Here is a 113,995-nt window from a genome sequence, read left to right as displayed (position 1 = left end):
TCACGAGGCTTTCATTGCATGAACGACTTACAAGATCTGATTGATAACAACGCGCGTTGGGCCGATGCGATCAAGCAGGAAGATCCTGACTTCTTCGCCAAGCTGGCCCGTCAGCAAACCCCGGAATATCTATGGATCGGCTGCTCCGATGCTCGGGTGCCGGCCAACGAGATCGTCGGCATGCTGCCGGGCGATCTGTTCGTCCACCGCAACGTGGCCAATGTGGTGTTGCACACTGACCTCAATTGCCTGTCGGTGATCCAGTACGCGGTCGACGTGCTCAAGGTCAAACACATCCTCGTCACCGGCCACTACGGCTGTGGCGGTGTGCGCGCCTCGATGCAGGATCGCCAGTTTGGCCTGATCGACGGCTGGCTGCGCTCGATTCGCGATCTGTACTATGAAAAACGCGAAGAGCTGGCCGAGTTGCCGACCGAAGAAGAGCGGGTCGACCGCCTTTGCGAACTCAACGTGATCCAGCAGGTGGCGAACGTCGGGCACACCAGCATTGTGCAAAATGCTTGGCATCGCGGGCAGAAACTGTCGATCCACGGCTGCATCTATGGCATCAAGGACGGTCGCTGGAAAAGCCTGAACACGACCATCAGCGGTTTCGAGCAGTTGCCACCGCAGTACCGGCTGCGTCCGGTCGAGGCGTTGTAAAGGAAACGCGCGCTTTGCCGCGTCAGCCATGGCTTACGTGGCAAAGCCGCTCATCCTTACAGATTCGTCGAAGAATTCGCACGCACAGTGGCGGGGACCTTGAGCTGTGTGAGCTGGGACTTGATCGGGGCCGTCGCGCATTTGGCCACGGCCTGTTCAGGCGTCAGGCTGCGGATCGAGGTGTAGAACAGCTCGCAGGTTTTTTCTTTGCGGGTCACCTGCCAGATCTGGGTGCAGCTTTGGAGTTGAACGTTCGGATCGCTGCCCGGTTTGCTGCCCATCCCGGCTTGCCAGCAGGCGGCGCTCAGATCCTGGCCCATGATTTTCAGCCCCGCAGCGTCGGCCTGGGCCTGGGCATCGACGCCGCCGTAACTGGCCGGGTTGGCGGCATACCAGATGTAACTCGGGTGGTTGGAACCCAGCACCGGTACCTTTACCCCTTCGCTGGGGCTGATGGTTGCCAGTCCCAGGACATTCACGGTCGGGCCATATTGCTGCTTGATCCAGTTACGCACCGGCGCACCAAAGGCAACCATCGGCAATGCCGCGCCACTGGCGTTCCGGCTGACGTCCTTGACCATGGTGGTCTGGTAGTCCTTGAAATAGTCGTAGACACCTTCCAGGTCCTTGCCGGCGCTGGACGGCGCGGCAATCGGAGCGATGTCGATGATGGTCTGGTAGCCCGGCGTCTGTTCGGCCGGGATGCCGTTGTCGGTGAGCAGCGTGGCCCAACGATCAGTGGTGGCCGACCGGAGGTAATCCTGGGCCTGGGTCAGTGAATAGTCCGGCGGGAAGTGCAGCAATTCGATGCTCTTGCGGTTTTCCAGGGCCATGCCCAATGGCAGGAACAGATTCCAGCTGAAGGCCCACTTGCCATCGGCGTTCAATTTGCTGGCACCGGTGTAGGCCAGATCGCCAGCGTCGAGCAGCGCCGCCAAGGGTTTCTCATAACCGTCGGGAACGCCGCTGATTTCGGCGTAGAGCTGATCGTTGTCGGTCTTGACCAGCACTGTCGCCGCGCGGTAGCCATCGCGCTTGACGCTTTGGGTCAGGTAATGCTCGACGGTTTGCTCCAGCGTCCAGTTGCGAAAGCAAATGACGTTGCAGTTGTTGGGGTAAGCGAACAGCCGGGTGACGCGTTCGGTACTGCCCAGCTTCAGGGCGACATCGGCATGGGCAGCGGCGCTTAGGGTAAGCGTGAGGGTGGCGAGGGTAAGTCCTGCTAGTTTTAACATGCTCAGATCCTTTTCAGCGTGTGGGCCCTTGGCTTCGGGCGCCTACATACTGAAACAGACTGGAGTGAACAAGAAGTGGGGCCGATGAAAATATCGGCCCTTTTTTGCGTCAAGGCATCACTGGCGGCGTGTACGTCAGCGTCGTCCCCAATGCCCACAACAGCACCAGCACCAGCGGCGTGTGCACCAGCAACTGCACAAACGAGAATCCGATCAAGTCCCGTGCCTTCAACCCCAGCACACCCAGCAGGGGCAGCATGTAGAACGGGTTGATCAGGTTGGGCAGGGCCTCGGCGGCGTTGTAGATCTGCACGGCCCAGCCCAGGTGGTAGTTCAGGTCGTTGGCCACTTGCATCACGTAGGGCGCTTCGATGATCCATTTGCCGCCGCCGGAGGGGATGAAGAAGCCGAGGATCGCCGAGTACACCCCCATCAACAGCGCATAGGTGTCGTGGGACGCGATGCTGACGAAAAAAGTCGAGATGTGGTGGGCCAGGGTCTGGGCGTCCGTCCCCTTGACGGTGGTCATCAACGCGGCGATCGAGCCGTACAACGGGAACTGGATCAGGACGCCGGTGGTGGTCGGCACCGCGCGGGCCACCGCATCGAGGAAGCTGCGCGGGCGCCAGTGCAGCAGGGCGCCGAGCATGATGAACAGGAAGTTATAGGTGTTCAGCCCGGAAATTGCACTGATCGCCGGTTTGGTCGAGAACTCGTGGAACAGCCATCCGGCGGCCAACAACACCAGCAGGATCGTCAGCAGCGGGCTGTGCTCCAGCCATTCGCCGGGACGGGTGCGCGGTTGCAGCGGCGGCAGATTGAAACTCGGTTCGACACCGCAGGCTTGCGCATCTCGGGCGGAATTGGGGCCTGGGGCGGTGGCATAGGCAATGATCAGCGAGATCACGATCAATGCCAGCAGCATCACGCCGGACTGCCAGAGAAAGATGGTTTGAGTGAACGGAATCACCCCGGTGATCGACAGAATCGATGGCGGCAGACTGCCGGGGTTGGCCTGCAATTGCGCTGCGGAAGACGACAGGCCCAAGGCCCACACCGCTCCAAGACCCAGATAAGCGGCGGCACCGGCGGCGCGGTAATCCATTTTCAGATCGGTCCGGCGGGCGAGGGCACGCACCAGCAAACCGCCAAACACCAGCGACAAGCCCCAATTCAACAACGATGCGACCATGGAGATCAGCGCAACCCAAGCCACGGCCGAGCGGCCGTTTTTCGGGAGGCGTGCCAGGCGGTCGATCAGTTTCACTGCCGGTGGCGAGCTGGCGACCACGTAACCGCCGATCACCACGAAGGCCATCTGCATGGTGAACGGGATCAGGCTCCAGAAACCGTCACCGAAGGCCATCGCGGCATCGGTGGGTTTGGCGCCCATGGCCATGGTGGCCACGGCGACGATGATCACCGCCAGCGCGGCAAACACCCAGGAATCGGGGAACCAGCGCTCGGCAAAGCTGGAGCAGCGCAGGGCAAAGCGGGCGGAGCGGCTATCTTCGATATCGGCGGCCACGGGCGTACCTCGGATTTTTATGTTTATTGAGGTCTTCAGGGCTGCACAGGCCCGTCTGGACAGCTGCCAACAGTAATTCAATCGCCCATTTTTTGTGACCAGGTTTTACCCGTATTGGACTTTGGTCTAACGGGTTGTCCGCTGGCGCGTTTACGTAGACCATGTGCGCCTTGGTTCCTGACCTGTGCCAGAGTTCTGTTCATGACTGCCAATACCGTTTCGCGCCCGGCGCCTTTCACTCGCTCCGACTACAAGACCCTGGGCCTTGCAGCCTTGGGTGGCGCGCTGGAAATCTACGACTTCATCATTTTCGTGTTTTTCGCGCTGACCCTCAGCCAGCTGTTCTTTCCGCCGGAGATGCCCGAATGGCTGCGTTTGCTGCAGAGCTTCGGGATTTTCGCCACCGGTTATCTGGCGCGGCCCTTGGGCGGGATCCTGATGGCGCATTTCGCCGACCGGCTGGGACGCAAGAAAGTCTTCAGCCTGAGCATCCTGATGATGGCGCTGCCTTGCCTGCTGATCGGCATCATGCCGACCTATGCGCAAATCGGTTATTTTGCCCCGCTGCTGCTGTTGGCCCTGCGCATTCTCCAGGGAGCCGCGGTGGGCGGGGAGGTGCCAAGCGCCTGGGTGTTCGTCGCCGAGCACGCACCCGTGGGCCATCGAGGTTACGCCCTCGGCTTCCTGCAGGCCGGCCTGACCTTCGGTTACCTGATCGGCGCCCTGACCGCGACCTTTCTCGCCCAGGCGTTCACCCCGGCGGAAATCCTCGATTACGCCTGGCGCTATCCGTTCCTGTTGGGCGGTGTGTTTGGGGTGATTGGCGTCTGGTTGCGTCGCTGGCTCAGCGAGACGCCGGTGTTCATGGCCATGCAGGCCCAGCGCGATGCCACGGTCGAATTGCCGCTGCGTACGGTCTTGCGTGAACATCGCCTGGCCATGCTGCCGGCGATGCTCCTCACCTGCGTGCTGACCTCGGCCGTGGTGGTGCTCGTGGTCATCACCCCGACCATGATGCAGAAATCCTTCGGCATGACGGCCAGCCATACCTTCGCCCTGAGTGCGCTGGGCATCGTGTTCCTTAACATCGGCTGTGTACTCGCCGGGCTGCTCGTTGACCGCATCGGTGCCTGGCGCACCGTGATGTTCTATAGCCTGCTGCTGCCGTTGGGCATCGGCGTGCTCTATACCTGCCTGATCGCCGGAGGCAACTGGATCGGTCCGGCCTACGCGGTGGCCGGCCTCTGTTGCGGGGTGGTGGGCGCGGTGCCGTCGGTGATGGTCAGCCTGTTTCCTGCGCGGATTCGTGTCTCGGGCATCTCCTTCACTTACAACATTGCCTACGCCGCGTGGGCGAGTGTCACCCCGCTGCTGTTGATCGGTCTGATGCCATGGAGCCCGTGGATCTGTGTGATTTTCAGTGCGGTGATGGGCGCTGTTGGCGTGAGCACTGCGGCGTATTTCGGCGCGCGGATGCCGCGTACCGGAAGTTGCCCGGCGGCGAGCATTATGTAATCGGATGGCCAATCGCTGAGGAGTCTTGAATGAGCAAGCTGCGGGTGGGGATTATTTTTGGAGGCCGTTCGGCCGAGCACGAAGTGTCGTTGCAGTCGGCGAAAAATATTGTCGATGCGCTGGATCGTGCGCGTTTCGAGCCGGTGCTGATCGGTATCGACAAGCAAGGCCACTGGCACCTTAACGATCCGTCAAACTTCCTGCTCAACCAGGAAAATCCTGCGCTGATCGCCCTCAACCAGTCCAACCGCGAACTGGCCGTCGTGCCGGGCAAGGCCAGCCAGCAATTGGTCGAGACCTCCAGCCAGGAACTGCTGGGCCATGTCGACGTGATCTTCCCGATCGTCCACGGCACCCTGGGTGAAGACGGCTGCCTGCAGGGATTGCTGCGCATGGCCGATCTGCCGTTCGTCGGCTCCGATGTGCTCGGTTCGGCGGTCTGCATGGACAAGGACATCAGCAAGCGCCTGTTGCGTGATGCCGGCCTGGCGGTCACGCCGTTCGTGACCCTGACCCGGGCCACGGCGGCGCGTACCGGGTTCGCCGAGGTCCAGGGCAAGCTCGGCCTGCCACTGTTCGTCAAACCGGCGAACCAGGGCTCTTCCGTGGGCGTGAGCAAGGTGAGCGATGAAGCCGAGTACGTGGCGGCGATCGAACTGGCACTGGATTTCGATGAAAAGGTCCTGGTCGAGTCTGCCGTCAGCGGCCGCGAGATCGAATGCGCGGTACTTGGCAACGAGAACGCTGTCGCCAGCGGTTGTGGCGAGATCGTGGTGCGCAGCGGGTTCTATTCCTACGAAAGTAAATATATCGACGATCAGGCGGCTGAGGTGGTGGTCCCGGCCAACATCAGCACTGAGGCCAGCGAACACATTCGCGCGCTGGCCGTCGAGGCGTTTCAGGTGTTGGGCTGTTCCGGGCTGGCGCGGGTCGATGTATTCCTGACTGACAGCGGTGAAGTGCTGATCAACGAGATCAACTCGCTCCCCGGCTTCACCCGCATCAGCATGTACCCCAAGCTGTGGCAGGCCACCGGGATGACCTACAGCGAGCTGGTCAGTCGCCTGATCGAGCTGGCGCTGGAGAAGCACAAGGCGCGACAGGCGCTGAAGATCTCGCGTTAGGCTGTATGTGCCGCTGAATGGTCCAAGTGATCCCCAACAGGCATCCGGATGATCGTCCGGCTGTCGCGTGATCAGGCCTGCTTAACAGGCTTGATCAAACTTTCTGCTGGTATGCCGAAAAGGTCATGCAGTTTCCAGATCATGGGGAGCGTCAAGGCGCGCTTGCCATTAAGCACTTCGTAGACACGGTTTGTCCGGCCAATGGCAGGTGCCAGATCAGCTGCGGACAAGCCGGACTGTTCCATACGAAATTTGATCGCATCGATCGGGTTCGGCAAATCGACTGGAAACTGCTTTGCTTCATACGCCTCGATCAGCGTGATCATGATATCGAAATAATCACCTTCGGGAGTGCCAGGCTCAGGTTCATTGTCGAAGAGTACGGACACGTCCTTGAGAGCTGCACGGTAATCCTCGACGGTGTGAATCGGACGAATATTCATGGGTTACTCCATCTCGACGGTGTCAGCGTCGATTTCGTCGTACTGATTGTGAGTACCGACAAATTTTATGTATACGGCGCCGAAGCGGTAGGCCACAGCGACTACTAATCGAAAGTCATTGCCCTTGATGTTGAACACGACTCTGCGGCTTTTAAGAATACTGGCGGTGGCAAAGTGCGCTTTTATGTCCGCCGGCGTTTTCCACTCTGCATTTCTTGCCTCGTCAATCCAGGCCAGGAGGGAGGGTTCCGAGTCAGGGCACCTCTTCCAAAAACTTTTCAGGTGACTGATGGCGATGATTCTCATGGCATGATCCTAGTCCCATGCTGGGACTAATGCAAGTCTGTGGAGGAGCAGCCCATGTGCGGGAGAGCGAGTTTGATATCGGTAATCAATGGCTGCCGAGAGCTGACTCGATAAGCAGGGCTAATGCAAAGTCGGAAAAAATTAATTCTCAACTCTACCCAAAATGTATTCATTTGCGGGTAGGAGAAGGCTGCGCGAGCTGAGGGATCGGGATCTGTTCTCCATAAAAAAGGGCCTACCTTCTGGTAAGCCCTTTCTCGTTCCAGCGTACGACTCAATCCCCCAACGCTTCCCCCTCACGCCGCGGATCCGCCCCACCCGCCAGCGCTGCTTTCCCCTGCGCATCCTTGACCCGCACAATCGCCTGGGTCCCGCTGGTCATGTCGATCTCGGTCACGTTGTGGCCTTTGTCCTTCAATGCCTGGATCAGCCCGGCGCTGAATTGCCCGCGTTCCAGCTCCGTCGGGCCATTGCGGCTGCCGAAGTTGGGCAGGGCGATGGCGGTTTGCGGGTCGAGGTTCCAGTCGAGCAGGCCGATGGTGGATTTGGCGACGTATTCAATGATCTGCGAGCCGCCGGGGGAGCCGAGGGTGGCGAGGAATTCGCCACTCTGACGGTCGAAGATCAAGGTCGGTGCCATGGACGAACGCGGACGCTTGCCGGGCTCGACGCGGTTGGCGACCTTCTGCCCGTTCTCTTCGGGGATGAACGAGAAGTCGGTCATCTGGTTGTTGAGCAGGAAGCCCTGCACCATCAGGTGCGAACCGAAGGCGGATTCGACGGTGGTGGTCATCGACACCGCACCGCCCAGGTCGTCGACCGCCACCACTTGCGAGGTGGAGATGCGCAGCGGCGAACGGTCCGGCGCATAGGCGACCTGGATGCCCGGCGGTGTGCCGGGTTTGGCCATGCCCATGCTGCGGTCACCGATCAGGGCGGCGCGGCTGGCCAGGTAGGTCGGGTCTACCAGACCTTTGACGGGGACGGGCACGAAGTCCGTGTCGGCGACATACTGCGCGCGGTCGGCGTAGGCCAGGCGCTCGGCTTCGGCGATCAGGTGCACGGCTTCAGGGGCCGGCTCGAGGCCCGCAGGCTTGTCAGTCTTGAGCGGTTTCAAGGGCGCCAGGGCCCAATGCGGATCGCGGGATTCCAGGGCCTGCAAGGTGCCGAGGATCTGCGCCACGGCGATCCCGCCCGACGAAGGTGGTGGCATGCCGCAGACTTGCCAGCGCTTGTAGTCGGTGCACAGCGGCGCGCGTTCCTTGGCGCTGTAGCCTTGAAGATCGTTCAGCGACAGGCTGCCGGGGTTGGCATGGCCTTGAACCTTGGCGACGATCTCTTGGGCGACGGGGCCTTTGTACAGCGCATCGGGACCCTCCTTGGCGATGCGTTTGTACACGGCAGCCAGTGCCGGGTTTTTCAGTTGTGTGCCCGCGGCTTTCGGGCTGCCATCGGCATTGAGAAAATACGCCGCCATGTCCGGCGAGCGGCTGACGGACGAGTCAGCTGCAATCAATCGATGCAAGCGCGGCGAGATGGCGAAGCCTTGCTCGGCGAGTTCGATCGCCGGCTCGAACAGCTGTGCCCATGGCAGGCGGCCATGTTTCCGATGAGCCAGTTCAAGCGCTCGCAGCACGCCTGGCGTGCCCACGGATCGACCACCGATCTGCGCCTGGGTGAATGGCATCGGTTGGCCGTTGGCCTGCAGGAAAAGTCTCTCGGTGGCGCCGGCCGGTGCGGTTTCGCGACCGTCGTAAGTGCGCACGGTCTTGCCATCCCAGAGCACGATCAACGCACCACCGCCGATGCCCGAGGACTGCGGCTCGACCAGCGTCAGTACGGCTTGCATCGCAATGGCTGCATCGATGGCCGAACCGCCTCGGCGCAGTATCTCTCGCCCGGCTTCGGCCGCCAGAGGATTGGCCGCTGCCGCCATGTGTTTCGAGGCGTGCCTGGTGTGCAGGTCGGTGCGATAGCCCGAGGCGGCTTCCGGTGCGACCGGCAACGTCGAAGCGGGCGGGGCATTGCACGCTGCAAGAATCGAAGCGGTGGCAATCAGCGACAGCGCTGACAGGCGATAGCGGCTCAAGTCAAAGGCTGAGAACACGCGGGGCACTCCGTCCGTGGGAAAAGATCCGAGGACTTTATCGGCCGACAGCGAGTGACGCAAACCATGGCCCACGGCAAAGATGCATTTGTCCTTCATGCGTCAGCGAATTTTCTGTAGGGGGAGGGCACCGGGGATGGGCCGCACTCATGCCGAAGGCAGCCCACACAGTCATGCCGGCGGAAGATGCGGGTGCTCAGCGCTCAGCGGTTCTGGCCACTTTTCTCCAGGCATAAAAAAACGGCCTACCTTTCGGTAAGCCGTTTTTAGTACTTGGTGGCTACACAGGGACTTGAACCCCGGACCCCAGCATTATGAATGCTATGCTCTAACCAACTGAGCTATGTAGCCAAGTGGCGCGCATTATTCACCGCAAACGACAATGCGTCAAGCGTAAATATAAAATATTTCTCTGCGCTTTCAACCGCTTATCCCTCTGGGCCGAAAAACCAGGTCGTAGGAGGGCATCAATTGAGCTGAAATCTCCCGGTATTTGCATTCACGGCCTTGCTGTCTGGCTCAGAGTGCCCGCTGCCTGCTTAACTGACCGCAAACCTTCAAGCAAGCTTATCGATGTCGTTAGCAGGCTAAGGGGATGGCGCTATTGCACTGAAAAATGGCACATTGACGCACCTGCCCGTGTGCACCCATCCGCTGTACGGAAATTCTCATGGCTATCAGCAACGTCCAGACCGGCGCCCAGCCGGCATCCGCGACCTCACAAAGCAGCCCCTTGGTCATGCGTATCATCGGCGCCGTGGCCCTGGCGCATTTGATCAACGACCTGATCCAGTCGGTGCTGCCGTCGATTTACCCGATGCTCAAGGCCAACTATGGCCTGACCTTCACCCAGGTCGGCCTGATCACCCTGACCTTTCAATTGACGGCCTCGCTGCTACAGCCGTGGGTCGGCTACCACACCGATCGCCACCCCAAGCCCTGGTTGCTGCCAGCCGGGACGGTGTGCACGCTGATCGGCATCCTGATGATGTCTGTGGTCGGTACCTTCCCGCTGATTCTGCTGGCGGCCGGGCTGATCGGCATCGGCTCCTCGACCTTCCATCCGGAAGCGTCTCGCGTGGCGCGACTGGCTTCGGGCGGGCGTTTTGGCCTGGCGCAATCGACTTTCCAGGTGGGTGGCAATGCCGGGTCGGCTTTCGGTCCGTTGCTCGCCGCGGCGATCATTATCCCTTTCGGTCAGGGCCACGTGGCGTGGTTCGGGTTGTTCGCGGTATTCGCCCTGTTCGTGCTCTACCGGATCAGTCGCTGGTACGCCAATCACCTGAACCTGTTCAAGCTCAAGCAAGGCCAGGCGGCGACGCACGGCTTGTCGAAAAACCGGGTCATCAGTGCCTTGGTGGTGCTGGGCTTACTGGTGTTCTCCAAGTATTTCTACATGTCCAGTTTGACCAGCTACTTCACTTTTTACCTGATAGAGAAATTCGACCTGTCGGTGGCGAGTTCGCAGCTGCACTTGTTCCTGTTTCTCGGGGCGGTAGCGGCAGGAACCTTCTTCGGCGGGCCGATCGGCGACAAGATCGGGCGTAAGGCAGTGATCTGGTTCTCGATCCTTGGCGTGGCACCGTTCACCTTGATCCTGCCCCACGTCGACCTGTTCTGGACCAGTATTCTCAGCGTGGTGATCGGCTTCATCCTGGCCTCGGCGTTTTCAGCCATCGTGGTGTATGCCCAGGAGCTGGTGCCGGGCAATGTCGGGATGATTGCCGGGGTGTTCTTTGGCTTGATGTTCGGTTTTGGCGGAATCGGCGCGGCGTTGCTTGGGCATCTGGCGGATGTTCATGGTATCGAGTACGTGTACTACCTGTGCTCGTTCCTGCCGCTGTTTGGCGTGTTGGCGATCTTCCTGCCAAGAACCAAAAAAACCTGAACCACACCCAATCTCCTGTAGGAGCTGCGGTGCGACGATTCGACTTGCCGGCGAAGGCGGAGTGTCAGTCGGCATCAATGTTGGCTGTGACACCGTCTTCGCCGGCAAGCCGGCTCCTACAGGATCGCGGTGAACGGAATTTCAGCCACAAAAAAGCCGCGTATCAAACGCGGCTTTTTCTTGGGCGGCTGCTTCGTCCTGAATAACTTAGACGTTGAAGCGGAAGTGCATCACATCGCCATCTTTAACGATGTAATCCTTGCCTTCCAGACGCCATTTACCTGCTTCCTTGGTACCCGCTTCGCCCTTGTACTGGATGAAGTCGTCATAGGCGATGACTTCGGCGCGGATGAAGCCTTTTTCGAAGTCGGTGTGGATCACGCCGGCGGCTTGGGGGGCGGTAGCACCGACGCGGACGGTCCAGGCGCGAACTTCTTCGACACCGGCGGTGAAGTAGGTCTGCAGGTGCAGCATTTCGTAGCCCGCGCGGATCACACGGTTCAGGCCCGGCTCTTCGAGACCCAGCGCCTCGAGGAACATGTCTTTCTCTTCGCCGTCATCCAGCTCGGCGATTTCGGCTTCGATCTTGTTGCAGACCGGAACCACCATGGCGCCTTCTTCTTCGGCGATGGCCTTGACGATGTCCAGCAGCGGGTTGTTCTCGAAACCGTCTTCGGCAACGTTGGCGATGTACATGACCGGCTTGGTGGTCAGCAGGTGGAAGCCGCGAATCACCGCTTTGTCGTCGGCGCCCATGTTCTTCATCAGCGTGCGCGCTGGCTTGCCGAGGGTGAAGTGAGCGATCAATTGCTCCAGCAGGCCTTTCTGGATCACGGCGTCCTTGTCGCCACCCTTGGCGTTGCGCGCGACTTTCTGCAGTTGCTTCTCGCAGCTGTCGAGGTCGGCGAAGATCAGTTCCAGGTCGATGATCTCGATGTCGCGTTTCGGGTCGACGCTATTGGAGACGTGAATCACGTTCTCGTCTTCGAAGCAGCGGACCACGTGGGCGATGGCATCGGTTTCACGGATGTTGGCGAGGAACTTGTTGCCCAGGCCTTCACCTTTCGAAGCGCCGGCAACCAGGCCTGCAATGTCGACGAATTCCATGGTGGTCGGCAGGATGCGCTTGGGATTGACGATGGCCGCCAGGGCTTCCAGGCGCGGATCCGGCATCGGCACGATACCGGTGTTCGGTTCGATGGTGCAGAAGGGGAAGTTCTCGGCCGCGATCCCGGATTTGGTCAGGGCGTTGAACAGGGTGGACTTGCCGACGTTAGGCAGGCCGACGATGCCGCAATTGAATCCCATGGTGTTTCCCCTCGGATAAGTGTCAGGCCTTCTGGCTGTGCAGGTTTTTCATCGCACGGTTCCATTCACCGGCGAGGATATCCGGCAGCACGCCGAGGGCAAAATCGATGCTGGCATCGAGTTTTTCCTGTTCGGCGCGTGGCGCACGACCCAGGACGAAATTTGAAACCATACTGGCAACGCCCGGGTGGCCAATGCCAAGCCGCAAGCGGTGAAAGGTATTCTGATTGCCCAGTTGCGCGATGATGTCGCGCAACCCGTTGTGACCGCCATGGCCGCCGCCCTGTTTGAGCTTGGCAACGCCCGGAGGCAGGTCGAGTTCGTCGTGCGCCACGAGGATTTCTTCAGGCTTGATGCGGAAGAAACCGGCGAGTGCCGCTACGGCCTGGCCGCTGCGGTTCATGTACGTGGTGGGAATCAGCAGACGAACATCCTGACCCTGATGCGAATAACGCCCGGTCAGGCCGAAATATTTGCGATCCGCCACAAGGTTTACGCCCTGTGCGTTCGCGATGCGCTCAACAAAAAGGGCCCCTGCGTTATGCCGGGTCTGTTCGTATTCAGCGCCTGGATTTCCCAAGCCAACGATCAGTTTGATGGCAGTCACGATAGGGGCCCTTCCTTGGAGTGGTGGATAACATCGCCGCGACCGGTGTGTGCGGCGAAAGTGGACGACAAGTGCTCATTTACCATTATGTAAACTCCGCGTTCTCGCCCGCTTTCTCGCTACGTTCCAGTCCGCGATGTTACTTGATCACTCCGGCATTACAGAGTGAATTACTCTGCTGCGCCTTCTTCGGTAGCTTCTGGAGCAACACGTGGAGCGTGAACGTTGGCAACAGCCTTGTCGTCACCGTGTGCCAGAGCAACAAACTCAACGCCTTTAGGGGCTTTGAGGTCGGACAAGTGAATGATCGAGCCGATTTCGGCGTCAGCCAGGTCGACTTCGATGAATTCAGGCAGGTCCTTCGGCAGGCAGGTCACTTCGATTTCCGAAACAACGTGCGAAACTTCGCCGCCTTTCTTGATCGGAGCTTCTTCGCCGACGAAGTGTACAGGCACGATAGCGGTCAGTTTCTGACCAGCTACAACGCGTACGAAGTCAGCGTGCAGCACGTGGCCTTTGGCCGGGTGGCGCTGCAGAGCCTTGATGATTACGTTTTGCTTGGTGCCGCCAACGTTCAGCTCGATGATGTGGCTGTAAGCCGCGTCGTTTTCGAGCAGTTTGGCAACTTCTTTAGCCAGCATGCTGATGGATTCAGGGGCTTTTTCGCCACCGTAAACTACAGCTGGAACCAGGCTTGCGAGACGACGCAGGCGGCGGCTCGCACCTTTCCCCAGGTCGGAACGCACTTCAGCATTCAGAGTAAAATCGTTCATGTTGTATCTCCAAAATAACCACATTCGCCCCAGCGTTTGCGACCAGCGCTAAAGGCGATATGGGCAAAAAAGCCCCGCCCCGACAGGAATGCCGGGGCGGGGCGCTTTTCGTCAACAGGATGTAATGAAAAGGGCAGGGCCCTTAACGGAACATCGCGCTGATCGATTCTTCATTGCTGATGCGGCGGACCGCCTCGGCAACTACCGGTGCGATATCCAGTTGACGGATACGCGCACAGGCTTGTGCTGCAGCGGACAGCGGGATGGTGTTGGTCACCACCAGCTCGTCCAGCACGGAATTTTCGATATTCTCGATTGCCCGACCCGACAGCACAGGGTGTGTGCAGTAGGCGAAAACCTTGGCAGCGCCATGCTCTTTCAAAGCCTTTGCCGCGTGGCACAAAGTGCCGGCGGTATCGACCATGTCATCGACCAGGATACAGGTACGCCCTTCGACATCACCGATGATATGCATCACTTCAGAGTGATTGGCTTTCTCGCGGCGTTTGTCGATGATCCCGAGATCCACGCCCAGGGATTTGGCAACGGCACGTGCACGCACGACGCCGCCAATGTCCGGGGATACGATCATCAGGTTTTCGAAGCGCTGATCTTCAATGTCATCCACCAGAACCGGGGAGCCGTAGATGTTATCTACCGGAATATCGAAGAAGCCCTGAATCTGGTCAGCATGCAGATCAACCGTGAGAACACGGTCGATGCCGACTACGGTAAGCATGTCAGCCACGACTTTCGCGCTGATAGCCACACGTGCGGAACGCGGACGGCGATCCTGACGGGCATAACCAAAGTAAGGAATTACAGCAGTGATACGAGTAGCCGAGGAGCGGCGGAAGGCATCGGCCATCACTACCAGTTCCATCAGGTTATCGTTGGTCGGAGCGCAAGTCGGCTGAATAATGAAGACATCTTTACCGCGGACGTTTTCATTGATCTCGGCAGTAATTTCGCCGTCGGAGAATTTACCGACAGAGATGTCACCGAGAGGGATATGCAGCTGACGTACAACACGCCGAGCCAGATCGGGGTTAGCATTCCCCGTAAAGACCATCATCTTGGACACGCGCAGTACCTAGAGGCTGAGGGTAACCTGGATGAGTATGGAAAATGGCAGGGGCGGCTGGATTCGAACCAACGCATGGCAGGATCAAAACCTGCTGCCTTACCGCTTGGCGACGCCCCTGTATCTGTTGCAACGAGTACCCAGTACTCGGTTCCTTTAGAGCAGACTTTGCAGCTTGCGATGCAACATCGAAACGTTGCTTCCTTTTGCTACAAACCCTGTAAGGGTCTCTGTAAGAAGGGCCGAGACTTTATCAGCTTCAGCTTTGCTTGGGAAGCCCCCAAACACACAACTTCCAGTTCCGGTGAGTTTTGCTTCGGTAAATTTACCTAACAAATTCAATGCGTTACGTACATCTGGATAACGCCTTGCTACCACCGGTAAGCAGTCATTTCGACTGTTTCCCTTGGGAACGGGGCGCACTTTAATGGGAGAAGAGTTACGTGTCAACAACGGATCTGAAAAAATTTCTGCTGTACTTACAGATACTTGCGGCACCAGCACGAGATACCACGGTTCTTCGGGGTCTACAGGGGTCAGTTTCTCCCCGACGCCTTCGGCAAAAGCCGCGTGGCCACGCACGAAAACCGGGACATCGGCACCCAGCGTCAGGCCAAGCACGGCCAGTCGATCCTCATCCCAACCCAGTTGCCAGAGATGGTTCAAGCCGAGCAAGGTCGTTGCGGCATTGGAGCTGCCGCCACCGATTCCACCGCCCATGGGCAGAATTTTTTCGATCCAGATGTCGATACCGAGCGAACAGCCGGATTGCGCCTGAAGTTTTTTTGCCGCCCGCACGATCAGATTGCTGTCGTGCGGTACGCCTTCGAATTCGGTGTGCAGGCGAATCACGCCATCGTCGCGCACGGCAAAGGTGATTTCATCGCCGTAATCGAGAAACTGAAAGATGGTCTGCAACTCGTGGTAACCGTCTTCACGGCGACCGAGGATGTGCAGCATCAGGTTGAGTTTGGCCGGGGAGGGCAGCGTCAAGCGCGATGCGGTCATGGTCATTGCCCCAGTTTGCGAGGTTGCCATTCCTTGATCACCAGCGTGACGTCAAGGTCGGTGCCATGCAGTTTGATGCGCTCGGGCAGCCAATAGCCGTTTTGCTCGGCGTAACTGAGATACTCCACCTGCCAGCCATCCTGTTCGAGATTGGCCAGGCGGCTGTCGGTGTCCAGGGTCAGGCGACTCTTGCTGTCCGGCGCCGGAAGCCCGCGCACCCACCAGGCCAGATTGGACACCGGCAATTTCCAGCCGAGCTGTTCTTCGAGCAGCGCTTCCGGAGACGTCGCGTCATAACGGCCCTGGTTGGCGACTTCCAGCGAGACCTTTCCGGGGCGACCGGTCAAGCGAGCCGCGCCACGACCCAGGGGGCCGGAAAGGCGGATGTCGTAGTAATCCTGGCGCTGCAGCCAGAACAAGGTGCCGCTGCCGGAGTCCTTGGGGGCGCGGATGCCGATCTTGCCATTGATCTGCCAGCCATCAAGCCCCGTAAGCTGCTGCTTGTACTCGCGCCACTGGGCCGCGTTGCCTTGACCCTGGACCGATTCGCGGGCACCGAAGCCCGCACAACCGGCGAGCAGGGCGATGAAACTGAAAACAATGAGGTGGCGCATGAACATAAATTTAAAGAGTCTCTGATCCGGTCAGGCGCTTGATGGTGCTGCGCAGGATAGGGCTGTCGGGCTGTTCCTTGAGGAACTTGCCCCAGATTTGCCTGGCTTCGCGTTGCTTGCCGTTGGCCCACAGAACCTCGCCCAGGTGAGCGGCGACCTCCTGGTCGGGGAAGCGCTCCAGGGCCAGGCGCAAGTAACGTTCGGCCTCATCGAGATTGCCCAGGCGGTAATTCACCCAGCCGAGACTGTCGAGCACCGCCGGGTCTTCCGGATTGATCTGGTGCGCCTGTTCGATCAGGGTCTTGGCTTCGGCGTAACGCGTCGTACGGTCGGACAGGGTATAACCGAGGGCGTTCAGTGCCATCGCATTGTCCGGGTCGCGCTTGATGATCAGCCGCAGGTCTTTTTCCATCTGTGCCAAATCATTGCGTTTTTCCGCCTGCATGGCGCGGGTGTATAGCAGATTCAAGTCGTCCGGGTATTTTTCAAGGGCTTGCTGCAAGACTTTCCAGGCCTTGTCCCCCTGTTTGTTGGCGGCCAGGGTTTCGGCTTCGATCAAATACAACTGAATGACGTAATCGGGCTGTTCATCGCGCTCTGCCGCCAGACGGCGTTGGGCTTCGGCGGTCTTGCCGTTATTGATCAGGATATCGGTCAGGCGCAATTGTGCCGGCAGGTAATCGTTTCCTGGCCTGACCTGGGCGTACTCGGCCAGTGCGCCTTGAGGGTCGTTGCGCTCTTCAGCGATACGGCCGAGGTTCAAGTGAGCCGAATCGACATGGCTGTCCCGGGCGATCAGGTCTTCCAGATAACCCTTGGCCTCGTCCCAGGCCTTGGCTTCCAGGCACACCAGTGCCAGGGAATATCGCAGCTCGTCGTCTTCCGGGTACTGCTGAACCAGGCTGGAGAATTCGACTTTGGCGTCGTCCATGCGGTCCTGCTCCACCAGCATGCGCGCGTAAGTCAGGCGCAGGCGTTTGTCGTCCGGGTACTGCTTGATGCTTTTTTTCAGCAGCGGCAAGGCTTCATCGCCACGCTCGAGCGATTGCAGCAGGCGTGCGCGCAGCAGGATCGGGGCAATTTCGCCCTCGTCCGGGGGGTTGTCTTCCAGCAGGCCCAGCGCGCCTTTGGCGTCACCGTCCTGTTGCAGCAGCAGAGCCTTGCCGAAAATCAGCTGGCTGTTGCTCGGATGACGCTGCAGCAGGCGGTCGAAGCTTTTCATCAAGCCGTTGCGCGTGTCCTGATCGGTATCGGCCGCGGACAGGGCAAGAAAGTCGAAATGCGTGTCGCCCTTGCCTTGCAGGACTTTCTCCATGTAGGCCATCGAATCGTCATAACGCCCGGCGCGAGCCAGCTGCACCGCGGCGGCTCGCTGCGCCTCGAGGTCATCCGGGGCGTTTTTCGCCCAGATCAGCGCGGTGTCCAGCGCGGCCTGATCGGCACCCAGATACTCGGCGATACGAAACGCCCGCTCGGAAATGCCCGGATCCTGGGTGTTGATCGCCTGGGTCACATAGTTGTCCAGGGCAATGTCGAAGCGATTGCGCTGGCCAGCCAGTTCGGCGCTCAACAGGCTGAAGACGGTATCTTCGCTGAATGAGCTGTAAACCTTGGGCTTTTCAGGGGCCGGGGTGCTGTCTTCGACCGGCGGCGTACCGTCCGGCGAAACGGGTGCCAAAGTCTGGCAGCCGCTGAGGAAGACAAGAGCGAGGAGCAACGCGGAAGATCTATTCATATAGGAGGAGGACGACTAACCTGCGGTCGGATCATCATGACACAAGCCTTCGGGCAAACATAACCGCCCCTCGATTTTCCCCTGTTCACCGCTCCCCTGTACACCGACCCCCTGTAGGAGCTGGCTTGCCAGCGAAGGCGTCTTCAAGTGCGCTGCAAGACTGGAGGCCGCCTTCGCTGGCAAGCCAGCTCCTACAGGGGGGCGGCGGCGAGGCAGCGGACGTCTGTAAACGAGAAGCGCTCGCACGCCTGGCTATCGCCTGCCGGGCCAATAGAGATCGAGTAGTTGTTCTCGTTGTGTCGAAGTAGGACAATTGCCGGCTTCACGTCACCATCAGCGACCTTGAATGGCCTTCCTTGCACTCGGTATCAATCACAAGACTGCCTCAGTAGATGTCCGCGAGCGCGTGGCCTTTACCCCTGAGCAGTTGGTGGAGGCCTTGCAGCAGCTCTGCCGACTGACAGACAGTCGCGAAGCTGCGATCCTCTCCACCTGCAATCGCAGTGAGCTCTATATAGAGCAGGATCACCTTTCGGCTGACATCGTGTTGCGCTGGCTGGCCGATTATCACCATTTGAGTCTCGAAGAGCTGCGCGCGAGCGCTTATGTGCACGAAGATGATGCGGCAGTTCGTCACATGATGCGGGTGGCCTCCGGGCTCGATTCGCTGGTGTTGGGCGAACCGCAGATTCTCGGTCAGATGAAGTCCGCCTACGCGGTGGCCCGCGAAGCCGGCACCATCGGTCCGATGCTCGGGCGATTGTTCCAGGCCACATTCAATTCAGCCAAGCAAGTGCGCACCGACACCGCCATCGGTGAAAACCCGGTGTCCGTGGCATTTGCCGCGGTCAGCCTGGCCAAACAGATTTTCAGCGACCTGCAACGCAGCCAGGCCTTGCTGATTGGCGCCGGCGAGACCATTACCCTGGTCGCCCGTCATCTGCATGAGTTGGGGGTCAAGCGCATCGTGGTCGCCAACCGGACCCTGGAGCGCGCGAGCATCCTGGCCGAACAGTTCGGCGCCCACGCCGTGTTGCTCTCGGACATCCCGGCCGAACTGGTGCGCAGCGACATCGTCATCAGTTCCACCGCCAGCCAGTTGCCGATCCTCGGCAAGGGGGCCGTGGAAAGTGCCTTGAAGCTGCGCAAGCACAAGCCGATCTTCATGGTGGATATCGCCGTACCTCGGGATATCGAGCCGGAAGTCGGCGAACTGGACGACGTTTACCTGTATAGCGTCGACGATCTCCACGAAGTGGTCGCCGAAAACCTCAAGAGTCGCCAGGGTGCCGCCCAGGCGGCGGAAGAGATGGTCTCGATCGGTGCCGAAGACTTCATGGTCCGCCTGCGCGAACTGGCGGCGGTGGATGTGCTCAAGGCCTATCGTCAACAAAGCGAGCGCCTGCGTGACGAAGAATTGCTCAAGGCCCAGCGGATGCTGGCCAACGGCGCCAGCGCCGAAGACGTGCTGGTGCAACTGGCGCGGGGCCTGACCAATAAGCTCTTGCATGCCCCGAGCGTGCAATTGAAAAAGCTCTCTGCCGAAGGCCGCCTCGATGCGCTGGCCATGGCCCAGGAACTCTTTGCCCTCGGTGAGGGCTCATCGGATAGCTTTTCGGATAAGAAACCGCAATGAAAGCGTCACTGCTCAATAAGCTGGACATCCTCCAGGACCGTTTCGAGGAATTGACTGCGTTGCTTGGTGATGGCGAGGTCATCTCCGATCAGAGCAAATTCCGCACCTATTCCAAGGAATATGCGGAAATCGAGCCGATTGTCGAAACCTATAAACAATTGCTCAAAGTGCAAGGCGACCTCGAGGGCGCACAGGCACTGCTCAAGGACAACGACCCGGACATGCGCGAAATGGCCGTGGAAGAAGTCCGCGAAGCCAAAGAGCAACTGATCGAAATCGAAGCCAGGCTGCAACGCATGCTGCTGCCCAAGGATCCGAACGACGGCCGTAACGTGTTCCTCGAAATCCGCGCCGGCACCGGCGGCGACGAAGCGGCGATCTTCTCCGGCGACCTGTTCCGCATGTACTCGCGTTACGCCGAACGGCGTGGCTGGCGCGTGGAAATCCTCTCGGAGAACATCGGCGAACACGGCGGTTTCAAAGAAGTCATCGCCCGGGTCGAAGGCGACAACGTCTACGGCAAGTTGAAATTCGAGTCCGGTGCACACCGCGTGCAGCGGGTGCCGGCCACCGAATCCCAGGGACGTATCCACACCTCGGCGTGCACCGTGGCGGTATTGCCCGAGCCGGACGAGCAGGAAGCGATCGAGATCAACCCGTCCGATTTGCGCATCGATACGTACAAGTCCTCCGGTGCCGGCGGTCAGCACGTCAACAAGACCGATTCGGCGATCCGCATCACCCATTTGCCGTCCGGCATCGTCGTCGAGTGCCAGGAAGAACGTTCCCAGCACAAGAACCGCGCCCGGGCGATGTCCTGGCTGTCGGCCAAGCTCAACGACCAGCAGACCAGCGCCGCCGCCAATGCCATTGCCAGCGAGCGTAAATTGCTGGTGGGTTCGGGCGACCGCTCCGAGCGGATCCGCACCTACAATTTTGCCCAGGGCCGGGTCACCGACCACCGGGTCAACCTGACGCTGTATTCCCTCGACGAAATCCTCGCGGGTGGTGTCGAGGCGGTGATCGAGCCGTTGCTGGCCGAGTACCAGGCCGATCAGTTGGCGGCCATAGGTGAGTAAATGACGATCATTGCCAGCTTGTTGCGCGCCGCCGAATTGCCCGACTCGCCCACGGCGCGTCTGGATGCCGAATTGCTGCTGGCCGCCGCCTTGGGCAAATCCCGCAGTTTCCTGCACACCTGGCCGGAACGCATTGTCCCGAGCGAAGCCGCATTGACCTTTGCCGGGTTTTTGCAGCGTCGTCGCGGCGGCGAGCCGGTGGCGTACATTCTTGGCCAGCAAGGTTTCTGGACGCTCGATCTGGAAGTGGCGCCGCACACGCTGATCCCGCGGCCGGACACCGAGCTGCTGGTGGAAGCCGCACTGCAATTGCTGCCGGCGACCCCTGCCAGTGTGCTCGACCTGGGCACCGGCAGCGGCGCCATTGCCCTGGCCCTGGCCAGCGAGCGTCCGGCGTGGAAGGTCACGGCCGTGGATCGCGTGCTCGAAGCCGTGGCCCTGGCCGAGCGCAATCGGCAGCGCCTGCACCTGAACAACGCCACGGTACTGAGCAGTCATTGGTTCAGCGCGCTGCAAGGCCAGCACTTTGAGCTGATCATCAGCAACCCGCCTTACATCGCGTCCGCCGATCCGCATCTGGTCGAGGGCGACGTTCGCTTCGAACCGGCCAGTGCCCTGGTGGCCGGTGTCGACGGGCTCGACGATCTGCGTCTGATCGTCGCCCAGGCGCCGGATTACCTTGAGACGGGTGGCTGGCTGATGCTCGAACATGGTTATGATCAAGCCGCTGCGGTGCGCGATTTACTACTGGCCCGCGGTTTTGAACAGGTCCACAGCCGCGCCGATCTGGGCGGTCACGAACGTATCAGTCTGGGGCGCCTGCCGTGCTGAATGATCAGGAATTGTTGCGCTACAGTCGGCAGATTCTGTTGCAGCACGTCGACATCGACGGTCAGTTGCGACTCAAGGAAAGCCGCGTGTTGATCGTCGGCCTTGGCGGTCTTGGCTCACCGGTGGCGCTGTACCTGGCTGCGGCCGGGGTCGGTGAACTGCATCTGGCAGACTTCGACAGCGTCGACCTGACCAACCTGCAACGCCAGATCATCCACGATACCGATAGTGTCGGGGTCAGCAAGGTCGACTCGGCCATCCGCCGTCTAGGCGCGATCAACCCCGAGATTCGATTGATTGCCCATCGCGCGGCGCTGGACGAAGATTCCCTGGCCGCCGCCGTGGGCGCAGTGGATCTGGTGCTGGACTGCTCGGATAATTTTTCCACCCGTGAAGCGGTCAATGCCGCCTGTGTCGCTGCGCGCAAGCCGTTGGTCAGTGGCGCGGCGATTCGCCTCGAAGGGCAATTGTCGGTATTCGACCCACGCCGTGCCGACAGCCCGTGTTACCACTGTTTATACGGGCACGGCAGCGAAGCCGAACTGACGTGCAGCGAAGCCGGCGTGCTCGGGCCTCTGGTTGGGCTGGTGGGCAGCCTCCAGGCGCTGGAAGCCATGAAACTGTTGGTGGGCTTTGGCGAACCGCTGGTGGGGCGTTTGCTGTTGATCGATGCCTTGGGCACGCGCTTTCGCGAGTTGCGGGTCAAGCGTGATCCGGGTTGCAGCGTCTGTGGTAATGCCCATGCGTGAAGCGCCCATCGGCGTGTTCGACTCCGGCGTCGGTGGACTGTCGGTGCTGGCCGAAATCCAGCGTCTGCTGCCCAATGAGTCACTGCTGTACGTTGCCGATTGCGGGAATGTTCCCTATGGCGAAAAAACCCCGGAATTTATCCGTCACCGTTGTAATGTCATAGCCGAATTTTTTCAGCAGCAGGGTGCCAAGGCCCTGGTGCTGGCGTGCAACACGGCCACCGTCGCTGGCGTTGCGGATTTGCGCCGTGATTATCCCCAGTGGCCGATTGTCGGCATGGAGCCGGCGGTCAAGCCCGCCGCCGCGGCCACCCGCAGTGGCGTGGTCGGGGTCCTGGCCACCACCGGCACCTTGCAGAGCGCCAAATTTGCCGCGTTACTCGATCGCTTCGCCACGGATGTGCGGGTGATCACCCAGCCGTGTCCCGGGCTTGTGGAGCTGATTGAAAACGGTGACCTGCACAGCCCAGTCCTGCGTGAGCTGCTGGCCCGGTATGTCGGGCCGCTGCTGGCCGCCGGTTGCGACACGATAATTCTCGGCTGCACGCATTACCCCTTCCTAAAGCCCTTGCTAAAGCAGATGATCCCTGAGGACATCAGTTTGATCGACACCGGTGCTGCGGTGGCACGGCAACTACAGCGTTTGCTGACTGAGCGCGAGTTGCTGGCCGATGGGGCTGGTCATGCTGCGCAATTCTGGACAAGTGCCGATCCGGAGCATTTCAGAAATATCTTGCCGATGTTGTGGAATACTTCGGGCATTGTGCGAAGCTTCAACAAATAGATAAATCTTGAGAAAACGGGTAATTGGGGTGAACTTCTGATTAAACGACGATTTCTATAGTTTTAGTTCTATGGCGAGCTACAAAAAAACCACACGAAAATCGTTCGGAAAAGGATGTTTCTAATGAAGCGACTATTCTGCTTGGCCGCGATTGCGGCCGCACTCATGGGGCACAATTTAACCGCTCAGGCGGCAGGTGTGGAGTTCGCGGTCGGCCAGACCAGCGAGTCGACCATGACCTATCGGCTGGGCATGCAGTTCGACTGGGACAAGAGCTGGCTGCAAAGTGATGTCGGTCGTTTGACCGGTTACTGGAGTGGCGCCTACACCTATTGGGAAGGCGACAAGAGTTCCAGCAACCACAGCCTTTCGTTCTCGCCGGTATTGGTTTACGAATTTGCCGGACAGAACGTCAAGCCGTACGTGGAATTGGGTGTTGGCGTAGCGGCGTTCGCCAATACCGAAGTCGAAAACAACCAGCTCGGCAGTGCATTCCAGTTTGAAGACCGGTTTGGCTTTGGCCTGCGCTTTGCGGGCGGTCATGAAGTCGGGATTCGTGCGACGCACTACTCCAATGCCGGGATCAGCAGCCCGAACGACGGTGTGGAAAGCTACGCGCTGCACTACACGATGCCGCTGTAACCCTCGATGCTTTTACTGTAGGAGCAGCCGGTCGACGTTCGATTGCTCGCGATGGACGAGAGAGCGCCGTGTTCATCCAGGCAGCCCTCGTCATCGTTAACGTCCATCGCGAGCAATCGAGCGTCGACCGGCTGCTCCTGCAGGTCAGCGATACGCCGTGGTAATCCCCTGGCGCTCTTCGATGCATTCCGGCGCGCCCATCTCGAATTCGCGACAGATCAACGGGCGTTTTTCATAGATGGTGCACATCATCGTGTTGCGATCCAGCGCGGCGCACCAGCCGTCATCCAGGCGCAGCATGACTTCCCCACCCCAATCATCGGTATCGATAAATCGCTCGGGCACGCCGGTGTCGGTGATCAGCATCACTTCGAGCTGGCAGCAGCACGCGGCGCAGGTCGAGCAAGTGACCGGTTCGGCGATTTGCGTGTGGGGAATCGTCTTCATGGGGCGCAGTGTAAGGCAGCGGGACGGTGATGTGTGAAAGGCCTGACGGACGCTTGGGGCATGGGCGTACAGCAGGATGATCCACAACGGGCATTGGCGAAGCCTGGACCTTAAGCCACAGGACTATGGAGCTACAAAGGAGGGCGCTGTCACAAGGTTTCCCCCAATGCGCGGGCAACTCGCAAGGCGCTGATCACGCCGTCCTCATGGGAACCGCTGGCCCAATAGGCGCCGCAGAAGTAAGTGTGGTGGGCGCCGTTCAATTCTTCCCAGCGTTCCTGGGCGGCGACGGCCGCCAGGCTGAATTGCGGGTGGGCATAGGTGTATTGGGCGAGCACCTTGAACGGACTGATGCCAGCACTTTGATTGAGGCTGACACAGAAGGTCGTGTCGCTCTGGATGCCCTGTACGATATTCATGTCATAGGTAACAGCTGCCCGCGTATGGCCGGGGCCGCCGAGGCGATAATTGCAACCGGCCCAGGCCAGCTTTTGCTCCGGCAGCACGCGTGTGTCGGTATGCAGTACGATTTCGTTGTCAGCGTAGGGCAGGGCGCCGAGGATCGACTGTTCGGCGTCGCTGGGCCTGGCCAGCAGTTTCAGTGCCTGATCGCTGTGACAGGCGAACACCACTTTATCGAATCGCTCGCTGCCGGCGGCACTGTGGATGATCACGCCCGTGCCATCGCGTTCGACTCGATTGACCGGGTCATTGAGCCTGATCTTTTGTTTAAAGCTCGCCGTCAATGGTGCGATATAGGCGTTCGAACCCCCTTCGATCACGCACCATGGCCGGCGATTGTCAGCGGACAGCAGACCATGATTATTGAAAAACCTGACGAATGTCCGCATTGGAAAACCCAGGATGTCAGCCATGGACATCGACCAGATCGCGGCCCCCATCGGCACGATGTAGTGCAGGATGAACCGCTCGCCATAGCCACCCGCTTGCAAATAGCCATTCAGCGTAGTATCTGCCGCGATTCGACCTTCGATCAGGTCGCGTTGTGCCACTTTATTGAAGCGCGAGACGTCCCGCAGCATGCCCCAGAACCCCGGCGACAACAGATTGCGGCGCTGGGAAAACAGGCTGTTGAGGTTGTTGCTGTTGTACCAGAGGCCAGTGTCCGGGTCGGTGACCGAAAAACTCATTGGCGTCGGCTTGAAAGTCACGCCAAGTTGACTCAGCAGGCGAATGAAATTCGGATAGGCCCAGTCGTTGAACGCCATGAAACCGGTGTCCACCGCGTAGCTTTGGCCATCGACGGTCACGTCTACGGTGTGGGTATGACCGCCGACCCGGTCGCTGGCCTCGAACAGGCTGATTTCGTGGCTGCGGTTGAGCAGGTAAGCGCTGGTCAGTCCCGAAATGCCGCTGCCGACGATGGCGATCTTCACGGCTGATCCTTGATTGGCGGCTGGCGACGAACCATACGTTTGCCAATCGCCAGTTTGCCGCTGTCGGGCAGTTTCGACAACGGCCAGAGGGCGGCCATGAATGGCGCAGGCAGGGCGATCTCCGGGGGGCGGCGTTTGAGTTCGTCGAAGATATACCGAGCGGCTTTATCCACAGGCCAGGAGACGGGGACTGGCGCGTCATTGTTTGCTAACGGCAAGGTGTCGACGAAGCCCGGGCTGACCAGGGTGACTTCGATGCCGTCCGCAGCCAGATCGCGGCGCACGGACTCGAACAAGTAACGCAAGCCGGCTTTCGAAGTGCCATAGGCCTCGGCCCGGGGCAGCGGCAAATAGGTAGCCGGACTGGCCATACCCACCAGATGCGGTGCGTTACCGGCCCGCAGCAAGGGCACGGCAGCGTCGATGCAATAACTGCTGGCGAGCAGATTGGTGCGTACGACGTGTTCAATGATTGAAGCATCCAGCTGCCTGGCGTCGACATACTCGCAAGTGCCGGCGTTAAGGATCACCGAATCCAGCGAGCCCCATTCATGGGCAATCCGCTCGCCGATTTCGCGCACGGTCTGGCTGTTGGTCAGGTCGCCTGCGGCCACCATCACCTGTCCTGGGTAGCGCTTGGACAAGACTTTCAAAGGTGCCACCGAACGTGAACTGACCGCCAGGTGTGCGCCGCTTTTCAGTATTTCTTCGGCCAGCGCCGCGCCAATACCGTTGCTGGCGCCAGTCAGCCAATAGCGTCGTGGAAGTGCAACACTCATCCGATGCTCCTACACCACCAGCCACTCGGCCGGCCCGATTCGGGAAGATGTTCATAAAACTGTGCCCTGGCATCGAAGAAATCCCAGTGACAATAGACCTTGTCGCGCCGCAGATTACTCATCCCCAGCCCCTGCATTCTGTCGCGACGGCAGATTCTTGAACGCAGCCAGTGCGCGCGCGCGGGACGTGCCCAGGTCGACGATGGGGGACGGGTAGTCCACGCCACCAAACAGCCCGCCGAGGTTTGCCGGATTGTGCACGTCTTTTGGGTTCAAATCGGCCAGTTCCGGCAGCCAGTGCTTGATGAATACGCCCTCGGCATCAAATTTTTCCGACTGGCTCAACGGGTTGAAAATCCGGAAATACGGGGCGGAATCGGTGCCGGTGGATGAACTCCACTGCCAGCCGCCGTTGTTTGCCGCAAGGTCGCCATCGATCAGGTGGCGCATGAAAAAGCGTTCGCCTTCGCGCCAGTCGATCAGCAGGTTCTTGGTCAGAAACATCGCCACTACCATCCGCAGACGGTTGTGCATCCAGCCGGTTTCAAGCAATTGGCGCATGGCCGCATCGATGATGGGCAGGCCGGTGCGGGCTTGCTGCCAGGCCAGGAGTTCTTCAGGCGCATCGCGCCAGGCCAGGGCTTCGGTTTCCGGACGGAAGGCGCGGTGACGGGACACCCGTGGGTAGCCCACCAGAATATGTTTGTAAAACTCGCGCCACAACAATTCGTTGATCCAGGTAACGGCGCCCACCTTGCCGCTTGCGAACTCACCCTGATTGCTTTGCAGGGCTGCATGCAGGCATTGGCGCGGGGATATCACGCCGGCCGCGAGGTAGGCCGACAGCTGACTGGTGCCGAGTTTGGCAGGGAAGTCCCGCTCGCTTTGGTAGTAGTCGATCTGTGCATCGGTGAAAGTCTCGAGGCGGCGCCGGGCTTCGCTTTCACCGGCCGGCCAGAGGGCGCGCAAGCTGTCGCCGGGCGTTTCGAAACCCTCGATGTTTACGGGGATCTTGTCCGGTTCGATGCTCAATGGCGCTTGCACCCTCGGGGCGTACACCAGACCCGGCAACGCATGTTGCAGGCGTTCATGGCACACCTTGCGGAACTGGCTGAACACCTGGAAATACGTGCCGGTCCTGGTCAGGACACTCCCGGGTTTGAACAACAACTGGTCGAGATAACTGTAAAACCCGATACCCCGGGTCTTCAGCGCGTCAGCCACCGCCAGGTCCCGACGGGTTTCATGAATGCCGTATTCCTCGTTGACGTGAACGGCTTCAATCGCCAACTGCTGACAAAGCTCGAGCAAAACAGTCGGAGCGTCATCCCAGCGTGGTGCCCGGCGGATCAGCAAGGGAATGTTCAGTTCGTTCAGTGCGCGGCTTGATTCGCTCAGGTTGCGCAGCCAGAAATCCACTTTGCACGGCGCATCGTCGTGCTCCCGCCATTGTTCGGGGCTCAGCAGATACACGGCCACGCACGGACCCCGCGCTGCGGCGGCCGAGAGGGCGGTGTTGTCATGTACGCGCAAGTCGCTGCGCAGCCAGATCAATTGGATGGTGATGTCCATGGATAATAATTAAATGAGCCCGCGCTGGACCAGATCCTGGTGAGCCGATAACGGATCGATGGCCAGGAATACGTCAGCAATTTCGGTGGCTCTTGCGGACAATTCGGTGTGGTGGATGCACACCGTGGGTCCTGCAATCATTTTTGGGCAACTGACGCTATTCAAAAGTTTCGTCAGCTGCGAAAGGTTCATGGCTTTGCTGGAATACAGCAGTACGCCGCGTGCTTTCAGGTGATCGACCGCCAGTGCGAGTTCGCCGGCAGGCAGTGGCCAGTCGAACACCTCTACCGGGCAATCGGCGCTGCTGATCAACCAGGCGGTGAGCCACAGGTGCGGTTCCAGCGGCAAGTCCGAGTGATTGATCAACAGCAGCGGCGCGCTGCGCAACTGCCGGTTGTTATGGTAGATGCGGGCGCCGAACTTGCTGCGTAGCCAGGAAAAGAAAAACACTCGCTCCATCTGCGCGCCGAACTGGCCTTGCCAGCGTTGTTCCAGCTCCGCCAGCAACGGCATCAGCAATTGCTCGCACACGATTCGCGGCGGATACAGCGCCATGGCTTGGTTGACGGTGTCATCGAGGGTGCGCTCGCTCAGTTGAGTCACCGCGTGCAGCAGTGCGTGGCGCAGCACATGCCAATCGTTTTCGACCGATTCGGTAAAGGCCTGGGGGGTGTCGAGCAGTTGCTTGACCTGGCTGACGGCAACGCCGCGATCGAGCCAGGTAAGAATCGTCAGAATGCGTTGAACATGTTCGGCGCGGAACAGCCGATGCCCCTTGGGCGTTCGTTGCGGCACGATCAGGCCATAACGCCGCTCCCAGGCGCGCAAGGTCACGGCGTTGACACCGGTCTGGCGGGCCACCTCGCGGATGGGCAGCCAGCCCTCATCGAGAGCCTTTGCGAAGTCGGCGCCCATCTCTGCGCTGGCGCCGGTGTCGAGTGGGGTTTTCATCAGATCGCGTTTCGCAGGCTGAGGTTTTCCGGATGCGGTTGCAGGTAAACCTGCTGCGCGATGTAGGGATCCGGATGCTGGCGAAAATAGTGTTTGAGCAGCGTCAGCGGCACCACCAGGGGCACGATGCCTTGACGGTACTGGCCGATGACGTGCTGCATTTCCTGCTTGTCTTCAGCGCTGATCGCTTGTTTCAGGTAGCCACTGATGTGCTGCAAGACATTAGTGTGGGTGCGGCGCGTGGCGCATTTTTTCAAGGCGGCCATCAGTTCGCTGAAATAGCGTGGCCCCAGTTCGCCGGGATCGGTCCGGCCCATGTTGCCCAGCAGATTGCCCAAGGTTTTGTATTGCACCGGGTTGTGGGCCATCAGCAAGTATTTGTAGCGCGAGTGAAAGTCCGTGAGGCCATGGCGGGTCAGGCCTGCTTGCCGCAACTGTTGCCAGGCGCTGTAGGCGAATACCCGGGTCAGGAAGTTTTCCCGCAACACCGGGTCGTTGAGTCGCCCGTCTTCTTCCACTGGCAAATCCGGATGCAGGGCGCAAAAAGCCTGGGCGTAGATACCGCGACCACCGCCGTCCACTGGCGCCCCGTTGGCGTGGTAGACCTTGACCCGCTCCAGTCCGCATGAGGGCGATTTCTGCATGAAGATGTAGCCGCAGACATCGCTGAGCTCGGCCGCCATTTGCCGGCCATAGTCAGCCAGAGGCCGAGTGACGTTGATCGCGGAATCGACTGTGCCGACGGCATCGGGTTGCTCGGGGCTACCCACCAGGCGGATGGGTTGGCGCGGAATGCCGAGGCCGATGGCGACTTCCGGACACACCGGGACGAAATCGAAATAGTCGGCGAGGGTCTGGCTGCACAGCCGCGATTGCTTGTGCCCGCCGTTGAAGCGCACCTCGGCACCCATCAGGCAGGCGCTGATAGCGATTTTAAGTTTTACGGAGGGATGGGGCATCGGGGCACCTCGAATCCAGACTTGTACAGAATCGCTATTCTGTACAACATGACTTCATCATAGATTCAAAGGTGTACAAGTCAAATTATTTGTACAAGTTTTCCATGCTGACCCCAATGGTCCTGCGAAGACATCACCTGTAGGAGCCGGCTTGCCGGCGAAAGGATTCAAGCCATGCGGTGTTCTTCAGCACACCTTCGCTGCGGTGCGGCAATCCGATAAGTCAGCTACTACAGACATCAAAAACTGTTTACTGCAGGTGCGCGTGCAATCGCTTGGCAGCTTCCTGACCGCTGAGCCAGGCACCTTCGACCCGCCCGGACAGACACCAGTCGCCGCACGCATAAAGGCCCAGGTCGGCATCGGCCAGCACGCCCCATTCGTGGCTGGTGGCGGGGCGGGCGTAGAGCCAGCGATGGGCCAGGCTGAAGGTTGGAGCGGGCATGGCGTCATGCAGCAATTCGGCGAACGCGCCATGCAATTGCTCGATCACCGCTTCCTTGGACAGGTCGATATGCTGGCGGCTCCAGGCACTGGTAGCATGCAGGACCCAAGTATCCAGGGTGTTATCGCGCCCGGGTTTGCTGCGGTTGCGGGCCAGCCAGTCGAGCGGGCTGTCCTGCACGAAGCAACCTTCCATGGGCGTCTCCAGCGGCGTTTCGAAAGCCAATGCGACAGCCCAGGTCGGGTCCATCTTCACCCCGGCGGCGGCCCCTGCGAGCTTCGGCGCGGAGGCCAGCAATGCGGTGGCCTGTGGCGCTGGCGTGGCGATCACCACATGGCCGAACGGGCCGTGGGTGAAGCCTTCGGCATCCTGCAGGTGCCAGTGCTCTTCGCCGCGATAGACCTCGGTGATCCGGCAGGCGAACTGCACTTCCAGATCGCCAAGCAGACCGCGGGTGATGGCGCTCATGCGGGGCGTACCGACCCAGCGGGTCTGTTCGTCCGGCGACAGGTTGAGCTGTCCGCCGTGGTAGGTATACAGCTGCGGCGTCCACTCGGCGACCCAGCCATTGGTTTGCCAACGCTGGACTTCCGTGACGAAGCGGCGATCGCGGGCGGTGAAATATTGCGCGCCCAAGTCCAGGGCACCCGCATCGCTGCGCTTGCTCGACATGCGTCCGCCGCTGCCGCGGCTCTTATCGAAGAGTTGAACGACATGCCCGGCCTCCGTAAGGGCCTGGGCGGCTGATAGTCCGGCGATGCCGGTGCCGATGATTGCGATAGGTACAGTCATAGGGGCCTCGTTTACCTTTCTGTACAGACTACGCCGTGGATTAAACCTGTACAATATTGTTTTTTGGTATAACTTTTAGCGTTCTCGATCTGACAGCTTGGCCTATTGTTAAACACAGACCTGCTCGATACCAAAGATCCCTGCTTATAAAAATAGACTAGTGATCAGGGTAAAACGCCACGCGAGGAAGAAGTCATGCACATATTGCTGACCGGCGGTACTGGTTTGATAGGGCGTCAGCTCTGCCGACACTGGTTGAGTCAGGGTCATCGTTTGACAGTCTTGAGCCGCACGCCGGAAAAAGTCGCAAAAATTTGCGGTGCTCAGGTGCGTGGCGTCGCACTGTTCGAAGACCTCGGGCAGGAAACGGTGGATGCCATCATCAATCTGGCGGGTGCACCGATTGCCGACCGGCCATGGACCACCAAGCGCAAGGCGCTGCTCTGGAGCAGCCGGATCACACTGACCGAAACGATGCTGGCCTGGCTCGAAAGCCGCGAGCAGAAACCGCAGGTATTGATCTCGGGCTCCGCTATCGGCTGGTACGGCGATGGTGGCGAACGTGAATTGACCGAGGAATCGCCCCCGGTCATCGATGATTTCGCCAGTCAGCTATGCATAGCCTGGGAGGAGACCGCGCAGCGTGCCGAGGCCTTGGGCATTCGCGTGGTTCTTGTTCGTACCGGGCTGGTGCTGTCGGCCGAGGGCGGCTTTTTGTCGCGGTTGCTGCTGCCGTTCAAACTGGGACTGGGCGGGCCGATCGGCAACGGTCGACAGTGGATGCCGTGGATCCACATCAACGATCAAATCGCCCTGATCGATTTTCTTCTGCATCGCAGTGACGCCAGCGGTCCTTATAATGCCTGCGCGCCCCAGCCGGTGCGCAATAGTGAGTTCGCCAAGACGTTGGGCAGCGTGCTGCATCGCCCGTCGTTCATGCCGATGCCGGCCCTGGCGTTAAAAGTATGTCTGGGCGAGTTGTCATTGCTGTTGCTGGGTGGCCAGAAGGCCGTACCGGCTCGCTTGCTGCAAGCGGGATTCACCTTTCGCTTCACTGATTTGCGCGCGGCTCTGGACGATTTGTCCAGCCGCCTTTGAAATAGGACGTTGCATGACCGATCACGCATTGCTTCTGGTCAACCTGGGCTCGCCTGCTTCCACCTCGGTGGCCGATGTGCGCAGTTACCTCAATCAATTTCTGATGGACCCTTATGTGATCGACTTGCCATGGCCGGTACGACGGTTACTGGTGTCGCTGATCCTGTTCAGGCGCCCGGAGCAGTCGGCCCACGCCTACGCTTCGATCTGGTGGGAGGAAGGCTCGCCGCTGGTGGTGCTCAGCCGTCGGCTGCAACAGGCCATGACCGCGCAATGGACCCACGGCCCGGTGGAACTGGCGATGCGCTACGGCGCGCCGTCAATCGAGTCGACGCTGGTGCGCATGGCAGGGCAGGGGATCAAACGTATCACTTTGGCTCCTCTGTACCCGCAATTCGCCGACAGCACGGTGACTACGGTGATAGAAGAAGCCAAGCGGGTCGTGCGTGAGCACAAGCTCGATGTTCAGTTTTCCATTCTTCAGCCGTTCTACGACCAGCCGGAATACCTGGACGCGCTGGTAGCCAGTGCCAGGCCTCGTCTGCAGCAGGATTTCGATCACTTGTTGTTGAGTTTCCATGGCTTGCCCGAGCGGCACCTGAAGAAACTCAACCCAGGCCACTGTTTCGAGGGCGGCGGCGATTGTTGCGCCAATGCGTCACCGGAAGTGGTCGCGACCTGTTACCGCGCTCAGTGCCTGCGTACGGCGGCGGAGTTTGCCAGACGCATGGGCTTGCCGGACGGCAAGTGGTCGGTGTCGTTCCAGTCGCGTCTGGGCCGGGCCAAATGGATCGAACCCTACACCGAAGCGCGCCTTGATGAGTTGGCTGGAATGGGTGTGAAGAAAGTGCTGGTGATGTGTCCGGCGTTTGTCGCCGATTGCATCGAGACGCTGGAAGAGATTGGTGATCGCGGCAAAGAGCAGTTTCGCGAGGCAGGGGGAGAGGAGTTGGTGCTGGTGCAGTGCCTCAACGATGATCCGCACTGGGCGCGGGCGTTGAGCGTCTTATGCGAGCGAGCGCCGCTGGCGCTTTAAAAGCTTCGCCGGCAAGCCGGCTCCTACACAGGTCGCGTGATCGACACAATCCTGTAGGAGCCGGCTTGCCGGCGAAGGCGTCATAAGCAGCAACAAAAATCCGTGGCTTACAACAACGTCTCACCCGCCTTCTTGTGCTTCCAGCTGTCATTGCCCGGCAACAACAGGTTCAGCGCAATCGCCGTCACCGCGCACAGCGCGATGCCCTTGAGGCCGAAGTCGTCCGGGCCCGTGCCGGTACCGACCAGCACGCCGCCAATGCCGAATACCAGGGTCACCGAGACAATCACCAGATTGCGCGCCTCGGCCAGGTCGATTTTGTGGCGGATCAGCGTGTTCATCCCCACCGCTGCGATCGAGCCGAACAACAGGCACAGAATCCCGCCCATCACCGGCACCGGGATGCTTTGCAACAGCGCACCGAATTTGCCGACGAACGCCAGGCTGATGGCGAAGATCGCTGCCCAGGTCATGATTTTCGGGTTGTAGTTTTTGGTCAGCATCACCGCGCCCGTCACTTCGGCGTACGTGGTGTTGGGTGGACCACCGAACAGGCCGGCTGCGGTGGTCGCTATCCCGTCACCGAGTAACGTGCGGTGCAGGCCGGGCTTCTTCAGGTAATCGCGACCGGTCACGCTGCCCACGGCAATGACGCCACCGATATGCTCGATGGCCGGGGCCAACGCCACCGGAACGATGAACAGAATCGCTTGCCAGTTGAATTCCGGCGCGGTGAAGTGCGGAATTGCAAACCACGGAGCGGCGGCGATCTTCGCGGTATCGACCACGCCGAAATAGAACGCCATCGCAAAGCCCACCAGCACGCCGGAGATGATCGGCACCAGGCGAAAAATGCCTTTGCCGAACACTGCGACGATCAGGGTGGTCAGCAACGCCGGCATCGAAATCAACATTGCCGTCTGGTAATGAATCAGCTCAGCGCCGTCGCCCGACTTGCCCATCGCCATGTTCGCGGCAATCGGCGCCATGGCCAGGCCGATGGAGATGATCACCGGTCCAATCACCACCGGGGGCAGCAAACGGTCGATGAAACCGGTGCCTTTGATTTTCACGGCCAGGCCGAGGAAGGTGTAGACGAAGCCTGCCGCCATCACGCCGCCCATGGTCGCCGCAAGGCCGAATTGGCCCTTGGCGAGAATGATCGGGGTGATAAAGGCAAAACTCGACGCCAGGAACACGGGCACCTGACGCCCGGTGACGATCTGGAACAGAATCGTCCCAAGGCCTGCGGTGAACAGTGCCACGTTCGGATCGAGGCCGGTAATCAGCGGCATCAACACCAGCGCCCCGAACGCCACGAACAGCATCTGCGCACCAGACAGCACCGTGCGCCAGAGCGGATCGTTGAACTCATCCTGCATGGTCACGCGTCCTTCTGCTTGGTACCGAAGATCTTGTCGCCGGCATCGCCCAGGCCTGGGATGATGTAACCATGTTCATTCAATTTTTCATCGATGGATGCGGTGTAGATGGTCACGTCGGGGTGAGCCTTCTCCACGGCGGCGATGCCTTCCGGCGCGGCGACCAGGACCATGGCGCGGATGTCGCGGCAACCGGCCTTCTTCAGCAGGTCGATGGTGGCGACCATGGAGCTGCCGGTGGCGAGCATCGGGTCGATGATCATCGCCAGGCGTTCGTCGATTTCCGGCACCAGCTTTTCCAGGTAGGTATGAGCCTGCAAGGTCTGTTCGTTACGGGCCACGCCAACGGCGCTGACTTTGGCGCCAGGGATCAGGCTGAGCACGCCTTCGAGCATGCCGATACCGGCGCGCAGGATCGGGACCACGGTAATTTTCTTGCCGGCGATTTTCTCCACCGACACGGTGCCGGCCCAACCTTCGATATCGTAGGTTTCCAGCGGCAGGTCTTTGGTGGCTTCGTAGGTCAGCAGGGCGCCGACTTCCTGGGCGAGCTCACGGAAATTCTTGGTGCTGATGTCGGCGCGGCGCATAAGGCCGAGTTTATGACGGATCAGCGGATGGCGGATCTCGAGGATGGGCATGGGAAAGGCTCCGGCGGCGGGCAAAAAAACCGGCCTAGATTAATCTATCCGAGGGTGTTGTCCTATAGACATCAAGTACGTTAGTCCACAAAGGCTTGATCTGGCCTCGCTTGATGCGTACCTTTGCCCGCTTTTCCTCACTTAGCCCCCCGTTACCACCCCCCAGGAGAGCGCCATGTCCGCTGATCTCGAGCATATCCGTCAAATCATGCGAGAGGCTGACTGCCTGTACACCGAAGCTGAAGTCGAGGCGGCCATCGCCCGCGTCGGTGCACACATCAACGACCAGTTGGCCGAGAGCAATCCGGTGGTGTTCTGCGTGATGAATGGCGGGCTGATTTTCGCCGGCAAGCTGCTCACGCATTTGCAATTCCCGCTGGAAGCGTCCTACCTGCACGCCACCCGTTATCGCAACGAAACCAGCGGCGGCGACCTGTTCTGGAAAGCCAAGCCGGAAGTCTCCTTCATCGACCGTGACGTGCTGATCATCGATGACATCCTCGACGAAGGTCACACCCTGGGCGCGATCATCGACTTCTGCAAACACGCCGGCGCGCGCAAAGTGCACACCGCCGTGCTGATCGACAAGGACCACGATCGCAAGGCCCGCCCGGACCTGAAGGCCGATTTCGTCGGCCTGCCGTGCATCGACCGTTACATCTTCGGTTACGGCATGGACTACAAAGGCTACTGGCGCAACGCCAACGGGATTTTTGCTGTTAAAGGCATGTAAAAACATAACCACACCGAGCTTTCTTGATCAAAGGGGCGCCGCGCGAAGGCGAGCCGGAGGTTGTCGAATATCAGGTGTGGATGCGCGCGCAGTTCGATTGAGCTTTACCCCTGTAGGAGCTGGCTTGCCAGCGAAGGCGTCAGGTCAGCCAGCATCAGTACAGCTGCCATACCGCCTTCGCTGGCAAGCCAGCTCCTACAGGGTTCTGTGTTCACCCTCTATTGCCATACACTCATGCTAGAGTGCTCGGCCCCGCCCTCCGGAGCCTGTCATGAGCTTTTTGATCCGCAGCTGTGCCGGCCTGTTGCTGGCCCTCAGTTTGCCCCTGGCCGCAGCCCCTGCACCGATGCACGCGCAGTTCCTGCCCCCGAATGACCTGTCCCTGCGTGACGCGGCTCCCGAGCAGCAACAACTGCTGCAGGTCACCGAGTATTCGGTGGTTGTCGGCAGTCAGCGCCAGTCCAACCAGCAGCCGATTCCGGTCACTTCCCCCTTGCTGATCCGCCTCAAGGGCAAATCCTTGAACAAGGGCGCGGCCATCAACCAGGTACTGGTCAACTTCGATGGCGAAAGCAAGAGCCTGAAAAAGCCGGTCTACGACGACAAGAGCAAAACCCTGACGCTGTTTTACCCGATGGCCCAGTACCGGGTGGTGATCGACCTGTTGCGCAACGATACGGTGTATTGCCAGTTCCTCAGCTACGCCAACGGCCATGTCTGGGCCGATCTGCACACCGGTAGCGTTCGTCCGCGTTGAGCCTGGCGCCCTGTGAGGGGTAAACTGCCCGCCCCGTGAAATGTCTGCGAGCTGGAGTCGGCAATGCGTAAAGATAAGAAGCAAGTGATTGGTGACGAGATCGGCGATGCGCAGATCAAGCTGTTCCTCGATTTTGAGCCGGTCGACGCCACTTCGCCGTCGCTGCACAAGCTGATCAAGGCTTATCGCGGCCTGCGCATCGATGATTTCGAGCGTTTTCTGACGTTCTTCGTCGAAGCCGGTTATGAGCTGGATGGCAAGGATGAGCACGGCAATGACTTCGTTGCCCTGATCAAGGATCAGCGCAATGCGGCCGAGTACATCGAGTTGATCGCCAAGGTTCGCGGTTAATTATTGCCCTGACTGGGGTGGTGATTGTGCTCGCGAAGGCGGTGTAACTGACACCGAAGATCTTAGAGCCATTAATTTCACCGCCCATAAAAAACGCCCCGTTTTCAATGAAAACGGGGCGTTCTTCATGGGACCGAATCAAGCGTAGCTTTCGGTCTCGCTGCTGGCTTCAACCAGTTCCAGTGCGATGTTGTTCTGCGCGTTGATCTTGCGATACAGCGCAGCATCGGTTTCCAGAACCTTTTCCCGGGCCGGGAAGATTTCCGCCAGCTTGGCAGCCCATTCGCCGGAGGTCTTGTTCGGGAAGCATTTTTCGATCAGTTCAAGCATGATCGAAACCGTCACCGAAGCACCTGGCGAAGCACCGAGCAGAGCAGCAAGGGATCCATCCTTGGCTGCGACCAGTTCGGTACCGAACTGCAGGACGCCGCCCTTCTTCGGGTCTTTCTTGATGATCTGCACCCGTTGGCCGGCCACTTCCAGGCGCCAGTCCTCGGCTTTCGCCTGAGGGTAGAAGCGACGCAAGGATTCCAGGCGCTGCTCCATCGACTGCATGACTTCGCTGACCAGGTACTTGGTCAGGTCCATGTTGTTTTTCGCCACGGCCAGCATCGGGCCGATGTTGCCGGCGCGAACCGACATCGGCAGGTCCATGAAGGAACCGTGCTTGAGGAACTTGGTGGTAAAACCGGCGTAAGGCCCGAACAGCAGAGACTTCTTGCCGTCGACCACACGGGTGTCGAGGTGCGGCACCGACATCGGCGGCGAACCGACCGCAGCCTGGCTGTAGACCTTCGCCTGGTGGTGCTTGACCACTTCCGGGTTGTCGCAACGCAGCCACTGGCCACTGATCGGGAAGCCGCCGAAGCCTTTGCTTTCTTCGATGCCCGAAGCCTGCAGCAGCGGCAATGCCGCGCCCCCGGCGCCGAGGAAGACGAATTTGGCATCGACTTCACGGGTGTTGCCGCTGTTGACGTCCTTGATGCTGACCGTCCAGCCACCGTTGTTACGCTTGAGGCCGGTGACGCGCTTGCAGTACTTGACCTGGGCATCGGGTGCGCTGGTCAGGTGCGTGAGCAATTGATTGGTCAGGGCCCCGAAATTGACGTCGGTGCCATTGATGACGCGGGTGGCGGCGACGACTTCGTCGGTCGGCCGGCCTGGCATCATCAGCGGCATCCACTCGGCCATGGTGGCCTTGTCTTCGGTGTATTCCATGTCCGCGAAGGCGTGGTGCCTGCTCATCACCTCGAAGCGTTCCTTGAGGAAGGAAACGCCAGCGTCACCCTGGACGAAGCTCAGGTGCGGCACCGGACTGATGAAGGTCCTGGACGAGCCGAAGGTGCCTTTTTTGGTCAGGTAGGTCCAGAACTGCTTCGACACCTCGAACTGGGTATTGATGTGCACGGCTTTCTTGATGTCGACGGTGCCGTCCGCGGCCTGCGGCGTGTAGTTGAGCTCGCACAGCCCGGCGTGACCGGTCCCGGCGTTGTTCCATGGATTGGAACTCTCCGCGGCACCGGAATCCATCAGCTCGACGACTTCCAGCTTGATCGCGGGGTCGAGCTCTTTGAGCAGTACAGCCAGGGTGGCACTCATGATGCCAGCCCCAACCAGTACTACGTCGACTGCTTCGTTATGCGCCATTTAACGCGTCTCCAAAATCTGCAGCACCAAATTGTCGGCATGGCTGCCAGGTGTTCCGGGGCGTGTCAGTGATGCCCCAAGTACCATGGCAGGATCGCCACGTCCGAATCTTCGCAATTTTTCGCAACTTCGACGGACGCTACCGGCCGGGTCAAAAAGAGTCATGAACTCACTTCGACACGCGGTTGGCAATTCGACTTATGGTCGATACATCCGTTTGTGCAACCAAATCCGTAGCGGACAGGCTTCAGGCTCCGGTGTTCGAGGAATACTCGGTCCTGTGTCGTTGGGCTGTTTCAGACGCTAATGGTGCATATTCAGACGCAAAACTATTCATTTGCTCGCCACACTCTTGTGAAGTTGTGAAAACCCGTTTTTTTCACGCTCTTTTGAAGACGTGAACCTCAAAAAGGGCTGTCCCAGCCTGGCACCGGGCCCGGATGGATGGCCGTCATGTAATACATGACAGTCAAAACGGGCAAACAGCTCAGTGACCGAGCGTAACGACAGCTCTGCAGATTCGCGAAAAGTGGGGGTTTTGCTCAAGGGACAGCAAGCGCGCCAGCTTCACTCGATCTGTGTGGGCGGCTCTCTGTGGGCGGTGCGGGGATGCCAATGCCTGGGCATTGACGATGCTGCGAGGCCCGATCAGGAGACGTCCTTATAATCGGGGGGAGATTGTAGCGAAGAAACGCAGGGAAATGGTCGAGTTTGATGAGTTTTATTAGGCGTTCGGCCAGGTGGTCACCAGATGTTGAGCCCGCGCGCGGGGTTGGCGCTGGCTGATGCGGGCGCTGGCGGGCAGTGGATGGTGCAACCAGTTGAGACGGATTTCTTCGATTTCGACCCAGCCGTCGCCCATGGGCTGCAGGCTGCACTACTTGAATGCCTGGCAATGGCCATTGCGGTCGAGCAGGGCGAAGCAGCGGTGCAGCGGACGTGACGCGAACAGCGAAATGAGATAGCGCATGGCGAAATACCCTGGAGGACTGCTGTGAAGATTGGCATTGAATCGTGACGTGAAAGTGTATGAGTGATGACAGGCGAGTGACAGGTATCGCTGTCTGAAAGATCTGTCAGACTTTTCCTTAATGGTTTTGCGCTGGTTCGCTGCAGTGGCGCACCGCTATACTGCTGGCTTGTTTGTGCCTGAATTCTGGAGAAAAGAGCATGTTGCAACGCCTGTTGTTCGGTTTGATGACTGTGACCAGTCTGACCCTGGTCGGCTGCGCCCACAGCCCGCAACAACTGAACCCGGAACCCAAGCTGACGACGCAGCTGGCGCCGGTCGGCCGCGGCCAGCCGGTGGTGGTGCGCGTGGTGGACGGTCGTCCGTCGCCAACTCTGGGCACCCGCGGTGGCTTGTATCCCGAGACCAGCGCGATCACCGTGCAGGGCGCGCAGATTCTGCCGAAATTGCAGGCCCAGGCCGAAGCGGCCGTGCGTTTGCTGGGCTTTACCCCTACGGCCAACGCGATGAATGCGCCGCAAATCACCGTGACCCTGGCGGAGCTTAAATACCAATCGCCCAAGGAAGGCATGTACGTGACGGAGGCGACCATTGGCGCGACCTTCCGCTCCGATGTGCAGAACGCCAACCGCCGTTACAGCGGCCGCTACGGTGCGTCCCTGGACCAGCGTTTCGGTATGGCGCCGAATCAGGAAACTAATACCAAGCTGGTCAGCGATGTGCTGAGCGATGCGTTGACGCGTCTGTTCAAGGATCCGTCGATTGGGCAGATTCTCAACGAATGATGTGAGCCGCCCCCCTGTAGGAGCTGGCTTGCCAGCGAAGGCGTCGTCACAGCCAGCAATGATGCTGACTGACACTCCCTATTCACCGTAGGAGCCGGCTTGCTGGCGAAGGGGACGCTGGATTTTGCGGTGATCTTGAGATCGCCTTCGCTGGCAAGCCAGCTCCTACAGGGGGGCGGTGTTGGATTCGGCGGGTAGCGGACGACAGGCTGGCGCTGAACAGCAATCTGCCAAATGGTGATTTATTTGTCGCATGGGGCACCGCGGCAGGGGAGGCTTTCGGTAGAATCCGCCCCGCGGTCGTCGGTCCGGCGCCTGCCTCAGCTGATTTTTCCGAGGTTCGTGATGTCGCTGCATTTGATGACGCTGTTTACCGCCCATCCCGCCAAGTTGATCAACCTGCTGGCCTTGCTGTTTGCCTTCCCTGGCAGCTGGTTGCTGCATGCGACCCGGCGTCGTGAGCAGCGTGCGTTGGCGAGCATCGAGGCGCAACGCCAGCGTCATCCCGGCGCAGAACCCGATCTGGATTGGGCGACCTTGCGCATGAACCGGTTTTTCTACCGCTTCGGCTTTGCTTGCCTGGGATTGGCGCTGCTGGTGTCGTGGATCAGCACACAGGTCTAGATCGTTAAAGCACAAGATCCCGGATAAAGAAAACGGCGCCCGAGGGCGCCGTTGTCGTATCCAGCCATCATCTTACAAAGGCAATCCCGCCTTGACCCGATACTGGTTACGCACCGGCATCGCATATTGCAGCACCAGGTACGGGCGATGTTCCTCCGGGCATGCCTCCAGGCGTCGCTGCCATTCCTCCTGCGCCTTGACCAATTCATCGGTCGCAAACACTTCGGTGGCTTTGGGCACCTGCAATTGCGGGTCGGCGTCTTTCCACTGCGCATACGCCAGGTAATGCACCGGGAATAACCGGTAGCCGCCGAGAATCTGCTTGTCCATTTCGATCGCCAGTTGCTTGGTGTCTTCGAACAGCTGCGTGATCGGCGCGGCGAAGTTCACATGGACGCGGCCCTTGTAGCCGGTGATGCCCTTGGCGATGCTCACGTCGTCCTCGCCCGGCACTTTGGTGTAGCTGCCAGTGGTGGCGCGGATGAACAGCTCGCGGGCCTTGGCCTGATCGCACGGGTCGTACTCGTAGCTGATCGACACCGGAGTGACGTTCAGCGAACGGATGACTTCGCCGAACGGCTCGTCCTTGCGGCTCATGTGGAACATCTTGAGGATCGCCGATTCGGTGCGATCGTCCCCGTCCTTGGCCCGACCTTCGGCCTGGGCGATCCAGATCGAGGCGCAATCATTACGGATCGAGTGGTTGATGTAAGCCGACAGCAGTTGGTAGGCCGCCATCTTCTCGCGCCGACCGCTGATCGAACGGTGCACGATGAAACTCTTGTTCAGGCGCATCAGGTCACTGACGAAGGGCTTTTGCAGCAGGTTGTCGCCAATCGCGATGCGGGGTGTCGGTAGGCCGGCGTGGTACACCGCATAGTTGACGAACGCCGGGTCCATCACGATATCGCGGTGATTGGCGATGAACAGATAGGCACTGCCGGACTTGAACTGCTCGACGCCGGTGTATGTCACGCCGTCGGTGGCCCGCTCGATGGTGTGGTCGACATAGAACTCGACTTTGTCCTGCAATGTGGCCACCGAATTGACGCCGGCGAACTCACGGCGCAGCCGATGAGCTATAAGAGGTTTGAGCATCCAGCCGAAGGCTCCGGCATAACGCGGGAAGCGGAAGTGGATTAGGATATCTAGAAACGCCTTGTCACCAAGCAGCCGGTTCAGCACTGCCGGGACTTCGCTATCGTCGTAAGGTCGGATGGCATCGAATTCGCCCATCATGCTCTCTTGTTGGAAACGGCTAGGGTAAGTAAAGGTTTTGATCGAAAAACCAACGGGACATGGTCTGAATAGGCAGCCAGACAAAAATAGCCCTGCAAATAGACCGGCGATTATACGCACAAGTTACCCGGGAGACCGCGATGCTGGAAACCGAGCGCTACGAATGTCCGTATTGTGGTGAAGAGGCTGAAGCTGTGCTGGATTTGTCAGGCGGCGATCAGACGTATATCGAAGATTGCCCGGTGTGTTGCCGCCCCATTACGTTTGTCCTGCAGACCGATGGGCAGGAATGGTTGCTCGAAGTTCACAGCGAAAACGAATGAAAAGGGGCACGCCATGCAGCGAATCTACGAGCCGGAAAACCTGATGGAAGGGGAGTTGCTGCAAGGCATGCTGGCCAGCGAGGGCATCGAGGCGCATCTGGTGGGACGGGATTTGGTCGGGGGCAGCGGCGAGTTGCCGATCTTCGGTCTGCTGGGGCTGTCGGTCGATAACGATCAGGCTGCCTACGCCAGGGAACTGATCACTGCGTACAATGCGGCGCTGCCACTGTCCGGCGATGAACCGGAGAGTTTTCCCGGCACACTGGTCTGTTAGGCTGGTGTTCGTTTTATCCAGAGTTGTGCTGCCCCATGTGTGGACGTTATGCCTTGTTTCGCTGGAACGCCGCCTTCGCGGCTTTGCCGGGTTTCCCTGTCGATCAACAGGCCCAGTGGAATATTTCTCCCAACGATTCGGTGTTGATGCTGCGCGCCGGCAGTGATGGCCAGCGTGAGTTGGCCCGTGCCCGTTGGGGGCTGACCCCGCCGTGGCTGACGGACCTGTCCCGGACCCCGGCCCATGCCCGCGCCGAAACCGTGGCCGAACAGCCGATGTTCCGCGAGGCCTTGCGTGTGCGCCGCTGTCTGCTACCGGCCAACGGTTTCTACGAATGGCGCGGCACCACCCGCAAACGCCCGTACTGGCTGACCCCGGCAGAGGGCTCGGCGCTGTTTTTTGCGGCGATCTGGGAGGCCTATCCGGTGCAGGAACAGGTGTGGCTGAGCACGGCGGTGATCACCCAGCCGGCGGCGAGTCAGCGTCGGCCGTTGATTCTCGATGCAGCGGGGCAGGAGGCGTGGCTCAATCCCGAGACACCGCTGCATGGGCTGCAGGCGTTGCTTGCCAGTGAGCCCACGGCATTACGCGAGCGGGTGCTGGCGAACATGGTGAATGATCCGAAGCTGAATGGGCCGGAGTGTCTTACTCCGGGTTGATCGGTGCTTGTGCGGGCCACTTCGCTACCCGACTTGCTCGCGAAGGGGCCCTACTGTCTGGCCTTGGTCTATGACCTGGCCCGCCGCCGCAATCGACTCCCCCGCCGTGAAATATTTTTACCTCAGCAATGGGAGCTTTATCCAAAATATCGGTCTGCATGTCTGATGTATCTGGCGCCGATACCCATCCACGCCTAGGATACCCGGCATGTTTTCAGGGAGTTTTTCGATGAGCAAGACATTGGTTTTGTGTGCGCTGAGCGCAGGTTTGCTGCTCGCCGGTTGTCAGTCGGTCAATACCACCAGCGGTGGCGCTGTGGGTGTTGAGCGCAAACAGTACATGTTCAGCATGTTGTCGACTGATGAGGTCAACCAGATGTACGCCCAGTCTTATCAAAAGACCGTCGGGGAGGCGAGCAGCAAAGGGGTGCTGGACAAAACCAGTAACGATGCGAAGCGCATTCAGGCGATCTCCAGGCGGCTGATTGCCCAGGCGCCGGTGTTCCGTCCGGATTCGGCCCAGTGGCAATGGGAAGTGAACCTGATCAAGAGCGATGAGCTGAATGCCTCTTGCGGGCCTGGCGGCAAGATCATTTTCTACTCCGGGCTGATCGACAAGCTGCAACTCACCGACGACGAAATCGCCGCGATCATCGGCCATGAAATTGCTCACGCCTTGCGCGAGCATGGTCGTGAAGCGATGTCCAAGGCTTATGGTATCGAAATGGCCAAGCAGGGCGCCGGTGCGTTGTTCGGTCTGGGCGAGGGCAGCCTGGCCCTGGCGGACACCGTAGCCCAATACGGCATGACCTTGCCCAACAGTCGCAGCAATGAAAACGAAGCAGACTTGATCGGCCTCGAATTGGCTGCCCGCGCCGGGTACAACCCGAACGCCGCGATCTCGCTCTGGAACAAAATGAGCAAAGCCTCGAATGGCGCGCCGCCAGAGTTCTTGAGCACTCACCCGGCGTCGGCCAGTCGGATCGCTGCCTTGCAGGCGGCGATTCCGAAGGTCATGCCATTGTACGAGCAGGCCAAGAAGTCCTGATAGTCATGCGGTTACGCCACTGACGCCTTCGCGAGCAGGCTCGCTCCCACATTGAAATGCGATCAACTGTGGGAGCGAGCCTGCTCGCGAAGAGCGATTACGCGGTGCTACTGACTAAACGCATCAAACCCACCCACTGCTCTGCATCGCCTTGTACACCGCGACAATCGCCAGGATGAGAAACGCCGACGCCGCCAGGCGACGGATCAGGGTCAGTGGCAGTTTGTCCGCGGCAAAGTTACCCGCCAGTACCACGGGCATGTTGGCGATCAGCATGCCGAGGGTGGTGCCGATGATCACCAGCCACAGCTCCGGGTATTGCGCCGCCAGCATCACGGTGGCGACCTGGGTCTTGTCCCCCATTTCCGCGAGGAAAAACGCGATCAGCGTGGTCAGGAACGGTCCGAATTTGCGGGCGGTGCTGGCTTCGTCGTCGTCCATCTTGTCCGGCACCAGGGTCCACAGCGCAGTTGCGGCGAAGCTGGCGGCGAGGATCCAGTGCAGCGTCGCATCCGAGAAGAAACTGCCGAACCAGGCGCCTACCACACCGGCTGCCGCATGGTTGGCCAGGGTCGCGGCGACGATGCCGGCGATGATGGGCCAGGGCTTGCGAAAACGGGCAGCGAGGATGAGTGCGAGCAATTGCGTCTTGTCGCCGATTTCGGCCAAGGCAACGATCGCGGTAGGAACGAGTAAAGAATCCAGCATCAGGGTTTTCCTAAGGGGCGGGTCGACACGGCTATGACACGTACAGCCTTCCCGCCCCGGGTAAGGTGTTCGTGTCATAGGTCTTGTCAAACCCTGCGTTCCGTCTGATGCGGACGCTTGGGTCGCATACGCCATGGTCTGTTGACCAAGTATGTTGACGTATGCCGGACGAGCATGGCGCTCGCGGGAGACTACTCCCCTAGGACGGAGCGGATTCTGCCTAGGCAAATCCGATTGGGCAAGCCTCTTTTTTTAAAAGAAGTGTCAGCCGCGCTTTGCCCGGTAGATCCTGAACCCTTGCCCCTCGGCCTTGATTGCACAGATGCCCAAGTGTTCTTCGATCAGCGGCTGATACTTCAGGAAGCTGTTCGCTACCAGCCGCAGTTCGCCACCATTTTTCAGATGTTTGGCCGCTTTTCGCAGCAAGTTCTCCGTGGCGTGATAATCGGTATGGACCCCGACATGGAAGGGCGGGTTGCTCAGGATTGCGCTTAACCCCATGGGGGCGGCATCGATTCCGTCACCGGTAATAACGTCCGCTTCAAGGCCGTTGGCGGCCAATGTCAGACGACTGCTGGCCGCGGCAAATGCATCGACATCGAGCAAGGTCACCAGATTGTGCGGGTAGCGACGTTTCACCGCCGCGCCCAGCACACCGGCGCCGCAACCGAAGTCCAGCAGATGGCCGCTCGGCAGCTTGTCCAGATGTTCCAGGAGCAGGGCGCTGCCGCGGTCCAGTCGGCCATGGCTGAACACACCGGGCAGGCTGATGACCTTCAATGGGCCTTCGGCCAGCGGCAGTTCGTATTCCTGGGCCAGGCTTTCCAGGGATTTGGCTTGCGGCGCATTGGCCACGGTGACCTGCCATAGCTGGCAATGCCGCGCGCTGTCGAGTTTGCGCGGTTTGCCCAAGGGATTGAGTTGCTTGGATGCGCCCTCGATGCCGCTGCGCTTTTCGCCGACCAGATACACTTCGCGACCGGCCAGGCGCGAGGCAACGGCATTGAGGATGTAATCGGTCAGGTCCTTGGACTTGGGCAGAAACACCACGGCGGCGTCGAACCCGCGCTCCGGTACCGTTACGCCAAAATGGCTGCGCTCGGTAAACCGCGCGTCCAGCGCCGCTTGATCGCCGGCATGCCAGCACCAGCCATGGGCATCGGGCAGACGACCCAGCAGGTCGTCGGCGGGCAAACCGGCCAGCAACACCGAACCCTGGAATAATTCAGCCTGGCGAAGCAGTACTTCACTGCGCGGATCCATCATCTGCTCCTTGAAAAAAAGTGCCGCAGTTTATCAACTGACGACCCGCAGCGCTTTACCGCTGAAATACCCCTGGGCGTTCTCGGTCAATTGGCCAACGATCCGCTGCCGTGCTTCTCGACTGCCCCAGGCGTTGTGCGGCGTGACGATCAGCCGCGGAATGTCAGGGGCCAACAGCGGGTTGCCAGCGGTCGGTGGTTCGACGCTCAGCACGTCGGTGGCCGCGCCGCCCAGATGACCGTTGCGCAAGGCGTCGGCCAGGGCCTGTTCGTCGATCAGGCCACCGCGCGCGGTGTTGATCACGAAGGCGCCGGGTTTCATCGACGCCAGTTCCTGGGCACCGATGAAGTGTCGGGTGTGTTCGTTGAGCGGGCAGTGCAGGGTCAGCGCGTCGATTTGCGGCAGCAGTTCATCCAGTGGCAAACGATCCGGCCGGGCCGGGCGTCCCGGAATCTGCCCCAGCAACACGCGCATGCCGAACGCTTCGGCGAGTCGTGCGACCGCGCCGCCCAATTCGCCGTGACCGAGCAGGCCGAGGGTTTTGCCTTCCAGTTCGACGATTGGATAGTCCAGCAGACAGAACTGTTTCGCCTGCTGCCAGCGACCTTCGCCGACGGCTTTCTGATAGTCGGCCAGGCGGGTCGCCAGATTGAGCAGCAACATGATGGTGTGTTGAGCCACCGACGGCGTGCCGTAGCCCTGACAGTTGCACACCGTTATGCCATGGGCGCGGGCCGCGACGAGGTCGACGTTGTTGGTACCGGTGGCGGTGATCAGGATCAGCTTCAGCTCGGGGCTGGCGGCGATGGCGTCGGCATCGATCAGGATTTTGTTGCTGATGGCGACCGTGGCGCCCTTGAGGCGTTCGATGACCTGGTCCGGCGTGGTCTGTGCGAACAGCTGCAGTTCGCTGAAACAGGCGCGCAACGGGCTGAGGTCGAGATCGCCCAGGTCCAGGGAGGGATGGTCGAGGAAAACGGCGCGGCAAGAGTTCGTCATCAACTGTACCTTTTGTGCATTGAACTGAAGGCGTAATCTGCCGAGCCTACCAGATGAAACAAGTGGTTACTCATAGCCTGGTCCGGCACCATACTGTGGGAGCGAGCAAGCCCGCTCCCACAGGTATGGCGTTCGCTACAGAGTTTTTATTGATCGATCTGCCCCCAGAGGAGCCCCCATGTACTGGACAGAGTTCTTGACCGTTGCCCTGATTCATTTGCTGGCCGTCGCCAGCCCCGGCCCGGACTTTGCCGTGGTGGTCCGTGAAAGCGTGACCCACGGTCGTCGCGCCGGCACCTGGACGGCGCTGGGCGTCGGCACGGCCATTTTCCTGCACGTCGGTTACTCGTTGCTCGGCATCGGCTTGATCGTGTCGCAGTCGATTGTGTTGTTCAACGCCTTGAAGTGGGCTGCCGCCGCTTATCTGTTGTATATCGGCTTCAAGGCCCTGCGTGCGCAGCCGGCCAGACCGGTGACGGACGATCTGCATCAGGAAGCAGGCGAGCGTACGGCTCGTGGTGCCTTCACGTCGGGTTTCGTGACCAATGGCCTGAACCCGAAAGCCACGCTGTTCTTCCTGTCGCTGTTCACCGTGGTGATCAACCCGCACACGCCGCTGGCGGTCCAGGCAGGCTACGGGCTCTATCTGGCGCTGGCCACGGCGGTGTGGTTTTGCCTGGTGGCGATGCTGTTCAGCCAGCAGCGCGTACGCGCCGGTTTTGCCCGCATGGGTCATTGGTTCGACCGGACCATGGGCGCGGTGCTGATCGCCATCGGCGTGAAACTCGCCTTTACCGAGATGCATTGATCCCTGTAGGAGCCGGCTTGCCGGCGAAAGGGGCACCGCGGTGTTTCGGAATAACCGCGGTGACGCTTTCGCCTGCAAGCCAGCTCCTACAGAGGGCCGTGTCTGGACCGGATACCTGCAAGTGTTGGCGCAATGCTAGCATTTACTCGGGTCTGCAAATCATTCCTTTGGCTGATTTGGCTGGCGCCCAAGGGCACTAGAGTGCTCACATTCAGTCACGACCGTGCAGTCAGAAAAGGGATTCTTATGTTGCAGACTCGCGTTATCCCCCCAGCCGAAGGCGCTTACCAGTATCCGCTGTTGATCAAACGGCTGTTGATGTCCGGCGCGCGTTACGAGAAAACCCGCGAGATCATCTACCGTGACCAGCTGCGCTACAGCTATCCGACCCTGATCGAACGGGTCGCGCGGCTGGCCAACGTACTCACGGCAGCCGGCGTCAAGGCCGGCGATACCGTGGCGGTCATGGACTGGGACAGCCATCGATACCTGGAGTGCATGTTCGCCATCCCGATGATCGGTGCGGTGATCCACACCATCAACGTGCGCCTGTCGCCGGAACAGATCCTCTACACCATGAACCACGCCGAGGACCGCTTCGTGCTGGTCAACAGCGAGTTCGTCGGGCTGTACACCGCGATTGCCGGGCACCTGACCACTGTAGAGAAAACCCTGCTGCTGACCGACCTGCCGGAAAAGACCGCCGATTTGCCGAACCTCATCGGCGAGTATGAACAGTTGCTGGCGGCGGCGAGCACGCAGTACGACTTCCAGGACTTCGACGAAAACTCGGTCGCGACCACCTTCTACACCACAGGCACCACCGGTAATCCCAAAGGCGTGTACTTTACCCATCGGCAACTGGTGCTGCACACCATGGGTGTGTCGACGATCATGGGCGCCATCGACAGCGTAAGGCTGCTGGGCACCAACGACGTGTACATGCCGATCACCCCGATGTTCCACGTGCACGCCTGGGGCTTGCCGTATGTGGCGACCATGCTCGGGCTCAAGCAGGTCTATCCCGGTCGATACGACCCGGAATACCTGGTGGAGCTGTGGCGCAAGGAGAAGGTCACCTTTTCCCACTGCGTGCCGACCATCCTGCAAATGGTCCTCAATGCCAAGGCGGCACAAGGCACGGATTTCGGTGGCTGGAAAATCGTCATCGGCGGCAGTGCGCTGAACCGTGCGCTGTACGAAGCGGCCAAGGCCAAGGGCATCCAGCTGACCGCCGCCTACGGCATGTCGGAAACCGGGCCGCTGGTGTCGTGCGCGCACCTCAACGACGAGCTGATGGCCGGCACCGAAGACGAACGCACCACGTACCGGATCAAGGCCGGTGTACCGGGGCCCCTGGTGGAGGCGGCGATCGTCGACACCGACGGCAACTTCCTGCCCGCCGATGGCGAGACCCAGGGCGAACTGGTGCTGCGTGCACCGTGGCTCACCGAAGGTTATTTCAATGAACCGCAGAAGGGCGCCGAGCTCTGGGCCGGAGGCTGGCTGCACACCGGTGACGTGGCGACCCTGGACAGCATGGGGGTGATCGACATTCGCGACCGGATCAAGGACGTGATCAAGACCGGTGGCGAGTGGATTTCCTCGCTGGACCTGGAAGACCTGATCAGCCGCCACCCGGCGGTACGCGAAGTAGCAGTGGTGGGCATTGCCGATCCGCAGTGGGGCGAACGTCCGTTTGCCTTGCTGGTGATCCGCGAAGGCCAGGTTATCGGGGCGAAGGAACTCAAGGAGCACCTCAAGCCATTCGTGGAGCAGGGGCACCTGAGCAAGTGGGCCATCCCGAGCCAGATTGCCCTTGTTACTGAAATTCCCAAGACCAGCGTCGGCAAACTCGACAAGAAGCGGATTCGCGTCGACATCACCGAATGGCAAGCCAACAACAGCACCTTCCTCTCAACGCTTTAAGCGTCCCCTGGCGTGCCCCAAAAGGCACGCCAGGCCCACCAAGCAAGCGCTTGGCTTGTCAAATCCGAATTTTCAGCCATCCTTGCCGTGCCGACAAGTGTCGGATTGGCGAAAGGACTGTTCCAGAGTGGTTGGCGCTGCAAATCACACTTTAGAGGGATCAAGCAGTACTACCTGCTGGCTATAGTCCGCTCAAGGATTTTTAAGAACGGAGCACACGCACAAACCGGGGCGATGCGACTTTGGAATGATTTGGGACACGCTTGGCGCCCAGTCCTCCATAGCGTTTTTAAGAGTGCTAATTGCCATAACAATAATGCACATGGAGTAGCGTCGATGACATCAGTAAACCAGTTCTGGCGCAGGGCGAAACTGCCCCTGGCGGTCAGTCTTGCCTCTACGCTCGCCGGGCCAGCATTCGGCGTCAGTTTCAACGTTGGTGAGATCGAAGGTCAGTTCGACTCATCCCTGTCGATCGGAGCCAGTTGGTCTACCGAGAGTGCCAACAAGAACCTCATCGGCGTCAACAACGGCGGTCGCGGCCTGTCCCAGACTTCCGACGATGGTCACCTGAACTTCAAGAGCGGCGAAACCTTCTCGAAGATCTTCAAGGGCATCCATGACCTTGAGTTGAAATATGGCGACACCGGCGTTTTCGTCCGTGGCAAATACTGGTACGACTTCGAACTCAAGGACGAAAGTCGTCCGTTCAAGGACATCAGCGACAGCAACCGCAAGGAAGGCGCCAAGTCCTCCGGCGGGCAAATCCTCGATGCCTTTGTCTATCACAACTATTCCGTTGCCGATCAGCCGGGCTCCGTGCGTCTGGGCAAGCAGGTCGTGAGCTGGGGTGAAAGTACCTTCATTGGCGGCGGCATCAACTCGATCAACCCGATCGACGTTTCCGCGTTCCGTCGTCCAGGTGCCGAGATCAAGGAAGGCCTGATCCCGGTCAACATGTTCTACGTGTCCCAGAGCCTCACCGAGAACCTCTCGACCGAAGCCTTCTATCAACTGGAATGGGACCAGACCGTTACCGACAACTGCGGCACGTTCTTCTCGCAACCGGACGTGATCTCCGATGGTTGCGACAACAACCTCGCGGTACTGCGCACCCGCAACGGCCTCAACGGCGCGCTGACGGCGGCGGGCCTGCCTGCGGGGCTGCGTAATGCCAGCATCAACACCCTCGCTGCCCGGGGCGTGACCTGGGGCGACCCGGATGAAGGCGCCATCGTTCGTCGCGGTCCGGATCGCGATGCACGGGACAGCGGCCAGTTCGGCGTGTCTTTCAAGTACATGTTCGAGCCGCTGGACACCGAATTCGGTGCCTATTTCATGAATTACCACAGTCGTGCGCCGATTTTCAGCGGCAAAGGCGCTCCGGCGAGCGCTTACAGCGGGGCGGCCTTGGGAGGCGCACTGGTCGGTGCGGGTATTCCGGGCACTATCGTGGGCGGCCCGACGGGCCTGGCTGCGCAGTTGTTACCGTTCCAGGTGGTGGGCAACTCCAGCTACTTCGTCGAGTACCCGGAAGACATTCGCCTGTATGGCCTGAGCTTCTCCACCACGTTGCCTACGGGTACGGCGTGGAGTGGTGAAGTCAGCTACCGTCCGAATGCGCCGGTGCAACTCAACACCACCGACATCCTTTATTCCGGCCTGACACCGCTGAACCCTAACGTTTCCGTACTGCAAGGAAGTCCGGGACAAGATCAACACGGCTATCGCCGCAAGGAAGTCACTCAGCTGCAGACCACCTTCACGCACTTCTTCGACCAGGTGATGGGTGCTGCGCGCCTGACCTTGGTAGGTGAGGTCGGCTATACCCACGTCGGCGGCCTGGAAAGCAATTCCGAAGCCCGCTACGGCCGTGACCCGAGCTACGGTCCTGGCCCGTTGCCAGGTGGCCAGTGTCAGGTATTGAACACCGGAACCCTGGCCGGCGGCCCGCAGAACAATGTGAGTCGTTATTGCGAAAACGACGGCTTCACCACCGCCAACTCCTGGGGTTATCGCGGTCGTGCCATCTGGGAATACAACGATGCAATCGCCGGGGTGAACCTCAAGCCGAACGTGGCCTGGTCCCATGACGTGGAAGGCTACTCGCCTGGTCCTGGCGGCAACTTCGAGGAAGGTCGCAAGGCAGTCAGCCTGGGCGTCGATGCCGAATACCAGAACACCTACACCGCGAGCCTGGCATACACCAACTTCTTCGACGGCAAGTACACCACCACGGATGACCGCGACTTCGTTGCGCTCAGCTTGGGCGTGAACTTCTAAGCACTGTATTTTCAGGACGAACACACATATGAAAATAACAAAGAGTCTGTTCCACGTCGGTGTCCTGGGGCTTTCGCTGCTGGCGACCGGGGTGATGGCTGCGGTCCCTGCGGCCGAAGCGGACAAGCTGGGCAAGAGCCTGACCCCGATGGGCGCCGAGATGGCGGGCAACGCCGACGGGTCGATCCCGGCCTGGAAACCGATGGCGAAAAACGCCGGCAACGTTGACGGCAAAGGCTTCCTGTCCGACCCGTTCGCCAGTGAAAAACCGCTGTTCACCATCACTGCGCAGAACGTCGACCAGTACAAGGACAAGCTTGCCCCGGGTCAGTACGCGATGTTCAAGCGCTACCCCGAAACCTTCAAGATGCCGGTCTACCCGTCCCATCGCGGCGCCACCGTGCCGGATGCCGTGTTTGCCTCCATCAAGAAAAATGCCACCAGCACCAACCTGGTGTCCGGTGGCAACGGCCTGGAAAACTTTGAAACCGCAATACCGTTCCCGATTCCGAAAACCGGCGTGGAAGTCATCTGGAACCACATCACCCGCTATCGCGGCGGCAGCGTGACCCGTCTGGTCACTCAGGCCACACCGCAGCCGAACGGCTCGTATAGCCTGGTGTACTTCCAGGACCAGTTCGTGTTCCGCGACAAGATGAAGGATTACGATCCGGCCAACCCGGGCAACATCCTGTTCTACTTCAAGCAGAAAGTGACCGCGCCGGCACGTCTGGCCGGTGGCGTGTTGCTGGTGCACGAAACCCTCGACCAGGTTAAAGAGCCACGTTCGGCATGGGTCTACAACGCCGGTCAGCGTCGGGTAAGGCGTGCGCCGCAAGTGTCCTATGACGGGCCGGGTACCGCTGCCGATGGCCTGCGTACCTCCGACAACCTGGACATGTACAACGGTGCGCCGGACCGTTACGACTGGAAGCTCGAAGGCAAGAAAGAGATGTACATCGCCTCCGACGCCTACAAGCTCGACGATCCGAAGCTGAAATATGCCGACATCATCAAGGCCGGTCACATCAACCAGGACCTGACTCGCTACGAGTTGCGCCGGGTCTGGCATGTGGTGGCTACCTTGAAGGAAGGTCAGCGTCACATCTATGCCAAGCGTGACTTCTACATCGACGAAGACACCTGGCAAGCGGCGGTGATCGACCACTACGACGGTCGTAATCAGCTGTGGCGCGTGGCGGAAGCCCACGCCCAGAACTATTACAACGTCCAGGTGCCTTGGTACACCCTGGAAACCCTGTATGACCTGCAATCGGGTCGTTACCTGGCGCTGGGCATGAAGAACGAAGAGAAGTCGGCGTATGACTTCGGCTTCACCGCGACTACCAGCGACTTCACGCCGGCGGCGCTGCGTCAGGATGGTGTTCGCTAACGTTTACCTAACAGAGGCCGCATCCTCGAAAAACGCTCCAACTGGTTCATAATGCTGTTCAGTTTGGAAATTGTAGGAGCGAGCTTGCTCACGATGGTCGTTAACGGGAACGCGTGTTTACTGGCTAAACGCGGCGCTCTTGAGTCCATCGCGAGCAAGCTCGCTCCTACAATGGAAGCGCATTGCGCTTGACTGAACGGCATGACTGACCGGTCCGGGGCGTTTTTTTTGTCCTGGTCTTTTTGTAGCCATTTGTAGCAATAACCTTCATTCCCTCTTCGTTTACCGCTAGTCTGCGGACATCTGCAACGCCGCCATCAGCATTCGAACAAGAGCCGGCCATGACTGATCTGTCCCCACTCCGAGGCCCAGCAAGCGTCACCGTCGCCGCACTGGACGGGCGCTTTTTTCGGCCGCCGTTGCCTGATGGCCACGTGCTGCGCCCGCGTTTGTGCGAGCGCCTGAGTGCCGGTCTCGGTGGCAGGCTGTTGCTGGTCAGTGCCCCGGCCGGGTTCGGCAAGAGTTCATTGGCCGTGGAGTTCTGTCAGGGGTTGCCGGACCATTGGCAAAGCCTGTGGCTGGGGTTGAGTCCGCGCGACAGCGATCCCGGGCGTTTCCTTGAACGGCTGCTCGAAGGCCTCCAGGATTACTTTCCGCAACTGGGCAGGCAGTCCCTGGGACTGCTGAAAATGCGCCAGCGGCATCAACCCTTCGCCTTCGAAGAATGGCTGGACGGTTTGCTCGACGAGCTGGCCGTGCATTTATCTCCGACGGCGCCGCTGCTCCTGGTACTCGATGATTACCATCTGGCCCAGGGCCCGGTGCTCGATCGCTGCCTGCAGTTTTTCCTCAATCATCTTCCCGACGGCTTGCTGGTGATGGTGACCAGCCGCCAGCGTCCGGACTGGCACCTGGCGCGCCTGCGTCTGTCGCGGCAACTGCTCGAGCTGCATGAGCAAGACCTGCGCCTGACCCACGACGAAGCCTTGACCCTGCTCGATCGACACAGCACCTCCCTGCGCGGCGAAGCGCTGGAGAACCTGATCCTGCGCAGCGAAGGCTGGGTCGCCGGATTGCGCTTCTGGCTGCTGGCGGCTTCCGAAGCGGGCACTGGCGGCGCGTTACCCCAGTCCTTGCATGGTGGGGAAGGGCTGATCCGCGATTACCTGCTCGAAGAGGTCATCGATTGCCTGCCCGCCGAGGTGCAGGCATTCCTTTACGACACCGCGCCTCAGGAGCGTTTTTGCAGCGAGCTGTGCGACGCTGTTCGCGAAGCCCACGACAGCGCCGAAATCCTGCGTTTTCTCTCGGCCCATCAAGTGTTTCTGGTACCGCTGGACGAACAGGGTCACTGGTATCGCTACCACCATTTGTTTTCCGACCTGCTGCGTACGCGGCCTGCCACACCGGCGATGGTACCGGTGGCGAGCCTGCACCTGCGCGCCTGTCGTTGGTTCAACGCCCAGGGATTGCTCGATGAGGCGGTGGAACAAGCGTTGCGCGCCGGGCACCTGGATGTCGCGGCGAACCTGGTGCAAAACCTTTCGGAAGAGCAACTGCTGGCGGAACAGAACGTCGGCATGTTGCTGCGCTGGAAAATGGACTTGCCCGACAGCCTGCTGGTCAGCACGCCACGGCTGATCGTGCTGTACAGCTGGGCGTTGGGACTGGCCTGTCAACTGGACGCCGCCGAGGAGCTGGCCAGTCATTTGAGCCGATTCCTGCCGGCCCCGTCAGCCACGGCGCAAAAATCCATGCTGGCGCAATGGCTGGCCTTGAGCGGAATCATCGCCCGTGGCCGCGGCAATCGCGAGCTGACGTTGCTTTATTGCACCGAAGCCCTGGAGAGCCTTCCCTCCAGACGTTACGGCCAACGCCTGATGTGCCTCTCGACCCTGTCCAACCTGGCCATAGCCGACGGTGACCTGTGGCGTGCACGGGGTTTGAACCGTGATTCTCTGGAGTTGGCGCAACGGGTCGGCAATCCGTTGTTCGAAGCGCTGGCCCACTACGACCGCGCCCGGGTGTTGCAGGCGCGGGGGGAAATCCTGCGTGCACTGGAGGAGGTCCGCCAAGGGCTGCAACGCCTGCTGGGATTATCCTCGCAACGGCTGTTTGCCGTACGTGCCCGCCTGACATTGTATGAAGGTTTCCTGCTGGCCCTGCGCTTGCAGCCACAGACTGCGCGGTTGCGATTGCTGGCGGGTTTGAACGAGGCGCGCGCCTGTCGCGATATCAGCGTGTTGATCGGCCATTGCGTGATCGCAAGGCTCGAAGGCAGCAGCGGTGAATTCGCCAAAGCCTTTGCCGAACTCGCCGAGGCCGAACGCCTGATGCACATCTGGGACGTGCCGCCGATCTACTATCTGGCGATGATCACCCTGGTCAAATGCGAGCTGTGGCTGGCCCAGGGCCGTACCGACCTGGCCGAAGCCTGGCTGACGCGATTGGGCCAGACCTACAACGGCGCACATCCTGCTGCGCCTCCGGAATTCCATCCACATCTGCCACAGCACATTGAATTGCAGCAGGCCTTGCTGGAGGTGATCCAGGGGCAACCGATGCTGGCCGAAGGGCGCTTGAATGCGTTGCTCGAGAATGGTCAACAGACAGGCCGGCAGTTGCTCAGCGTGATGGTGTTGACCCAGAAAACCGATCTGCTCCTGGCGCACAACCGCGAGCCCGAAGCCCGGCAAGCCTTCGCCCAATCCCTGGAAGCGGCCAGTGGCGGGGTCCTGCAACCCTTCGACGGCCTGCTCAACAAATACTCTGACTGGTTACGTGAACAGCTTCAGCGCGGTGAAAAAACGCCGCTTGCACAAAACCTTTCAGAGCGCCTGCCCGCCGTCACTGCGCGTATTGCCCCGGAAACCCTGCCCGCGTGCGAGCAGCTAAGCTCCCGTGAACTGGCCGTCCTGAAGCTCATCGCCCAAGGCTGTTCGAACCAGGAAATCAGCGATCAGCTGTTCATTTCCCTGCACACGGTGAAAACCCATGCCAGTCATATCAACAGCAAGCTGGGGGTGGAACGCAGAACCCAGGCGGTGGCGCGGGCCAAGGCGCTGGGCGTACTGGCCTGACGTATTTTGACGATTCCCGTTGGTGTAAATGGCTTGATGGCCAATTTATGTAAAGATCACCCCATTCCGTTTACCGAGCAGGCCCGATGTCCCAGCAACCAACCCTGATCCGCGAAACCTTCCCCGTCGGCCCGTTGCAGTGCAACTGCACGATCATCGGCGATCCGATCACGAAAAAAGCCATCGTGGTCGATCCGGGGGGCAATCATGAATTGATCCTGGCACGCCTCGATGCCCTGGGCCTGAAGGTGGTCAGCATCATCCACACCCACGCGCACCTGGATCACTTCCTGGCCTCCGGTCAGTTGAAGGAGAAAACCGGCGCGACCCTGCATTTGCACAAGGAAGATCAATTCCTCTGGGACAACCTGGAGATGCAATGCCAGATGTTCAGGGTGCCGTATACGCCGGTGCCGTCGCCTGATCGCTGGTTGGCCGACGATGAAGAACTGGCCTGCGGCTGCGGCGTGGCGTTGCACACGCCGGGGCATACGCCAGGGTCCATGAGCTTCTGGTTTGCCGAGGCTAAATTGCTGATTGCCGGTGACACCTTGTTTCGACGCGGGGTCGGGCGTACGGATTTGTGGGGTGGCGATCAGGCAACCATCGTGCGTTCGATCAAGCAGCGCTTGTATACACTCGATGAAGAAGCGACGGTGGTGACGGGGCATGGTCCTGACACGCGCCTGGGGGATGAGATGCGCGAGAACCCGTTTGTGCGCGCTTGATGTGCATTTGTGCACAGTCCGGGTGGAATTTTTGCCCATAAAAACGATCCAACGCCCGCAAAGGCTGACGCCTTGGTCCGTTGCACCACAGAATGCATAAAATCAGGAGCTATACATGTTCACCAAGCAGCGTTTGATTATTGTCGCTACGGCTGTGGCCTTGCTGTCTGGCTGCGCCTCGCCTAACCCTTACGACAATCAGGGTCAAGCTCAGGGCCAGGCCGACAGTGGTTCCACGGGCATGAGCAAAACCGCCAAATACGGCGGGCTCGGCGCGCTGGCCGGTGCGTTGGCCGGTGCTGCCATCGACCACAACAACCGTGGCAAGGGCGCGCTGATTGGCGCAGCCGTGGTGGGTGCTTCCGCTGCCGGTTACGGTTACTACGCCGACCAACAAGAGAAAAAACTGCGGGCCAGCATGGCCAACACCGGGGTTGAAGTGCAGCGTCAGGGCGATCAGATCAAGCTGATCATGCCGGGGAACATCACCTTCGCCACCGATTCGGCGAATATCGCCTCGAGCTTCTATCAGCCGCTGAACAACCTGGCCGGTTCGCTCAAGGAGTTCAATCAGAACCAGATCGAGATCGTCGGCTACACCGACAGCACCGGCAGCCGCCAGCACAACATGGACCTGTCCCAGCGTCGCGCCCAGAGCGTGGCGACTTACCTGACGTCCCAGGGTGTCAGCGGTACCAACCTGAGCGCCCGTGGCGCCGGTCCGGACAACCCCGTTGCCAGCAACGCCGACGTCAATGGCCGGGCGCAGAACCGTCGGGTCGAGGTCAACCTGAAGGCGATTCCGGGTCAGCAGTATGGCGCCCAGCAGCAAGGCACTGTTCAGCAATACCCGTAATACCTGCATAAACAACTGTGGGAGCGGGCTTGCTCATGAATGGGATGTGTCAGACACCACCATGTCGACTGACACTCCCTCTTCGCGGGCAAGCCCGCTCCCACAGGGCTCGTGGATGACCACTATTTCGTAATCGACTTAAAACCTGTAGGAGCTGGCTTGCCAGCGAAGAACCCCTGACAGCCAGCACAAATATTGGTCCAGAACCAAACCCTGTGGGAGCGAGACCGGCTTGCCGGCGAAAGGGGCCTATCGGGCAACCCAATACCATCTGAAATAAAAAAGCCCTCGGACAATCACTTATCCGAGGGCTTTTTGCGCTGCGCGAAACCTGATTACTTCTTCAGGCCATAATGCTCATCCAGCATACCCGGCGCATTCGGGGCTTTCGGTGCGTAGTCGCGAGGCGGCTCCTGATTGCGCGGTGGCGTCAGGCGTTCCCGTGGAGCCTGCGACGCATCGGCGTGCAGGGCGGCCAGCAAGCGTTGGCGGGTCTGCTCGTCCAGGGCCAGGCGATTGGCACCCTCGGCGAGATGGTCCTGCACTTCCTGATAGCTCGCAGTCAGCTTCTTGACCAGTGTCGCAGTGCTGTTGAAGTGGGTGACCACTTCGTTCTGATAACTGTCGAAACGTTCCTGAACGTCATCCAGCTGACGTTGCGTGCGGTTAGGCGCGGCATTCGGCACCAGGCGAGCGATCAGGAATCCAATGGCGACACCCACAACCAGGGCAAGAGTCGGCAACAACCAAACTAAGAGCGAGTGTTCCACGAGTCCTTCCTCTATAAACGGCTTTGCTTTACGTTAACGGCTCGAACCTGCGCTGTATACCGCGATTCACTCGCAATAGACTGGCACAGACAATTTGCTAGACGAGTCGACCCGATTCGAGGTCACGGAGTTCCTTCCTTGCTTATGCGCGAAACCCCTGTAGTGATTGATGGCCCGGTCGGTCAATTGGAAGCCCTGCTTCTGGAAAACAATAGCCTGGATAATGACCCGCCCCGCGGCCTGGCGCTGATTTGCCACCCGAACCCGGTGCAGGGCGGCACCATGCTCAACAAAGTGGTGTCGACTCTGCAGCGCACTGCCCGCGATGCCGGTTTGATTACCTTGCGTTTCAATTACCGCGGCGTCGGTGCCAGTCAGGGCTCGCACGACATGGGCACCGGGGAAGTCGATGATGCCCAGGCGGTCGCTGCATGGTTGCGGGCGAAACATCCTGATTTACCCTTGACGCTGTTTGGATTCTCCTTCGGCGGATTTGTTGCGGCAAGTCTCGGCGGTCGCCTGGAAGCCCAGGGCGCGCAGCTCAAGCATCTGTTCATGGTGGCGCCGGCAGTCATGCGCCTGGGCGATCAGGATCAACTGCCACAGCAGTGCGCACTGACCCTGATCCAGCCGGAAACCGACGAAGTCATCGATCCGCAGCTGGTCTACGACTGGTCCGGACAACTCGAGCGCCCCCATGAGCTACTGAAAGTGGCAGAATGCGGACACTTTTTTCATGGCAAGCTGACCGATCTCAAGGATCTGATCCTGCCGCGTCTTTCGAATTGATTGCAGTCTGACAAGCGATTACCCATGACGACTCGTACCCGTATCCTCACCGGCATCACCACCACCGGCACGCCGCACCTGGGCAACTATGCCGGCGCCATCCGCCCGGCGATCCTGGCCAGCCGCGACAGCAATGCCGATTCGTTCTACTTCCTGGCCGACTACCACGCCCTGATCAAATGCGATGACCCGCTGCGCATCCAGCGCTCGCGCCTGGAAATCGCCGCGACCTGGCTGGCCGGTGGCCTGGACGTGGACCGCGTGACCTTCTATCGCCAGTCCGACATCCCGGAAATTCCCGAGCTGACCTGGCTGCTGACCTGCGTCGCCGCCAAGGGCCTGCTTAACCGCGCCCATGCCTACAAGGCCTCGGTGGACAAGAACGTCGAGACCGGCGAAGACCCGGATGCCGGCATCACCATGGGCCTGTACAGCTACCCCGTGTTGATGGCGGCGGACATTCTGATGTTCAACGCGCACAAGGTGCCGGTCGGTCGTGACCAGATCCAGCACGTGGAAATGGCCCGGGACATCGGCCAGCGCTTCAACCACCTGTTTGGCCAGGGCAAAGAATACTTCACCATGCCCGAGGCGCTGATCGAAGAAAGCGTCGCCACGCTGCCTGGCCTCGACGGTCGCAAGATGTCGAAGAGCTACGACAACACCATCCCGTTGTTCAGCAGCGCCAAGGACATGAAGGACGCGATCTCGCGTATCGTCACCGACTCCCGCGCGCCGGGTGAAGCGAAAGATCCGGATAATTCGCACCTGTTCACCTTGTTCCAGGCCTTCGCCACCCCGGCGCAGTCCGCCGAATTCCGCAGCGAACTGTTGCAGGGCCTGGGCTGGGGCGAGGCGAAGAATCGCCTGTTCCAGCTGCTGGACAGCGAACTGGGTGAGTCCCGCGAGCGTTATCACCAGCTGATCGAACGGCCGGCGGATCTGGAAGACATCCTGCAGATCGGTGCGAAAAAGGCCCGTTCGGTCGCGACGCCGTTCCTCCATGAGCTGCGTGAAGCGGTTGGCCTGCGCTCTTTCGTCGCCCAGACCCAAGTCGCAGCGACCACCAAGAAGAAAGCCGCGAAAGCCGCGCGTTTCGTCAGTTTTCGCGAAGAAGACAGCAGTTTCCGTTTCCGTCTGCTGGCGGCCGATGGCGAGCAATTGCTGCTGTCGCGCAACTTCGCCGACGGCAAAACCGCGGGTCAGGTGACCAAGCAGTTGCAAGCGGGTCAGCCGTTGGACGTACGCAGTGAAGACCGCAGCTTCAGCGTCTGGCTGGAAGGCGAGTGCGTGGCCGACAGCCCGACATTTGCCGACAACACCGCTCGCGACGTCGCCATCGACGCCTTGCGGGTTGCGCTGACACCCGTTCAGGAATAATCAACGGCTCTGCCCGACCAAGGGTTGATTGCCATTCCCCCGGGCCGTCGCTACAGTGACGGCCCGTTTTTGTTACCTTGCTAACGAATTATGACGCCCCTAGAACGATATCAAGCTGATCTGAAACGCCCGGAATTCTTCCATGACGCCGCGCAGGAAACTGCCGTGCGCCATTTGCAGCGCCTTTACGACGACCTGGTCGCTGCGTCGAACAACAAACCGGGTCTGCTCGGCAAACTGTTTGGCAAGAAAGATCAGGCACCGGTCAAAGGCCTGTACTTTTGGGGCGGCGTCGGTCGCGGCAAGACTTACCTGGTCGACACCTTCTTCGAAGCGTTGCCGTTCAAGGAAAAGACCCGCACTCACTTCCACCGCTTCATGAAGCGCGTGCATGAAGAGATGAAGACCCTGGGCGGAGAAAAAAACCCGCTGACCATCATCGCCAGGCGTTTTTCCGACGAGTCGCGAGTGATTTGTTTCGACGAGTTCTTCGTCTCCGACATCACCGACGCGATGATCCTCGGCACGCTGATGGAAGAGCTGTTCAAGAACGGCGTGACCCTGGTCGCGACGTCGAACATCGTGCCGGACGGCCTGTACAAGGATGGCTTGCAGCGTGCGCGTTTCCTGCCGGCCATTGCGTTGATCAAGCAAAACACCGACATCGTCAACGTCGACAGCGGCGTCGATTACCGCCTGCGCCACCTCGAGCAAGCGGAACTGTTCCACTTTCCGCTGGATGAAGCGGCCCAGGAAAGCCTGCGCAAGAGCTTCCGGGCCTTGACGCCGGAATGCACGGCAGCGGTCGAGAACGACGTGCTGGTGATCGAGAACCGTGAAATCCGCGCCGTGCGCACCTGCGACGACGTGGCCTGGTTCGACTTCCGCGAACTCTGCGACGGCCCGCGTAGCCAGAACGATTACATCGAACTGGGTAAAATCTTCCACGCGGTGTTGCTCAGCAATGTCGAGCAGATGAGCGTCACCACCGACGACATCGCCCGACGCTTCATCAACATGGTCGACGAGTTCTACGACCGTAACGTGAAGTTGATCATTTCTGCCGAAGTCGAGCTCAAAGACCTCTACACCGGCGGTCGCCTGAACTTCGAGTTCCAGCGTACCCTCAGCCGCCTGCTGGAAATGCAGTCTCACGAATTCCTGTCCCGGGCACACAAGCCCTAGGACGATTCGTAAAAAAAAATGGCCTGCAAATGCAGGCCTTTTTTTTGTGTTCAAACTTCTGACACACCGCATACCCTGTGGGAGCGAGCTTGCTCGCGATAGCGGTGTGTCAGTCACATCGTTGCTGGATGTGCCGTCGTCGTCGCGAGCGAGCTCGCTTGTATGTTTGGACTTGAGGGGGGGCGGGACTAAAAGCCCGATTCCGACTCTGACCAGTACGGACCGTGGGACCCACCGGGTTTCGCCGCTGACTGCCGGGACAACGCCTGCGCCGACATGGCTGGCTTGCATGCTCACAGTGCCGCCTAGTGCCGCCTAGTGCCGCGATGGCCAGTTTGGGCAGATCCATGATTTACCTCGCTTGTTGATGACGAAAGCAGGCCGGACTCGTAAGTCCAGCCTGATGGCAGGGTTTCAGTCGGCTATCAGCAGTCCGATGATCGGAATGATCAGCAGGGTGCTGATAGCCATGGAGAGAACATTAGCGATGTAAGGGTGCATATCGCCCGGCACCCGTTTGGCAAGGGCGCATGCCAATGGTGGGGCGATCAGGGCGCCCAACAGGGCGCTCGACGTTATGACTTGCCAACTGCCGCCATAGGTCAGAACCGCCGCGGGTACAACCGACACCAGCGGAACGTAGGTGGGATACCAGCCGAGCCGCCTCCATTGGCGACGCCATATCACCACGCCCAAGGCGGACGTCAGCGCCTGCGCCCCGATGAGTTGCGGCAGCAAGCCTGAGCCGTAAGCGGGACTCATGGGATTCAAGGAATAGGCCAGCAGTACACCCAGCAACAGACCGATGCTGGCCAGCTCATTACCGAAGAACGGCGCTTCCGAAAAATCCGCCAATACCCGGCGCAGGCTCCAGATGATTCCGTAGTCGGTGGTTTTACTCTGGGCTGGTTCAACTTCAGGCGCGGGTGATTTCCTGGGCTGGGTGGTCGGGGCGGGCTTCACCAGGTTGGGCACGAAACGGCACAGTAGAAACGCCAGGACGCTGGCAACCGCCATCCCGGAGACATTGCCGATCACTACGGGTAAGCCCAGTGGGTTACAGATGTAGTTGACGATGAGCAAACACATCGGAGTGACGAGCACGGCGCCCATGATTGCGCCATTGATCGTCACCTTCCAGCCGCCGCCAAACATCAGCACCATCGCTGCCGGTAACGAAACAAACGCTGCAAATGTGGGTTGCCAGCTGTTGGCCGTGACCGTCCAGCCCCACAACAGATTGCTCAGCAGCAATCCAAGCAGCGAACTGGTGACTAACCACGGCCATAATCCGCTGCCATAGGAAATGGCAAAGCCTTGCCATACTTTTCCCCTTCGATTGGCCCAGTAGGCCAGGTAAGCTCCAGCCAGCAGCCCGATCGAAGCGAACTCGTGTTTGTAGAATGCAACCTCGCTGATGTCTCCCAATATCCAGCGCAACCAGGCACTCGGATCGGGGAGGTTCGACACCATGTGGTTATAGTCGGGCCAATGGGCAGACCATGATGAGCGGTTGGTGAATGAAAGCCAGGTAATCAGCAGTCCGGTGCCGATCACCAGCAGGATAATCGAAGTATCAAGCTTCTTGCTGGCGAGCGGATTCAGCCGATGGGTATCGGTGGTGGGTTCCATGGTTGGGCCTCCCCATTCAGCGTGGGAGGGCAGGGTGTTGGATGTAACCGAGCATCTGATCGTACAGATCGGTGCGTCGGTCACGATGCAGATCGTTCAGGCTGTTCCAGATGGGGGCACTGCGGGCGCTGGTCAGGTCAATATCGGCAAACAGGATTTCTTGTTTGTCTGCCGATGCCACTTCGCCAATCGGCCAACCATTGGTGCCGGCAATCAACGAGCAACCCAGGTACCGGGCACCTCGTTCTTCGCCGATCCGGCTGGCGGCTGCAATAAACACATTGTTGACGTGAGCGGCCGTCATCGTCAGGTATGAAGCCATGCATTTGCCGGCGTCATCGAACAGTGGCGCAGGTGTCCACACCCAGTTGTTCAGGCTGCAAATGATGTCCGCGCCTTGTTGACTGAGAATCCGCGGTACCTCCGGGAACCAGATGTCCCAGCAGATCAACAACCCGATGCGGCCGATGGGCGTATCAAACACCGGGAAGCCCAGGTCGCCTGGCGTGAACCACAGCTTTTCAAGGTTCCATAAATGGACCTTGCGGTACTTCCCGATAAAGCCGTCCGGACCTACCAGAACAGCGGTATTGAAGAGTCGCATACCGTCGCGTTCGGTCAGCCCCGCAACCAGGTAAACCTTGTGTTTGCCAGCGAAGTCCACCCAGCTTTGCACGCACGGCCCGCCGGGAACCGCTTCGGAATGGTCGAAAGCGTCCTGCCGGCTGGTGAAGAAATAGCCTGTACTGGAAAGCTCGGGTAGCACGATGAGATTTGCACCACCGTTGACGGCCTCCAGCGCCAATTCCAGGCAGCGGCACTGATTTCCTTCCCGGTTTTTCATGCCGACTTGTGGATCGAATTGCACGACTGCTACACGAACAGGACTTGTTGACTCGCTCATACGGGTGACCTCGTTTTTATTGTTCTTCAACCTTTTAATCGCGCTTTTATTAGGCGTTGAAGATACAAATGCACGAAAGTCGGCCCTTTCCTTTTCGGTTGTAGTACGCATCCTAAGATGGTGGCGAAGGGGGACGGATCTGGCTGGAATAGATTTATTCGCTGTCGTCGTTTCTTTTTGGTACACCACAGGGGCGTACAAAAATCCCGAATATGGCAGAGATCCAATGTGAGCGAGCCTGCTCGCGAATGCGGACTGACATCTGGCATTGATGTCGACTGATATGCCGCCTTCGCTGGCAAGCCAGCTCCTACAGGGTTCGATAGTTTACGCCGCTTGCTGAAACTGCTGCCGATACTGGTTCGGCGACAACTCCGTGTGCTGGCGGAACAGCCGTGCGAAGAAACTTGCATCGTCGTAGCCCACCTCATAACTGATGGTCTTGATGCTCTTGCGGCTGCCGGACAGCAGGCCCTTGGCGGTTTCGATGCGCAGGCGTTGCAGGTAGTGCAGCGGTTTGTCGCCGGTGGCGGTCTGGAAGCGGCGCATGAAGTTGCGGATGCTCATGCCGTGTTCGCGGGCGACGTCTTCGAAGCGGAATTTGTCGGCGAAGTGATCTTCGAGCCAGTGCTGGATCTGCAGGATGATCACGTCCTGGTGCAGTTTCTGCCCGCCGAAACCGATGCGTCCCGGCGCGTAGCTGCGCTGCACTTCATAGAGAATGTCGCGGGCCACGGCCTGGGCCACATTGGCGCCACAAAAGCGCTCGATCAGGTAAATGTAGAGATCGCAGGCCGAGGTGGTGCCACCGGCGCAATACAGATTGTCGGCGTCGGTCAGGTGCTTGTCCTGATTGAGCTGCACCTGCGGGAAGCGCTCGGCAAAGGCGTTGAAAAACCGCCAGTAGGTGGTCGCTTCCTTGCCATCGAGCAAGCCGGCTTCGGCGAGCCAGAAGACGCCGGTGGCCTCGCCACACAGTACCGCGCCCCGGGCATGTTGCTGGCGCAGCCACGGCAGGACCTGTGGATAACGTTGGCACAGGGTTTCGAAATCGTCCCAGAACGCTGGAAGGATGATGACGTCGGCATTTTCCAGGCCGCCGTCCACCGGCATGATCACGTCGCTGAAGCTGTTCACCGGTTTGCCGTCGGGACTGACCAGCCGCGTTTCGAACGCCGGCGTCAGGCCGTGGCCCAGTTGTTTGCCATAGCGCAGGCTGGCCAGGTGGAAGAAATCCTTGGCTTGCATGAGGGTGGAAGCGAACACCCGGTCGATAGCCAGGATGCTGACGCGCCGTAAAGGCGTGGAGGCTCGGTTAGACATAATTCAACTTTATTCTTATAGGGGAAAGTGGTCACCAGACGGCTGGATCGTCTTATTTTTTGTCGGATGTGTCCAGTGTCCTGTCTCGCTGCCGAGGCTTAGTCTCTGAAGGACCACTCCTTCCACCAATAACGACAGGTGCCGCATGATCCCCAGAACCTTGTTCAGTCCCGAGCACGAACTGTTTCGCGACAGCGTGCGGACCTTCCTCGAAAAAGAGGCCGTGCCGTTTCATGGGCAATGGGAAAAACAAGGCTACATCGACCGTAAACTCTGGAACAAGGCGGGGGAGGCGGGGATGCTGTGTTCGCATCTGCCGGAAGAATATGGCGGGCTGGGGGCGGACTTTCTGTACAGCGCGGTGGTGATCGAAGAGGTGGGGCGCCTGGGCCTGACCGGGATCGGTTTTTCTCTTCATTCGGACATTGTTGCGCCCTATATCCTGCATTACGGCAGTGAAGCGCTGAAGCATAAATACCTGCCGAAACTGGTGTCCGGCGAAATGGTCACCGCCATTGCCATGACCGAACCGGGTGCCGGCTCCGATCTGCAAGGGGTAAAGACCACCGCGGTGCTGGACGGCGATGACTATGTGATCAACGGCTCGAAAACCTTTATCACCAATGGCTATCTGGCGGACCTGGTGATTGTTGTGGCCAAGACCGATCCGAAGGCCGGCGCGAAGGGCACCAGCCTGTTTCTGGTCGAGGCGAATACACCGGGTTTCGACAAGGGCAAGCGCCTGGAAAAAGTCGGCATGAAGGCTCAGGACACCTCGGAACTGTTTTTCCAGGACGTGCGGGTGCCCAAGGAAAACCTGCTGGGGCAAGCGGGGATGGGTTTTGCCTACCTGATGCAGGAGCTGCCACAGGAACGGCTTACCGTTGCCATCGGCGGATTGGCCTCGGCTGAGGCTGCGCTGCAATGGACGTTGGACTATACCCGTGAGCGCAAGGCATTCGGCAAGGCGATCGCCGACTTCCAGAACACGCGTTTCAAGCTGGCGGAGATGGCCACCGAGATCCAGATAGGCCGGGTGTTCGTCGATAAATGCCTGGAACTGCACCTGCAAGGCAAGCTCGACGTGCCGACGGCGGCGATGGCCAAGTACTGGGGCACCGACCTGCAATGCAAGGTGCTCGACGAGTGCGTGCAGTTGCATGGCGGTTACGGGTTCATGTGGGAATACCCGATCGCCCGGGCGTGGGCGGATGCGCGGGTGCAGCGGATTTATGCCGGGACGAATGAGATCATGAAGGAGATTATTGCGCGGTCGCTTTGATGGTGGTGAATTCGAGATCGCCTTCGCGAGCAAGCCCGCTCCCACAGTTGATTGGCGTAGATTCACACATTTGTGATCGACACAGAACCCTTGTAGGAGCGAGCTTGCTCGCGAAGGTCGTCAACGATAACGCTGGAAGCCTGACACCCCGTGGCGCCCTCAGGTTTTTCGCGAGCAAGCTCGCTCCTACAGGTGGTGGTTATGGTGCAGGATTCGGGTGATCCTTGTGAATCGCCTCGATTCCCGCCAGCACTTCATCGGAAAGTTTCAGCTCGAAGCTGGCGATATTGCTGTCGAGCTGCTCCAGCGTCGTCGCCCCAATGATGTTGCTGGTCACGAACGGTTGCTGCGTCACGAATGCCAACGCCATTTGCGCCGGGTCCAGCCCGTGTTCACGGGCCAGTGCCACATACCGGCTGCACGCCGCTTCCGATTGCGGATTGAAATAGCGGCTGAAGCGGCTGTAGAGGCTCAGGCGGCCTTTGGGCGGACGTGCGCCACCTTCGTACTTGCCCGACAGAAAACCGAACGCCAGCGGTGAATAGGCCAGCAACCCGCACTGTTCGCGGATGGCAATTTCCGCCAGGCCGATCTCGAAGCTGCGGTTGAGCAGGTTGTAGGGGTTCTGGATCGACACCGCTCGCGGCCAGCCACGGGCTTCGGCCAGGGCAAGGAAACGCATGGTGCCCCAAGGCGTTTCATTGGACAGGCCGATGTGGCGGATCTTGCCGGCCCTGACCTGTTCGTCCAGGGCTTCCAGGGTGTCTTCCAGCGGCGTGAGGTTGGCTTCGGTCTGGTGCTTGTAACCCAGCTGGCCGAAGAAGTTGGTGCTGCGCTCCGGCCAGTGCAACTGATACAGGTCGATATAGTCCGTCTGCAGGCGCTTGAGGCTGCCATCGACGGCTTCGGTGATGTGCTGGCGGTTGTGCCGCAGGTTTTTGTCGCGGATATAGTCGATGGTATTGCCGGGGCCGGCGATCTTGCTGGCGAGGATCCAGTCCGCGCGATCGCCGCGGCTCTTGAAGTAATTGCCGATGTAGCGTTCGGTGGTGGCGTAGGTTTCGGCCTTGGGCGGCACCGGGTACATCTCGGCGGTGTCGATGAAATTGATCCCGGCGCCTTTGGCCCGTTCAATCTGGGCGAAGGCTTCAGCTTCGCTGTTTTGCTCGCCCCAGGTCATGGTGCCGAGGCAGATTGCACTCACGTTCAGATTGGTTCGGCCTAGCTGGCGATAGTCCATCGGGTGCTCCTTGGGCAAAAGAATCATAAAAGCAGGTTGAATTATTTTTCGCAATCTGCATAATTGCGCACCTCTTTCTGCAGTGGAAGTGATGCGCCGCCGCCGAAGAATCTTGCCGTTGAACGGACGCGCCGACCCGAGCCCCCGAAAGCGTCTGTATCCGGCTGCCTTTGACTTGTCAAAGTACGCACTATTCAGTAAGATCCGCCGTCTAATTTACAGGGCGGCCCCTGAGGCTATAAAGAATGAAAACTTTTACTGCTAAACCGGAAACAGTACAGCGCGACTGGTTTGTCGTCGACGCTGCAGGTCAGACCCTGGGTCGTCTGGCCACCGAAATCGCGAGCCGTCTGCGTGGCAAGCATAAAGCTGAGTACACTCCTCACGTTGACACCGGCGATTACATCGTCGTTATCAACGCCGAGCAGATTCGTGTGACCGGTGCTAAAACCACCGACAAAATCTACTACTCCCACTCCGGTTTCCCGGGCGGCATCAAGTCGATCAACTTTGAAAAGCTGATCGCTAAAGCCCCTGAGCGCGTGATCGAGACCGCGGTCAAAGGCATGCTGCCTAAGAACCCGCTGGGTCGCGACATGTATCGTAAGCTGAAAGTCTATGCGGGCGCTGTACACCCTCATACTGCTCAGCAGCCCCAAGAACTGAAGTTTTAACGGAATAGTTCATTATGTCGGCGACTCAAAATTACGGCACTGGCCGTCGCAAAACCGCAACCGCACGCGTTTTCCTGCGTCCGGGCACTGGTAACATCTCCATCAACAACCGTTCGCTGGATAATTTCTTCGGCCGCGAAACTGCCCGCATGGTAGTTCGTCAGCCGCTGGAATTGACTGAGACTGTCGAGAAATTCGACATCTACGTCACCGTGATCGGCGGTGGTGTAAGTGGTCAGGCTGGCGCAATCCGCCACGGTATCACTCGCGCTCTGATGGACTACGACGAAACTCTGCGCGGTGCTCTGCGCAAAGCCGGCTTCGTAACCCGTGATGCACGTGAAGTTGAACGTAAGAAAGTCGGTCTGCGTAAAGCGCGTAAGCGTCCGCAGTACTCGAAGCGTTAATTCGTTTCACGTTCAAAAAGAACGCCTGGTTCCTTACGGAGCCGGGCGTTTTTTTATGGCCGCGATTTATCAGGAAATTGTTCTGTGACAACTTGCCACATCTGCAGAAGCCCTATACTGCAAGGCTTGGCAGTGAAGCCTCGCGGTAATTACCTTGTCAGGATTGGGGCTTTTCATTACCATTCGGCAAAATTTTTATAAGTACATAGTTTTACTTAGTAGATGCCTGATTTAACAGGCCACAAAGCTGATGGGAGAGGACTGAATGAGCAATGACGGCGTGAATGCAGGCCGGCGTCGCTTCTTGGTAGCAGCCACGTCCGTGGTGGGTGCTGCAGGAGCGGTGGGGGCTGCGGTCCCGTTCGTGGGGTCATGGTTTCCCAGTGCCAAGGCGAAAGCCGCAGGTGCACCGGTGAAGGTGAATGTCAGCAAAATCGAGCCAGGCCAGCAGATGATTGCTGAGTGGCGTGGTCAGCCGGTGTTCATCGTCCGCCGTACCGAGGAAATCCTGGGGAATCTGAAAAAGATCGAGGGCCAGCTATCTGACCCGACCTCCAAGAACTCGACACAACCGACCTACGTCGACCCGGAAACGCGTTCGATCAAGCCAGAGGTTCTGCTGCTGATCGGAATCTGCACGCACCTGGGTTGCTCGCCGACTTTCCGTCCGGAAGTGGCACCTGCGGATCTGGGCAAGGATTGGGTGGGGGGTTATTTCTGCCCTTGCCACGGTTCCCACTACGACCTGGCTGGCCGCGTATACAAGTCGCAACCCGCGCCTTTGAACCTGCCAGTTCCCCCGCATTCCTATGAGACCGATGACATCATTGTCGTTGGCGTCGATACGGAGAAAGCGTGATGAGCAAGTTCATGGATTGGGTTGATGCGCGCTTTCCCGCGACCAAAATGTGGGAAGACCATCTCAGCAAGTACTACGCCCCGAAGAACTTCAACTTCTTCTATTTCTTTGGCTCCCTGGCGCTGCTCGTCCTGGTCAACCAGATCGTCACCGGTGTCTGGCTGACCATGAGCTACACCCCGTCGGCGGAAGAAGCCTTTGCGTCCGTCGAATACATCATGCGCGACGTCGAGTACGGCTCGATCCTGCGCCTGCTGCACGCGGTCGGCGCTTCGATGTTCTTCATCGTGGTCTATCTGCACATGTTCCGTGGCTTGCTCTACGGTTCGTATCAGAAGCCGCGCGAGCTGGTGTGGGTCTTCGGCATGCTGATCTACCTGGCGCTGATGGCTGAGGCCTTCATGGGTTACCTGCTGCCGTGGGGTCAGATGTCCTACTGGGGTGCCCAGGTGATCATCTCGCTGTTCGGTGCGATCCCGGTCATCGGTAACGACCTGACCCAATGGATCCGTGGTGACTACCTGATTTCCGGTATTACCCTGAACCGCTTCTTCGCCTTGCATGTCGTGGCTCTGCCGATCGTGATTCTCGGTCTGGTGGTGCTGCACGTTCTGGCGCTGCACGAGGTCGGTTCGAACAACCCGGACGGGGTGGACATCAAGAAGCACAAGGACGAAAACGGCGTACCGCTGGACGGCATTGCCTTCCATCCGTACTACACCGTGAAAGATATCGTCGGCGTGGTGGTGTTCCTGTTCATCTTCTGTTCGATCGTGTTCTTCTTCCCGGAAATGGGCGGCTACTTCCTCGAGAAGCCGAACTTTGAAGTGGCGAACGCCTTCAAGACCCCAGAGCACATTGCTCCGGTCTGGTACTTCACGCCGTTCTACGCGATTCTGCGGGCGGTTCCGGACAAGCTTCTTGGCGTAATCGCCATGGGGGCGGCCATTGCAGTGCTGTTCGTCCTGCCATGGCTGGACCGCAGTCCGGTCAAGTCGATGCGCTACAAAGGCTGGCTGAGCAAGATCTGGCTGGTGGTGTTCTGCGTTTCGTTCGTGATCCTCGGCATCCTGGGTGTTCTGGCTCCGACGCCAGGGCGTACGTTGCTGTCGCAGGTCTGTACCTTCCTGTACTTCGCCTACTTCATTCTTATGCCGTTCTACACCAGGCTCGAGAAGACCAAACCGGTTCCGGAAAGGGTGACTGGCTGATGAAAAAGCTACTTGCTGTACTGATTCTTGCTGCCATGCCTGTACTGTCCTTCGCCGCTGAACACGGTGGTCCAGAGCTGGAGAAGGTCGACATCGACGTTTCCGACAAGGCCGCCCTGCAGGATGGCGCGCGTACGTTCGCCAACTACTGCATGGGTTGTCACAGCGCCAAGTTCCAGCGTTACGAGCGTGTTGCCGATGACCTGGCCATTCCGCATGACTTGATGCTCTCGAACCTGGTGTTCACGGGTGCCAAGATCGGCGACCACATGAGCATCGGCATGCAGCCGGCTGACGCCAAGACCTGGTTCGGTGCCGCGCCACCAGACCTGACCCTGGTGGCTCGTGTCCGTGGCACCGACTGGCTCTACGGTTACCTGAGATCGTTCTATGAAGACCCGTCGCGTCCCTGGGGCGTGAACAACAAGGTGTTCCCGAACGTCGGGATGCCTAACGTCCTGGTCGGCCTGCAAGGTCGTCAGGTTGTCGGTTGCAAACAGATCCAGGTCGTCGAAGACGGCAAGAAGCAATATGATCCGCTGACCGGTACGCCGCTGACTCATGAAGCGTGCGATCAGCTGACCATCGTGCCGAAAAGCGGGGCCCTGACCGAAGAGCAGTTCGATGAGAAGGTCAAGAATCTGGTAACCTTCCTCGCTTACTCGGCTAACCCGGTTAAGCTGCAACATCAGCGCATCGGTACGTATGTATTGCTGTACCTGGCGTTCTTCTTCGTATTCGCCTATTTGCTCAAGCGTGAGTACTGGAAAGACGTGCACTGATCAAGCTTCAAGCAATTGCTGTTAATCGCGCGCGCCCAAGGGCGTCTCTGAAGGTGTAACGAGCCTGGTGATCCAGGCGTTACGGGAGGCGCCCTCTGGGCGCGCTCGTTTTTCCGCTTCCGATAATTTCAACAAGCGAGGAGGACCGCCATGGGCGTGACCAATCGGTTGGCCTGTTACTCCGACCCCGCCGACCACTATTCCCACCGAGTGCGTATCGTACTTGCAGAGAAGGGTGTCAGCGCCGAGATCATTTACGTGGAGGCTGGTCGCCAGCCGCCTAAACTGATTGAAGTGAACCCTTACGGCAGCCTGCCGACCCTGGTCGATCGTGACCTGGCGTTGTGGGAGTCGACCGTGGTGATGGAATATCTGGATGAGCGTTACCCACATCCGCCGTTATTGCCGGTTTATCCAGTGGCGCGTGCCAACAGCCGTCTGCTGATTCATCGCATTCAGCGTGACTGGTGTGGTCTGGTGGATCTGATCCTGGATTCCCGGTCCAAGGAAGCGGCCCGTGTCGTGGCTCGTAAAGAGCTGCGCGAAAGCCTGACCGGTGTGTCGCCGTTGTTCGCCGACAAGCCGTTTTTCCTCAGCGAGGAACAAAGTCTGGTGGATTGCTGCCTATTGCCAATACTCTGGCGATTGCCGATTCTGGGCATTGAACTGCCGCGGCCTGCCAAGCCGCTGCTTGATTACATGGAGCGCTCGTTTGCGCGTGAGGCATTCCAGGCGAGTCTGTCTGGTGTCGAACGCGATATGCGCTAAGGCTTAAGGAGCCGCTATGAACTCCAGTCGACCTTATCTGGTCCGTGCGCTCTATGAGTGGATTGTGGACAACGATTGCACCCCACACATGCTGGTCAACTCCGAGTATCCGTCGGTGCAGGTGCCGCAGGGTTTTGCCAGTGACGGACAGATTGTCCTGAATGTATCGCCGGCGGCCGTGCGTCATTTGCACATGGATAACGAGGCAGTCAGCTTCGAAGGGCGCTTCGGTGGCGTGCCGCATACGCTGTACGTGCCTATCGCATCGATCCTGGGAATTTACGCCCGGGAGAATGGCCAGGGCATGGTGTTCGACCTGGAATCGCCCCTGGATGGCGAGGAAGAGATCGAGCCGGATGATGATATTCCGCCACCCGACAGCGAGCCGCCGCGTCCAAGCGGTCGACCGAGTTTGAAGGTGGTGAAGTAATAAAAAAGGCGATCCGAAAGGATCGCCTTTTTTATTACTTGTAGGAGCGAGCTTGCTCGCGAAGGACGTTAACGATAACGCGTCCTTCCTGAATAAACGCGCTGCTCTCAGGTTCATCGCGAGCAAGCTCGCTCCTACATAAAGCGGTGTCAGTCAATGTATTCGAACAACTTCACGATCTTCTGCACCCCGGAAACGCCCTGCACCAGGCTGGTTGCCTGGGCGGCTTCCTGTTTGGTCAGCAAGCCCAGCAGGTAGACGATGCCGTTTTCGGTCACGACCTTGATGCGCGAACCGGGAATGGAGGCATCGGTGAGCATCTGGCTCTTGATCTTGGTCGTCAACCAGGTGTCGTTCTGGCGCGCCAGCAGCGAGGAGGGGGCCAGTACCTGCAATTCGTTATGCACTTTCTTCACGCGCTGGACCGCGGATGCAACCTGCTCGGCCTTGGCCTTGAGGTCTGCACGCGGCGTTTGGCCCGCGAGCAGCACGACGCCGTTGAAGCTGGTGATGACGATATGTGATTCGTTGTCCAGGGCAGGGTCGGCCTTGGCGATATTCACGCCGGCCTTGGTTTCGATCAGGGAGTCGTCGATCTTGCTGCCGAAGGTGCGGGTGCCGCGGTCGTCATCGATCGGTGCTTCACGGCTGGCGTTAACCACCGAGGTGCAGCCGCTGATGCCGAGGCACAGGGTCAAGGCCAGTAGGCCTAGGCGATTAGGGGTCATTCTTCACTCCCGAACAGTTGGCTGTCGATCAAGTCGCAAAGGCAATGGATCGTCAGCAGGTGGACTTCCTGAATACGTGCAGTGACGTTGGCCGGTACGCGAATTTCGACGTCCTCGGGCAAAAGCAGCGACGCCATGCCGCCGCCGTCACGACCCGTCAATGCTACGACAATCATTTCGCGATCATGTGCGGCCTGGATCGCTTGAATTATGTTCGCCGAGTTGCCGCTGGTGGAAATCGCCAGCAAAACATCGCCCGGCTGACCGAGGGCGCGGATCTGTTTAGAGAAAATTTCGTTATAGCTGTAGTCATTGGCGATCGAGGTGATCGTCGAGCTGTCGGTGGTCAGCGCGATGGCCGGCAGGCTCGGGCGTTCACGTTCGAAGCGGTTGAGCAGCTCCGAAGAGAAGTGCTGGGCATCGCCGGCGGAACCGCCGTTGCCGCAGGAGAGCATTTTGCCCTCGTTGAGCAGGGCGTTGACCATGACCTGGCTGGCTTGCTCGATGTGCGGTGCAAGTACTTCCATCGCCTGTTGCTTGGTGTCGATACTGGCCTGAAAAAGCTGGCGAATTCGCGATTGCATGTCCATCTGTGTGACCTTAATTAGCGCGGCTACTTGGCACATGAATGTGCAGCCCGCAAAGCAAAGAGCAAAAGTGTTGGGTAAAAGTGTCCGGTTCGCGGCACGAGCGATCAGCTGTCGAAGGCATTCCGCAGCCAGTTCAACTGAGCGAGGTTGCTGTCGATGGCAACCACGTCGAAGCGGCAAGGGGAATTGGCCCAACGCGACTCGCGCTGAAGAAAATACTGCGCGGCGAAAATCAGTTTCTGCCGTTTTCGCCCATCGATGCTATCGAGTGCGCCACCCCATTGGGTGTTTTTTCTGTAGCGGACTTCAACGAATACTACTGTATCGCCATCAAGCATGACCAGATCAAGCTCGCCGCGTTTACACAACCAGTTCTGCGCCAGCAGGCGCAGACCCTGTTGCTGAAGGTGCTCGAGCGCGTGGCGCTCGGCATCTTTTCCGCTTTGCTGGCGTGACCTGTCAGGCATCAGCGTGGGGTGTCCGGCAGGCGTTGAACCTGACCATTGACGAACTGGGCCCATGGCAACTGGCGCACCACCCGTTGGTTTTGTGTCATGCCCAGGCTGCCCGACTGACCTTCGATTCGGCTGTCCGGCAAGGCCTTGAGTTGCCCCAGGCGTGGCGCCAGGCGATAGGCGTCGACGCCCATCGCATACAGGCGACCCAGGCTGCCGCCGGCTTGTGGCCATTGCGCGGTGACCTGGCGGCGCAGTGGATCATTGGCGTCCAGCAACCAGGGCGTTTCGCAAAAGCGCACGCCATTCATGTCGTTGTACTGGTTCTGGTCGCCGCTGGCGCTGAACACGTGGGAGGTGGCATAGACCGGCACGTCACCCGCGTATTGGAAGTTCAGGGTCGGCTTGATCTGCTGGGCTTGCTGAGGTGTTGCCGCGAGGAAGATGAACTCGATGTCCTGGCGACGCGAAGGCTGGGCGGCGACCTGTCCGCCAACGGTGCTCTGCAGGGTCTTGGCGCGACCTTCGCTCTGGCGCAGCTGGAACATGTCGGCAATCTGCTGGGCCAGCTGCACGGGCTGGTCGACGCGTTCGGTCGCGACGATGCTGCCGCCGTTGGCCTGCCAGTCCTGACTGAAAGCCCTCATGACACGATCGCCCCATTCGCCTTTCGGCACCATGATGGCGGCGCGATGCAGGCCATCGGCGCGAGCGCGACGGGATACTTCCCGGGCTTCGTCTTCGGCAGCCAGGCCGAACTGGAACAGCTGCCCCGGACCTTGTTCGCCTTCGCTGTAGTTCAACGCCAGGGTGGTGATCGGCAATTGCGGGCGAGTGCTGAGCTGCTTGACCAGCGGTTTCTCCAGCGGCCCGACCACCAGCTGCACGCCATCGGCCTGGGCCTTGCGATAGAAGTCGTCCAGGGACGTCAGGCGCGAACTGTCATAGAACTCGATGGCGGGCGGTTGCTGACCGGCCTGTTGCGCCTGGTAGTGAGCGGCCATGAACCCTTCGCGCAACGCTTTGCCGACCGAGCCCAGCGGGCCCTCCTGCGGCAGCAGCAGGGCGATCTTGCCCAGGGGCTGGCTAGCCAGTTCCTTGAGTTTGCTCAGCGGCAACGGCAGTTGAATGGCAGCAGGGTGCTTGGGGTTCTGGGCGCGCCAGTTATCGATCGCCGCTTGCTGCTGTTCCAGGGTGCCGGCGGATTTCACCGCCAGGGCCAGGCTCATCCAGCCGCCGAGGTCATCGGTGGAGGTCGGCTGCAATTGATCGGTCGGCAGCGAGGCGATCAAGGTCCAGATCGCCTCGTGGTTCTTGCCGGCCGCTTCACCTTCCAGCATCGGCGCGATGAAGATGCGCGCCCGTGCGGCGGCCAGGGTCTGGCCATCGGCTTCAAGGGCGCGGGCATGCACGGTGCCGGTGCGGACCTGCTGCTCCACAGGCAGTTGAGCCAAGTGTTGCAGGCTCGGATGGCTCAGCGCCGTCAACGCCGCTTTCGGCTGGTTGCGGGCCAGGGCCAGTTCGGCCGCCAGGGTGCTGGCGAAAACCTGCGGGCCAGGCTTGAGTTGCTCGACCGGCACTTGTTGCAGGATTTGCGCGGACTGGCCGGCATTCCCCTGGCGATAGGCCAGGTCTGCCGCATTCAGGCGCAGCAAGGCGGCTTTTTCCGGGTCTTTGCTTTGAGCGGCCTGTTGGAGCAGTTGCTCGATACTGGCATCAGGGGTCCGTGGAAGTTCGCCAAGGCTGGAGGAGGGCGAGCTGGCGCAAGCCGCCAGCAAGGCAGCGAGGCAGAGGGCAGTGAACAGCCGCAGGCAAGCGATCATGTAGTGTTCCTGATACTCGATCAAATTAGCGTGGAATTGTACCCAAGCACTGGCCGGGGCGCGATGATACTGGTGTGAATCGATCAATTTAGCTCATGCAAATGTTGCAGTACGGCTTAAAAGGCAGCAAAACCGAGGATGGCTTGCGCGTATCGCGATCGTCTCTACGCGCTACAATGGCGGCTTTTACCGATCATGAGGTGTCCGCTTTGACTGCTCCAGGTGTTTTGAATTCCGCTGCCGGCTCGCTTTATGTGGTGGCGACGCCCATCGGCAACCTGGACGACATCAGTGCGCGTGCACTGAAGATCCTGCGCGAGGTGGCCCTGATTGCCGCCGAAGACACCCGCCACTCACAGCGGTTGATGCAGCATTTCGGCATTCCCACGCCGCTGGCGGCCTGCCATGAACACAACGAACGGGATGAAGGTAGCCGCTTTATTACCCGGCTGCTGGCCGGTGACGATGTGGCGCTGATCTCCGATGCCGGGACGCCGCTGATTTCCGATCCGGGTTATCACCTGGTGCGACAGGCCCGTGCCGCGGGCATCAATGTGGTGCCGGTGCCGGGTGCCTGCGCATTGATTGCTGCGTTGTCGGCCGCTGGCCTGCCATCGGATCGTTTCATTTTCGAAGGTTTTCTCCCGGCCAAGGCCGTGGGTCGCCGTGCCCGTCTGGAATTGGTCAAGGAAGAACCGCGCACGCTGATTTTCTATGAGGCCCCGCACCGCATCCTTGAATGCCTGCAAGACATGGAGCTGGTCTTCGGGCCGGAACGTCCGGCGTTGCTGGCGCGGGAACTGACCAAAACGTTCGAAACGCTCAAGGGCTTGCCGTTGGCCGGGCTTCGCGAGTTCGTCGAGTCGGACAGCAATCAGCAGCGCGGCGAGTGCGTCGTATTGGTGGCGGGCTGGTCGGCGCCCGACACCGAGGATGCCGTGAGCAGTGAAGCGATGCGTATCCTCAATCTGTTGCTCGAAGAAATGCCGCTCAAGCGTGCCGCCGCGTTGGCGGCGCAAATTACCGGCGAGCGCAAGAATGTGCTCTACCAGGTCGCGCTGGATAAACAGAAGGGCGAGTAAAACCCGACGCAAAGGCAAGGCCCGAGGCGTTTAGCGCTTGTTCTTCGGCCGCTCTACCGTTAACCTTCGCGGCGGAGAGTCGATCGGACAGTCGCTGCCCTCTATGAAAATTAGGGGGGGGAGGAAAGTCCGGGCTCCATAGGGCGAAGTGCCAGGTAATGCCTGGGAGGCGTGAGCCTACGGAAAGTGCCACAGAAAATAACCGCCTAAGCGCTTCGGCGCCGGTAAGGGTGAAAAGGTGCGGTAAGAGCGCACCGCACGACTGGCAACAGTTCGTGGCTAGGTAAACCCCACTTGGAGCAAGACCAAATAGGGTCCCAAGGCGTGGCCCGCGCTGGGACCGGGTAGGTTGCTAAAGATGTCCAGTGATGGCCATCGTAGACGAATGACTGTTCAAGACAGAACCCGGCTTACAGATCGACTCTCCACCTTTTTTCCAACCTCTGCTTTACTCATTGAGCAGGGGTGCTGTGATGGCAATTTCCCTCCTTTCACAATCGTCAGCAGAAGCACTTCTGTAATACCAAAAAAATCTTACTCTTAACAAAACACATTAACTTCCGAGCCCAGGCTTCTGTTCTGGCTCAAGTTATTGGGTAGCTTTACCTGCCGGATCCCCGGTACCCCTTCCTTTATGCTCCTAAATCCAAGTTCTGTAAGGGTTTTCCTTTGAAGTGCGCCTTGACGGTGCGGCAGCCGCATTCCTATAGTGTGCGCAAGTGGCGGAAAGTGGCGTGAAGTGGGTTTTTTGAGCTAAAACCGCTAGAATTTGGAGAAACGCTGTCGTGTTTCGCGGAGCTAATGCAATCAGTCTCGATGCAAAGGGCCGTCTCGCTATGCCGAGTCGGTACCGTGACGAGCTGGTTTCGCGCAGTTCCGGGCAGTTGATCGTCACCATCGATGCCGTTGATCCATGTCTGTGTGTTTATCCCCTCGACGAGTGGGAAATTATTGAAACCAAACTGCGCGCACTGCCTTCGCTTCGCGAAGAGAACCGCCGCCTGCAACGTTTACTGATTGGTAATGCCGTCGACCTCGAGCTCGATGGCAGTGGTCGTTTTCTGGTTCCGCCGCGTCTTCGTGAATATGCCAGGTTGGATAAGCGCGCGATGTTGGTAGGCCAACTGAACAAGTTCCAATTATGGGACGAGGATGCCTGGGATGCGGTTTCTGCCGCTGACCTGGCTGCTATTCAACAACCGGGCGCGATGCCTGATGAACTGCGTGATTTGATCCTGTGACTATTGATAGCGGCTTTAACCACATCACCGTACTGCTTGACGAAGCCGTCGAGGCTCTTGCCGTACGACCTGATGGCTGCTATCTGGACGGCACGTTCGGGCGCGGCGGGCACAGCCGGTTGATCCTCAGCCAGCTCGGTCCCGATGGTCGGGTACTCGGGTTCGATAAAGATCCTCAAGCGATTGCCACCGGGCAAACGCTAGCGGCCGAAGACGGCCGCTTTGTCATTGTACAGCGCAGCTTCGCCGAGCTCGGTTCGGAAGTCGCCGAACGCGGCCTGGCGGGCAAGGTCAGCGGCGTCCTGCTCGATCTGGGCGTGTCTTCGCCGCAACTCGACGACCCTGAGCGCGGCTTCAGTTTCCTCAACGATGGCCCGCTGGACATGCGCATGGACCCGTCTCGCGGGATCAGCGCCGCCGAATTCGTCAACACCGCACCGGTGGAAGAAATTGCCCGGGTGTTCAAGGAATATGGCGAAGAGCGTTTCTCCGGTCGCATGGCCCGGGCCGTGGCCGAGCGTCGCGACATCAAGCCGTTCTTGCGCACTTCCGACCTGGCTGAAGTCCTGAAAGTCGCCAACCCTGCATGGGAAAAGGGCAAGAACCCGGCGACCCGTGCGTTCCAGGGCCTGCGCATCCACGTCAACAATGAACTGGGCGATCTGGAGGCCGGCCTCGAAGCCGCCCTGGAATGCCTGGAGGTCGGCGGTCGTCTGGTGGTCATCAGCTTCCATTCACTGGAAGACCGCATCGTCAAACTGTTCATGCGCAAACTGGTAAAAGGCGAAGCCGACAACCTGCCGCGCAACCTGCCGGTACGTCACGTCGCCTTCGAACCGAAAATCAAGGTCCACGGCAAAGCGCAGTCCGCCTCCGAGGCCGAACTCAAAGCCAACCCACGTTCCCGTAGCGCCATCATGCGTGTCGCGGAGAAGTTGCGGTGAGCAGGCTCTTCGCCAAGCCACTTCCCGGCGGAAGCTTTTTCATGCTGCTGCTGTTTATCGGTGTGCTGGTGTCTGCCGTCGGCGTGTCCTACAGCGCCCACTGGAACCGTCAGCTGTTGAACTCGCTGTACAACGAGTTGAGCGTGCGCGACAAGGCGCAGGCGGAATGGGGCCGGCTGATTCTCGAACAGAGCACCTGGACCGCCCATAGCCGTATCGAAGTCCTGGCGACCGAGCAACTGAAGATGCGCATTCCCGGCGCCGCTGAAGTGCAGATGGTGGCGCCATGATGAAACTCGAAGGCGCACTCTTCCCTTGGCGTTTCCGCCTGGTGCTGGGCCTGCTCGGCATCATGGTCGCGGCCATTGCCTGGCGCATCATCGACCTGCAGGTCGTCGATCGTGCCTTCCTCAAAGGCCAGGGCGATGCGCGCAGTGTTCGACATATCCCGATTCCGGCTCACCGTGGTCTGATTACCGACCGCAATGGCGAGCCTTTGGCCGTCAGTACGCCGGTGACCACCCTGTGGGCCAATGCCAAGGAAATGCAGCTGGCCAAAGAGAAGTGGCCAGCACTGGCCGCGGCGCTGGGGCAGGATCCCAAGGCCTTGGCCGAACGTCTCGAAGCCCAGGCCAATAAAGAATTCATTTACCTGGTGCGCGGGCTCACCCCCGAACAAGGCCAGTCCGTGCTCGATCTGAAAGTGCCGGGGGTTTATGGCATCGAAGAGTTCCGGCGGTTCTACCCGGCCGGTGAAGTCACCGCGCACATGGTCGGATTTACCGACATCGACGACCACGGTCGCGAAGGGGTCGAGCTGGCCTATGACGAATGGCTGGCCGGGGTGCCGGGTAAGCGACAGGTCATCAAGGACCGGCGCGGCCGACTGATCAAGGATGTTCAGGTGACCAAAAACGCCAAGGCCGGAAAGCCCTTGGCGTTGTCCATTGATCTGCGCCTGCAATATCTGGCCAACCGTGAACTGCGCAACGCGATCATCGAGAATGGCGCCAAGGCTGGCAGCCTGGTGATCATGGATGTCAAGACCGGCGAGATCCTCGCCATGGTCAACCAGCCGACCTACAACCCGAATAACCGGCGCAACCTGCAACCGGCGATGATGCGTAACCGCGCAATGATCGATGTGTTCGAGCCGGGCTCGACCATGAAAGCGATTTCCATGAGCGCCGCCATCGAAACCGGTCGCTGGAAGCCAAGCGATACCGTCGAGGTTTACCCGGGCACGCTGCAGCTGGGCAAGTACACCATTCGCGACGTTTCCAAATCCGAAGGTCCGGTGCTCGACCTGACCGGGATTCTGATCAACTCCAGTAACGTCGGCATGAGCAAGGTCGCGTTCGACATCGGCGGCGAAACCATTTTCCGTCTGGCACAGAAGGTCGGCCTTGGCCAGGACACCGGTCTGGGTTTCCCGGGCGAGCGTGTCGGCAACCTGCCGAACTATCGCGAATGGCGCAAGGCTGAAACCGCCACGTTGTCCTACGGCTACGGTATTTCCGTGACCGCGATCCAGTTGGTCCACGCCTTCTCGGCCCTGGCCAACAACGGTCGCCTCGCACCACTGACGCTGATCAAGACCGACAAGGCGCCGCAATCCACCGAAGTGCTGCCCGAAGCGGTCGCGAAAACCATGCAGACCATGCTGCAGCAAGTGATCGAAGCCCCACGTGGTGTATTCCGTGCGCAGGTGCCGGCCTATCACGTAGGCGGCAAGTCGGGTACCGCGCGTAAAACGTCGGTCGGCACCAAAGGCTATGCCGTGAACTCCTACCGCTCGCTGTTTGCCGGCTTCGGTCCGATGAGCGATCCGCGCTACGCGATCGTCGTGGTGATCGATGAGCCGACCAAGGCCGGCTACTACGGCGGCCTGGTATCGGCCCCGGTGTTCAGCAAAGTGATGTCCGGGACCCTGCGCCTGATGAACATTACCCCGGACAACCTGCCACCTGTACAACAAGTGAACGCGACACCGGTCGTTCCGCTGAAAGCCAATGGAGGGCGCGGCTGATGTCCCTGAGCCTGAATAAGATTTTTGCCCACGCCGGTCGCGATCTGTTGATTCGCGAACTGACCCTGGACAGCCGTAACGTGCGGGCAGGCGATCTGTTTCTCGCCGTGCCTGGTGGCAAGTTCGATGGTCGAGCGCACATTGCCGACGCCTTGCAGCGCGGTGCCGCAGCCGTGGCTTATGAAGTCGAAGGCGCAACAGTGCTGCCGATCACAGACGTGCCACTGATTCCGGTCAAGGGCCTGGCAGCGCAGTTGTCGGACATCGCCGGGCGTTTTTACGGTGATCCGAGCCGTCATCTGAATCTGATTGGCGTCACCGGTACCAATGGTAAAACCAGCGTGACGCAACTGGTCGCGCAAGCATTGGATTTGCTGGGTCAGCATTGCGGCATCGTTGGCACCCTGGGCACCGGTTTCCATGGCGCGCTGCAGAGCGGCCTGCACACCACCCCGAACCCGATCGCCATGCAAGCGACCCTTGCCGACCTGAAAAAGGCCGGTGCCAAAGCCGTGGCAATGGAAGTGTCTTCCCACGGTCTTGATCAGGGCCGCGTGACGGCGTTGGCGTTCGATGTGGCCGTGATGACCAACCTGTCCCGCGATCATCTGGATTACCACGGCACCATGCAGGCCTACGGTGAAGCCAAGGCCAAGCTGTTTGCCTGGAACGATCTTAAATGCCGGGTGGTTAACCTCGATGACGATTTCGGTCGACGTCTGGCTCGCGAAAAACTCGAGTCGCGGCTCATCACCTACAGCCTGGAAGACTCCAGCGCCTACCTCTTTTGCCGTGAAGCGCAATTCGACGATGAAGGCGTGCGCGCCACCCTGGTAACACCGCAGGGCCAACATCACTTGCGCAGTACCTTGCTCGGTCGCTTCAACCTTAGCAACGTACTCGCCGCCATTGGTGCCTTGCTCGGTCTGGACTATGCCCTGGACGAAATCCTCAAGGTGTTGCCTAAACTCGAAGGCCCGGCCGGTCGCATGCAGCGGCTCGGCGGGGGTTCCCAGCCTTTGGTGGTGGTCGACTACGCCCACACGCCGGACGCGCTGGAAAAAGTCTTGACGGCCCTGCGTCCACACGCCAAAGGCCGGTTGCTGTGCCTGTTCGGTTGCGGCGGTGATCGCGATCGCGGCAAGCGTGCGCTGATGGCCGAAGTGGTCGAGCGCCTGGCCGACGGTGTACTGGTGACCGACGACAACCCGCGTACCGAAAACCCTGCGGTGATTTTCGATGACATCCGCACCGGCTTCACGGCTGTGGATAAAGTCACGTTCGTCGCTGGCCGTGGCCAGGCGATCGCCCAGTTGATCGCCGGCGCTTCGGCGGATGATGTGATTGTCCTGGCCGGCAAAGGCCATGAGGACTATCAGGAAATCAACGGCGAGCGCCATGCATTCTCCGATCTGGTCGAGGCCGATCGTGCCTTGACCGCGTGGGAGGTGGCCCATGCTTAAAGCCTTGAAACTGAGCGAACTGACCGACGCGCTGAACGGCCAGCTGCGGGTGGCCGATGCCACGTTCGACGGTGTCAGTATCGACAGTCGCGCGATCAAGCCCGGCCAGCTGTTCATTGCCCTGACCGGTCCGCGCTTCGATGGCCATGACTATTTGAACGAGGTGGCCCGCCTGGGTGCGGCCGGTGCGTTGGTCGAGCGTGAAGTCGCCGACTGCGCGCTGCCGCAACTGCTGGTCAAGGACGCGCGCCAGGCTCTGGGGCAATTGGGCGCGATGAACCGTGCCGCATTCACCCATCCCGTGGCGGCCATCACCGGTTCCAGCGGCAAGACCACGGTCAAGGAAATGCTTGCCAGCATCCTGCGCACGCGCGGTTCGGTTCTGGCAACCCGCGGTAATCTGAACAATGACCTCGGCGTACCGCTGACCCTGCTCGAACTCGCGCCGGAACACACCGCTGCAGTGATCGAGCTCGGCGCTTCGCGGCTTGGTGAAATTGCCTACACCGTTGCCATGACCAAGCCCCATGTGGCCGTGCTCAACAATGCCGGGACGGCCCACGTCGGCGAGTTCGGCGGGCCGGAAAAAATCGTCGAGGCCAAGGGCGAGATCATAGAAGGGCTGGAGGCCGATGGCGTCGCCGTGCTCAATCTCGACGACAAGGCGTTCGCCATCTGGAAGGCCCGCGCCGCCGGTCGCCAGGTGCTGACGTTCGCCCTGAGCAATGTCAGCGCCGACTTCTACGCCAGCGATCTGGATCGCGATGCGCGCGGTTGCCCGGCCTTCATCCTGCACAGTCCTGACGGTGAGGAGCGGGTTCAGCTGAACCTGCTCGGCACCCACAACGTCGCCAATGCCCTGGCCGCCGCAGCGGCAGCCCATGCGTTGGGCGTAGCGCTGCCCGGTATCGTTGCCGGCCTTGGCGCAGTGCAACCGGTCAAGGGTCGCACGGTCGCGCAACTGGCCAGCAATGGCATGCGCGTGATCGATGACACGTACAACGCGAATCCCACCTCCATGTGTGCCGCCGTTGATATACTGGCCGGCTTTTCCGGCCGCACCGTCCTGGTGCTCGGGGATATCGGCGAGTTGGGCGAGTGGGCGGAGCAGGGGCACCGCGATGTGGGCGAATACGCCCGTGGCAAGGTTTGCGCGCTTTACGCTGTCGGGCCATTGATGGCTCACGCCGTGAACGCCTTCGGTGAGCAGGCCTGGCACTTCAGCACACAGGCTGAGCTGATCAAGGCCCTCGAGGCCGAGCAAGACACAAACACCACCATTTTGATCAAAGGCTCGCGCAGCGCGGCGATGGAAAACATCGTCGCCGCTTTGTGCGGGACCCGTCTGGAGAAACATTAATGCTGCTGCTGCTGGCGGAGTATATGCAACAGTTCTACAAAGGCTTCGCGGTCTTCCAGTACCTGACCCTGCGCGGGATCCTCGGTGTGCTGACCGCGTTGGTTTTGTCGCTGTGCTATGGCCCGTGGATGATCCGTACTTTGCAGAGCCGTCAGATCGGTCAATCCGTTCGTAACGACGGTCCACAATCGCACCTGTCCAAATCCGGCACCCCGACCATGGGCGGCGCGCTGATTCTGTCGTCCATTGGCGTCAGCACCTTGCTTTGGGCTGACCTGAGCAACCGTTATGTCTGGACCGTGCTGCTGGTGACCTTGCTGTTCGGCGCCATTGGCTGGGTCGACGACTATCGCAAGGTGATCGAGAAGAACTCCCGTGGCCTGCCGAGTCGCTGGAAATACTTCTGGCAATCGGTGTTCGGCCTTGGGGCGGCGATCTTCCTGTTCATGACCGCCACGACGCCGGTGGAAACCACCCTGATCCTGCCGATGCTCAAGGATCACAGCATTGCGCTGGGCGCAGGCTTCATCGTCCTGACCTATTTCGTGATCGTCGGTTCGAGCAACGCGGTGAACCTGACCGATGGCCTCGACGGCCTGGCGATCATGCCGACCGTGATGGTTGGCGGCGGGCTGGGGATCTTCTGCTACCTCTCGGGTAACGTGAAGTTCGCCGAATACCTGCTGATTCCTTATGTGCCGGGCGCCGGCGAGTTGATCGTATTCTGCGGTGCGCTGATCGGCGCGGGCCTGGGCTTCCTCTGGTTCAACACCTATCCGGCCCAGGTGTTCATGGGCGACGTGGGCGCGCTGGCGCTGGGCGCGGCCCTGGGCACTATCGCGGTGATCGTCCGTCAGGAAATCGTCCTGTTCATCATGGGCGGCGTGTTCGTGATGGAGACCCTGTCGGTCGTCATCCAGGTTGCATCCTTCAAGCTGACCGGTCGCCGTGTGTTCCGCATGGCACCGATTCACCACCACTTTGAACTCAAGGGCTGGCCCGAGCCGCGTGTGATCGTCCGTTTCTGGATCATCACCGTGATTCTGGTACTGGTCGGCCTTGCCACCCTGAAGCTGAGGTAGAACGAGTGTCTCTGATCGCTTCTGACCACTTCCGCATCGTTGTCGGCCTCGGCAAGAGCGGCATGTCCCTGGTTCGCTTCCTGGCGAACCGGGGCACGTCGTTTGCCGTCGCCGATACGCGGGAAAATCCACCGGAACTGGCCACGCTCAAGCGTGACTATCCGCACGTGGAAGTGCGTTGTGGCGAGCTGGACGTCGAATTCCTGTGCCGCGCCGACGAGCTCTACGTGAGCCCCGGCCTGGCGCTGGCGACCCCGGCCCTGCAGGCTGCCGCCGCCCGTGGCGTGAAATTGTCCGGCGATATCGAGTTGTTCGCGCGTAACGCGAAGGCGCCGATTGTCGCCATCAGCGGTTCCAACGCGAAAAGCACCGTCACCACCCTGGTCGGCGAGATGGCCGCAGCGGCGGGCAAGCGTGTCGCTGTCGGGGGCAACCTCGGCACGCCGGCGCTGGACTTGCTCAGCGACGATGTCGAGCTGTACGTGATGGAGCTGTCGAGCTTCCAGCTGGAAACCACTGACCACCTCGGCGCTGAAGTGGCGACCGTGCTCAATGTCAGCGAAGACCACATGGACCGCTACAGCGGTCTGCCGGCCTATCACCTGGCCAAGCACCGGATTTTCCGTGGTGCCAGGCAGTTCGTGGTCAACCGTCAGGATGCCCTGAGCCGTCCGTTGATAGGCGAGGGCCAGCCATGCTGGACCTTCGGCTTGAGCAAGCCCGATTTCAAGGCGTTCGGTATTCGCGAAGAAGATGGCGAGAAGTACTTGGCCTTCGAGTTCCAGAACCTGATGCCGGTGCGCGAGTTGAAAATCCGCGGCGCGCATAACCAGTCCAACGCCCTGGCGGCATTGGCGCTGGGCCATGCCGTCGGCCTGCCGTTCGAGGCCATGCTCGCGAGCCTGCGCACCTTTGCCGGGCTTGAGCATCGCTGCCAATGGGTCCGCGACCTGGACGGCGTGAGCTACTACAACGATTCCAAAGCCACCAACGTCGGCGCCGCACTGGCCGCCATCGAAGGCCTGGGAGCGGACATAGACGGCAAACTCGTGCTGATCGCCGGTGGCGACGGCAAGGGTGCCGAGTTCAAGGACCTGCGGGATCCGGTTGCGGTCAACTGCCGCGCGGTCATTTTGCTCGGCCGTGACGCCGACAAGATCGCGGAAGCCATTGGCGATGCCGTGCCGCTGATTCGCGTGGGTTCGCTAGTCGAAGCCGTGGAACAATGCCGCGCCATTGCAGAACAGGGCGACGCGGTGCTGTTGTCGCCGGCCTGCGCCAGTTTCGACATGTTCAAGAACTATGAAGACCGTGGTCACCAGTTCGTCCGCGCCGTGGAGGATCTGGCATGAGCCTGAGAAACATCATCAAGCCGTATCCATCGCCGATCATCACCGGGCGCGGTATCGACCTCGACTTTCCCATGCTAGCCGGTTGCCTGGCGCTGCTCGGCCTGGGGCTGGTCATGATCACTTCCGCATCGTCGGAAGTGGCCGCGGTGCAATCGGGCAACACCCTGTACCACATGATCCGCCACCTGATTTACCTGGTGCTCGGCCTGGGGGCGTGCGTCGTCACCATGATGATTCCGATCGCCACCTGGCAACGTCTCGGCTGGTTGATGCTGCTTGGCGCCTTCGGGTTGCTGGTGATGGTGATCATCCCGGGGATCGGCCGTGAGGTAAACGGGTCCATGCGCTGGATCGGTTTCAGTTTCTTCAACGTTCAGCCATCGGAAATCGCCAAGGTATTCGTCGTCATTTACCTCGCCGGTTACCTCGTGCGTCGCCAGAAAGAAGTGCGCGAAAGCTGGATGGGGTTCTTCAAGCCCTTCATCGTGCTGCTGCCGATGGCCGGGCTGCTGCTGATGGAGCCGGACTTCGGTGCCACCGTGGTCATGATGGGCGCTGCGGCCGCGATGCTGTTCCTCGGCGGGGTCGGGTTGTTCCGCTTCACCTTGATGGTGGCGCTGGCCGTCGGGGCGGTGACCGTCCTGGTGCAGGCGCAACCCTACCGGATGGCGCGTCTGATTACCTTTACCGACCCCTGGGCCGACCAGTTCGGTTCCGGCTACCAGTTGACCCAGGCGTTGATCGCCTTCGGTCGTGGCGAGTGGCTGGGCGTCGGCCTGGGCAATAGCGTGCAGAAGCAGTTCTACCTGCCGGAAGCTCACACTGACTTCGTGTTCTCGGTCCTGGCCGAAGAGCTCGGCATGGTGGGTTCCCTGTGCACTGTCGGCCTGTTCGTGTTCGTGTGCGTGCGTGGCATGTACATCGGTTTGTGGGCCGAAAAAGCCAAGCAGTATTTCGCGGCGTATGTGGCCTACGGCCTGTCGTTCCTGTGGATCGGTCAGTTCCTGATCAACATCGGGGTGAACGTCGGCCTGCTGCCGACCAAGGGCCTCACCCTGCCGTTCCTCAGTTATGGCGGTAGTTCGCTGGTGATCTGCTGTGCCTGTCTGGGCTTGTTGCTGCGCATCGAGTGGGAGAGTCGAACCCACCTGGGCAGTGAAGAGATGGAGTTCCAGGAGAGCGACTTCGCCGAGGAGCCGACCCATGGGCGCTAACGTCTTGATCATGGCGGGCGGCACCGGTGGCCACGTGTTCCCGGCGCTGGCCTGTGCCCGCGAGTTCCAGGCCCGGGGTTACACCGTACATTGGCTCGGGACCCCGCGCGGCATCGAGAATGAGTTGGTGCCGCTGGCCGGTATCGAACTGCACCGGATCAACGCCAGCGGTGTGCGGGGCAAGGGCAAGCTGTCCCTGCTTCAGGCGCCGTTCATGGTGCTCAAGTCCATTTGGCAGGCACGGGCGATCATTCGCCAGCTGCGGCCGGTGTGTGTGGTCGGCTTTGGTGGATTTGTGACCGGCCCTGGCGGTGTCGCAGCCAAACTGGCCGGCGTGCCGGTAATCGTTCACGAGCAGAACGCCGTGGCGGGTACCGCCAATCGGTTGCTGGTGCCGTTGGCCGCCCGGGTCTGTGAAGCGTTCCCCGACACCTTTACCCTGTCGGGCAGCCGTCGGACCACCGGTAACCCGGTGCGCACCGAACTGTTCCTCGATACACCGCGACCCGCCCTGGCAGGTCGCAAGGCGCGTTTGCTGATCCTGGGCGGAAGCCTGGGCGCAGAACCGTTGAACAAATTGCTGCCTGAAGCCCTGTCGCAAGTCGCCCCCGACCTGCGTCCGGACGTGTTTCATCAAGCCGGCAAAAACCACGATGAAGTGACCGCAGAGCGCTATCGCGCGGCTGGCGTCGAGGCGCAAGTGCAGGCCTTCATCAAAGACATGGCCCAAGCCTATGGCTGGGCCGACCTGGTGGTGTGCCGCGCAGGCGCGCTGACCATCAGTGAACTGGCTGCCGCCGGTCTGCCCTCGATGCTGGTGCCATTGCCCCATGCGATCGACGATCACCAGACCCGCAACGCCGATTATTTGGCCCGTGAAGGCGCTGCCTTCCTGATGCCACAAAGAACGACTGGCGCAGCGGATCTTGCCGCACGCCTGACAGAGGTCCTGATGCAACCACAACGACTCGCCGACATGGCAACCGCCGCCCGCCGCCTGGCCAAACCCGATGCCACCCGAAACGTGGTCGATACCTGCCTGGAGGTGGCCCATGGTTGAGAATCAGAAAGCCATGCCACATCCGGAAATGCGCCGCATCCGTCGCATCCATTTCGTCGGTATCGGCGGCGTGGGCATGTGCGGTATTGCCGAAGTGCTGCTGAACCTGGGTTATCAAGTGTCCGGTTCCGACCTGAAGGCCTCGCCGGTGACCGAGCGTCTCGAGTCCTTTGGCGCCCAGATCTTTATCGGCCACCGTGCCGAGAACGCCGCGACCGCCGATGTACTGGTCACCTCCAGTGCCGTGAACACCTCCAACCCGGAAGTCGCCACCGCCCTGGAACGCCGGATTCCGGTGGTGCCGCGGGCAGAAATGCTCGCCGAACTGATGCGTTATCGCCACGGCATCGCCGTCGCCGGTACCCACGGTAAAACCACCACCACCAGCCTGATCGCTTCGGTGTTCGCCGCCGGTGGCCTGGACCCGACGTTCGTGATCGGTGGTCGTCTGAATGCAGCGGGCACCAATGCCCAGCTCGGCACCAGCCGCTACCTGATCGCCGAAGCCGATGAAAGCGACGCCAGTTTCCTGCACTTGCAGCCGCTGGTGGCCGTGGTCACCAACATCGACGCCGATCACATGGCGACCTACGACGGTGACTTCAACAAGCTGAAGAAAACCTTCGTCGAATTCCTGCACAACCTGCCGTTCTACGGTCTGGCGGTAGTGTGCCTGGACGATCCGGTGGTGCGCGAAATCCTGCCATTGGTCAAGCGTCCGACCGTCACTTATGGCTTTGACGACGACGCCGACGTGCGCGCGATCAATGTGCGCCAGCAAGGCATGCAGACCTTCTTCACCGTGCTGCGCCCGGACCGTGAACCGCTGGATGTCTCGGTGAACATGCCGGGCAACCACAACGTGCTCAACTCACTGGCCACCATCTGCATCGCCACTGACGAGGGCGTCAGCGACGAAGCCATCGTCCAGGGCCTGTCGGGGTTCCAGGGCGTCGGTCGCCGCTTCCAGGTCTATGGCGAACTGCCGGTGGAAGGCGGCAACGTGATGCTGGTCGACGACTACGGACACCACCCGACCGAAGTGGCCGCGGTGATCAAGGCCGTGCGCGGTGGCTGGCCGGAGCGTCGCCTGGTGATGGTTTACCAGCCGCACCGCTACAGCCGTACCCGCGACCTGTACGACGATTTCGTCAATGTACTGGCCGATGCCAACGTCCTGCTGCTGATGGAAGTCTATCCCGCCGGCGAAGAGCCGATCCCCGGGGCTGACAGCCGCAAGCTGTGCAACAGCATCCGCCAGCGCGGTCAGCTCGACCCGATCTACATCGAGCGTGGCGTCGATCTGGCGCCGCTGGTCAAGCCGCTGCTGCGTGCCGGCGACATTCTGCTGTGCCAGGGCGCCGGCGATATCGGCGGTCTCGCACCGAAGTTGTTGAAGAGTCCGTTGTTCGCTGGTGCCGTTGCCGCGCCGAGCGTGGGGAAGTTGAAATGACTGCTGCTTACGCCAACCTCGTCTCCACTGTCGCGCCGAAAGACTTCGGCCGGGTCGCCGTGCTGTTCGGCGGCAAGAGTGCCGAGCGTGAAGTGTCCCTGAAGTCGGGTAACGCGGTGCTCGACGCGCTGCTCAGCGCCGGTGTAGACGCGTTCGGTCTCGACGTCGGCGATGATTTGCTGCAGCGCCTGATGAACGAAAAGATCGACCGCGCCTTCATCATCCTCCACGGTCGTGGCGGTGAAGACGGCAGCATGCAGGGCCTGCTCGAATGCCTGGGCATCCCATACACGGGCAGCGGCATCCTGGCCTCGGCGCTGGCGATGGACAAGCTGCGCACCAAACAGGTCTGGCACAGCCTGGGCATTCCGACGCCACGCCATGCAGTGCTGAGCTGCGAGGCCGATTGTATTTCGGCAGCGACGGAACTGGGCTTCCCTTTGATCGTCAAACCGGCCCATGAAGGTTCAAGTATCGGCATGGCCAAAGTGACTGGCGCGTCTGAATTGATCGACGCGTGGAAAGCGGCCAGTACCTACGATTCGCAAGTGTTGGTCGAGCAATGGATACAAGGTCCGGAGTTCACCATCGCCACCCTGCGTGACCAGGTGTTGCCCCCGATTGCCCTGGGCACGACCCACAGTTTCTACGACTACGACGCCAAGTACGTGGCATCCGATACCCAGTACCGGATCCCCTGCGGTCTCGACAGCAGCAAGGAACAAGAACTCATGGACCTCACGGCCAAAGCCTGTGAGGCGCTGGGTATCGCCGGTTGGGGCAGGGCAGACGTGATGCAGGACGCCGACGGCCAGTTCTGGTTCCTTGAAGTCAATACAGCACCGGGCATGACCGATCACAGTCTGGTGCCGATGGCGGCCCGTGCCGCCGGCCTGGATTTCCAGCAACTGGTATTGGCGATTCTGGCGGCAAGCGTTGCCGGTAACGCCGCCAGTCACAACGAGCCGCGAGGTTAAGACCATGCAAGGCGCCCAGCTCAGACATCAGCCTCCCGCACCGACCGGCCGCAAGCCGGTGCCGCGGGGTGCCAGCCGAATGGTGGCCAAAGAGCCGATGTCCGCGCGCCTGCCGAAAGCCAATTTTGCTTTCATCAAAAGCCTGTTCTGGCCGGTGCTGCTGGTAGCGCTGGGGTTCGGCACCTACGAAGGCACGCAACGTTTGCTGCCATACGCCGACCGGCCGATCAGCAAGATCGCGGTGCAGGGCGACCTGAGCTACATCAGCCAGCAAGCGGTGCAGCAGCGGATCGCCCCGTTCGTGGCGGCGAGCTTCTTCACCATCGACCTGGCGGGCATGCGCACCGAGCTGGAGCAGATGCCATGGATTGCCCACGCGGAAGTACGCAGGGTGTGGCCGGATCAAGTGGTGATCCGCCTGGAAGAACAACTGCCGGTGGCCCGTTGGGGCGACGAATCGCTGTTGAACAACCAGGGGCAGGCGTTCACCCCGCGTGAACTGGCGAACTACGAACACTTGCCACAGCTGTTCGGCCCACAACGGGCTCAACAGAAAGTAATGCAGCAATACCAGGTGCTGAGCCAGATGCTCAGGCCGTTGGGCTTCTCGATTGCACGGCTGGAGTTGCGTGATCGAGGCAGCTGGTTCCTGACCACCGGCGCAGGCAGCGCGGGTCCGGGAATCGAACTGCTGCTGGGACGCGGCAACCAGGTGGAAAAGATGCGCCGATTCATTGCCATCTATGACAAGACGCTCAAAGAACAGATTACGAACATTGCGCGCATCGATCTGCGCTACGCCAACGGCCTCGCTGTTGGCTGGCGGGAACCGGTAGCGCCTACGACAGCCCAACCCGCTGTCGCGAAGAATTAAGAGAGGCAGGACCCATGGCAAACGTGCAAAGCGGCAAAATGATCGTCGGTCTCGATATCGGCACCTCCAAGGTGGTGGCGCTGGTCGGCGAGGTCTCGGACGACGGCACGCTGGAAATCGTCGGCATCGGTACCCATCCGTCCCGTGGCCTGAAAAAAGGCGTGGTGGTGAACATCGAGTCCACCGTGCAGTCGATCCAGCGCGCGATCGAAGAAGCGCAGCTGATGGCCGGTTGCCGGATCCACTCGGCGTTCGTTGGCGTAGCGGGCAATCACATCCGCAGCCTGAACTCCCACGGCATCGTGGCGATTCGCGATCGCGAGGTCAGCTCAGCCGACCTCGAGCGTGTACTCGACGCCGCCCAGGCCGTGGCGATCCCGGCTGACCAGCGCGTGCTGCACACCCTGCCGCAGGATTATGTGATCGATAACCAGGAAGGCGTGCGTGAACCGCTGGGCATGTCCGGCGTACGCCTGGAAGCCAAGGTCCACGTGGTGACCTGCGCCGTCAACGCTGCACAGAACATTGAAAAATGCGTGCGTCGCTGCGGCCTGGAAATCGACGACATCATTCTCGAGCAGTTGGCGTCGGCCTATTCGGTCCTGACCGACGACGAGAAAGAGCTGGGCGTGTGCCTGGTGGACATCGGCGGCGGCACCACCGACATCGCGATCTTCACCGAAGGCGCGATCCGTCACACCGCGGTGATTCCGATCGCGGGCGACCAGGTGACCAACGACATCGCCATGGCGTTGCGCACCCCGACCCAGTACGCCGAAGAAATCAAGATTCGCTACGCCTGCGCCCTGGCCAAGCTGGCCGGTGCCGGTGAAACCATCAAGGTGCCAAGCGTCGGCGACCGTCCGCCGCGGGAGTTGTCCCGCCAGGCCCTTGCCGAAGTGGTCGAGCCGCGTTACGACGAACTGTTCACGCTGATCCAGGCCGAACTGCGTCGTAGCGGCTACGAAGACCTGATCCCGGCCGGCATTGTGCTGACCGGTGGCACCTCGAAGATGGAAGGCGCAGTCGAACTGGCTGAAGAGATCTTCCACATGCCGGTCCGCCTGGGCGTGCCCCATGGCGTCAAGGGCCTGGATGACGTGGTCCGCAACCCGATCTACTCCACTGGCGTGGGCCTGTTGATGTATGGCCTGCAAAAGCAGTCCGACGGGATTTCGTTCTCGGGCATCAGCAGCCGCGACAGCTACAGCAATGAAGAACCGAAAGTCGCCTTGCTCGATCGCTTCAAGAGCTGGGTCCAGGGCAACTTCTAAAGATTTACCGCAGCACCGTTGTAGATACAGGCAGTAGGCGAAAAAACTAGAGAATGTAAAGGAGAGGGAAAATGTTCGAACTCGTAGACAACATCCCCGCAAGCCCGGTTATTAAAGTTATCGGTGTTGGCGGAGGCGGCGGCAACGCCGTCAACCACATGGTCAAGAGCAACATTGAAGGCGTTGAATTCATCTGCGCCAACACTGATGCCCAGGCGCTGAAAAGCATCGGCGCGCGGACCATCCTGCAATTGGGCACCGGCGTGACCAAAGGTCTCGGTGCTGGCGCCAACCCTGAAGTAGGTCGTCAGGCCGCTCTCGAAGACCGTGAGCGCATTGCCGAAGTCCTGCAGGGCACCAACATGGTGTTCATCACCACTGGCATGGGCGGCGGTACCGGTACCGGTGCTGCGCCGATCATTGCTGAAGTGGCCAAGGAAATGGGGATCCTCACCGTTGCGGTGGTGACCCGTCCGTTCCCGTTCGAAGGCCGCAAGCGCATGCAGATCGCCGACGAAGGTATCCGTCTGCTGTCTGAAAGCGTCGACTCGTTGATCACCATTCCCAACGAGAAGCTGCTGACCATCCTCGGTAAAGACGCCAGCCTCTTGTCGGCTTTCGCCAAGGCTGACGATGTACTGGCCGGTGCCGTTCGCGGTATTTCCGACATCATCAAGCGTCCGGGCATGATCAACGTCGACTTTGCCGACGTACGTACCGTGATGAGCGAAATGGGCATGGCGATGATGGGCACTGGCTGCGCCAGTGGTCCGAACCGTGCACGCGAGGCCACCGAAGCGGCCATTCGCAACCCGTTGCTTGAAGACGTCAACCTGCAAGGCGCACGCGGCATCCTGGTGAACATCACCGCCGGTCCTGACCTGTCCCTGGGTGAGTACTCCGACGTGGGTAGCATCATCGAAGCCTTCGCTTCCGAGCACGCGATGGTCAAGGTCGGTACCGTTATCGATCCGGACATGCGCGACGAGCTGCACGTGACTGTGGTTGCCACAGGTCTGGGCGCGAAAATCGAGAAACCTGTGAAGATTATCGATAATACCGTGCACACCTCCATGGCTTCCCAGCCGCAACAACAAGCCCCTGCACGCCAGGAACAGCCAGCGGTAAACTACCGTGACCTGGACCGTCCGACCGTCATGCGCAACCAGGCTCAGGCCGGTGCTGCGGCTGCCGCGAAGATGAATCCGCAAGACGACCTGGACTACCTGGACATTCCGGCTTTCCTGCGTCGTCAGGCCGATTGATGGAATGTATCAGGGCTATGAAGGTGATTGGTGTTCAGCAAAGGCGTGGTCTGCTATTATCGCCAGCCTTTGTTGATACCAGTTCGCAATTTGCGCTGAAGCGGCCCAAGCCATGATTAAACAACGCACACTGAAAAATATTATCCGTGCCACAGGTGTAGGCCTGCACTCCGGGGAGAAGGTATACCTGACCCTCAAGCCAGCGCCTGTCGATACCGGCATTGTGTTTTGTCGTGCCGACCTCGACCCTGTGGTGCAGATTCCTGCACGCGCGGAAAACGTTGGTGAAACCACGATGTCGACCACGCTGGTCAGTGGTGACACCAAGGTGGATACGGTGGAGCACTTGCTCTCGGCCATGGCTGGCCTGGGCATCGATAACGCCTACGTCGAGCTCTCCGCGTCCGAAGTTCCGATCATGGATGGTAGCGCTGGACCTTTCGTATTCCTGATTCAGTCGGCGGGCCTGGAAGAACAGGACGCCGCAAAGAAATTCATCCGCATCCTGCGCGAAGTGACAGTGGAAGACGGCGACAAGCGCGCCACTTTCGTCCCTTTCGAAGGCTTCAAGGTGAGTTTCGAGATCGATTTCGATCACCCGGTTTTCCGTGACCGCACACAAAGTGCAAGCGTGGATTTTTCCAGCACTTCGTTCGTAAAAGAAGTCAGCCGCGCCCGTACCTTTGGTTTCATGAGTGACATCGAGTATCTGCGCAAGCACAACCTCGCACTCGGCGGCAGCGTTGAAAACGCTATTGTGGTCGACGCCGATGGTGTACTGAACGAAGACGGCCTTCGTTATGAAGACGAATTCGTCAAGCACAAGATCCTCGATGCAATTGGTGACCTCTACCTGTTGGGCAATAGCCTGATTGGTGAGTTCAAGGGCTTCAAGTCCGGACATGCGTTGAACAACCAGCTGCTGCGCAAGTTGATTGAGCAGACAGATGCCTGGGAAGTCGTGACTTTCGAAGACGCCAGCACTGCACCGATCTCTTACATGCGCCCAGTTGCGGCCGTGTAAGCAAAAAACCTCTCTAGTTTTTCAAGGCTGCCTTCGGGTGGCCTTTTTTTATGCCCCGAATTGGCGGTGTCTGGAAGGGCCTCATCGCGAGCAAGCTCGCTCCCACAGGGGAATGCATTTCAAATGTGGGAGCGAGCTTGCTCGCGATGGGGCCGGTCGCCACAGCATTATTTCTCAGCCGGTAGCGACGACCCGATTACGCCCACTTTCCTTGGCCTGATACAGCGCCTTGTCAGCGGCAAACAGCAATTGCTCCAGGCTGATGTCGCTTTTCGTGGTCCAGGTGCTGATCCCGATACTGACAGTCATCGGCGACTCTGCATCCGTCCTCAACGGCAACTGCTCGACCGCGCAACGGATGTTTTCGGCTATCTGCTTCGCACCCCTGATATCGGTTTCGGCGAGAATCACCGAAAACTCCTCGCCACCATAACGAGCGACCAGATCAGCCGGCCGTCGCACATGGGTGCTGATGACCTTTGCCAGTGACCGCAACGCATCATCGCCACCCTGATGTCCGTGGCGATCGTTGAAGTCCTTGAAATGGTCGGCATCGATCATCAACAGCGACAGAGGCATGCCCGAGCGTTGGGCACGAAACCATTCATGGCGCAGGACCTGATCCAGCGTTCGGCGGTTGGCCAGGCCGGTCAACGCATCTGTGGCGGCCAGTAGCGCCAGTTCCTGCTCGGCGTTATGTCGCAGGCGCAATTCCCGGCTGAACAACCAGGTCAGCCAGAGCAGGCTGACGCACAGGGCGAGGGTCGCCAGGCTGACCACCAGCGCCGTGCGCTTCCACGACGCATAGACTTCGTCGCTGGACAGGGCAACGATGACGATCAACGGCAAGTCGCCCACCTTGGAAAACGTGTACAGGCGTTCATCCTGGTAGAGGCTTGAAGTGCCGGTGAAGCTGCCGTTTCCTTCTTTGACGATGCGCTGGAAGTTGGGGCGGTTGCTGAAGTCCTTGCCGATCAGCTCCTCGGCCGGACGCGGTTGCAGGGCCAGGAGAATACCGTCCTTGCTGATCAGGGTGATGGTACTGTCGCGACCGATGTTCAAGCTGTTAAACAACTGATCGAAGTAGTTCAACCGCATGGCGGCTTCGGCCACGCCGAGGAATTCGCCTTGGGGGCCACTGATACGGCGGCTGAAACTGATACGCCATTCATTGTCTGCCTCTGCAAACCTGAACGGGCGGCTGATGAACATCCGCGGTGTCTGATCATTCACATGGGACTGGAAGTATTCACGGTTGGCAAAGTTGCCCTTTCTGGGCTGCACCGAGGCCGAATCGGCAATCACGTCGCCCTGGTTATCGAGCAATAAAATTTCGCCTTTGTAGGGCGCAGCCGTGGCGCGGTCGAACAAGGCCAGGTGACGGATGAGCGGGGATACGGATTTGAGGTCTTCACGCTGCGAGGCGGCAATCAAACCCAACAACGACAGATCGTAGAGTTGTATGTTGCGCAGGACGTCGGCGTCGATCAATTGCACGATATTGCTCGCCGCGCGAGTGGCCGACAACTCTGCGTTGGCGCGTTCACGGATCAGCAGGAAGGCGACCATGCTCAATATGGCAATCACCAACAACAAACTGCCGAGGGTCAGAAGCCGTTCCGGTCGTGTCGAACGGATCGGGTGGTGAGGTATCGCACGGCGCACACTCATGGTTCTGACTTCTACTGATAAGGCGATAAGAAATTGCTGGTACAAGCGTCGGGGAAGTGCGCCGGAGACCGATAGCGTTTACATCGCCTGTATAAATCCCAAGTAAAAAAAAGACCAGCAAAACATGCTGGCCTTTTTTGTAGTCTGAGTCAGGAAAAGGTAAACGGATCGTCGCTGATCACTCGGTTATCGTTGCAGCAACCGTAACGAACGGCGAAAAAAAAGCCGCTGATGTCAGCGGCTTGAAGACAACGTTTCACAGGTAAGAGCCAATGAAAGTGTCGAGGGAAACAGAGTGTTTTCCAACGGTCAGCTGTCTTTCTCCAGACCGGTCCGGGCCCGATTGGTCGACGCCTGAGGGGTTTGCGCGGCATCCTGAGCCTTGGCCGTCATTTCGCTCTGATACTCTTCGAACGCTGCAGCACGTGCATCGTTGTGCGCGGCGAAAGTCTGCGACTCTTCAGCCATGGCGACCGGAGACAGGAATAACGAGGACAAAACGAAAGCGCTGGCAATACCCATGGTGTTGGACATCTTTAAAACCTTCTTGCTTGGCAAGTGCTGTTTGGTGCGGCAAAGATAAGGCGCAATGAGGCGGGGAAAAAGAGCGGATTCATGAAAGGACTGTTGCGCAAAATACAAGGATCGCATCTGTAGGAGCCGGCTTGCTGGCGAAGGCGTCCTCATGGGCGGTGCAAGGCTCGAGGGCCTCTTCGCTGGCAAGCCAGCTCCTACAGGGGGGGCGTCAGACCGGGAGGTGAATGCCGAAAATATTCATGCCGTGATCGCTTCGCACAAACACATCCCCGCCATGCATCAGTGCAATCGCCTTGACGATCGCCAGGCCCAGGCCGTGGTTGTTGCCACTGTTGCTGCGCGAAGCATCGACCCGATAGAAACGCTCGAACAGTCGCGGCAGATGCTCGCTGGCAATCGGCGATCCCGGGTTCGCGACGCCGATGCTGACTTGATGCGCCTCGGCCTCGATCCGCACCTGGATCACTTGCCCGGGTTCGGTGTGCTGCACAGCATTGTTCAGCAGGTTGATCAATGCCCGACGCAGATGCGCTATTTCGATCCGCACCTGGGCGTCGCCACTGACCTGGACCTGGACCTGGGCGTCTTCGAGGATGAAATCCAGGTATTCCAGGGTGGTTGCCACTTCGTCCGCCAGGGAGGTGGACGTCAGCTTGGTGGCCTTGCTGCCTTGGTCTGCACTGGCGAGAAACAGCATGTCATTGATGATCGACCGCAGCCGTTCAAGCTCTTCGAGGTTCGATTGCAGCACTTCGAAGTAGTGTTCGGCGGAACGGCCCCGGGTCAGTGCCACCTGGGTCTGGCCGATCAGGTTGGTCAGCGGCGAGCGCAGTTCGTGGGCGACGTCGGCGTTGAACGATTCCAGGCGCGAGTAGGCCTGTTCGACCCGTTCGAGGGTGGAGTTGAACGAGTTGACGAACTGATTGAGCTCCGGCGGCAGTGAAGCCAGTCGCAACCGCCCGGAACGCAAAGGCGGGGCCAGGCGCTGGGCTTCCTGAGACAGTTTGATCAGTGGCTTGAGGCCGATCCGCGCCACCCAATAACCGAGTGCCGAAGCCAGTAAGACACCTATGATTGCCAGGCTGATCAGGGCGATCAACAAGTGGTGCTGGGTTTGTAAAAACGTTTCGGTGTCGATGCCGATCATGAAACGCAGTGGCGGTCGCTGGTCCTTGGCCGGAAACTGGCTGACCAGCACTTTCAACGGATAAGGCTGATCCGGCAGTTTCAGGTCGCGCATGCCCAGAGGCCCTTGGGCAAAGGCGCGAATCTGCGGCGTCAGGTGGCCGTATTCGTATTGGGGGTTGCCGCTGATGATCCAGAAACTGATGCGCTTGTCTTCTTCACCGAGCAGCTTGAGCTTGTTGTTGATCTTGACCCAATGCTCCGGCGTGCCGTAACGCCCGACGGTGGATTCGAGCACGCTGTAGCGCGCATCCAGCTCGGCTTCGGGCAGCAGGCCCAGGCCTTTATCGACCTGCTGGTACAAGGCCCAGCCGATCAACAGAAACACCAACAGCGCCACCAGCGTAAACATCCCGCTCAAGCGCAGGGCAATGCTGTTACTGGACACCACGGCTCTCCAGCACATAACCCATGCCACGGATGGTGTGCAGCAGTTTCTCTTCGAACGGCCCGTCGAGCTTGGCCCGCAAGCGTTTGATCGCGACTTCGACCACGTTGGCGTCGCTGTCGAAATTGATGTCCCAGACCATCTCGGCGATGGCGGTTTTCGAGAGGATTTCACCTTGTCGGCGGGCCAGCACGCTCAGCAGCGAGAACTCCTTGGCCGTCAGGTCCAGGCGCATGCCGGCGCGGGTGGCCTTGCGGCTGATCAAGTCGATCCACAGGTCGGCGATGCTGACTTGCACCGGCTCGTGGCCGCCGCTGCGGCGGGTCAGGGCTTGCAGGCGCGCCACCAGCTCCAGGAAGGAGAACGGTTTGCCGAGGTAATCGTCGGCGCCGTCGCGCAGGCCTTTGATGCGGTCTTCCACGCGCTCCCGGGCGGTGAGCATGATCACCGGGGTTTGCTTGCGCGCACGCAACGCGCGCAGTACGCCGAAGCCGTCGAGGCCCGGCAGCATGACGTCGAGGACGATCACCGCGTAGTCGCTTTCCAGCGCCATGTGCAAGCCGCCGACGCCGTCGCGCGCCAAGTCAACGGTGTAACCCTGCTCCGTCAGGCCGCGATGCAGATAGTCCGCGGTTTTTTCCTCGTCTTCGATAATCAGAACGCGCATGACCCCGCCTCAGTCTGTGGTCGCCAGCACCGGGACTGGTGCGGCTTTAGGCCGATGGAATAGCCGCTCGAGCCACAAGTATATGACCGGAGTGGTGAACAACGTCAGCGCCTGGCTCACCAGCAGGCCGCCGACGACCGCGATCCCCAACGGCTGGCGCAGTTCGGCGCCGGTGCCGTAGCCGAGCATCAGCGGCAGTGCGCCGAGCAGGGCGGCGAGGGTGGTCATGATGATCGGCCGAAACCGGGTGAGGCAGGCCTGGTAGATCGCCTCTTCCGCTGGCAGGCCGCCTTTGCGCTGGGCTTCGAGGGCGAAATCGATCATCAGGATGCCGTTTTTCTTGACGATCCCGATCAACAGCACAAGCCCGATCAGCGCCATGATCGAAAAGTCCTGGCCCCAGATCCATAGCATGATTACCGCGCCGAGCCCCGCCGACGGCAGGGTCGAGATGATCGTCAGCGGATGCACGAAGCTCTCGTAGAGCACGCCGAGAATGATGTACACCGCCACCAGCGCCGCGAGAATCAGCCACGGCTGGCTGGCCAGCGAACTCTGGAATGCCTGGGCCGCGCCCTGGAAATTACCGCTGATGGCCGTCGGCATGCCGATTTCGGCCTTGGCCTGATCGAGCATGATCACCGCATCGCCCAAGGCCACACCCGAGGCCAGGTTGAACGACAGATTGGCAGCCGGGAACATGCCGTCATGGGCAATGGACAGCGGGCCGATGGTCGGCGCATCGAATTTCGCCAGTGCCGAGAGCGGCACCATTTCACCGCTCAATGGCGAGCGCAGGTAGAAGTAGTTGAGGCTTTCGGCTTTGCCGCGTTGTTTGGTGTCCAGTTCCAGGATCACGTTGTATTGGTTGGTCTGGGTCTGGAATTCATTGATTTGCCGCTGGCCGAAGGCGTCGTACAGTGCTTCGTCGACATCACTGGCGGTCAGGCCGAAACGGGCCGCCGCGCTACGATCGATGTTGATGTGGGTAATGCTGCCGCCCAGTTGCAAGTCGTTGGACACGTCGCGAAAGGCCGGATTGCCGCGCAGTTTTTCCGTCAACCGCTGGGTCCAGGTGCTGAGGGTCGCGCCGTCGTTGCTCTTGAGCACGTATTGGTACTGGGCGCGACTCGGGCCGGAACTGAGGTTGATGTCCTGGCCGGCGCGCAAGTACAGCACGATGCCCGGCACCTTCATCAGTTGCGGACGAATCCGGTCGATGAACTCACTGGCAGAGACGTCGCGGTCGCCGCGTTTTTTCAGGGAGATCCAGAAGCGTCCGTTGGCGATGGTCTGGTTGCTGCCCGAGACGCCGACCGAGTGGGAAAACGCTTCCACGGCCGGATCGGCAGCGACGATTTCGGCCATCGCCAGGTGTTTTTTCACCATGTCGCCGTAGGAAATATCAGCGGCCGCCTCGGTGGTGCCGAGGACAAAGCCGGTGTCCTGCACCGGGAAGAAGCCCTTGGGGATAAAGATGTAACCGGTGATGGCCAGCACCAGGGACAGACCGAACACGCCGATCATCAACGTCTGATGGGCGAGGGCGCGGCGCAGGCCTTTTTCATACCACGCCAGCAAGCGTTCGCCGAAACCCGGTTTGTCATGGGCGTGGTGCACCGGCGCCCGCATGAACAGTGCCGCGAGGGTCGGCGCCAGCGTCAGGGACACCACCACTGAAATCATGATGGTCGAAGTCGCGGTCAGGGCGAACTCCTTGAACAATCGCCCGACCACGCCGCCCATGAACAGCAGCGGAATGAACGCCGCCACCAGAGAGAAACTGATCGAGACCACGGTAAACCCGATTTCGCCGGCGCCCTTGATCGCCGCTTCGCGCATGCCGTCGCCCGCCTCCAGGTGCCGGTGGATGTTTTCCACCACCACGATCGCATCGTCGACCACAAACCCCACGGCCACCACGATCGCCACCAGGGTCAGGTTGTTCAGGCTGAAGCCCATGATGTACATCAGGGCGAAACTGGCGATCAACGACACACCGAGCACGGCGGTGACGATCAGTGTCGCCGACAGTTGGCGCAGGAACATCGCCATCACCGCGACCACCAGCATGATCGCAATCAGCAAGGTGATTTCCACTTCGTGCAACGAGGCGCGGATGGTCTGGGTCCGGTCGACCAGCACCCCGACCTGGACCGAGGCGGGCAGCATGGCCTCCAGCGTCGGCAAGGCCGCCTGGATCCGGTCTACGGTCTCGACGATGTTGGCCCCCGGCTGACGGAAGATCACCAGGTTGACGCCCGGTTGATCCCCGGCCCAGGCCTGGACGTAGGCGTTTTCCGAGCCGTTGACCACTTTCGCGACATCTCTGAGATGAACAGGTGCACCGTCTTTGTAGGAAACGATGAGTTGGCTGTATTCCTCAGGGTGGAATAACTGGTCGTTGGTGGACAGGGTCGAAATGCTCGACTCACCGTACAACGCACCTTTGGCCAGGTTGAGGCTGGTCTGTTGCAACGCCAGGCGAATGTCCGCCAGGGTCAGGCCGATCGCGGCTAGTTTGTCCGCCGAAGCCTGGACGCGGATGGCCGGACGTTGCTGGCCGGTGATGTTGATCTGGCCTACGCCATCGATCTGGCTGATCTGACGGGAGAGCAGGGTTTCGACCAGGTCGCTGAGTTCCGTGCCAGGCATCCGGGTCGAGTTGATGCTGAGGATCAGCACCGGGCTGTCGGCCGGGTTGACCTTGCGCCAGGTGGGCAGGGTCGGCATGTCCTTGGGCAGTTTGCCGGCGGCGGTGTTGATCGCCGCCTGGACTTCCTGGGCGGCGGTGTCGATGCTTTTGTCGAGGGTGAACTGCAGGGTCAGGTTGGTCGAACCCAGGGCGCTGCTCGAGGTCATCTGGGTCACGCCGGGGATGGCACTGAATTGCACTTCAAGCGGTGTGGCGACCGACGATGCCATGGTTTCCGGACTGGCGCCGGGCAATTGTGCGGCCACCTGGATGGTCGGGAATTCAGCTTCCGGCAGCGGCGCGATCGGCAGGCGCGGAAAGGCGATGACACCGAGCAATACCAAGGCGAAAGTCAGCAGGATCGTCGCCACCGGATGATCGATGCACCACGCTGAAACCGAGCCATGACCCTTCATGGTTGTGCCTGCGATTGCACCACTTGGGGCGGTTCGGTCAGTACCTGGACGGTGGAACCTTGCTTGAGGCGCGACTGGCCATCACTGACCAGCACGTCACCCGGATGGACGCCTTTGATGATGTCCTGGCCGCTGCCTTGGTGGACCATTTGCACCTGGACCGTTTCGACTTTGTCACCCTTGACCCGGTAGACGAAATGTTGATCCAGGCCGCGTTGTACGACAGTGGGCGGAACCACCAGGGCGTCTTTATCCAGCGCCGTCTGAATCTTTACCGTCACCAGCAAGCCCGGCCAGAGTTTTTGCCCGGCGTTGTTGAATTCGGCCTTGGCGCGGATGGTTCCGGTGTTGGCGTTGATCTGGTTGTCGATCAGGGTCAGATGACCTTCACCCAGCAGGTTGCCGGTTTCGCCGTCAGTGTCGGCACCGATGTAGGCCTTGACCCGGGCTCGCTGTGGATCGTTGATCAAGCCCTGCAGGGTCGGCAGCATTTGCTGCGGCAGGGAGAACTCGACGGCGATGGGGTCGATCTGGGTCACGGTGAACAAGCCTTGGGTGTCGCTCATGCGCAGGAAGTTGCCTTCGTCCACCGTACGAATCCCGACGCGACCGCTGACCGGGGAGCGAATCTGCGTGTAGGAAAGCTGCACCTGGACGGCGTCGATGGAGGCCTGATTGCCCTGGGCGGTGGCCTTGAGTTGGTTGACCAGGGCTTGTTGCTGGTCGTAGGTCTGTTTGGAAACGCCGTCGTCGACGCTCAGCAATTTGTAGCGCTTGAGGTTGACCTGCGCGACCTGCAACTGCGCCTGACTTTCGCCCAACTGCGCCTTGGCCAGATCGAGACTGGCGCGGATCGAGCGGTCGTCGATGGTCGCCAGCAGGTCGCCTTCATTCACCAGCTGGCCTTCCTTGACCAGGATTCGGGTGAGAATGCCGTCGATCTGCGGGCGTACCACGACGCTGTGCAGGGACAATACCGAGCCGATGCCACTGACGTAACGAGGCACATCTTTTTCGACGACGGCGACCACCCGCACGGGGATGGCGGTGGGGGCGGCCAGTTTTGCCGTGGCGGGCTTGGTGAGGTACCAGGTGCCCAGCGCTGCCAGTGCTATCAGCAGACCGACGAACACGGCGGTTTTTTTCTGAATTCGCATGCGAGTGGGGCGCCGGGCTGGGTGGTCGGAGTTTTGTCTGGTGTATACCTTCCTTTATAAACCTGTTTGCCCGTCAGGAAGGTGACCGGTAACTGACGGCGCTGTCAGTTTGGGGGTTGTGGTGACTGTAATGGCCCCCTGTAGGAGCGAGCTTGCTCGCGAAGGACGTTAACGATAACGCAGGCTGCCTGGATGAACGCGGTGCCTGGACGTTTTTCGCGAGCAAGCTCGCTCCTACAGGATCGTGGGGAGGTATACTGCCGCCTTTCGCGGCTCGCTGACCGGGCCCGACTCTATTGCATCACCCGGAGCTTTCATGACTTCCCCGACACAACCGCCGGTTGCCGACGCCTCGAGCGACGACCAGGCAGACCTGCCAGACAGCGTCGACTCCAGCGCAGACAGCGAAACCAAAGCCGCGATTCCTGCGTTCAAGTTCCCGTTCAAACCGGGCGAACTGGCCGCAGCGAAGAATGCCAGTCAGCCCTGGTACAAGAATGGCGCGAAGAATGGCCATACCAAGACGCCGGGCGCTGCGCCTCCCGGGACTCGTCGTTCGATGGGCAAGCGTTAAGGTTTAAGTTCTGCGGTGTCTGGTCTGCCGCCTTCGTCGGAACGCCGCCCGGAGCAAGCCCGCTCCGGGCGGCGTTCCGACGAAGACGGCATCACAGGCGACACACCTTTCGAATCAAGCCGCCCGCAACGAAATAAACGCATAATTCAACGGCTCATCAGTCGCCACCTGCGCCCCAGCCTCCAGCACTTGCCCGGCGATTTCATCGCCAGACACATGGAACGTCCATTCGCTGCCCCAGTCATCCAGCGTCTTCCCAGCCACCTGGTCGATCACTGAAGCAAACGCCGCCATGTCCGGCAGGTAAGCGGTGAAGCCATCGCCTTTCAGTGCTGTCGTGCGAATACCCAGTAACGCGCAAATGGCATCCTTGGTCTGAATCTCATCGCGATCCGCCTGACGGGAGTGCTGGATCAATTCCCCCAACGCCTGATCCACCAATTCACCACCCACAATCAGATCCGGCCCTTTTTCCCATGACTCGGGGGGACATTCCTTCATCGTTGTATTCAGGGGGATATGCGGATTGATTTCCATCGGATAGATACGGCACACCAGCGGTCGGCGCTCGTAAATGCGGCAGCGTTTGTCTTCGTCAAGATTCCGGCAAGGGCCGGCGTTGTAGGCGGCAAAGGTGATCGCCACGCAGGCCTCGGATGCACCGCTGCGAACCCGCGCCGAACGGCGTTCGGCGTGTTCGCGTTGCTCCATTGGCAGACCCAGGCCATTGCTCAGGAAACCTTCCACCAGCACGATGACCTGACCGCCGTCGGCCGCCCACATCCGGCTCTCGGCCAGGGTCAGGGGGACGTGGTGGTCGTTGCAGCACTTGCCGCACCCTACGCAGGAAAACGTCGTATTCATTGAGCAGCCGGTCGCATGTGAGACATGAAATGGCGACAGAAAGCCACCGTTGAGGCGGGTGTCGAAGCAAGTAATGCGCCAGTCACTGCGCCTTGGCGGTTGGGCGGATGGAGTTCCACTCGGTCACGTAGGCGGTTTTGCTTTTTTTGTTGAACAGGCACAGCTCGGTGCCTTGCTGGCCTTTCATGTGTTTTTGCGGGTATTGGCCTTGCAGCAGCACTGCGGTGTAGCCGACCCGGTCATCGAACTGTGCGGCGTCGCCGACGGGTTTGGCATTTTTCAGGCCGCTGGCCTTGGTGCACCCGGCGAGCACGGCTTTGTCGTAGGCCGCCCAGGCGTCGGGGCTGGAGGCGTGGGCCTGGGTGGCGAGGACGGTGAGGCAGAGGAAGGTCAAGGTGGCAGGTTTCATGGTTGAGGCATCCTTGGGCATTTGGTTGGCCGAATGCCTGGAGTATGCCTGATGGTTGTGTGTTGAATGTGTCGGCCACTTCGCGGGCAAGCCACGCTCCCACAGGTTTTGTGTCGTATTCATCCTTCGCGAACGACATACATCCTGTGGGAGCGTGGCTTGCCCGCGATGGCGGTGTGTCAGACCGGAACCGGTTCCCGGCGGACCACATACATCCCGGCACTTTCATACAACCGCTGAGCCCGAAGATTGCTCTCCAATACCTTCAAATCCACATAACCTTCGCGCCGCTGCTGAAACACGCTGAAAGCATGCAGCAGCAAAGCGCGTCCCAATCCCTGGCCCTGAACTCGCGGATGCACCACCAGGTTCTTGATAAAGGCGCTGGTCCAGCATTGGCACACGCCCACGATGCCATCGGCATCCTGGGCGATGAAGCACAAGGCCGGATCGTACTCGGGGTCGGTTTCGAAACGCTGTTGCCAGACCTCCAGCGCCGGCACGCGACCGCCACCTTCCTGATGGCCCCGTTGCATCAAGTGATGCACGGCATGCGCCAGTTCGGGGTGGTAGGCGCTCAGGACAATCCCTTGAGGCCAGGTGATAACGGGCAGAGCCTCGGCCAGGTTGCGCCGCAGCAGAAAGTAAAAATTCCCGATCAAGGCTCAATGACCTTGTTCGGCGACGGCCTTGGCCGCTTCGATCAGGCATTTGGTCAGTTCTGGCGAGGAGAACTTGGTGAGTACCGCATTGGCCCCGGCCAATCGGGCTTTTTCGCTGTTCATGGCACTGTTCAGCGAGGTGTGCAGCAGCACATAAAGGTGCGAGAAGTCCGGCGTCTCGCGCAGGGTGCGGGTAAAGGCATAACCATCCATCTCCGACATTTCGATGTCCGAGACGATCAGGTTGATCTGCTGGGCGGTGCCTTGCAGGTCCAGCAGGCAGTCGATGGCTTCCCTGGCGCTGCGCGCGGTGTGGCATTGCAGCCCGAGGTTGCGCAGGGTGTGCACCGATTGTTGCAGGGCAACCTGGCTGTCATCGACCACCAGGATCCGTGCATTGCCGAGGATTTCGGCATCTTCCATGCTCAATTCGGTCGGAGCCGTTTCGATCTGCGCCGGGGCGATGCCGTGGATGACTTTTTCGATGTCGAGCACCTGCACCAGGGTGCCGTCGACCGAAGTCACGCCGGTGATGTACGAACGCACACCGCCGGAACCGAAGGGGGGTGGACGGATGTCGGTGGACAGGCAATGGACGATCTTGCTCACTGCCTGAACGTGCAGGCCCTGCTTGGAGCGGCTGACATCGGTGACGATCAGGCAGCCACCGTTCGGGTCTTCCAGGGGCCGCTCGCCGATGGCGCGGCTGAGGTCGATCACCGACAGTGCAGTCCCGCGCAGGGTGGCGATGCCTTTGACGTGGGGGTGCGATTCCGGCAACCGTGTCAGAGGCGGGCAGGGGATGATTTCGCTGACTTTCAGCAGATTGATCGCCATCAGCTTGCCGCTGCGCAAGGTAAACAGCAAAAGCGATAGTGAGTCTGCGCGGGCGTTGTTGGAGGACATAAAAACCTTCTGGGGAAAAAGGTGGGGTTGGCGATCGCGGGATCGCCGACAACTATCAATGCCGGGTTATCGACTTGTCGGGGGCAGGCTTTAGGCCAAATACCCAAAGGATGAATACTGCGGCGAGGTGTTCTCATTTCATGCCCAGTCTTTTGGCCATCCGCCCAAGATTCGCCCGGTCCAGGCCCAGCTCCCGCGCCGCACTCGCCCAATTGTTGTGATGGCGTTCCAGGCAGGCGCCGATCAATTGGCGCTGATAATGTTCGGTGGCCTCGCGTAGATCCCCCGACACCAATGCCACGGGGGCCGCTGTCGGTTGCTCGGATACGACTTCAACACTGCCATTGGGCAAATCCAGGTCTGCTGCACTCAAGCTGAGGATCTTCGGCCGTTCCTTGCAGTTACCCAAGGCTTTCAGCGCACTGCGGCCGATCAAGTGCTCCAGTTCCCGCACATTCCCTGGCCACGCATACGCCAGCAATGCAGCCTGGGCGTCGTTGCTCAGGCGCAGGCTGTTGAGCCCCATGCGCGAGCGGTTCTGCTCCAGGAAAAAGCCGCTGAGCAGCAGCACATCGCGCCCGCGATCGCGCAATGCCGGCACCAGCAATGGGTAGACACTCAGCCGGTGGTAAAAGTCGGCGCGGTAGCGACCGCTGCGCACTTCCTCGGCCAGGTCGCGATTGGTCGCGGCAATCAATCGCACGTCAACCTGATGCTCCGTGTCCGAGCCCAGGCGCTGCAGCTGACCGCTTTGCAAGACGCGTAGCAATTTGGCCTGCACTGTCAGGGACAGCTCGCCGACTTCATCGAGGAACAGCGTGCCGCCATTGGCCAATTCGAACTTGCCGCGCCGATCGTTCATCGCTCCGGTAAAGGCCCCGCGGACGTGACCAAACAGTTCACTCTCCACCAGTGTCTCCGGCAATGCGGCGCAGTTGAGGCTGATGATCGGCTTGTCGGCCCGGGGCGATGCGGCGTGGATGGCCTGGGCCACCAGCTCCTTGCCGACCCCGGTTTCGCCGGTGATCAGCACGGTCAGATCGCTGCCGCCCACCAGATTGATCTCTTCCACCAACCGTTTGTGGGCCTTGCTCTGGCCGATCATCTCGCGGTTCTGCTGGCCGCTGGCCTGGCGATACACCTCTGCGCGCTGATGTTCGTCTTCGACACGATTGGCCAGGCGTTCGATGCGCTCGGCGGCGTTGACCGTGGCGGCAGCGAGGCTGGCGAAGGCTTGCAGGGCGTCCAGTTCGATCGGTTCGAAGCGCTCGGGGTCGAGTGCATCGAGGGTCAGCAACCCCCAGGGGCGTTCGTCGATAAACAGCGGGCAGCCGATGCAGTCGTGGACTTCCAGATGCTCCTCAAGGCCATCGACCAGACCGTCGTAGGGGTCGGGCAAATCACTGTCGGCAGCGAACCGGGTTGGCCCCGGGCTGCTGAGCAAGGCTTCGAATCGCGGGTGCTCGCTGATCTTGAAACGTCGACCGAGGGTGTCGGTGCTCAACCCGTCGACGGCCAGCGGCACCAGCCATTCGCCATCGATGCGCAGCAGGGCCGCGGCATCGCAAGGCAGCAGGGCACGCATGGCTTCGAGCAGGCGCCGATAGCGCTCGCCTTCGGGCAGTTCGCGGGACAGGTCCGAGACCAGAGGCAGCAGGGCGGTCAACAGGGATTTTGCAGTCATAGTGACTCCATGTAGTCGGTATGACTATAAGGCAGGCTGTGTCTTTATGACTATAAAATTATTAAGTTGTTGATTTATAACGGTTTAATTGTTGGCATGAAAACTGATTGTTCTAGGTCATCCAGATAGAAACCCGTCGTTCAGGAGTCATTTAATGCTTAGCGTTCAAGACCGTGCAATCGTCAAATCTACCGTGCCGTTGCTGGAAAGCGGTGGCGAAGCCTTGATCACTCACTTCTACCGCATGATGCTCTCCGAATACCCGGAGGTGCGTCCATTGTTCAACCAGGCTCACCAGGCCAGCGGCGATCAGCCCCGTGCCTTGGCCAACGGTGTCCTGATGTATGCGCGACACATCGACCAGCTCGACCAACTGGGCGATCTGGTGGCCAAGATCATCAACAAGCATGTCGCCCTGCAGATTCTGCCGGAACACTACCCGATCGTCGGCAGCTGCCTGCTGCGCGCCATCTCCGAAGTGCTGGGTGACGAGATCGCCACGCCGCAAGTAATGGCCGCCTGGGGTGCGGCCTACGGTCAATTGGCCGACATCCTGATCGGTGCCGAAACCAGCATCTACGATCAGAAAGAACAGGCGCCCGGCGGCTGGCGCGGGGCGCGGGAATTCATCGTGGTGGCCAAGGTTGAAGAGAGCGCGGAAATCACTTCGTTCTACTTCGAACCAGCGGACAAAGGCGCCATTCTGGCGGCAGAACCCGGCCAGTACATCGGCATGAAGCTGATCCTCGATGGCGAAGAGATTCGCCGTAATTATTCGCTGTCGGCCCTGGCCAACAAAGGCCAGTACCGCATCAGCGTCAAGCGCGAAGAGGGCGGCCGCGCCTCCAATCACCTGCACGATCAGCTGCATGTCGGTTCCAGCATCCAGCTGTTTCCGCCATCGGGCGAGTTCACCCTGACAGCCAGCGACAAGCCGTTGGTGCTGATCAGCGGTGGCGTCGGCATCACCCCGACCCTGCCGATGCTCGAAGCCGCGCTGGCGACCGAGCGCCCGGTGCACTTTATCCACTGCGCTCGCAACGGCAGCGTCCATGCCTTCCGCGACTGGATCGACGGCCTGGCCGAGCGTCATCCGCAGCTCAAGCGTTTTTATTGCTACGACGAAGATGACGGTGTCAGCCCGGCGGCGGACAAGGTCGGGCTGTTGAGCCAGGAGCAACTGGGCGAGTGGTTGCCGCAGCAGCGCGACCTGGATGCCTACTTTCTTGGGCCTAAAGGGTTCATGACGGCGGTCAAGGGGCACCTCAAGGCCTTGGGCGTACCGGAGAAGCAAAGCCGCTACGAGTTCTTCGGGCCGGCTTCGGCATTGGAATAAGCTCCGGGTACCCGTAGGCGCCCGGCTTGCCGGCGATAGCGATCTTGAAGACGCCTTCGCCGGCAAGCCGGCTCCTACAGGTTCCGATTCGCATCAAATCCCGTGATCTGCGCGGACCGGCCTGTTCGTATCACCCCTTCAATTCCTTCAAATGCTTGTACACCGTCGCCCGCCCCATGTTCAGCACGTTCGCCACATAGTTGGAGGCACTTTTGCCTTTGAAGGCGCCTTCGGCGTGCAGGGCCAGCACCAGTTCGCGTTTGTGGTCGCGGGTCAGCAGGTTCAGGCTCAGTTGGCGCTCGCGCAGCCAGGCGTGGAGGAAGGTATTGATCCGCTCCTGCCAGTCATCGCGAAACAGTGAATCCGGTTGCGGAATCAACTTGCTCGGCGACAGGAACAGATCCAGCGCCGCCTTGGCATTCTCGAACAGCGAAATATTCAGATTGATGCACAGCACGGCCAGCGGATGACCTTCGCTGTCGCGCAGCACACTGCTGAGGCTGCGAATTTTCTGACCATCCCAATTGAGCTTTTCGTAAGGCCCGATGTTGCGTTCGCTGACGTCGTCGCTGAGCATGTCCTCCAGCGCCGAATCGTCACCGATTTCCCGTTTCGACAGGTTATTGGCGATGTAGTCGACCTTTTGCGTGCGCAGATCGTGCAGCACCACTTCGGCGTGAGGGAAGAACAGCGTGGCGATGGCATCGGCAATCGCCCGGAAGTTGTCCAGCGGCAAACGCGACTGCGCAGAGCCATTCAGGGCCGGATCTTGTTCGTGGGCGTTCATAATGGAGCTCCAGGCAGCATCTGCACCCCTGTGAAAGAGGGGTGCTGGAAGTGTGCCGCAATCGTGGCGAGACGTCACCTGAGGACGCCGCTCAGCCCAGGCGGGCGGGGGAGAGCATGGCGGCGCTCAGGCCAAAACGTGTGAGTTGTTCGGGCAAGGCTTCACCGCGAACCAGTGCGGCGCTCGCCTGGCCCATGGCGGGCGAGGTCTGGATGCCGTAGCCGCCTTGTGCCGCGACCCAGAACAATCCGGGTACCTGCGGATCGAAGCCGGACAGCAAATCGCCATCAGATACGAAGCTGCGCAGGCCGGCCCAGGTTCGGGTCGGTCGGCGGATGGTCAGGGTGGTGGCTTCTTCGATCTGGTAGATGCCCATCGCGATGTCCAGCTCTTCGGGCTGAACGTCGTGGGGTTCCACCGGGTCGGCGTTGGCCGGCGAGCCGAGGAACATGCCGGCGTCGGGTTTCATGTAGAACGATTCGTCGAGACTGACCAGCATCGGCCAGTGGTGGATGT

The 113,995-nt window shown here is 60.1% G+C and carries 106 protein-coding genes, 2 tRNA genes, 1 other RNA gene, 1 pseudogene and 1 riboswitch (1 of these 111 cut by a window edge); of the genes and pseudogenes, 59 read left to right on the top strand and 51 right to left on the bottom strand.

Annotated features, from left to right (window positions below; translation table 11 throughout):
* Positions 1–18: 18 nt before the first annotated feature.
* Complete coding sequence (can, locus tag J2W17_RS21910; protein ID WP_307339251.1) at positions 19–663, top strand: carbonate dehydratase; 645 nt, start codon at positions 19–21, stop codon at positions 661–663.
* Positions 664–719: 56 nt separating this feature from the next.
* On the opposite strand, the gene J2W17_RS21905 is transcribed toward can, so the two are convergent.
* Both J2W17_RS21905 and J2W17_RS21900 read right to left on the bottom strand, forming a co-directional pair.
* Positions 720–1,898: a hypothetical protein gene (locus tag J2W17_RS21905; RefSeq protein WP_307339248.1), complete on the bottom strand. Its 1,179-nt coding sequence runs from the start codon at positions 1,896–1,898 to the stop codon at positions 720–722.
* 109 nt (positions 1,899–2,007) lie between these two features.
* Positions 2,008–3,426, bottom strand: coding sequence for a short-chain fatty acid transporter (locus tag J2W17_RS21900; RefSeq protein ID WP_307339245.1), 1,419 nt, complete (start codon positions 3,424–3,426; stop codon positions 2,008–2,010).
* A 201-nt stretch (positions 3,427–3,627) separates the two neighbouring features.
* Between J2W17_RS21900 and J2W17_RS21895 the strand changes: the two genes are divergently transcribed.
* Together J2W17_RS21895 and ddlA are read left to right on the top strand one after the other, a co-directional pair.
* Positions 3,628–4,941 (top strand): MFS transporter, encoded by a 1,314-nt coding sequence (locus J2W17_RS21895; RefSeq protein ID WP_307339241.1) that lies wholly within the window; start codon positions 3,628–3,630, stop codon positions 4,939–4,941.
* A gap of 29 nt (positions 4,942–4,970) precedes the next feature.
* Complete coding sequence (ddlA, locus tag J2W17_RS21890) at positions 4,971–6,065, top strand: D-alanine--D-alanine ligase (protein WP_307339238.1); 1,095 nt, start codon at positions 4,971–4,973, stop codon at positions 6,063–6,065.
* Between the two features lie 71 nt (positions 6,066–6,136).
* Here ddlA and J2W17_RS21885 read toward each other — a convergent pair whose 3' ends face one another.
* The 4 genes from J2W17_RS21885 to J2W17_RS21870 form a co-directional block, all read right to left on the bottom strand.
* Entirely contained in the window at positions 6,137–6,508 is a 372-nt protein-coding gene (locus J2W17_RS21885; protein WP_307339234.1) for a helix-turn-helix domain-containing protein, read from the bottom strand.
* A 3-nt stretch (positions 6,509–6,511) separates the two neighbouring features.
* Entirely contained in the window at positions 6,512–6,814 is a 303-nt protein-coding gene (locus tag J2W17_RS21880; RefSeq protein ID WP_307339231.1) for a type II toxin-antitoxin system HigB family toxin, read from the bottom strand.
* A 274-nt stretch (positions 6,815–7,088) separates the two neighbouring features.
* A complete protein-coding gene (gene ggt / locus J2W17_RS21875; protein ID WP_307339228.1) occupies positions 7,089–8,921 on the bottom strand; it encodes a gamma-glutamyltransferase in 1,833 nt (610 codons plus the stop codon).
* 274 nt (positions 8,922–9,195) lie between these two features.
* Positions 9,196–9,272, bottom strand: a tRNA-Met gene (locus tag J2W17_RS21870).
* A gap of 319 nt (positions 9,273–9,591) precedes the next feature.
* Here J2W17_RS21870 and J2W17_RS21865 point away from each other — a divergent pair.
* Positions 9,592–10,809, top strand: a complete 1,218-nt coding sequence (locus tag J2W17_RS21865; protein WP_307339225.1) for an MFS transporter — start codon at positions 9,592–9,594, stop codon at positions 10,807–10,809.
* Between the two features lie 207 nt (positions 10,810–11,016).
* Here J2W17_RS21865 and ychF read toward each other — a convergent pair whose 3' ends face one another.
* The 8 genes from ychF to J2W17_RS21825 all read right to left on the bottom strand — a co-directional run bounded on the left by ychF (position 11,017) and on the right by J2W17_RS21825 (position 17,938).
* Positions 11,017–12,117: a redox-regulated ATPase YchF gene (gene ychF / locus J2W17_RS21860; RefSeq protein WP_307339222.1), complete on the bottom strand. Its 1,101-nt coding sequence runs from the start codon at positions 12,115–12,117 to the stop codon at positions 11,017–11,019.
* A 22-nt stretch (positions 12,118–12,139) separates the two neighbouring features.
* Entirely contained in the window at positions 12,140–12,724 is a 585-nt protein-coding gene (pth, locus tag J2W17_RS21855) for an aminoacyl-tRNA hydrolase (protein ID WP_046030136.1), read from the bottom strand.
* 170 nt (positions 12,725–12,894) lie between these two features.
* Complete coding sequence (locus tag J2W17_RS21850; protein WP_307339299.1) at positions 12,895–13,497, bottom strand: 50S ribosomal protein L25/general stress protein Ctc; 603 nt, start codon at positions 13,495–13,497, stop codon at positions 12,895–12,897.
* A gap of 142 nt (positions 13,498–13,639) precedes the next feature.
* Positions 13,640–14,581 (bottom strand): ribose-phosphate pyrophosphokinase, encoded by a 942-nt coding sequence (locus J2W17_RS21845; RefSeq protein ID WP_003171603.1) that lies wholly within the window; start codon positions 14,579–14,581, stop codon positions 13,640–13,642.
* A gap of 45 nt (positions 14,582–14,626) precedes the next feature.
* A tRNA-Gln gene (locus J2W17_RS21840) sits at positions 14,627–14,701 on the bottom strand.
* Between the two features lie 36 nt (positions 14,702–14,737).
* A complete protein-coding gene (ispE, locus tag J2W17_RS21835) occupies positions 14,738–15,589 on the bottom strand; it encodes a 4-(cytidine 5'-diphospho)-2-C-methyl-D-erythritol kinase (protein ID WP_307339112.1) in 852 nt (283 codons plus the stop codon).
* Positions 15,590–15,591: 2 nt separating this feature from the next.
* Positions 15,592–16,209, bottom strand: a complete 618-nt coding sequence (gene lolB / locus J2W17_RS21830; RefSeq protein ID WP_307339109.1) for a lipoprotein insertase outer membrane protein LolB — start codon at positions 16,207–16,209, stop codon at positions 15,592–15,594.
* A 4-nt stretch (positions 16,210–16,213) separates the two neighbouring features.
* Positions 16,214–17,938 (bottom strand): tetratricopeptide repeat protein, encoded by a 1,725-nt coding sequence (locus J2W17_RS21825; RefSeq protein ID WP_307339106.1) that lies wholly within the window; start codon positions 17,936–17,938, stop codon positions 16,214–16,216.
* 346 nt (positions 17,939–18,284) lie between these two features.
* On the opposite strand from J2W17_RS21825, the gene hemA reads away from it, so the two are divergent.
* The 6 genes from hemA (at position 18,285) to J2W17_RS21795 (ending at position 23,659) form a co-directional block, all read left to right on the top strand.
* Positions 18,285–19,574 carry a glutamyl-tRNA reductase gene (hemA, locus tag J2W17_RS21820; RefSeq protein WP_307339103.1) on the top strand — a complete coding sequence of 430 codons (1,290 nt, stop codon included), beginning with the start codon at positions 18,285–18,287 and terminating at the stop codon, positions 19,572–19,574.
* Positions 19,571–20,653: a peptide chain release factor 1 gene (gene prfA, locus J2W17_RS21815; RefSeq protein ID WP_307339097.1), complete on the top strand. Its 1,083-nt coding sequence runs from the start codon at positions 19,571–19,573 to the stop codon at positions 20,651–20,653. Before hemA ends, prfA begins: the two co-directional genes overlap by 4 nt.
* Positions 20,654–21,484 (top strand): peptide chain release factor N(5)-glutamine methyltransferase, encoded by an 831-nt coding sequence (prmC, locus tag J2W17_RS21810; protein WP_307339094.1) that lies wholly within the window; start codon positions 20,654–20,656, stop codon positions 21,482–21,484.
* Complete coding sequence (locus J2W17_RS21805) at positions 21,478–22,233, top strand: molybdopterin-synthase adenylyltransferase MoeB (RefSeq protein WP_307339091.1); 756 nt, start codon at positions 21,478–21,480, stop codon at positions 22,231–22,233. The genes prmC and J2W17_RS21805 overlap by 7 nt, the downstream gene beginning before the upstream one ends.
* Entirely contained in the window at positions 22,226–23,017 is a 792-nt protein-coding gene (murI, locus tag J2W17_RS21800) for a glutamate racemase (protein ID WP_307339089.1), read from the top strand. Before J2W17_RS21805 ends, murI begins: the two co-directional genes overlap by 8 nt.
* A 123-nt stretch (positions 23,018–23,140) precedes the next feature.
* Positions 23,141–23,659, top strand: coding sequence for an acyloxyacyl hydrolase (locus tag J2W17_RS21795; RefSeq protein WP_307339086.1), 519 nt, complete (start codon positions 23,141–23,143; stop codon positions 23,657–23,659).
* A 144-nt stretch (positions 23,660–23,803) separates the two neighbouring features.
* Here J2W17_RS21795 and J2W17_RS21790 read toward each other — a convergent pair whose 3' ends face one another.
* From J2W17_RS21790 to J2W17_RS21755, 7 genes are all read right to left on the bottom strand, one after another.
* The gene (locus J2W17_RS21790; RefSeq protein ID WP_307339083.1) at positions 23,804–24,106 is read right to left on the bottom strand and encodes a YkgJ family cysteine cluster protein; all 303 of its coding nucleotides are present in this window, start codon (positions 24,104–24,106) and stop codon (positions 23,804–23,806) included.
* 149 nt (positions 24,107–24,255) lie between these two features.
* Complete coding sequence (locus J2W17_RS21785) at positions 24,256–25,503, bottom strand: NAD(P)/FAD-dependent oxidoreductase (protein WP_307339080.1); 1,248 nt, start codon at positions 25,501–25,503, stop codon at positions 24,256–24,258.
* Positions 25,500–26,282 carry an SDR family NAD(P)-dependent oxidoreductase gene (locus J2W17_RS21780; protein WP_307339077.1) on the bottom strand — a complete coding sequence of 261 codons (783 nt, stop codon included), beginning with the start codon at positions 26,280–26,282 and terminating at the stop codon, positions 25,500–25,502. Before J2W17_RS21780 ends, J2W17_RS21785 begins: the two co-directional genes overlap by 4 nt.
* A gap of 114 nt (positions 26,283–26,396) precedes the next feature.
* On the bottom strand, positions 26,397–27,842 hold the full coding sequence (phrB, locus tag J2W17_RS21770) for a deoxyribodipyrimidine photo-lyase (protein ID WP_307339297.1): 1,446 nt from the start codon (positions 27,840–27,842) through the stop codon (positions 26,397–26,399).
* Between the two features lie 21 nt (positions 27,843–27,863).
* Positions 27,864–28,805 carry a MerR family transcriptional regulator gene (locus tag J2W17_RS21765; RefSeq protein WP_307339074.1) on the bottom strand — a complete coding sequence of 314 codons (942 nt, stop codon included), beginning with the start codon at positions 28,803–28,805 and terminating at the stop codon, positions 27,864–27,866.
* Positions 28,805–29,764 (bottom strand): YbgA family protein, encoded by a 960-nt coding sequence (locus J2W17_RS21760; protein WP_307339070.1) that lies wholly within the window; start codon positions 29,762–29,764, stop codon positions 28,805–28,807. Before J2W17_RS21760 ends, J2W17_RS21765 begins: the two co-directional genes overlap by 1 nt.
* Before the next feature lie 250 nt (positions 29,765–30,014).
* Positions 30,015–31,001 carry an NAD(P)/FAD-dependent oxidoreductase gene (locus tag J2W17_RS21755; RefSeq protein WP_307339068.1) on the bottom strand — a complete coding sequence of 329 codons (987 nt, stop codon included), beginning with the start codon at positions 30,999–31,001 and terminating at the stop codon, positions 30,015–30,017.
* A 195-nt stretch (positions 31,002–31,196) separates the two neighbouring features.
* On the opposite strand from J2W17_RS21755, the gene J2W17_RS21750 reads away from it, so the two are divergent.
* Complete coding sequence (locus J2W17_RS21750; RefSeq protein WP_307339065.1) at positions 31,197–32,099, top strand: TIGR01777 family oxidoreductase; 903 nt, start codon at positions 31,197–31,199, stop codon at positions 32,097–32,099.
* Positions 32,100–32,112: 13 nt separating this feature from the next.
* On the top strand, positions 32,113–33,135 hold the full coding sequence (hemH, locus tag J2W17_RS21745; protein ID WP_307339062.1) for a ferrochelatase: 1,023 nt from the start codon (positions 32,113–32,115) through the stop codon (positions 33,133–33,135).
* A gap of 107 nt (positions 33,136–33,242) precedes the next feature.
* Here the strand turns inward: hemH and J2W17_RS21740 are convergent, their stop codons facing one another.
* Together J2W17_RS21740 and upp are read right to left on the bottom strand one after the other, a co-directional pair.
* The gene (locus tag J2W17_RS21740; protein WP_307339059.1) at positions 33,243–34,517 is read right to left on the bottom strand and encodes a uracil-xanthine permease family protein; all 1,275 of its coding nucleotides are present in this window, start codon (positions 34,515–34,517) and stop codon (positions 33,243–33,245) included.
* Between the two features lie 2 nt (positions 34,518–34,519).
* A complete protein-coding gene (gene upp / locus J2W17_RS21735) occupies positions 34,520–35,158 on the bottom strand; it encodes a uracil phosphoribosyltransferase (RefSeq protein WP_307339056.1) in 639 nt (212 codons plus the stop codon).
* 175 nt (positions 35,159–35,333) lie between these two features.
* Between upp and J2W17_RS21730 the strand changes: the two genes are divergently transcribed.
* The 3 genes from J2W17_RS21730 to J2W17_RS21720 all read left to right on the top strand — a co-directional run bounded on the left by J2W17_RS21730 (position 35,334) and on the right by J2W17_RS21720 (position 36,999).
* Entirely contained in the window at positions 35,334–35,891 is a 558-nt protein-coding gene (locus J2W17_RS21730; protein WP_064675926.1) for a hypoxanthine-guanine phosphoribosyltransferase, read from the top strand.
* Between the two features lie 271 nt (positions 35,892–36,162).
* Positions 36,163–36,648, top strand: a complete 486-nt coding sequence (locus J2W17_RS21725; RefSeq protein ID WP_307339053.1) for a hypothetical protein — start codon at positions 36,163–36,165, stop codon at positions 36,646–36,648.
* Between the two features lie 63 nt (positions 36,649–36,711).
* Positions 36,712–36,999, top strand: a complete 288-nt coding sequence (locus tag J2W17_RS21720; protein ID WP_307339049.1) for a PA4642 family protein — start codon at positions 36,712–36,714, stop codon at positions 36,997–36,999.
* A gap of 138 nt (positions 37,000–37,137) precedes the next feature.
* On the opposite strand, the gene mqo is transcribed toward J2W17_RS21720, so the two are convergent.
* Both mqo and J2W17_RS21710 read right to left on the bottom strand, forming a co-directional pair.
* Positions 37,138–38,646, bottom strand: coding sequence for a malate dehydrogenase (quinone) (mqo, locus tag J2W17_RS21715; RefSeq protein ID WP_307339046.1), 1,509 nt, complete (start codon positions 38,644–38,646; stop codon positions 37,138–37,140).
* A 724-nt stretch (positions 38,647–39,370) separates the two neighbouring features.
* Positions 39,371–39,616: pseudogene (locus J2W17_RS21710) on the bottom strand (hypothetical protein).
* Positions 39,617–39,816: 200 nt separating this feature from the next.
* Between J2W17_RS21710 and J2W17_RS21705 the strand changes: the two are divergent.
* Together J2W17_RS21705 and J2W17_RS21700 are read left to right on the top strand one after the other, a co-directional pair.
* A complete protein-coding gene (locus tag J2W17_RS21705) occupies positions 39,817–40,401 on the top strand; it encodes a YajG family lipoprotein (protein ID WP_307339043.1) in 585 nt (194 codons plus the stop codon).
* 345 nt (positions 40,402–40,746) lie between these two features.
* The gene (locus tag J2W17_RS21700; RefSeq protein ID WP_307339040.1) at positions 40,747–41,025 is read left to right on the top strand and encodes a hypothetical protein; all 279 of its coding nucleotides are present in this window, start codon (positions 40,747–40,749) and stop codon (positions 41,023–41,025) included.
* Between the two features lie 72 nt (positions 41,026–41,097).
* Here the strand turns inward: J2W17_RS21700 and J2W17_RS21695 are convergent, their stop codons facing one another.
* Positions 41,098–42,264, bottom strand: a complete 1,167-nt coding sequence (locus tag J2W17_RS21695) for a 1-acyl-sn-glycerol-3-phosphate acyltransferase (RefSeq protein ID WP_307339038.1) — start codon at positions 42,262–42,264, stop codon at positions 41,098–41,100.
* A 140-nt stretch (positions 42,265–42,404) separates the two neighbouring features.
* Between J2W17_RS21695 and J2W17_RS21690 the strand changes: the two genes are divergently transcribed.
* From J2W17_RS21690 to J2W17_RS21675, 4 genes are all read left to right on the top strand, one after another.
* Positions 42,405–42,587: a CPXCG motif-containing cysteine-rich protein gene (locus J2W17_RS21690; RefSeq protein WP_008153387.1), complete on the top strand. Its 183-nt coding sequence runs from the start codon at positions 42,405–42,407 to the stop codon at positions 42,585–42,587.
* 13 nt (positions 42,588–42,600) lie between these two features.
* The gene (locus tag J2W17_RS21685) at positions 42,601–42,861 is read left to right on the top strand and encodes a putative signal transducing protein (protein ID WP_307339034.1); all 261 of its coding nucleotides are present in this window, start codon (positions 42,601–42,603) and stop codon (positions 42,859–42,861) included.
* 35 nt (positions 42,862–42,896) lie between these two features.
* Positions 42,897–43,520 carry an SOS response-associated peptidase gene (locus J2W17_RS21680; RefSeq protein WP_307339031.1) on the top strand — a complete coding sequence of 208 codons (624 nt, stop codon included), beginning with the start codon at positions 42,897–42,899 and terminating at the stop codon, positions 43,518–43,520.
* 229 nt (positions 43,521–43,749) lie between these two features.
* The gene (locus J2W17_RS21675; RefSeq protein WP_307339028.1) at positions 43,750–44,568 is read left to right on the top strand and encodes a M48 family metallopeptidase; all 819 of its coding nucleotides are present in this window, start codon (positions 43,750–43,752) and stop codon (positions 44,566–44,568) included.
* A gap of 123 nt (positions 44,569–44,691) precedes the next feature.
* Here J2W17_RS21675 and J2W17_RS21670 read toward each other — a convergent pair whose 3' ends face one another.
* The 3 genes from J2W17_RS21670 to J2W17_RS21660 form a co-directional block, all read right to left on the bottom strand.
* A complete protein-coding gene (locus tag J2W17_RS21670) occupies positions 44,692–45,276 on the bottom strand; it encodes a TMEM165/GDT1 family protein (RefSeq protein WP_307339025.1) in 585 nt (194 codons plus the stop codon).
* Between the two features lie 88 nt (positions 45,277–45,364).
* A riboswitch (yybP-ykoY riboswitch) is annotated at positions 45,365–45,489 on the bottom strand.
* A 51-nt stretch (positions 45,490–45,540) separates the two neighbouring features.
* Positions 45,541–46,539, bottom strand: a complete 999-nt coding sequence (locus tag J2W17_RS21665) for a class I SAM-dependent methyltransferase (protein ID WP_307339021.1) — start codon at positions 46,537–46,539, stop codon at positions 45,541–45,543.
* A gap of 33 nt (positions 46,540–46,572) precedes the next feature.
* The gene (locus tag J2W17_RS21660) at positions 46,573–47,538 is read right to left on the bottom strand and encodes a 2-hydroxyacid dehydrogenase (RefSeq protein WP_307339018.1); all 966 of its coding nucleotides are present in this window, start codon (positions 47,536–47,538) and stop codon (positions 46,573–46,575) included.
* Positions 47,539–47,716: 178 nt separating this feature from the next.
* Between J2W17_RS21660 and J2W17_RS21655 the strand changes: the two genes are divergently transcribed.
* From J2W17_RS21655 to J2W17_RS21625, 7 genes are all read left to right on the top strand, one after another.
* Positions 47,717–48,346 carry a LysE family translocator gene (locus tag J2W17_RS21655; RefSeq protein WP_307339014.1) on the top strand — a complete coding sequence of 210 codons (630 nt, stop codon included), beginning with the start codon at positions 47,717–47,719 and terminating at the stop codon, positions 48,344–48,346.
* A 246-nt stretch (positions 48,347–48,592) separates the two neighbouring features.
* Entirely contained in the window at positions 48,593–50,275 is a 1,683-nt protein-coding gene (locus J2W17_RS21650; RefSeq protein WP_307339011.1) for a fatty acid--CoA ligase, read from the top strand.
* A 336-nt stretch (positions 50,276–50,611) separates the two neighbouring features.
* Positions 50,612–52,558 carry a DUF1302 domain-containing protein gene (locus tag J2W17_RS21645; protein WP_307339007.1) on the top strand — a complete coding sequence of 649 codons (1,947 nt, stop codon included), beginning with the start codon at positions 50,612–50,614 and terminating at the stop codon, positions 52,556–52,558.
* Positions 52,559–52,586: 28 nt separating this feature from the next.
* A complete protein-coding gene (locus J2W17_RS21640; protein ID WP_307339004.1) occupies positions 52,587–53,951 on the top strand; it encodes a DUF1329 domain-containing protein in 1,365 nt (454 codons plus the stop codon).
* Between the two features lie 341 nt (positions 53,952–54,292).
* Positions 54,293–57,031, top strand: coding sequence for a LuxR C-terminal-related transcriptional regulator (locus tag J2W17_RS21635; RefSeq protein ID WP_307339001.1), 2,739 nt, complete (start codon positions 54,293–54,295; stop codon positions 57,029–57,031).
* An 86-nt stretch (positions 57,032–57,117) separates the two neighbouring features.
* The gene (locus tag J2W17_RS21630; protein WP_307338998.1) at positions 57,118–57,759 is read left to right on the top strand and encodes an MBL fold metallo-hydrolase; all 642 of its coding nucleotides are present in this window, start codon (positions 57,118–57,120) and stop codon (positions 57,757–57,759) included.
* A gap of 115 nt (positions 57,760–57,874) precedes the next feature.
* The gene (locus J2W17_RS21625; RefSeq protein ID WP_307338994.1) at positions 57,875–58,615 is read left to right on the top strand and encodes an OmpA family protein; all 741 of its coding nucleotides are present in this window, start codon (positions 57,875–57,877) and stop codon (positions 58,613–58,615) included.
* Between the two features lie 335 nt (positions 58,616–58,950).
* On the opposite strand, the gene J2W17_RS21620 is transcribed toward J2W17_RS21625, so the two are convergent.
* Positions 58,951–59,385: a YhcB family protein gene (locus J2W17_RS21620; protein ID WP_150797344.1), complete on the bottom strand. Its 435-nt coding sequence runs from the start codon at positions 59,383–59,385 to the stop codon at positions 58,951–58,953.
* Between the two features lie 144 nt (positions 59,386–59,529).
* Between J2W17_RS21620 and J2W17_RS21615 the strand changes: the two genes are divergently transcribed.
* The 3 genes from J2W17_RS21615 (at position 59,530) to zapE (ending at position 62,739) form a co-directional block, all read left to right on the top strand.
* The gene (locus J2W17_RS21615; RefSeq protein ID WP_307338988.1) at positions 59,530–60,174 is read left to right on the top strand and encodes an alpha/beta hydrolase; all 645 of its coding nucleotides are present in this window, start codon (positions 59,530–59,532) and stop codon (positions 60,172–60,174) included.
* Between the two features lie 24 nt (positions 60,175–60,198).
* A complete protein-coding gene (locus tag J2W17_RS21610; protein WP_307338985.1) occupies positions 60,199–61,554 on the top strand; it encodes a tryptophan--tRNA ligase in 1,356 nt (451 codons plus the stop codon).
* 90 nt (positions 61,555–61,644) lie between these two features.
* The gene (zapE, locus tag J2W17_RS21605; RefSeq protein WP_307338982.1) at positions 61,645–62,739 is read left to right on the top strand and encodes a cell division protein ZapE; all 1,095 of its coding nucleotides are present in this window, start codon (positions 61,645–61,647) and stop codon (positions 62,737–62,739) included.
* Between the two features lie 414 nt (positions 62,740–63,153).
* Here the strand turns inward: zapE and J2W17_RS21600 are convergent, their stop codons facing one another.
* From J2W17_RS21600 to J2W17_RS21590, 3 genes are all read right to left on the bottom strand, one after another.
* Complete coding sequence (locus tag J2W17_RS21600) at positions 63,154–64,371, bottom strand: hypothetical protein (protein WP_307338979.1); 1,218 nt, start codon at positions 64,369–64,371, stop codon at positions 63,154–63,156.
* A 16-nt stretch (positions 64,372–64,387) separates the two neighbouring features.
* Positions 64,388–65,275, bottom strand: a complete 888-nt coding sequence (locus J2W17_RS21595; RefSeq protein WP_307339294.1) for a nitrilase family protein — start codon at positions 65,273–65,275, stop codon at positions 64,388–64,390.
* Between the two features lie 327 nt (positions 65,276–65,602).
* Positions 65,603–66,499: a GlxA family transcriptional regulator gene (locus J2W17_RS21590; RefSeq protein ID WP_307339291.1), complete on the bottom strand. Its 897-nt coding sequence runs from the start codon at positions 66,497–66,499 to the stop codon at positions 65,603–65,605.
* Positions 66,500–66,743: 244 nt separating this feature from the next.
* Here J2W17_RS21590 and J2W17_RS21585 point away from each other — a divergent pair, with 244 nt between their 5' ends.
* A complete protein-coding gene (locus tag J2W17_RS21585; protein WP_307338977.1) occupies positions 66,744–67,880 on the top strand; it encodes an acyl-CoA dehydrogenase family protein in 1,137 nt (378 codons plus the stop codon).
* Positions 67,881–68,079: 199 nt separating this feature from the next.
* Here the strand turns inward: J2W17_RS21585 and J2W17_RS21580 are convergent, their stop codons facing one another.
* The gene (locus J2W17_RS21580; RefSeq protein ID WP_307338975.1) at positions 68,080–69,120 is read right to left on the bottom strand and encodes an NADP(H)-dependent aldo-keto reductase; all 1,041 of its coding nucleotides are present in this window, start codon (positions 69,118–69,120) and stop codon (positions 68,080–68,082) included.
* A gap of 245 nt (positions 69,121–69,365) precedes the next feature.
* On the opposite strand from J2W17_RS21580, the gene rplM reads away from it, so the two are divergent.
* The 7 genes from rplM (at position 69,366) to J2W17_RS21545 (ending at position 74,251) form a co-directional block, all read left to right on the top strand.
* A complete protein-coding gene (rplM, locus tag J2W17_RS21575) occupies positions 69,366–69,794 on the top strand; it encodes a 50S ribosomal protein L13 (protein ID WP_007905295.1) in 429 nt (142 codons plus the stop codon).
* Between the two features lie 14 nt (positions 69,795–69,808).
* Positions 69,809–70,201: a 30S ribosomal protein S9 gene (rpsI, locus tag J2W17_RS21570; protein ID WP_003205364.1), complete on the top strand. Its 393-nt coding sequence runs from the start codon at positions 69,809–69,811 to the stop codon at positions 70,199–70,201.
* A 265-nt stretch (positions 70,202–70,466) separates the two neighbouring features.
* The gene (petA, locus tag J2W17_RS21565; RefSeq protein ID WP_008060255.1) at positions 70,467–71,060 is read left to right on the top strand and encodes a ubiquinol-cytochrome c reductase iron-sulfur subunit; all 594 of its coding nucleotides are present in this window, start codon (positions 70,467–70,469) and stop codon (positions 71,058–71,060) included.
* Entirely contained in the window at positions 71,060–72,271 is a 1,212-nt protein-coding gene (locus tag J2W17_RS21560; protein WP_138964339.1) for a cytochrome b, read from the top strand. Before petA ends, J2W17_RS21560 begins: the two co-directional genes overlap by 1 nt.
* Complete coding sequence (locus J2W17_RS21555) at positions 72,271–73,053, top strand: cytochrome c1 (protein ID WP_307338966.1); 783 nt, start codon at positions 72,271–72,273, stop codon at positions 73,051–73,053. The genes J2W17_RS21560 and J2W17_RS21555 overlap by 1 nt, the downstream gene beginning before the upstream one ends.
* Positions 73,054–73,203: 150 nt before the next feature.
* On the top strand, positions 73,204–73,821 hold the full coding sequence (locus J2W17_RS21550; protein WP_008155978.1) for a glutathione S-transferase N-terminal domain-containing protein: 618 nt from the start codon (positions 73,204–73,206) through the stop codon (positions 73,819–73,821).
* Between the two features lie 16 nt (positions 73,822–73,837).
* Positions 73,838–74,251: a ClpXP protease specificity-enhancing factor gene (locus J2W17_RS21545; protein WP_307338960.1), complete on the top strand. Its 414-nt coding sequence runs from the start codon at positions 73,838–73,840 to the stop codon at positions 74,249–74,251.
* A gap of 149 nt (positions 74,252–74,400) precedes the next feature.
* Here the strand turns inward: J2W17_RS21545 and J2W17_RS21540 are convergent, their stop codons facing one another.
* The 4 genes from J2W17_RS21540 to J2W17_RS21525 all read right to left on the bottom strand — a co-directional run bounded on the left by J2W17_RS21540 (position 74,401) and on the right by J2W17_RS21525 (position 77,847).
* Positions 74,401–74,979, bottom strand: coding sequence for a BON domain-containing protein (locus tag J2W17_RS21540; RefSeq protein WP_307338958.1), 579 nt, complete (start codon positions 74,977–74,979; stop codon positions 74,401–74,403).
* Positions 74,976–75,569, bottom strand: coding sequence for a phosphoheptose isomerase (locus tag J2W17_RS21535; protein ID WP_307338955.1), 594 nt, complete (start codon positions 75,567–75,569; stop codon positions 74,976–74,978). Before J2W17_RS21535 ends, J2W17_RS21540 begins: the two co-directional genes overlap by 4 nt.
* A gap of 104 nt (positions 75,570–75,673) precedes the next feature.
* Positions 75,674–76,036: a YraN family protein gene (locus J2W17_RS21530; RefSeq protein ID WP_307338953.1), complete on the bottom strand. Its 363-nt coding sequence runs from the start codon at positions 76,034–76,036 to the stop codon at positions 75,674–75,676.
* The gene (locus J2W17_RS21525) at positions 76,036–77,847 is read right to left on the bottom strand and encodes a penicillin-binding protein activator (RefSeq protein ID WP_307338950.1); all 1,812 of its coding nucleotides are present in this window, start codon (positions 77,845–77,847) and stop codon (positions 76,036–76,038) included. Before J2W17_RS21525 ends, J2W17_RS21530 begins: the two co-directional genes overlap by 1 nt.
* A 176-nt stretch (positions 77,848–78,023) precedes the next feature.
* Here J2W17_RS21525 and rsmI point away from each other — a divergent pair, with 176 nt between their 5' ends.
* The 18 genes from rsmI to lpxC all read left to right on the top strand — a co-directional run bounded on the left by rsmI (position 78,024) and on the right by lpxC (position 97,541).
* On the top strand, positions 78,024–78,929 hold the full coding sequence (gene rsmI, locus J2W17_RS21520) for a 16S rRNA (cytidine(1402)-2'-O)-methyltransferase (RefSeq protein WP_307338947.1): 906 nt from the start codon (positions 78,024–78,026) through the stop codon (positions 78,927–78,929).
* A gap of 75 nt (positions 78,930–79,004) precedes the next feature.
* Positions 79,005–79,358: RNase P RNA component class A (gene rnpB / locus J2W17_RS21515), an RNA gene on the top strand.
* Positions 79,359–79,714: 356 nt separating this feature from the next.
* Positions 79,715–80,170 carry a division/cell wall cluster transcriptional repressor MraZ gene (gene mraZ, locus J2W17_RS21510; protein ID WP_008025967.1) on the top strand — a complete coding sequence of 152 codons (456 nt, stop codon included), beginning with the start codon at positions 79,715–79,717 and terminating at the stop codon, positions 80,168–80,170.
* On the top strand, positions 80,167–81,114 hold the full coding sequence (gene rsmH / locus J2W17_RS21505; RefSeq protein WP_373460012.1) for a 16S rRNA (cytosine(1402)-N(4))-methyltransferase RsmH: 948 nt from the start codon (positions 80,167–80,169) through the stop codon (positions 81,112–81,114). The genes mraZ and rsmH overlap by 4 nt, the downstream gene beginning before the upstream one ends.
* On the top strand, positions 81,111–81,404 hold the full coding sequence (ftsL, locus tag J2W17_RS21500) for a cell division protein FtsL (RefSeq protein WP_307338943.1): 294 nt from the start codon (positions 81,111–81,113) through the stop codon (positions 81,402–81,404). The genes rsmH and ftsL overlap by 4 nt, the downstream gene beginning before the upstream one ends.
* The gene (locus tag J2W17_RS21495; RefSeq protein WP_307339287.1) at positions 81,404–83,143 is read left to right on the top strand and encodes a peptidoglycan D,D-transpeptidase FtsI family protein; all 1,740 of its coding nucleotides are present in this window, start codon (positions 81,404–81,406) and stop codon (positions 83,141–83,143) included. The genes ftsL and J2W17_RS21495 overlap by 1 nt, the downstream gene beginning before the upstream one ends.
* A complete protein-coding gene (locus J2W17_RS21490; protein WP_307338940.1) occupies positions 83,143–84,606 on the top strand; it encodes a UDP-N-acetylmuramoyl-L-alanyl-D-glutamate--2,6-diaminopimelate ligase in 1,464 nt (487 codons plus the stop codon). Before J2W17_RS21495 ends, J2W17_RS21490 begins: the two co-directional genes overlap by 1 nt.
* Entirely contained in the window at positions 84,599–85,966 is a 1,368-nt protein-coding gene (locus J2W17_RS21485; RefSeq protein ID WP_307338937.1) for a UDP-N-acetylmuramoyl-tripeptide--D-alanyl-D-alanine ligase, read from the top strand. Before J2W17_RS21490 ends, J2W17_RS21485 begins: the two co-directional genes overlap by 8 nt.
* Positions 85,966–87,048: a phospho-N-acetylmuramoyl-pentapeptide-transferase gene (gene mraY, locus J2W17_RS21480; protein WP_307338932.1), complete on the top strand. Its 1,083-nt coding sequence runs from the start codon at positions 85,966–85,968 to the stop codon at positions 87,046–87,048. Before J2W17_RS21485 ends, mraY begins: the two co-directional genes overlap by 1 nt.
* 5 nt (positions 87,049–87,053) lie before the next feature.
* Positions 87,054–88,400: a UDP-N-acetylmuramoyl-L-alanine--D-glutamate ligase gene (gene murD / locus J2W17_RS21475; RefSeq protein ID WP_307338929.1), complete on the top strand. Its 1,347-nt coding sequence runs from the start codon at positions 87,054–87,056 to the stop codon at positions 88,398–88,400.
* The gene (gene ftsW, locus J2W17_RS21470) at positions 88,397–89,614 is read left to right on the top strand and encodes a putative lipid II flippase FtsW (RefSeq protein WP_150797360.1); all 1,218 of its coding nucleotides are present in this window, start codon (positions 88,397–88,399) and stop codon (positions 89,612–89,614) included. Before murD ends, ftsW begins: the two co-directional genes overlap by 4 nt.
* Positions 89,604–90,674, top strand: coding sequence for an undecaprenyldiphospho-muramoylpentapeptide beta-N-acetylglucosaminyltransferase (gene murG / locus J2W17_RS21465; protein ID WP_307338925.1), 1,071 nt, complete (start codon positions 89,604–89,606; stop codon positions 90,672–90,674). The genes ftsW and murG overlap by 11 nt, the downstream gene beginning before the upstream one ends.
* Positions 90,667–92,127 (top strand): UDP-N-acetylmuramate--L-alanine ligase, encoded by a 1,461-nt coding sequence (murC, locus tag J2W17_RS21460; RefSeq protein WP_064675979.1) that lies wholly within the window; start codon positions 90,667–90,669, stop codon positions 92,125–92,127. Before murG ends, murC begins: the two co-directional genes overlap by 8 nt.
* On the top strand, positions 92,124–93,104 hold the full coding sequence (locus J2W17_RS21455) for a D-alanine--D-alanine ligase (RefSeq protein WP_307338920.1): 981 nt from the start codon (positions 92,124–92,126) through the stop codon (positions 93,102–93,104). The genes murC and J2W17_RS21455 overlap by 4 nt, the downstream gene beginning before the upstream one ends.
* A gap of 4 nt (positions 93,105–93,108) precedes the next feature.
* On the top strand, positions 93,109–93,978 hold the full coding sequence (locus J2W17_RS21450; protein WP_307338917.1) for a cell division protein FtsQ/DivIB: 870 nt from the start codon (positions 93,109–93,111) through the stop codon (positions 93,976–93,978).
* Between the two features lie 14 nt (positions 93,979–93,992).
* Positions 93,993–95,252, top strand: coding sequence for a cell division protein FtsA (gene ftsA, locus J2W17_RS21445; protein WP_033061341.1), 1,260 nt, complete (start codon positions 93,993–93,995; stop codon positions 95,250–95,252).
* 71 nt (positions 95,253–95,323) lie between these two features.
* Positions 95,324–96,517, top strand: a complete 1,194-nt coding sequence (gene ftsZ, locus J2W17_RS21440) for a cell division protein FtsZ (protein WP_307338913.1) — start codon at positions 95,324–95,326, stop codon at positions 96,515–96,517.
* 112 nt (positions 96,518–96,629) lie between these two features.
* The gene (gene lpxC / locus J2W17_RS21435; RefSeq protein ID WP_064675983.1) at positions 96,630–97,541 is read left to right on the top strand and encodes a UDP-3-O-acyl-N-acetylglucosamine deacetylase; all 912 of its coding nucleotides are present in this window, start codon (positions 96,630–96,632) and stop codon (positions 97,539–97,541) included.
* A gap of 174 nt (positions 97,542–97,715) precedes the next feature.
* Here the strand turns inward: lpxC and J2W17_RS21430 are convergent, their stop codons facing one another.
* The 6 genes from J2W17_RS21430 to J2W17_RS21405 form a co-directional block, all read right to left on the bottom strand.
* Positions 97,716–99,212: a sensor domain-containing diguanylate cyclase gene (locus J2W17_RS21430; RefSeq protein WP_307338906.1), complete on the bottom strand. Its 1,497-nt coding sequence runs from the start codon at positions 99,210–99,212 to the stop codon at positions 97,716–97,718.
* A gap of 309 nt (positions 99,213–99,521) precedes the next feature.
* Positions 99,522–99,746, bottom strand: a complete 225-nt coding sequence (locus tag J2W17_RS21425) for a hypothetical protein (protein WP_307338903.1) — start codon at positions 99,744–99,746, stop codon at positions 99,522–99,524.
* Positions 99,747–99,957: 211 nt separating this feature from the next.
* Complete coding sequence (locus tag J2W17_RS21420) at positions 99,958–101,322, bottom strand: heavy metal sensor histidine kinase (RefSeq protein ID WP_307338900.1); 1,365 nt, start codon at positions 101,320–101,322, stop codon at positions 99,958–99,960.
* Positions 101,312–101,989, bottom strand: coding sequence for a heavy metal response regulator transcription factor (locus J2W17_RS21415; protein ID WP_307338896.1), 678 nt, complete (start codon positions 101,987–101,989; stop codon positions 101,312–101,314). The genes J2W17_RS21420 and J2W17_RS21415 overlap by 11 nt, the downstream gene beginning before the upstream one ends.
* A 9-nt stretch (positions 101,990–101,998) precedes the next feature.
* Positions 101,999–105,100, bottom strand: a complete 3,102-nt coding sequence (locus J2W17_RS21410) for a multidrug efflux RND transporter permease subunit (RefSeq protein ID WP_307338893.1) — start codon at positions 105,098–105,100, stop codon at positions 101,999–102,001.
* Entirely contained in the window at positions 105,097–106,257 is a 1,161-nt protein-coding gene (locus J2W17_RS21405; protein ID WP_307338890.1) for an efflux RND transporter periplasmic adaptor subunit, read from the bottom strand. The genes J2W17_RS21410 and J2W17_RS21405 overlap by 4 nt, the downstream gene beginning before the upstream one ends.
* A gap of 316 nt (positions 106,258–106,573) precedes the next feature.
* Between J2W17_RS21405 and J2W17_RS21400 the strand changes: the two genes are divergently transcribed.
* Positions 106,574–106,831 (top strand): hypothetical protein, encoded by a 258-nt coding sequence (locus tag J2W17_RS21400; protein WP_150797371.1) that lies wholly within the window; start codon positions 106,574–106,576, stop codon positions 106,829–106,831.
* A 114-nt stretch (positions 106,832–106,945) separates the two neighbouring features.
* Here J2W17_RS21400 and J2W17_RS21395 read toward each other — a convergent pair whose 3' ends face one another.
* The 5 genes from J2W17_RS21395 to norR all read right to left on the bottom strand — a co-directional run bounded on the left by J2W17_RS21395 (position 106,946) and on the right by norR (position 111,356).
* Positions 106,946–107,695: a YkgJ family cysteine cluster protein gene (locus tag J2W17_RS21395; RefSeq protein ID WP_307338886.1), complete on the bottom strand. Its 750-nt coding sequence runs from the start codon at positions 107,693–107,695 to the stop codon at positions 106,946–106,948.
* A gap of 82 nt (positions 107,696–107,777) precedes the next feature.
* The gene (locus tag J2W17_RS21390) at positions 107,778–108,104 is read right to left on the bottom strand and encodes a hypothetical protein (RefSeq protein WP_307338883.1); all 327 of its coding nucleotides are present in this window, start codon (positions 108,102–108,104) and stop codon (positions 107,778–107,780) included.
* Positions 108,105–108,283: 179 nt separating this feature from the next.
* Complete coding sequence (locus tag J2W17_RS21385) at positions 108,284–108,742, bottom strand: GNAT family N-acetyltransferase (protein ID WP_307339282.1); 459 nt, start codon at positions 108,740–108,742, stop codon at positions 108,284–108,286.
* Between the two features lie 27 nt (positions 108,743–108,769).
* Positions 108,770–109,672 (bottom strand): chemotaxis protein CheV, encoded by a 903-nt coding sequence (locus tag J2W17_RS21380; RefSeq protein ID WP_307338880.1) that lies wholly within the window; start codon positions 109,670–109,672, stop codon positions 108,770–108,772.
* A 133-nt stretch (positions 109,673–109,805) separates the two neighbouring features.
* Complete coding sequence (gene norR / locus J2W17_RS21375; RefSeq protein WP_307338876.1) at positions 109,806–111,356, bottom strand: nitric oxide reductase transcriptional regulator NorR; 1,551 nt, start codon at positions 111,354–111,356, stop codon at positions 109,806–109,808.
* Between the two features lie 154 nt (positions 111,357–111,510).
* On the opposite strand from norR, the gene hmpA reads away from it, so the two are divergent.
* Positions 111,511–112,692, top strand: a complete 1,182-nt coding sequence (hmpA, locus tag J2W17_RS21370) for an NO-inducible flavohemoprotein (RefSeq protein ID WP_307338873.1) — start codon at positions 111,511–111,513, stop codon at positions 112,690–112,692.
* A 130-nt stretch (positions 112,693–112,822) separates the two neighbouring features.
* On the opposite strand, the gene J2W17_RS21365 is transcribed toward hmpA, so the two are convergent.
* Together J2W17_RS21365 and J2W17_RS21360 are read right to left on the bottom strand one after the other, a co-directional pair.
* Positions 112,823–113,479 (bottom strand): helix-turn-helix transcriptional regulator, encoded by a 657-nt coding sequence (locus J2W17_RS21365; RefSeq protein WP_307338870.1) that lies wholly within the window; start codon positions 113,477–113,479, stop codon positions 112,823–112,825.
* 91 nt (positions 113,480–113,570) lie between these two features.
* Positions 113,571–113,995, bottom strand: the 3' end of a protein-coding gene (locus J2W17_RS21360) for an NAD(P)/FAD-dependent oxidoreductase (RefSeq protein WP_307338867.1). Its footprint extends 703 nt past the window's final position; the window shows 425 of its 1,128 coding nt (coding positions 704–1,128); the start codon falls outside the window, past its right edge; the stop codon is at positions 113,571–113,573.

The sequence above is a fragment of the Pseudomonas lini genome, from assembly GCF_030812475.1.
In the GTDB taxonomy this organism is placed as follows: Bacteria; Pseudomonadota; Gammaproteobacteria; order Pseudomonadales; family Pseudomonadaceae; genus Aquipseudomonas; species Aquipseudomonas lini_A.
Note: the sequence above shows the minus strand (reverse complement) of the source record. Positions and strands in the feature narration are given on the sequence as shown.

Bases quoted from the DNA above. Each gene is read 5' to 3' on its own strand.
- can (WP_307339251.1), top strand. From the start codon at position 19: ATGAACGACTTACAAGATCTGATTGATAACAACGCGCGTTGGGCCGAT.
- J2W17_RS21905 (WP_307339248.1), bottom strand. From the start codon at position 1,898: ATGTTAAAACTAGCAGGACTTACCCTCGCCACCCTCACGCTTACCCTA.
- J2W17_RS21895 (WP_307339241.1), top strand. From the start codon at position 3,628: ATGACTGCCAATACCGTTTCGCGCCCGGCGCCTTTCACTCGCTCCGAC.
- ddlA (WP_307339238.1), top strand. From the start codon at position 4,971: ATGAGCAAGCTGCGGGTGGGGATTATTTTTGGAGGCCGTTCGGCCGAG.
- J2W17_RS21885 (WP_307339234.1), bottom strand. From the start codon at position 6,508: ATGAATATTCGTCCGATTCACACCGTCGAGGATTACCGTGCAGCTCTC.
- J2W17_RS21880 (WP_307339231.1), bottom strand. From the start codon at position 6,814: ATGAGAATCATCGCCATCAGTCACCTGAAAAGTTTTTGGAAGAGGTGC.
- J2W17_RS21865 (WP_307339225.1), top strand. From the start codon at position 9,592: ATGGCTATCAGCAACGTCCAGACCGGCGCCCAGCCGGCATCCGCGACC.
- ychF (WP_307339222.1), bottom strand. From the start codon at position 12,117: ATGGGATTCAATTGCGGCATCGTCGGCCTGCCTAACGTCGGCAAGTCC.
- J2W17_RS21850 (WP_307339299.1), bottom strand. From the start codon at position 13,497: ATGAACGATTTTACTCTGAATGCTGAAGTGCGTTCCGACCTGGGGAAA.
- ispE (WP_307339112.1), bottom strand. From the start codon at position 15,589: ATGACCGCATCGCGCTTGACGCTGCCCTCCCCGGCCAAACTCAACCTG.
- lolB (WP_307339109.1), bottom strand. From the start codon at position 16,209: ATGTTCATGCGCCACCTCATTGTTTTCAGTTTCATCGCCCTGCTCGCC.
- J2W17_RS21825 (WP_307339106.1), bottom strand. From the start codon at position 17,938: ATGAATAGATCTTCCGCGTTGCTCCTCGCTCTTGTCTTCCTCAGCGGC.
- hemA (WP_307339103.1), top strand. From the start codon at position 18,285: ATGGCCTTCCTTGCACTCGGTATCAATCACAAGACTGCCTCAGTAGAT.
- prfA (WP_307339097.1), top strand. From the start codon at position 19,571: ATGAAAGCGTCACTGCTCAATAAGCTGGACATCCTCCAGGACCGTTTC.
- prmC (WP_307339094.1), top strand. From the start codon at position 20,654: ATGACGATCATTGCCAGCTTGTTGCGCGCCGCCGAATTGCCCGACTCG.
- murI (WP_307339089.1), top strand. From the start codon at position 22,226: ATGCGTGAAGCGCCCATCGGCGTGTTCGACTCCGGCGTCGGTGGACTG.
- J2W17_RS21795 (WP_307339086.1), top strand. From the start codon at position 23,141: ATGAAGCGACTATTCTGCTTGGCCGCGATTGCGGCCGCACTCATGGGG.
- J2W17_RS21790 (WP_307339083.1), bottom strand. From the start codon at position 24,106: ATGAAGACGATTCCCCACACGCAAATCGCCGAACCGGTCACTTGCTCG.
- J2W17_RS21780 (WP_307339077.1), bottom strand. From the start codon at position 26,282: ATGAGTGTTGCACTTCCACGACGCTATTGGCTGACTGGCGCCAGCAAC.
- J2W17_RS21765 (WP_307339074.1), bottom strand. From the start codon at position 28,805: ATGAAAACCCCACTCGACACCGGCGCCAGCGCAGAGATGGGCGCCGAC.
- J2W17_RS21760 (WP_307339070.1), bottom strand. From the start codon at position 29,764: ATGCCCCATCCCTCCGTAAAACTTAAAATCGCTATCAGCGCCTGCCTG.
- J2W17_RS21755 (WP_307339068.1), bottom strand. From the start codon at position 31,001: ATGACTGTACCTATCGCAATCATCGGCACCGGCATCGCCGGACTATCA.
- J2W17_RS21750 (WP_307339065.1), top strand. From the start codon at position 31,197: ATGCACATATTGCTGACCGGCGGTACTGGTTTGATAGGGCGTCAGCTC.
- hemH (WP_307339062.1), top strand. From the start codon at position 32,113: ATGACCGATCACGCATTGCTTCTGGTCAACCTGGGCTCGCCTGCTTCC.
- J2W17_RS21740 (WP_307339059.1), bottom strand. From the start codon at position 34,517: ATGCAGGATGAGTTCAACGATCCGCTCTGGCGCACGGTGCTGTCTGGT.
- upp (WP_307339056.1), bottom strand. From the start codon at position 35,158: ATGCCCATCCTCGAGATCCGCCATCCGCTGATCCGTCATAAACTCGGC.
- J2W17_RS21730 (WP_064675926.1), top strand. From the start codon at position 35,334: ATGTCCGCTGATCTCGAGCATATCCGTCAAATCATGCGAGAGGCTGAC.
- J2W17_RS21725 (WP_307339053.1), top strand. From the start codon at position 36,163: ATGAGCTTTTTGATCCGCAGCTGTGCCGGCCTGTTGCTGGCCCTCAGT.
- J2W17_RS21720 (WP_307339049.1), top strand. From the start codon at position 36,712: ATGCGTAAAGATAAGAAGCAAGTGATTGGTGACGAGATCGGCGATGCG.
- mqo (WP_307339046.1), bottom strand. From the start codon at position 38,646: ATGGCGCATAACGAAGCAGTCGACGTAGTACTGGTTGGGGCTGGCATC.
- J2W17_RS21705 (WP_307339043.1), top strand. From the start codon at position 39,817: ATGTTGCAACGCCTGTTGTTCGGTTTGATGACTGTGACCAGTCTGACC.
- J2W17_RS21700 (WP_307339040.1), top strand. From the start codon at position 40,747: ATGTCGCTGCATTTGATGACGCTGTTTACCGCCCATCCCGCCAAGTTG.
- J2W17_RS21695 (WP_307339038.1), bottom strand. From the start codon at position 42,264: ATGATGGGCGAATTCGATGCCATCCGACCTTACGACGATAGCGAAGTC.
- J2W17_RS21690 (WP_008153387.1), top strand. From the start codon at position 42,405: ATGCTGGAAACCGAGCGCTACGAATGTCCGTATTGTGGTGAAGAGGCT.
- J2W17_RS21685 (WP_307339034.1), top strand. From the start codon at position 42,601: ATGCAGCGAATCTACGAGCCGGAAAACCTGATGGAAGGGGAGTTGCTG.
- J2W17_RS21680 (WP_307339031.1), top strand. From the start codon at position 42,897: ATGTGTGGACGTTATGCCTTGTTTCGCTGGAACGCCGCCTTCGCGGCT.
- J2W17_RS21675 (WP_307339028.1), top strand. From the start codon at position 43,750: ATGAGCAAGACATTGGTTTTGTGTGCGCTGAGCGCAGGTTTGCTGCTC.
- J2W17_RS21670 (WP_307339025.1), bottom strand. From the start codon at position 45,276: ATGCTGGATTCTTTACTCGTTCCTACCGCGATCGTTGCCTTGGCCGAA.
- J2W17_RS21665 (WP_307339021.1), bottom strand. From the start codon at position 46,539: ATGGATCCGCGCAGTGAAGTACTGCTTCGCCAGGCTGAATTATTCCAG.
- J2W17_RS21660 (WP_307339018.1), bottom strand. From the start codon at position 47,538: ATGACGAACTCTTGCCGCGCCGTTTTCCTCGACCATCCCTCCCTGGAC.
- J2W17_RS21655 (WP_307339014.1), top strand. From the start codon at position 47,717: ATGTACTGGACAGAGTTCTTGACCGTTGCCCTGATTCATTTGCTGGCC.
- J2W17_RS21650 (WP_307339011.1), top strand. From the start codon at position 48,593: ATGTTGCAGACTCGCGTTATCCCCCCAGCCGAAGGCGCTTACCAGTAT.
- J2W17_RS21645 (WP_307339007.1), top strand. From the start codon at position 50,612: ATGACATCAGTAAACCAGTTCTGGCGCAGGGCGAAACTGCCCCTGGCG.
- J2W17_RS21640 (WP_307339004.1), top strand. From the start codon at position 52,587: ATGAAAATAACAAAGAGTCTGTTCCACGTCGGTGTCCTGGGGCTTTCG.
- J2W17_RS21635 (WP_307339001.1), top strand. From the start codon at position 54,293: ATGACTGATCTGTCCCCACTCCGAGGCCCAGCAAGCGTCACCGTCGCC.
- J2W17_RS21630 (WP_307338998.1), top strand. From the start codon at position 57,118: ATGTCCCAGCAACCAACCCTGATCCGCGAAACCTTCCCCGTCGGCCCG.
- J2W17_RS21625 (WP_307338994.1), top strand. From the start codon at position 57,875: ATGTTCACCAAGCAGCGTTTGATTATTGTCGCTACGGCTGTGGCCTTG.
- J2W17_RS21615 (WP_307338988.1), top strand. From the start codon at position 59,530: ATGCGCGAAACCCCTGTAGTGATTGATGGCCCGGTCGGTCAATTGGAA.
- J2W17_RS21610 (WP_307338985.1), top strand. From the start codon at position 60,199: ATGACGACTCGTACCCGTATCCTCACCGGCATCACCACCACCGGCACG.
- zapE (WP_307338982.1), top strand. From the start codon at position 61,645: ATGACGCCCCTAGAACGATATCAAGCTGATCTGAAACGCCCGGAATTC.
- J2W17_RS21600 (WP_307338979.1), bottom strand. From the start codon at position 64,371: ATGGAACCCACCACCGATACCCATCGGCTGAATCCGCTCGCCAGCAAG.
- J2W17_RS21595 (WP_307339294.1), bottom strand. From the start codon at position 65,275: ATGAGCGAGTCAACAAGTCCTGTTCGTGTAGCAGTCGTGCAATTCGAT.
- J2W17_RS21585 (WP_307338977.1), top strand. From the start codon at position 66,744: ATGATCCCCAGAACCTTGTTCAGTCCCGAGCACGAACTGTTTCGCGAC.
- J2W17_RS21580 (WP_307338975.1), bottom strand. From the start codon at position 69,120: ATGGACTATCGCCAGCTAGGCCGAACCAATCTGAACGTGAGTGCAATC.
- rplM (WP_007905295.1), top strand. From the start codon at position 69,366: ATGAAAACTTTTACTGCTAAACCGGAAACAGTACAGCGCGACTGGTTT.
- rpsI (WP_003205364.1), top strand. From the start codon at position 69,809: ATGTCGGCGACTCAAAATTACGGCACTGGCCGTCGCAAAACCGCAACC.
- petA (WP_008060255.1), top strand. From the start codon at position 70,467: ATGAGCAATGACGGCGTGAATGCAGGCCGGCGTCGCTTCTTGGTAGCA.
- J2W17_RS21560 (WP_138964339.1), top strand. From the start codon at position 71,060: ATGAGCAAGTTCATGGATTGGGTTGATGCGCGCTTTCCCGCGACCAAA.
- J2W17_RS21555 (WP_307338966.1), top strand. From the start codon at position 72,271: ATGAAAAAGCTACTTGCTGTACTGATTCTTGCTGCCATGCCTGTACTG.
- J2W17_RS21550 (WP_008155978.1), top strand. From the start codon at position 73,204: ATGGGCGTGACCAATCGGTTGGCCTGTTACTCCGACCCCGCCGACCAC.
- J2W17_RS21545 (WP_307338960.1), top strand. From the start codon at position 73,838: ATGAACTCCAGTCGACCTTATCTGGTCCGTGCGCTCTATGAGTGGATT.
- J2W17_RS21540 (WP_307338958.1), bottom strand. From the start codon at position 74,979: ATGACCCCTAATCGCCTAGGCCTACTGGCCTTGACCCTGTGCCTCGGC.
- J2W17_RS21535 (WP_307338955.1), bottom strand. From the start codon at position 75,569: ATGGACATGCAATCGCGAATTCGCCAGCTTTTTCAGGCCAGTATCGAC.
- J2W17_RS21530 (WP_307338953.1), bottom strand. From the start codon at position 76,036: ATGCCTGACAGGTCACGCCAGCAAAGCGGAAAAGATGCCGAGCGCCAC.
- J2W17_RS21525 (WP_307338950.1), bottom strand. From the start codon at position 77,847: ATGATCGCTTGCCTGCGGCTGTTCACTGCCCTCTGCCTCGCTGCCTTG.
- rsmI (WP_307338947.1), top strand. From the start codon at position 78,024: ATGGCGGCTTTTACCGATCATGAGGTGTCCGCTTTGACTGCTCCAGGT.
- J2W17_RS21495 (WP_307339287.1), top strand. From the start codon at position 81,404: ATGAAACTCGAAGGCGCACTCTTCCCTTGGCGTTTCCGCCTGGTGCTG.
- J2W17_RS21490 (WP_307338940.1), top strand. From the start codon at position 83,143: ATGTCCCTGAGCCTGAATAAGATTTTTGCCCACGCCGGTCGCGATCTG.
- J2W17_RS21485 (WP_307338937.1), top strand. From the start codon at position 84,599: ATGCTTAAAGCCTTGAAACTGAGCGAACTGACCGACGCGCTGAACGGC.
- mraY (WP_307338932.1), top strand. From the start codon at position 85,966: ATGCTGCTGCTGCTGGCGGAGTATATGCAACAGTTCTACAAAGGCTTC.
- ftsW (WP_150797360.1), top strand. From the start codon at position 88,397: ATGAGCCTGAGAAACATCATCAAGCCGTATCCATCGCCGATCATCACC.
- murG (WP_307338925.1), top strand. From the start codon at position 89,604: ATGGGCGCTAACGTCTTGATCATGGCGGGCGGCACCGGTGGCCACGTG.
- murC (WP_064675979.1), top strand. From the start codon at position 90,667: ATGGTTGAGAATCAGAAAGCCATGCCACATCCGGAAATGCGCCGCATC.
- J2W17_RS21455 (WP_307338920.1), top strand. From the start codon at position 92,124: ATGACTGCTGCTTACGCCAACCTCGTCTCCACTGTCGCGCCGAAAGAC.
- J2W17_RS21450 (WP_307338917.1), top strand. From the start codon at position 93,109: ATGCAAGGCGCCCAGCTCAGACATCAGCCTCCCGCACCGACCGGCCGC.
- ftsA (WP_033061341.1), top strand. From the start codon at position 93,993: ATGGCAAACGTGCAAAGCGGCAAAATGATCGTCGGTCTCGATATCGGC.
- ftsZ (WP_307338913.1), top strand. From the start codon at position 95,324: ATGTTCGAACTCGTAGACAACATCCCCGCAAGCCCGGTTATTAAAGTT.
- lpxC (WP_064675983.1), top strand. From the start codon at position 96,630: ATGATTAAACAACGCACACTGAAAAATATTATCCGTGCCACAGGTGTA.
- J2W17_RS21430 (WP_307338906.1), bottom strand. From the start codon at position 99,212: ATGAGTGTGCGCCGTGCGATACCTCACCACCCGATCCGTTCGACACGA.
- J2W17_RS21425 (WP_307338903.1), bottom strand. From the start codon at position 99,746: ATGTCCAACACCATGGGTATTGCCAGCGCTTTCGTTTTGTCCTCGTTA.
- J2W17_RS21415 (WP_307338896.1), bottom strand. From the start codon at position 101,989: ATGCGCGTTCTGATTATCGAAGACGAGGAAAAAACCGCGGACTATCTG.
- J2W17_RS21410 (WP_307338893.1), bottom strand. From the start codon at position 105,100: ATGAAGGGTCATGGCTCGGTTTCAGCGTGGTGCATCGATCATCCGGTG.
- J2W17_RS21405 (WP_307338890.1), bottom strand. From the start codon at position 106,257: ATGCGAATTCAGAAAAAAACCGCCGTGTTCGTCGGTCTGCTGATAGCA.
- J2W17_RS21400 (WP_150797371.1), top strand. From the start codon at position 106,574: ATGACTTCCCCGACACAACCGCCGGTTGCCGACGCCTCGAGCGACGAC.
- J2W17_RS21395 (WP_307338886.1), bottom strand. From the start codon at position 107,695: ATGAATACGACGTTTTCCTGCGTAGGGTGCGGCAAGTGCTGCAACGAC.
- J2W17_RS21390 (WP_307338883.1), bottom strand. From the start codon at position 108,104: ATGAAACCTGCCACCTTGACCTTCCTCTGCCTCACCGTCCTCGCCACC.
- J2W17_RS21380 (WP_307338880.1), bottom strand. From the start codon at position 109,672: ATGTCCTCCAACAACGCCCGCGCAGACTCACTATCGCTTTTGCTGTTT.
- norR (WP_307338876.1), bottom strand. From the start codon at position 111,356: ATGACTGCAAAATCCCTGTTGACCGCCCTGCTGCCTCTGGTCTCGGAC.
- hmpA (WP_307338873.1), top strand. From the start codon at position 111,511: ATGCTTAGCGTTCAAGACCGTGCAATCGTCAAATCTACCGTGCCGTTG.
- J2W17_RS21365 (WP_307338870.1), bottom strand. From the start codon at position 113,479: ATGAACGCCCACGAACAAGATCCGGCCCTGAATGGCTCTGCGCAGTCG.